Here is a 115,343-nt window from a genome sequence, read left to right on the forward strand (position 1 = left end):
ATAGAGAAGTTGTTGAACGTTAAACCTAAAGTACCCACCAACTGGCCACCGCCAAAACCACCTGAAAGCTCAACCTGGTCTGATGGTTTTTCAACTACGTTATAAACAATATCAACTGTACCATCCTGCGGTTGGATATTTGTAGGCTTAGGCTCGGTTTTCGATTCATCAAAGTTGCCCAGGGTAGTAATATCACGTGTACTGCGAACGATAGCTTCTTTCGAGAATTTTTGTCCCGGAAGGGTACGTATAACACGTTGTACAACCTTATCGTTAGTTACATCGTTACCCTTTACAATAACACGGTTAATGGTGTATTGCGGGCCTTCGTACATCCTGATATCAATATCAATGGTATCGTTGTATATTTTGGTTTGAACCGGATCTGCCTGGTAAGTTAAGTAACCATCATTTAAATATAATGATGAAATATCATCGCCATTGGCGGTAGGGCCGCTCAAACGTTTGGTTAAATTCTCTTCGCTGAATACCTCGCCTTTTCTGATCCTTAAAAAGTTGGTTAAAAAGCTTGTTGGGTATTTTGAATTACCCGAAAAGGTAATCTTACCGAAATAGTACTTAGGGCCTTCGTATAATTTAACTTTAACATTAACTGTTTTTTCATCGTGTTTCCAAACGGAGTCGCCAATTATTTCAGCATCGCGATAGCCTTTTTCCTGCAGTTTTTCAACAAGGCCTTGTTTATCTTCTTCATACTTATCGCGCATGAATTTCTTAGAACCGAAAAGATGGTACCATTTCTTTTCGCGGGTGTTTTTCATAAACCCTCTCAGTTTTTTCTGGCTAAAAACAGTATTGCCTTCAAATACTACGCTGTTTATTTTAACTTTCTGCTTTTTATCAACATGCACATCTAATATCAGGCTATTCGCGTCAGATGGGTCTTTGCGCTGCTGGATGTCAACAGTTGTATTTAAATAGCCTTTTTCATTAAAGTGCTTTTTAATAACGTTGGTAATTGTATTTAACAGGTTTTCGTTTACAATTTTACCCGACTTATCATTTAGTTTTTTCTGCACGTCCTCGGCTTCGCCTTTACGTATACCCAACAGGTGCAGCCTTGATAAACGCGGGCGCTCTTGTATAGCTATATCTAAATAAATAGTATCAATGCTTATTTTGGTGATGTTTAATTTAACATCATCAAACAAACCCTGCTCCCACAATGCTTTGATCACGTTTGCCGAAGCCTCGCCGGGTAATGATATTTTATCGCCCTTGTTTAGTTTTGATATGGTGATCAGTACATCTTTTTCAAGATACTTTGTACCACTAACAGTTACACCGCCAATGATATAATCTTTGGGTGATAAATAGCTTAAGCTATCGGCCGGGATAGATTTAGAAAGCTGCGGCCTTGGCTGATTAGATACCTGCGCCCATGCGCCCGAACAAATCACAGAGAAAAGAATTAAAAAAAGATATTTATTCATTCGAATATTTTGATGGGCTAAAATAATTTATACAGTTGTTAAATAGTGTTAAATGCGAAATTTTAGTTTATTTGCTCGCTTATCATACCAAAACGGCGTTCGCGTTTCTGGTAATCCAATATGGCTTCGTACAGGTCTTCGCGCCTGAAATCGGGCCATAACTTATCGGTAAAATATAACTCGGCATAAGCGATCTGCCAAAGGAGATAATTACTGATGCGGTATTCGCCACTTGTTCTGATGAGCAGTTCAGGGTCGGGCATATCAGCTGTATGCAGGTGTTGGGCAAACATATCTTCGTCAATATCGTCAGCCTTTAAAACACCGGCCTCAACCCTTTTTGCGATGGCCCTGGCTGCGTTTACAATTTCGCGGCGCGAGCTGTAGCTTAGTGCCAGTGTTAATACAAGGCCGGTATTGCCTGCTGTTGTAGCCATTGCCTGTAATAATTCATCGTGGCATTTTTTGGGCAGCATCTCAATATCGCCAATGGTATTGAGGCGCACATTGTTTTCCATCAACTTTTTTATCTCTTTGTTAATGGTAGAGATAAGTAACTCCATAATTGCGGTAACCTCAAACTTAGGGCGGTTCCAATTCTCTGATGAAAATGTGTACAGCGTAAGATATTTTATACCTAATTCGCCGGCGCCCTCAACAACATCGCGTACTGATAGTACGCCGTTATGGTGGCCAAACACACGCAATTTACCTTTGCCCTTGGCCCATCTGCCGTTACCATCCATAATTATGGCTACATGTTGGGGTAATTTATGTGTATCGATGTCCTCTTTAAATCCCATTATTGGTTAATGCTATAAGCATGAAATACGGTAACGCTATTAAAAATTACTGAAAACATAACACTATGATTTACAAACCTATGCAAATCCGTGTTAACGTTATTCGCTATCATTTCCTGTTAAATAATCAATAAATTTAGTTATCCGGGCACACAATTAACTCCTTGCCCAAGGTACAAATACTAAAAATTTTCAGGTGACAAAGGTAAAACTTAATTGTATTATTTTTATTATATGCCTAAAAAGAAAAATGGCACATAAAAATGCTTAAAAACCATACTATAAGTAATTGGCGTTTGTATTAATTACCGGGTTGTAATAACCGCTTATTACAAACTGTTGTAAAAGGCATGGATTTTTAGTAGGTTCAAAAAAAATACGTATATTTTGTATCAGCTATCAATTAGTTATCAAAAAAAAGATACTTTTATTTAAAATTTTAATTTATGATCTCGTCGGTAAGTAGTGTTTTTATGATAACCTGTTATGTTTATTTTAAACAGTTTTATAAAAACCTGATTGATAACAATATAGAGGGCGCAGAGCAAAGAAAGATATGGACCGACCTGTTAACTAAAAAACTGATTATTTTTCCGCTTGGGGTTGTTATCGTAGTTATACTTTACATATTCTCATTCACCATTATTCACCTTGCACCAAATGTTGAGAATGTTAAGCTGATACGCCGCATAGCCGATTTGGTTACTGTATTGATATGCGCGGTATTATTTTACCTGGATAAAATTGAATTGGATAAAAAACTGGCAAAGTATATTGCCGATAACGCACCTGCTCCGCCTGTAGAAGATACTATTTAAAATGCGGGGCATTTTTGGGTGATGAAAGTATACGATACAGTAAAGCCAAAAAACATATACGTATCATTACCCCTGTAATTGCCACGCTGCGTACCTGCAGTACCCAAATACACACCTGTTTTTTCACCTGACCGATCAGACAAAGTCCGCGCTACGCCGCTTAGTTTGCTTTTATCGGCATATGCTTCTGCTACATCATCTAAATAAGGGGTAAACGTGCTGCGGTAACCAATATCGGCAATTAAATTCCATGCGCCGCTAACGTTTACTTTAATACCGGCACCATAAGGTATAGCTATTGTAGAACCCTTATAGGGTATTTGCTGGCCTTCGGTAGTCAATGGTCTTAATTCGTAATCTAAACCTTTGTAGCTGGCTTTGGGGTTGTAGGCGGTTGTGGCCACACCGGCGAAGATGTACGGCGTAAATTTGTTTTCGCCAATATCCGGGATGTATTTTATGAAGTTGAACTCCCCTATTAAGCTAATTTCGCTGATGGAACTGCTAAAGCTCAGGTTACGGTTAACATATTGCTGATTGGTTGAGAGGCTGTCGGCACCACTTATTAAGCCATACATATAACTCAGCTTTGCCGATAGGTAACCGTTAAAATTACGCTTTACAAAAGCACCGCCCGATATACCGCTAAATTTAACCGGGTTAGAAGGATTAAAATCGCCGATATAACCTGCCGCGCCTATGGTACCTCCAATCTCCCAGGTTTGGGCATCAGCCGTACACACTGCCGCACTAAATAAAATAAAAGCGAATAGGAACTTTGGCATTTGTAAAACAGGGCGCTGTTTATATATAGCTGTTTTTGTCAAGTTTTGTTGTTAAGCTTAATAGTTGCGGGCATCAATACCCCACAATAGTTTATTCCTTAACGTAGATAAGTACGATTCATTATCCAGGCGGACCAGGTTGAACTGAAAATCGGCTTTACTGATACTGATCTTTATAGGGCTATCAACAATTATTGTTCGCGAATCAATAGATACCAGATAGCTTGCGCTGCGGCCCTCAACCTCAAAACTCAAAACATTATCATCTGACAGGACAATGGGCCGTACATTTAAATTATGCGGCGCTACCGGTGTTACTATCATGTTTCCGGATTGTGGCAATACAATTGGCCCGCCGCAGCTTAAAGAATAAGCTGTAGAACCTGTAGGTGTTGATATAATGATACCATCGCCCCAATAAGAGTTGAGTAGCTCACCGTTAAGGTAAGCATGTATGGTTATCATAGCCGAATCATCACGCTTATGGAAAGTTACATCGTTAAGTGCGAGCGTGCCGTCACCAAAAATATCGGCATCCGATTCTATCTTTAACAACACCCGTTCATCCAAAGTATATTTGCGGTTAGCAACTGCGTTTATTGCTGCGGCTATATCGCTTTTATTAACGCCTGCCAAAAAACCTAAACGGCCAAAATTGATACCGATAACCGGGATACCCGAATCGCGAATAAACGAAACAATATCCAGCAAGGTACCATCGCCGCCAAGGGTTAAAAAAACGTCAATAACACCTTTAAACTGATCTTCTTTTACAAAGGTTTTATAGCCCGATTGGATAGTTATTTTACCTGACAGGAAGTTGTCAAGATCTTTAAAAAGGTATATTTCAACATCGTGCTGTGCTAACTGGTTAAACACCTGTTGCACATAAGGTAACACCGTATCATTGAATTGCCTGCCGTATATCGCAATTTTCATTTAGTGTTTTATATGTTTAGGTAATTCATAAATGAATCATAACGATTCATTGAATCATCATCAACCGGGGTAAAGTTAAAGGTTGACTTAACTGTGTAATTATATCTTAAAAATGAGGCTACTATACCTGATATATCCTGCTTGTTCACCTTAAGGGTTACCTCCAGGCGTGTTGAATCGGGAAACGAGCGGATATATGAGCTGAGTACCTGCGCATTGTCAGACTCTACTATCTGTGCCATATGAGACAGTGAGTTATTGCGGTTACCTATTTCAAGAACAATAATACCTCCGGGCTCGGCAACTGATGTTATTTTGGCGAAATACTCGTTCATGGTATTTAACGATATCAAACCAAGATAGTTCTTCTTTATATCCAACACCGGTACAACAGATAGCTGCTGTTCATAAAACAAACGTATCACATCATAAATATGCTGGCTCTCTAAAACGTAGGGGTTAACCAGCGACAGAAAAACAGAACCAACCGGCATCGTATAATCAGCAGGTTCAACCAGGTCATCTTCTGATACCAGGCCCAAAAACTGATCTTCGTTAACTATAGGTAAATGGCGTACTTTAAACTCGGCCATCCGGTCAATAACCTGCTGTATCGTAGCGGAGGTACGAACAGGGGGTATAACATCGGATATGAGTTCAATGGCTAACATTTACGCTTTTGTTTTTGCTAAAAAACCTTTTAATAATTGGTTAAACACCTGCGGGCGCTCCATCATTGGCGCGTGGCCACAATTTTCAACCCAATGCAACTCAGAATCAGGCAATAACCTGTGGAACTCTTCAGCTACCTCGGGAGGCGTAATTTTATCGTTCTTACCCCATATTAACGAAACCGGGATGCGAATCTTATCCAGGTCTTTAGACATATTGTGCCTGATGGCTGATTTTGCCATAGCTAATATGCGTATTACCTTATGCCTGTCGTTAACGGTGGCAAAAACCTCGTCAATCAGTTCTTTTGTTGCAGTTTGTGGGTCGTAAAAAGTATACTCTACTTTTTCTTTTACAAAATCATAGCTTTCGCGACGTGGGAAAGTACCACCGAAAGAATTTTCGTATAAACCAGAGCTACCTGTTAACACCATCGATTTAACATACTCCTGGTGCGATAAACAATAAATTAAGGCCACATGCCCGCCTAACGAGTTGCCGAGTAAACAAATGTTATCGAGCTTTTTATAAATTACAAACTTGTGTACGTACTTTGCAAGGCTTTTTACACCGGTTGTAAGCAGGGGCAGATCGTAAATTGGCAGCATAGGTATAATAACGCGGTACTCTTTGCTAAACTCTTCAATAACGTCTTCCCAGTTACTTAAAGCACCCATTAAACCATGCAGCAATAACAGAACTTCGCCCTCGCCTTTCTCGATATAACTAAAACCATGTTCATCTTTAAGCACGAAATCCATATATATTATTAATGTTTTTTATTTAACTAAAATTATATGCTGTAGTAATTATCAGCATACAAATAAAATTGCCCGCTATAAAAATAGCTTATTGAACCGTAGTTACAATAAATAAGTTCAATTATTTAACTCAACAGTTGCTTCACAACTTCTGATATGGTTCGGCCATCAGCTTTCCCTGCCAGCTCTTTGTTGGCCGCCCCCATTACCTTACCCATATCTTTAACCGAAGTGGCACCAACCGAGGTGATAATTCCTTTGATGATGTGCTCAACATCGGCCCTGTCTAATTGTTTAGGCAGATAGGTTTCGATAAAGCCAAGTTCTTCCTCTTCTATCTGTTGCAGATCCGGCCGATTTTGGGCCTGGTATATCTCGGCCGACTCTTTGCGTTGTTTAACCAGGCGTTGTAATACTTTTATTTCAGCGTCTTGGGTCATTACATCGCTTGCGCCTTTTTCCGTTTTGGCAACCAGCAAAGCAGCCTTAACCGCACGCAGCGAACGCAATTGAGCCTCCTGCTTGGCCAGCATGGCTTTTTTAATATCCTGATCTATTGTTTCTATTAGTGACATGGTTGTTTTGTATTAAGATTTTTTTGTCCATGGTCTATGGACCATAGACCATGGACTTTTGTTTTCTCTACACCTTCCTGTTAAACACTGTGGCGTTTGCCTGGCGGGTTGGAGTTATTATCATTTCGTTAATATTAACATGGGCCGGGCGCGATGCCGCGAACCATATCGTTTCGGCAATATCTTCGGCCGTTAAGGGCACCAAACCTTCGTACACTTTTTTTGCACGTTCGGCATCACCGTTAAAGCGTACCATCGAAAATTCTGTTTCAACCGCTCCCGGGTGTATAGCCGTTACTTTAATATCGTGGGGCAACAGATCAACGCGCATGCCTTTGCTTAAAAAATCAACAGCGGCTTTGGTGGCACAGTAAACGTTACCGTTGGCATATATCTCTTTGCCGGCTATGGACCCCATATTAATAATGTGCCCCTGACCGTTGGCTATCATCCAGTTTGCTACTGTTTTGCTAACATACAACAGGCCTTTTATATTGGTATCTATCATCGTATCCCAATCATCAAATTGCCCTGCCTGTATCGGGTCCAGGCCTTTGCTAAGACCGGCATTATTAATCAGTATATCTATTTTTTTCCAATGTTCAGGTAAGCCCTCTAATTTACTTACTACCAATTCCTTATCCTCAACATCAAAAACAAGTTGCATCACATCAACACCATACTGAGCTTTTAGCTTTTCTGCCAGTTTTTCAAGGCGGTCGGCACGGCGGCCGGTTAATACCAGGTTATACTTTTCGCGGGCAAATGTGTGGGCGCAGGCTTCGCCAATTCCGGCTGTTGCACCCGTTATCAGTACAATTTTAGACATGGTGTGTTAACAATACGCTACGAAGTTAAGTTTTTTTGCTTAACTGGTTTCTATTATTCGAAATAGATGGTAAAAACCAGGCTATGCAATAACAGCTTATCGAGTGGTTTTGAATAGGGATCGTTATTGGGAGAAAGGATGTTACCGATAGAGTTGGAAATTTTAAATTCCGGCGAAAATTTAAAGTATTCAAAATAAATATCTATACCTATGCCTGCTTCGTACGATGCATAACCACGTTGCGAAACCACTACCCTATCCAAAGGCGACAGGTTGGGATCTTGCGCTGCGGCTTTGCTTATCCCATAAGAATACTTTAAGCCCCCCAATATATACGCCCTAAAATTGCCAATACGATCTGATTTGATCTTTAACGACAGCGGGAACTCTACCAACGATGCGTTAACCTGCTTACTTACTGTGTTTTCGGCGTTAAGGTAGCGGTAAACCAATGTTCTATCCGTAAAGGAAAGTGTTGGTGTTGTACGGATCTCGAGGTTATCGCTTATCCGGTAACGGGCAACAAAACCAACGCCAAAACCCTGTGTACCTGTAGAGCTGATGCTGTATAAAGAATCGGTAACGTTTTTGTTTGAACCCACATCAAAAAAAGGGCTGCGCCAATCGGCAGTTTTAAATATCTTAAAATCAGAGCTGATGTACTGAAAGCCGAAACCAAAACTAATATCTTTCAGATCGGCACCGCCACCCCATGCGGGTACCACTTGTGCCCATGCGCTATTTCCGCACAAAAAAACAACCAGGAAAATAAGATATCGGGTTTTTATCATTTAACACCTGTGTATATCGAACAGATACCAAACGCAAGAGGCCGCTGTTTGGTATTTTTAAAGCCTACTTTATCCATTAAAGCAACAAAATCTGCCCCATCGGGAAAAGCAGCTACCGACTCAGGAAGATAGGTATATGCTCTTGAATCTTTAGAGAAAAGCTTACCTATAGCCGGTGTTACATAATTAAAATAAAAATTATACAGCTGCTTTACAGGGAAAACACGGGGTTTTGAAAATTCGAGCACTACCGCTTTACCACCCGGGCGCAGCACACGCTGTATATCGGCAAGGCCTTTTTCAAGGTGCTCAAAATTACGCACACCATAGGCTACTGTTACCGCGTCAAATTCGTTGGCATCAAACAACAGTTTTTCCGAATCGCCCATACGCACTTCAAATTGATCATTAAGACCACGTTTGGCAATTTTTTGCTCAGCAACATCCAGCATACCGCGTGATATATCAACACCTATGATCTTTTTAGGCTTCAGGATCTTTAACGATTCGAAAGCGAAATCGCCTGTACCTGTTGCAACATCAAGAATATACTGGGGCTGATCTTTCTTTAACTCATTAATGGCTATTTTACGCCAGATGATATCAATGCCCAGCGATAAAAAATGGTTCAAAAAATCGTAAGTTTTGGATATGTTGTTGAACATATCGGCCACCTGCTCCTTTTTAGTGGCCCCTTCGTTTTGGTAGGGTGTTACTGTTTTGCTCATGCAAGGGCAAAGATAGTTGTTTTATGTAAGATGGAAGATGGAAGACGGAAGATGTCTTTTTATTTTGTCACATCTTCCATCTTACCTTTTACATCTTCCATCATTTTAACTCTGCCAATAACCCATGTACATCTAACCGCTGAGTGAACATGGTTAAATCGCCATTCTCATCTACCGGCCATTGGTCTTTAGGTCTGTCCCAGTAAAGTTCTACGCCATTATGGTCGGGGTCGTCAAGATAGATAGCTTCGGATACGCCATGATCTGACATGCCTGTTATGGGATATTTGTTATCAATTAATCGCTGTAATATTTCGGCAAGGTCTTTACGCTCAGGGAACAAAATGGCGGTATGGTATAAGCCTGGTGCTCTTTCGGGAGCCGGGCCGGAGCCTTTGCTGTGCCATGTGTTCAAACCGATATGGTGATGGTACCCCCCTGCCGATATAAAAGCAGCTTCGGTACCGTATTTCATTACCAGATCGAAACCTAACAAGCCCGAGTAAAAATCGAGCGAGCGTTGCAGATCGCTAACCTTCAAATGTACGTGGCCAATGCGGGTTTCGGCAGGTATTTTATATGCTTCCATTTTTATATGTTTAAACATCAAATTTACGGACAAGTAAAAAATAATCTGTTTGCCTACTGTAAATTTAATTTATAAAATTACGTTAATGATGAAATTACGGCTTTAAAAAGCAAATTAATTTTTTCATTTTAGTACATACTTACTACCCTTGACAGCCACTGCAATTATACCGCGTAAGCTTCCCTTTTTATTCCTGATGCTGATGGCATTTGCAGGGCTGGCGCAAAACCATGCTGAAATTAAAGGCAGAGTACTTGATTCGGTAAGTTATCAGCCTTTGGCCCTTGCCACTATTGCCGTGGTAAATGTACAGGATAGCCTGTCATCATTGGTATCATATACCGTAACTGATAAAACGGGTGCGTTTACCCTGCACAATTTACCTTCGGGCGTTCAGTTAAAAATACTCATCACTTATGTTGGCTGCTATCCGTTCCGTAAGATCATCACTTTAAATAAAAATCAGGCTGTTGATATTGGCGAGGTGCTGCTCAATCAAAAAGACCTGAAAGAAATAGCAGTTAAAGACAGGATGCCTATAGTGATCAGAAAAGACACCATTGAGTTTAACGCCGAAGCTTTTAAAACAAGGCCCAACGCCGTTGTGGAAGACCTGCTCAAAAAGCTACCCGGCGTTGAAGTGGATATTGAGGGAATAATTACGGTAAACGGTAAAAGTGTGAGCAAAATTTTGGTTGATGGCCGCGAGTTTTTTAGTAACGATCCGCGCATCGCCTCAAAAAACCTTGATGCGGACATGGTTGAAAAGGTGCAGGTTTATGATGACCGCGAAGACGACCCCGACCACCTGGTACCTGCAGCTAAGCTGAACAAGATCATCAATCTTAAATTTAAGAAAGCCTTAAAGAAAAGCGCGTTTGGTAAAATATATGCCGGTGGTGGCACCGAGGGCCATTATAGTGTGGGCGGCCTGTATAATATATTTCGTGATACTTTACAGGTAAGTATGCTTGCTTTAAGCAATAACCTTAACAATACAGGTTTTGACTTTAACGACATTTACCAGGGTGCCGGACTTGGGCGCGGCGGCGAAGCCTTTTACCGGGGAGGCCTTTCTGCGTTTGGGGGCAGCGCAGGTATACAAACCGTTACATCGGGCGGTATTAATATTAATGACGACTATGGCAAAAAGCTCAAAATTAACCTGGCCTATTATTACAGCCAAACCCGCAGCCGTAACAACAGCGTAAACAACACCCAGCAGTTTATTAATGTTTACACTATACCAACCCTTAACGATACTACATTAACTACTAAAAATGCAGATAATCATTCGTCAACCGCAATTAAACATAACATAACCGGGCTTATCAGGTGGCAACCTGATGATGTTACTCAAATTAAATACACCCCGATATTTAGTTATAATGATAACCTATCAAACCAAAACAGCTTTGGCAGCAGTTTTAGTAACTTTGCACCGCTCATTAATCAAACAGAAAACAGCAATTCAACAGATGGTAGCAGTTTCCAGTTTCAGCACCAGTTCAGCTATAATCATCAGCTAAACCGAAAAGGCGAATCGATAAGTATTGAGCATAGCCTTATGTTTAATCCGGCCAAAAGTGTATCATATAACAATAACGAGCTACAGTCGTACACAGCTTTCCCATCTTACCTGCTAAAAAGGTATGCGAATAATGAAGATAATAATACCAACGCAAGCCTGGCGGTAAGCTACCGCTACCCGGTTATTAAAAATCTGGCCCTGAGCATAGGCTTGAGCACCGAGTATAATTACCAGTTAGACAATGTTTATACTTATGATTTTGACCCCATAACCGGCGAATACGATACCTATTTAACAGCACAAAGCGCCAACTTAACACGCAATAAATGGATACATAATATCAGGCCGGGCTTAACTTATAATTTTGGCAATAGTGTTTCAATAGAGATTGATATGCTGGCACAACTACAGCAGGTAAACAATAAATTTTACAGGAACATTAGCGATATTAATCAAAACTATTTTACGTTTTTGCCCAATGTACAGTTAAACGCCGGCAGCTTTAGCTTTAATTACAGCGCCAGTACTACATTGCCCAATATTGGCGATATGATACCTTATTCCATTACATTTAGCCCATCTTATTCCATTACCGGCAACCCCGACTTAAAACTCACCCGGCACAACAACTTTGCCATTGGCTACAATAACTACAGCAGCCAAAGCCAGGTAAGCTTTAATCTGAGCGCCAGCGCTTCATTTGAAAAGAGTGGTGTATTCAGACAAAAAACATTAAACGCTCAACTCGCCGAAACAAGCATGCCCATTAACCGCGATGGCAGGTATACCATAAGTGTAGGCAGTTACATTAGCAAACGGTTTAAAAAACAAAACGATATAAGGTTAAACGGCACCATCAGCATAAATTTAAGCAAGAGCTATAATTTTTTCGAGATCAATCATCGTGATGGTAACCAAAATAACTATCACGCTACGCTAAGCCCGCGCCTATCCATAAATTATAGAGAAATTCTGGAAATTGAACCATCGTACAGCCTTAACCAAACATTTACCAGTTATAGCGGGGTGGATTATGGCAATCAAAGCAATACCACACATAACGTAGATACCCGCTTCAATATCTTCCTGCCAAAAAAATTAACCATCGAGGGCGATTTCAGCTATAACTATAACCCGGTGGTTAGTCCGGGTTTTCAAAAGAGCATTAACCTGTTCAGCCTGAGTATTGACAGGCCGCTGATGAAAAAGGACAGGGGCAACATCAAACTCTCCTGCTATGATATTTTGAACCAGAATATTGGCTCAAACCGCTATGTTGTAGATAATACCGTTACCGATATCGAATCGCAGATATTGAAAAGGTATTTTCTGTTAACACTGCAATTCAAGTTTAATAAAGCAATAACCAAATAAGCATTACCTTTGCAGGATGATCATAAAATCGGCCGAGTTTATTTGCAGTAACACACAGGTATCAAAACTGCCGCCCCCGCTAAAGCCTGAATATGCTTTTATTGGCCGGTCTAACGTAGGCAAATCATCGTTAATTAATATGCTTGTCGCGAAGAAAGGCTTAGCCAAAACTTCACAAACGCCCGGTAAAACACAGCTCATCAATCACTTTTACATTAACGACACCTGGTACCTGGTCGATCTGCCCGGTTATGGTTACGCCCGCATATCAAAAAGTAAAAAAGAAGACTGGGATAAATTCATTCGCACCTACCTTAACAAACGCGAGAGCCTGCAATGTGTAATGGTGTTGATAGACAGCCGAGTGCCGCCGCAAAAAATAGATATTCAGTTTTGTAATTGGTTAGGCGAAAAAGGGTTATCATTCGTTCTGATATTTACCAAAGCGGATAAACAATCGAGCATTAAAACCGACCAAACTATCGCGGCCTTTAAAAAAGAACTGTTAAAAACTTTTGAAGAAGTACCGCAGGTGTTCATCACATCTGCCGAAGAGCATACAGGACGCGAGGAAGTGTTGGGATTTATTGGTTCGATAAATGCCCAATTCGACCCAAAAGCTGCCGCCGCAGTTTATGAGGATTATAAAAATTCGATAGAAAATAACACATAGGTAAGGCCTTGAGCGATGGGCTCCCCTCTTGAGAGGGGCAGGGGTGTGTAAGCCAACGGATAGGAAAATGAAACGCAAGATCATTCCATACAACAGTAAATTAAAACAACTTGCAAGAAGCTTAAGAAACGATAGCACATTAGGCGAAATATTATTATGGAAAGAGTTAAACAACAAACAGTTTTATAGTCAGGATTTTCATCGTCAAAAACCATTACTTAATTATATTGTAGATTTTTATTGCTATGAGTTGAATTTGGTGATCGAGATAGATGGAATGTATCACAATCATGAAGAAAAAAACAACTCCGATATTTTACGTGATAAAGAATTAGAATCATTTGGATTAACAGTTATTCGTTTTACAGAAAAAGAAGTGCGACAGGATATGATAAATATTATACGAACGCTTGAGGATTACTATTTAACATTTATAGAAAAGCACGCAGAAGAACACACCCCTAACCCCTCTCAAGAGGGGAACTAAAATTCGATATGAAAAAATACCTTTCATTAGTTACCTTTTCGCATACTATTTTTGCCATGCCATTCGCTTTTATCGGCTTCTTTTTGGCAATAACTACCACAACCCACGCTTTTGAATGGCAAAAGCTTTTAATGATGGTGATGTGTATGGTATTTGCCCGTAACTCGGCTATGGCATTTAACCGTTATTTGGATAAAGATATTGATGCCAAAAACCCACGCACTAAAGTACGCGATATACCTGCAGGCAGGTTAACGGCAAAGGCAGCTTTAACATTTACTTTGGTTAACTGCGCGTTGTTTATTCTCACTACATGGTTCATCAACACGCTGTGCTTTTACTTATCACCTGTAGCTTTATTTGTAGTGCTGGGCTATAGCTTTACCAAGCGTTTTACCGCGCTTTGCCATTTGGTTTTAGGTTTAGGCTTGTCGCTTGCCCCTATTGGCGCTTATTTAGTGGTAACAGGCGAGTTTGCTCTATTACCCATCTTTTTCTCGCTATCGGTACTATGCTGGGTAAGCGGGTTTGATATTATTTATGCTTTGCAGGATGAAGACTTTGACCGTGCCGAAAACCTGCACTCTATACCAGCTTATTTAGGCAAGGTTAACGCGCTCCGTTTATCTACAGCGCTACATGTACTATCGGCTATTTTTATTGCATTACCAACCATCTACACACATGTAGGCTGGCCTTACTATGTTGGGATACTATTCTTCTGTAGTATGCTCATATATCAGCACAGACTGGTTAAGCCTAATGACTTGAGCCGTGTAAACTTCGCTTTTATGACCACTAACGGAATTGCCAGCGTAGTATTCGCAGTATTCTTTCTGATAGACAGGCTTTGGGTGCGATAGTTTAGTTAAACAGGTTATCGCTTTTAAAGCCAACCAACTTTTTACGGCCCAAATCATATATCACCCTAAAAGCCTGCTGGCTATCGCCATAAAAACCCGGGCTCTGGTGAAAGCTGAATATGAACTGTCCTTTTAAACGTTTAAATACAAAAGGCGAATAAATAACATCAAGCCTGTTATACACCGTCTTCTCATAAAATGAGTCGCCGTAGTTAATATGGCTGCCTTTACCGGCGTAAAACTCATCGTACAAAGCGATTCGATGATAGCTCAAATAAGCGCTTGCTACAACACCTGCTGGTGTTTGCCAGCCATCAACACCACGTACACGTTCTAAGGATACCATAGCGCCAACGTCAAACTTAAGGCTATCAAACCCGGTATGGCGGTGACTATAATCAACGCCAAACCGCACCTGTACCACGCCGTTATCGGCAATATGATCATTTGGTAGCAGTATCTCTGCTCCTGCATCATGCATCAGGTAAAAATAGTGCGAGATAAAAAATGCTTTCGCAGGATCGGGCTGATAAGTACCCAGGGCTCCAAAAAGAAATTGCTCCCTGTCGGTTTGGGTTTGGCGGCTTACCCAGTCAATCCAGATGGTTTCGAAACCATGCTTGTAGCGAACGCTGGTCAGCATCCCTTCCACATTCGGGCGGTAATAACGTAAAGTGTCATTCAACATGGCACGCGGGTATTGCGTTAACAGGCCTTCACGCGGGAACTCGCCAATGTTGAATGTCCATTTTTTACTTTCAAAATGATAGTATGCAATCGGGTCAACCTTTAAAAAGTATGGATGCGCGCCAAACTCATGTATCCCGTTTGCGCCAAAAATAAAATGGTTTAAGCTGTCGAGGTTAACACCCAGATCGAGCGCTATACGTGTTCCCGAATATGTACGCGATCGTGGTACAAAGGCAGAATATTCCCGGTTGTCCATAAATCCCAAACCGTTGAAATGGATATCGAGGCTCCCCTGCGCAAACAGGCCGGTGCTTAACAATAATAGTAGCGAAAACAGGCAGGTTATTTTTTTGATCATTCTGGCGCAAGGATACAAAAAAGCGGGCAAAAGTTTGGCAAGAGCATATCACAAAAAAAATCCGGGCCCATATTAAATAAGCCCGGATTGTATGTTTTTATTGATATGATTAACGACTGGCTATTACGCCTGCAAACTTATTTTTATAATCGTTAAACTGAGCTTCAAATTTTTTATGCAGTGCATCCTGATGGTATTTGGCAGTAATGTCAACCATATCATTCAATACTGATAAACCGTATTGGATATCACGCTGGCTCATTCCGTCACCATTTTTATCCTGCAGTAAATAAGCATTGTATTTTAACTGATCTACAAGGAAATTGTCAATACTGCTCAGTATCTTGTTACCTAACTGTATATTATTTACCTGGTAAGCCAGTTGCGCAATATAGTTTTTGATGAGCGCCTCTTCCATTTCAGGGTAAATATCAGGCATTACCTCGTCATATTTAGCCAATGCCTTAGCAGCAAGGTCAGGATGACCTTCCATTATCAGGCTTTGAGATAAATTACCAAATAACCTGATGATAAGCGGGTAAAACATGGTGGTAGATTCATGATCAAGGTAGCTGGCCTTTTTCATATTACCCCATTTAAACTTGGTCATCACGTTATTGTACATCACCAGGGTGTTTGATTTATCCTGATCTCTGGCTGCTGCCGATGTATCTACCTTAAATGGCATCAGGTGGTACGCGAAGCCCTCTTTATACAGGTACTTTTGCAAGCCCATCATGTTATCGTTACCAACGGTAATGGCAAAATAAACCGGCCTTTTCCAGTTATTATGTGCAAGGATATCTATCATCGCTAAATTATCCTTGGTTACATAGTTTGAGGTGTATTTCCACTCCATAACCGGGGCTATGCTATCCCTTTTTGATGCCGGTATAACGCCGTTTTTAATTACCTCATCAGCGTTAACGGTCATTTTAAAGTTTTTGGTTGGCAGGTAGTTTTCATAAGAACCTTGCTCATATTGTACTTTGGTACGAACATCGTCCGATGTGATGAAATCAAAAATATCTTTCAATTCAACCGATCCCGCTATTTTGGTATCGTTAAAATAGATCACATCCCTAACCCCCAACTGGAATTTTTCGTCGGGCATTGATATAGGTAATGGCTCAGATTCGTTCATCTTATGCTTCATGCCACGGATATACCAATCTGTGCCCAATAAGCTCAGGTTTACAATGCGTACATCGGGGCGTATACCTTCTACTTCCTGATCATACCATAGTGAGTAGGTATCATTATCCCCATAGGTAAATAAAATGGCATTAGGTGCACAGGATATGAGGTAGTTGTAAGCCATATCGTGCGGCGTAAACTTCTCCGACCTGTCATGAGCTTTCCATTCTTTACAAGCCATTAATACTGGCGCAGCTAACAAACACAATACGGTAGCTATAATACCTGCGGTTTTAGGGTTGAGTTTTTTTATACCCTGCCCTAACAGATCGGCTATACCCAATACCCCCAGCCCTATCCATATGGCAAAGGCATAAAACGAGCCTACGTAAGAGTAATCACGCTCGCGTGGCTGTAATGGTGTTTGGTTAAGGTAAAGCACAATACCCAGTCCCATAAAAAAGTACAGCAAGGCAACTATGGTAGCGTGTTGCTTGTTTTTACGGAAATGATAGATGGCACCTATTAAACCAATAATAAGCGGCAAAGCATATAAAGGCGTATAGGTTTTACCCTGTAAAGTATTTTGCGGGATGTTACTGTTTAATAGGCCGGTTGTAGCCTGTCCGTCAAAACCCTGGTTGCTTTGGCCGTCAAGGTCATTGTATCGTCCCACAAAGTTCCAGAAGAAATAGCGGAAATACATGTGCCCTATTTGCCAACTGAACATAAACTTAGGGTTATCTATAAACGTAGGGCTCTCGCCTTCGGCTAAGTGCAGCCATTGCCTGTAAAAGGTAGGGTGATCTCCCTCCTGGTCAAAAACACGCGGGAACCAGGTATTTTTATCGTAAGGGATACTGTATTTACGGCTTGCTTCTTCATACTTGGTTTTACCTTTACGGTAAATGATGCTTCCATTCGCTTTCAGGTCTGAGGCTTCTTCTGGCGTCATTTCCTTTTGCTTCGAATCAAAATACTGACCGTACAGCAATGGCCTGTCGCCATATTGTTCACGGTTCAGGTAGCTTTGCATGGCGAAAGCGTTGTTCGGATCGCTATTGTTCAGGTTCGGATCTGCCTTTGCCCTGATGATGATCATGGCGAATGAACTATATCCTACATAAATAAACACGATGCACAGGAACGCAAGGTTCATGGTAGGTTTGTTTTTTATGATGGAATACCTTACCCCATAAATAAGCCCCGCTACCAGCATAACTAAAAAGAATGTTGCACCGCTGCCAAAACCCAGGCCTAAGGTGTTCACAAAAAACAACTCGAAATAACCTGCGAATTTTACTGTGTATTGGATGATACCATATTGTACCAAACCTAACAACACAATACCACATAATACCGCGATAATGGTGCTTTTGGTGGTAATGTTTTTATACCTGCGGAAGTAGTATACCAAAGCGATAGCCGGTATAGTAAGTAAGTTTAGTAAGTGGATACCTATAGAAAGGCCCATTACGTAAGCTATGAATATGATCCAGCGGTCGGCACCCTGCTCGTCGGCATGTGCATCCCATTTCATGATACCCCATATTACCAGCGCGGTACATAATGACGACCACGCGAATACGATAGTTTCAACAGCCGAAAACCAGAAAGTATCAGTAAAGATAAATGCTGTAGCACCTACCAAACCCGATCCCATAATTAATACCAACTGGGTTGATGTAGCTTCTTCGCCCCTTTTTACCAATAGCTTTTTAGCCATGGCGGTAATGATCCAGAACAAAAGCATAATTGCCGCTGCACTTGCCAAGGCAGAGCCCATATTAGTGTAAAACGGCACTTTAGCGTTATTGCCCATTGATAACAGCGAGAACGCCTTACCTATCATGGCAAACAGCGGGTAACCCGGCTGGTGCGAAATTTGTAAACGGAACGCGCAGGAGATAAACTCGCCGCAATCCCAAAAACTTACCGATGGCTCTAAAGTTAAAATGTAGGTAACTGACGCTACTAAGAAGCACAGCCATCCCAATAGATTGTTGATCTTGTTGTATTGCATGGCTTGTTAAGAAATTAGAAATATCATGTTTAGGTTTATGAATATGATGTTATAAAGGTGTTTCGCGTGGGTGGTGTACCTCGGGTGTTTCAGTGTGTGTTATTACTGTATTTGCTGCAGGCTCGGTAGCATGTGTTTCCGGAGCGGCAGGGTCTGCATGAAAATTAGTATCTTGTATCGGCATTGCTCCAGGGTGGTTATTCACCGGTGCCGATGGGTCGGGCGTTAAAGTTGTTGTTTCTGATGGCGCCGGTGTCGAACTTTTTACTTCGGCCTTTTCTACTTCTTTATTTATCTGATCCTGGATGTCTCTTTTCACCCCTTCGGATGCGTCTTTAAACTCGCGGATGCCCTGGCCAAGGCCACGGGCCAATTCAGGCAGTTTTTTGCCACCAAATAAAAATAAAGCAACAACTAAAATAACAATAGTGTCTTGCCCGCTTATAAACAACAATGTTGAACTTAACATAACATTTTTTTTAATTAAACATCAAATTGGCCCGGCTTTACAGGCCATTATATCAAAGCAAAGATATGCTAAAAAACAAAGTATCCGAATAGGATTTACATTTTGAAAAGCATTACTTTTTACTTTAACGAAATTTGATCACAAACAAATATAACAAGGCCTTTAGTTAAATAGTGTTAAGGTGAGTTGCTTTAACACTATTTAACTATCTGCACATATTTAATTAAAGAGGGAGTTTCTTAATTCTGGTACATCCGGCAAAAATCATGTCCTGTTAAGAGCTGATCATACGCGAATTTACAATCATTAAATAACTACAAATACAAACATTTATCGCAAAAACCGGCGCTACTCATTACAAAAACGACGACACACCAACCTTAAGCGTCAATAAAATCAATCAAAATCAATCATTTTTTCACAAAACAATATCAAAACAGGTATAAAAAATCAAATAAAATGCTTGTTTTTGACACAATTATCAAAAAATTGATAATTATTTTAAGAAATTTTAAATTTTCTTAGCATTTATTACAAAACATACCTATTTTTAGGCGTGTTATATAAAATATTCAAATCAAGTTTAATCTTTTTGCTGGTTTTTGGCTTTAACGCCAACAGCAATACTATTGAACATGCTTTTGTAAAACACGAGGCACGGCAACACACATTAACTGACGTACCCAAGCAAGATGCCACCAACAACATTAAAAACTTTTTCGAAATTGTTGGCGTAGCTCAAATAACAACCCAAACTTACAAGGTTGTAAATTATATTAAATATACTCCATTTGCCGGGCAAAACTGTGCACCCGGCAGCAATTACTCCATCCTTTCATACCGAAGCGGAATTGAATTACATTCGCTTTTCAGAAAGCTGATACTGTTTCCCTTTCATGCGTTTTGGTAATAGTTAAGCGTAGCCATATATAACTTACCGGTTATAATTTCACGTCTTAATTTATTTGTTTAATCAATCACCCACTCAGCCATTAGCTTATATATGGCTTTGGCTGGCATTGTTATTAACTATTAACTCAACAAACAATCATCATGAAAAAAATACTACCATTCGCGACACTCGTTGTCGTATTAATACTTGCACTTGTTTTCCCATCGGTAGATGCCGTAAATGTTCCCGGAAATAAAATTGATACAGGTGATACTGCCTGGCTGCTTACCTCAACAGCATTAGTATTATTGATGACACCAGGCCTGGCTTTCTTTTACGGCGGTATGGTGAGCAAAAAAAACGTACTCTCCACCATGATGCAAAGCTTTGTATGTATGGGCGTAATTACCGTGATATGGGTAGTATTTGGCTTTAGCTTAGCTTTCGGCGATTCTATCAATGGTATCATCGGTAACCCATCAACCTTTTTTATGATGAAAGGCATGCTTGGCAACGCCACATGGAAACTGGCCCCTACGGTACCTTTAGTATTGTTTGCCATGTTCCAGTTAAAATTCGCGGTAATTACCCCGGCCCTTATTACCGGTGCATTTGCTGAGCGTATCCGTTTTAACTCTTATCTTATTTTCCTTTGCTTATTCTTAATTTTTATATACGCGCCGCTTGCCCACTCTACCTGGCACCCGGATGGTTTGATGTTTAAATTTGGCGTACTTGATTTTGCAGGCGGTACCGTAGTACACATGTCGGCAGGCTGGGCAGCTTTAGCATCAGCTTTATATCTTAAAAAACGTAACGAAGTAGCGCACGCTCCGGCACGTATCAGCTATGTATTATTAGGTACAGGCTTATTATGGTTTGGCTGGTTCGGTTTCAACGCAGGTTCGGCATTAGGCGCGGGTCCATTAGCTGCTACCGCGTTAGGCACAACTACTACAGCATCAGCCGCAGCGGCAATGTCATGGTTGTTTTTCGATATCATGTTAGGTAAAAAACCATCAGTAATGAACGCTTGTATAGGCGCCGTTGTTGGTTTGGTTGCCATTACACCGGCTGCAGGCTTTGTAAGCATTTCACACTCCTTAATTATTGGTATAGTTGCCGCTGTGGTAAGTAACCTGGTAGTTATGTGGCGCTCACGTACATCTATTGATGATACTTTAGATGTATTCCCTTGCCACGGTGTTGGCGGTATGGTAGGTATGCTGTTAACAGGTGTATTTGCCAACACAAACGTAAACAGTGCCAATACTACTGGTAATGGTTTATTCTTTGGCGAAACCCACTTGTTTCTGGTACACCTTTGCGCTTTAGCCGCGGTATCAGCATTCGCGTTCTTTGGCTCTTTTGTATTGTTAAAAATAACAGATATGATAAGCCCGCTGCGTGTATCTACCGAGGATGAATTGATCGGTCTGGATATCAGTCAGCACGGCGAAGAACTTTAGTTTGAATATTTGATAAGTGTTTTAAACTGAAAAGGCTCCTGCCCCTTATTGGGGGCGGGGCTTTTTTCAGATAATATTAATTTTTAACCAGTGCGGTTGGTTTAGTTATCACTTTAAATATGCCGTACTTAACTTCCCAATCCCTATCCGGCTCCATGTTTCGGATAACATGCGGCAATATTTGCTCAATGGTGAACATGATGCCATCTTTTGTAAAGGCGTACTGACGGGTAAAATCTTCGACGGTTAGTTCGTCTATCCTTTCATTCATCATATTAACGGTACTGGTATCCATTTCTGCACCAAAGTCTTTCTTGTCTGCCAATATCCTTTTTTTCATTAACGCTTTATAATTACCTAAAGCCCAGGTTAAACCACCGGGCGTAAGCTGGTCTGAAAGTAAATAAGGTTTCCCTGTATGGATATTTAATACAATATACTTTGTATACTGATCCGGATGCGCACCCATGCTTTCGTAATTAAGTGTGATTGACAGAATATCTTTGTTTAGAAACGTAATGTCATAATTTAAACTTGTAATACCGCAGCCACACTTTCTATATTCTTTTACGAGTTCGGAAACCGATTCGCCAAATAACTCATCTTCAGAAAGCGCCTTTTGCAATTGAGGATATGCCGAGGAGGCAATAGGTATGACAAGTGTATCTATTTGGCCCTTATAAGCAAGGGCGACGGTTTTTGATGAGATGATGCCGGCTACAACCCTGCGTGGTTTATCCTGTGCAAAGCAGTTTATTGAAAAAACAAGGCTGATGAACAGTAAGATGTTCAGCCTTTTATTGAATAAAGATTTAATGGCCATTGAAGCAGGATGGTTATTCCTACTCCGAAATTAGAACTTCTTCCTTCAAATTACAAACAGTCTTTTTGCCTTCCACATAAGGTTTATGATATTGCTCCATAAAATCCTTTTTGCTGTCGCGATACGAGGTAACCGCGCCTATCATACTTAAAAACTTAATATAATACCATGCAAAATCAACCTGGTATGCTTTAAAGCCCGAGCGCGCGCTTTTAGGATACAGGTGATGGTTATTATGCCACTCCCCTGCCACAAAACCCGGCCATAGCTGGTTTATTGACATATCTTCGCGGTTGTAATCGTTACCTTCTTTACGCTTATCTTTACCCTGGCCGTGGCCATCATAATTAAAAGTACGTACGCCTACCGCCCAAAAACCGGCAGCGCCAAATAAAGTACAGGCCAAAGCATGGCCACCAAGCAGGTAAAATATACCATACCATATCCCCCAGTTTACTATCCATGATAATACTGACCCTAACGGACTTGCCATAGAACCCCATTTTTGGTATTCGGCAAACGAGTTGGTTTTAACCCCAGTATGTTTCATCAGGTTCGTTGCTTTGGCGTAATCGGCCTCACTCAGGTTCTGGTTCATGGGTTGATGGTTCACATCGGCTAAAAAGCAATATAAAAAACCACCTTGGGCATTATACGGATCGCCGGGCTGATCTGATTTTGCGTGGTGTACATGGTGCGATACCACATATATTTCTTCAGGGATGATCTGCAGCGTAAGGTTGTGCGTAATGAAGCGCCAAAAGTTATTTTTAAAAGTATAAGCGCCATGTGTACAATACCTGTGATACCATATGGTGCCGTGTGTGCCCATAACTATCATACTGTATACAAAGGCCGCTAAGAGCATCCACAGGCTAAAAAACTTAAAAATAAAAAGAAAGAAGAACGGGATAAGACAGATAACCTTCATCCAGCTAAAAAAAGCCAGCCAGTTTTTACGGTTTTTAAAAACATTCAGTCTCGAAAAAAATTCTGCGAATATTTGCTTTGGGGTAGGTTTAACCAGGTCGCCGTTCTCGTGTTTCCAGCCATAAGCTGGCGGTTGCAATACGTAGTCTAAAAATGCCATTCGGTTCTAATTAGGGTATCGGCCAAATATTTGCTATCTAAAAGCAGCGCATTTTTTAACTTATACAACGCTAAGGTATCAATAAATAATTGTCAGCGAAATGTCAACCAATAGTTTTTCTAAATAAGAACCTGTTGATTTACAATCTAATTAACAAAACTGATGGTAAAACTATGATAGGATTGCGTATACCCATATTCCAGGCTAAATTTATAGTTATCGCAAATTTGTTTTGACAGCGTTAACCCAAGGCCGGTACCTTCGGAGTTTTTGGCCTTATTAAATCGCTTATAAATATCAGCGGGCACCAAAGCGGTATCTGCGCCTGTATTTTTTATGGCAAGATGATGGTTTGTTAGTACAATATCAATTACACCACCTGTGTGGTTATGCCTGATGGCATTGCTTAATAAATTATTCAGTAAAATATCAATGAGGTACTTACTCACATTTATTTGTTTATCCTGCAAAGCTGTAGTTATTTTTATATCCTTATCGTTAAACAACTCTTTAAACTGCACTAACTTTTCTTCTATCAACAGTTTTAAATCAACATCCTGCTCATCGGTAACCAGGCGGTTCTCAATTTTAACCAACAATAAAAGCGATTGGTTCAATCGCGTTAAACGCGATACGGCATCGTAAACATCGGTTAGTAATTTACTTTGCGGCTCATCATAATCGCCGGCCTGAATGAGCGAGTCGAGTTTCGAGTTGATAACCGCGATGGGGGTTAACAACTCATGAGATGCATTTTCGGTAAAGGTTTTCAGGTCCCGGTAATCATTTTTAACACGCGATGCCATGGCTGTTACTGCATCATTCAACTCGGTAAACTCATCAATTTTAGTTACCGATCCTGTAATTTCGTTCTGGTCTGTTAACCTGAATGTTTTTAATTGCTGCAGTATATGATAAAATGGCTGCCAGATACGATTGAGGATAAATCTGTTTGTAATAAACAAGATCAACAGCAAAAACAGGATAAGCGCAATGGTAATATAAAAAATGAGCCTGATCAGGTCTTCGGTCTCCACTTTCGATTCGGCAATCACTATCTTATGGTTTACTCCATTTACATTGGCCGAAGTAACCAATGCGCGGCCCGCTTCATACTCGCCTTCTTTTTTATTGTAAAAAGTGGTATCAGTAAACCTTCGCTTTTGCGGATATGCGGTATTGTAGTAACTAACTTTCTGATCTTTATAATCAACCTCGGGCGGCAGCTTACCATATTTGCTTAAATAACTAATTACCTCCTGCTCTTCAATGCTGATCTCTTTATCAACCTGATTATTTAAAATATAGCTGATAGCACCATAGTAAACGCCACCTGTAATAAATAAGATAATTACAGTAACAACTAAGTTAATACGGTTATAACGGGCTAATAATTTCATTGATCGGTTAGCTTATAACCCATGCCATAGGTTGCCTTAATGTAATCTTTACAACCGGCTTCTTCCAATTTTTTGCGAACGTTTTTAATGTGAGAGTATATAAAGTCGAAGTTATCGGCAATGTCTATCCCGTCGCCCCATAAATGTTCGGCAATCGCATTTTTTGATACTACCTTGCCTTTGTTGGCTAAAAAGTACATCAGCAACATATACTCTTTACGGGTAAACTTAAGGCTGTTGTTATTTACTTTAACTTCTTTGGCCATCATATCAATAGTAATTTCGTTAAACACCATAATATTACTGCCATTAAATGATTTACGCCTGATAATAGCCATCACCCTCGCTTTTAACTCAGACAGGTGAAACGGTTTTACCAAATAGTCATCCGCGCCGATATCCAAACCGGTTAATTTATCATCCAATGAGTTTTTTGCCGATATAATCAATATACCTGCCTGGTTATCCTGTTGCTTAAGGTATTTCAAAATATCAAGGCCATTACCATCGGGTAACGAAATATCAAGCAAAATACAATCGTAATTATATAAGGACACTTTAGCCATAGCCGCTGAATAACTATTGGCGTACTCGCAAATATTACCATCTTCCGAAAAGTACCCTACTATGCTTTCGCATAAGCCCTGCTCATCTTCAATTATTAAAATTTTCATTATAGTATAAAGATGGTGCGATTTTTTGTAGAAAAACTGAATTTAGGACAACTAATTAAAAAAGACCTCTTTGATCAGGCTTCAATTAAATTACAATTTTTCATTAAACCTGATGTTTTTTTACTAATTTGCACGCATGTTTTTATCAACACATAAAATTTTGTAAACAATTATTCGCCCCGGAATAATATTACATACTATTATTTAACACAATATATTAAAATACACACCCGGTAATAACAAGAATTAATAATTTGCATTTAACATGTCAATTATTAACTAACTGTGCCAGATTAGTAATATTACCAATACCCCGATTGGTCAGGATTTCAGTATTAAAATAAAGTAACGCATTAATTTATTTTAACTTAAAAAAATTAACCCGATAACTTTGCGCAAAAAGCCGAGTAGTGGTAAAACGAGCAATGCATATAAATATACTTTATATTAAGATATTATTACTAAAACACGCTAAAAATTTTATTTTGAATACTAAATAGGCAAATAGTTTGTATTAATTAAATTTTTTATATTTTTACAAGGCGAAAAAAATCTACGTATGAAAATAAATGCAATGAGTTTTTTTAAACATAAAAAATACTTATTTTCAACCTTATTGGTGTTATCTTCTGTTATTTTTGCAATTAAACCTGCATTCAGCCAGATAGACTATAGCTATGGCCTTAACAAAAAAGGACTGAGGTTTAGTTTAGGCCTGGGCGCTAATACATTGCAAACCACATGGACACAAACTCCTGTAGGCTATACAGTTTTAGGCGGCCTTAGTTACGACATGAGTAATTACTTTAGTATTGTTGTAGAAGGGCAATACGGCAGTATGAGTGGTGCCGACATTACCAATACACGGTATTATGGTAAAACAGTTGTATTGTATACAAGCATAAGCGGCAATCTGCGCTTCGCGTTGGGCCTGTTAAGTGACTTCCAATCACAAAATGGTTTCACTGATGCTATTAAAAGAAGTTATATTGGTTTGGGTTATGGCCAGATATTTGATAGGGTAACTTTAACTGATGGAAACACCACAGTAGTACAAGGAGCAAAAGTGGCTACATTCGACCAAACTTCAAATACACATAAAAGTACAAAAACCAATGCTTTTGGCGTTGTTCCCATTAGTATAGGGACTAACATTGCACTTCCCGGCGTTTGGGGATCGGATGTGGTAGAGCTTAATCCTAATATCCAGTATGGTTTATTTTTAGATGCCGGTACTGATGGTTACCAGCCAAGCCCTACCAGTGGGAATGGCGGTTATATGGTAATATCTATGAATTTCCGATTCAAATTTTAACAACTTAAACAGATAAATAAATCCTAATTCAAAAAATACAATTGATAACGACAAATATGAGTACGAACTACACAAAAATAGCTCTAATTGCAGCATGTACGCTTCTTGGTGCTTGTAAAAGCGCAAAAAAAGTATACGAAGTACCGCAGGACACGCGTGCTTACAAAGGTAAAGCACCTGCTGCGCCCCCGGGAATGGTTTACATACCTGCAGGAACGATATTTGAACGTGCCCCACATACCGATTCAACTGATATTGATACTGCATCAACAAGAAGGGTAAGTTTAACTGCATTCTTCATTGATGCTACAGAAGTAAGCAACAGGCAATACCGCAAATTTGTTGATTGGGTAGCCGATTCGGTTGCTGTTGTTGATTATATTAAAGACCCGAAATTGTTTATCGAAACAAAAATAAAAGCTAAAGGTAAGGGCGGTAAAGATACTACCATCAAAAAAATTAACTGGAGTAAAATTGAATTAGGTGGTAAAATACCATTTTGGCAAAACCCTGAGTACCTGCCTAAATTAGCATCTTTGGTAAAAGATGTTGCCGGCAAAAAACAACTTACCAGCAAACTGGTTAGGTTTACTTACCGCCACGTTCAGGCCGGTGGCCCTAACGAAGGAAAAAGTGTAGTTGATACTGTTGAAGTTATGCCTGATAACAATGTTTGGGCTCAGGATTTCCCGAACTCACAATCAGATATTTACGTAAATAACTACTTTACAAATAAAGCTTTTGATAATTACCCTGTTGTAGGTGTAACCTGGAAACAGGCCCGTGCTTACTCCAACTGGAGGGGTATCATATCAGGATCACAGGATGCTAACATTAAAGATTTCGGTTTGAAATTTAACTTACCAACCGAAGCACAATGGGAATATGCAGCATCGGGTGGCGAAAACAATGCTGAAAGCATTGTTGGAAACGTAGCTTCAAGAACCGACATTAACGTTGTACCTTCATACATTAACAAAAAGAGCAAAAAGAATTTGGCTTTAGCTAACTTTAAACAAGGCGAAGGTAGTTATACAAAAGATGGTGCTACTTATACCCTACCTGTAAAATCATACGCGCCAAACGTTTTTGGCTTGTACAATATGCAAGGTAATGTTGCCGAGTGGACATTAGATGCTTACAGCCCATCGGCACGTGAGTTTGTTGAAGATAACGACCCTGTATTATTATATGATGCACCGGATGATGATGTTGATGTAATGAAACGTAAAGTTGTACGTGGCGGATCATGGAAAGATAATGCAGGCGAGTTAAATACTGCTACCCGTAACTATGAAACTCAAAACACCGCACACTCGTATATAGGCTTCAGGTGCGCAATGTCGGCCCCTGATATATTAACAGATCAAGTGAGAACAAGAGCAAGGATTGCTCCTAAGAAAGAGAAAGCTAAAAAAGCTGCGAAAGTGACAGCATCTGCTAATTAAACTATTATACATTAAACTCAATTACACGATAGCAATATATATCATGAAAAAGACGCTCATATTTGCTTTATTGGTAGTACTAACGGCAACCTCAACCGTTATGGCACAAACCAAAAAGAAAAAGAAAACACCTGCTAAAAAGCCTGCTACTACTAAAATAGTAACACCTAAAGATACTACGCCTATAGTGGTTCAAAACCCTGTAATGCCTCCGGATACTTCAAAAAAGCTTGCCATAGTTCCTGATTCGGATGATGGTTATTATAAAAGCGTTGTAATGACGAAGGCAAGGCCGTTCCCTATATTAGAGCCCGACAAAAACAACATCAAATTTTACCACCGTTATTGGAGAGATATTGATTTGAAGGACCCTAAAAATCAAAAATTTAATACCCCTGGTTCTACTTTGATAGATGCTTTACTACAAGGTATGCAAGATGGCAGGATAACTCCATATGATGCTACCCCTGGCAATGCAGCTAACCCAACCGGCGATGGTTTTACAGTTCCGTTAACTTACGCTCAATTAATGGGTAAGTTAAGAGATACTGCTACAGTTGACAAGTTTGACCCTGCAACAGGTGCTAAAATTGGTTCGGAAAGAAAGGTGAACGATTTTAACGCCAACAAAATTGTTGGTTACCGCATTAAAGAAGACGTTTATTTGGATAAACGCCGCGAAAGAGTTGAAACCAGGATAATTGGTATTGCTCCATTAGTAAGAATTACCCTTACCAGCGGTGATACCGTAGGTACACAGCCAATATGCTGGTTAAAATTTAAACAATGCCGTTTGGTATTTGCTACGATGGACCTTTCTGATCCTGACAAAAACTTATATGACGTGAGCATGGACGATATGTTTTTACAGCGCCAATTCAACGCCAAGATCATTGAAGAATCAAACCCATTGGGTCGTCGTATAAAAGATTACATTACTGACCCTATTGAGCAGGATAAAGAATCGGCCCGTATTGAGAAAAAACTGGCCGACTATAAAAATAATCTCTGGAAATATACCACCAGCGAAACTGTTTCGGCAGCACCTGCAAAAGGCAGCAAAACCCCAACACCTAAAAAGACCCCGGCCGCACCTCCGGTTAGTAATAGTGGCGGCGCCCCGGTTAAACAATAAAAGCATTATATATATTGCAAAGGCCTCCTGGTAATACCCGGAGGCCTTTTTTGTTTATGGCATGCTTTGTGTCAGTTTAATAGCATATAAAGTATATTACTATTGTATATTAAAAAAATTATGCCCTATTTTGCAGGAAATTTTTAGAGATAAAAAACTTTAAATAAAATGAACAAACAAAGCATATTTACGCCTACAACCAGAGCAACAATTGCTCGGGTGGCTTGCGCTTTGGTGTCAACAGTTTTTGCTCCATCTCTTCTCCGACGAAGACTTTTTATATCAAGACTTTGATCTGTAAGATCACACTTGAAAACCACCCGAAAAGGATGCATCTCCTTTTACCCAAACTATTTGTTTTAACTAAGGCTTAGGCCTGTAATCCCAGGTTAATATTACTCGTTTTTAAAATGACCATACAAGATTTTGATATAAGCGTTGCAGGCGGTCAGCATGTTGAATATGCGCAGCAAATATGTGATGAGATGGCCGAATCTGCAAAAGCTCGCGGAACGGGTATAGCTAAGCGCTCGCCCCAATATGTTGCCGATAAAATGCTGGAAGGTAAAGCTGTAATAGCTTTACATAAAGATGGCACATGGGCAGGTTTTTGTTATATAGAAACCTGGAGCCATGGCGATTTTGTAGCTAACTCGGGCCTGATCGTTAATCCGGAGTTTAGGAAGGTTGGCCTGGCTAAAGCGATAAAAGAAAAAGTTTTCGAGCTATCACGCATAAAATTCCCTACCTCAAAAATATTTGGATTAACCACCGGTTTAGCAGTAATGAAGATCAACTCTGATCTGGGTTACGAGCCGGTAACCTACTCTGAACTTACGCAGGATGAGGATTTTTGGAAAGGTTGCAAAAGCTGCGTGAACTACGATATTTTGATGAGTAAAGACAGGAAGAACTGTATGTGTACCGCTATGCTATTTGACCCGGCCGAAAAGCAAAAGGAGTACGAAGACAAAATGAGAAAGATAACGCATAAGGCCACCCTGCTTGAGCGTATTGAAAACGCACTAAAAAAAATAGGCCACGAACAATAGGCCGCTAATAACATATACAATGAAGAAAAAAGTAGTATTGGCTTACAGCGGGGGTTTAGATACCTCATTTTGCTGTATCTATTTAACGCAAGACCTTGGTATGGAAGTTCACTCGGTTATTGTGAACACAGGCGGTTTTAGCGAAGAAGAATTAAAAGGTGTTGAAGAACGCGCTTACAAAATGGGCGTAACCAGTCACCATGTTGTTGATGAAACCGTTGATTTTTATAACGATTGTATCCGCTACCTGATATATGGTAATGTGTTAAAAAATAACACTTACCCCCTATCGGTTAGTGCCGAACGTGTGAGCCAGGCTACAGCTATTGCCAACTACGCAAAAGAAATTGGTGCCGAATATGTTGCCCACGGCAGCACCGGCGCCGGTAACGACCAGGTTAGGTTTGATATGATATTTAATATCCTTGTGCCGGAAGTTAAAATATTGACACCCATACGCGACCTGAAACTAAGCCGCGAAGAAGAGATACAATACCTAAAGGACCATGGTGTGGTGATGAACTTTGAGAAAAACAAATACTCTATCAACAAAGGTATTTGGGGTACATCGGTTGGTGGTAAAGAAACTTTAACATCGCACCAAGGCCTGCCTGAAGATGCCTGGCCAACTCAGGTAACTGAAACAGCGCCAAAACAACTAACCCTTACTTTTGAAAAAGGCGAGTTTGTTGCTATTGACGGCGAACGTTATAAACACCCTACCCAGGCTATACAAGCTTTACAAGCTATTGCACAACCTTATGGCATTGGCCGTGACATTCACGTTGGTGATACCATTATTGGTATTAAGGGCCGTGTAGGCTTTGAAGCCGCGGCGCCTATCATCATCATTAAAGCGCACCATACTTTAGAGAAACACGTATTAACCAAATGGCAATTATCGTGGAAAGACCAACTATCTACCTTCTACGGCAACTGGTTGCACGAAGGGCAGTTTCACGACCCTATTATGCGCAACATCGAGGCATTCCTTACGGATACACAGAAAGCTGTTAGCGGTAAAGTTTTTGTTGAACTGAACGCATATCGTTTCCAGGTGATCGGTATCGAATCGGACCATGATTTGATGTCGAACAAGTTTGGCACTTATGGCGAGATGAACAACTCGTGGAGTGGCGAGGATGTAAAAGGCTTCTCGAAAATATTCGGTAACCAGGTAATGATATACCACAAAGTTAACGGGCAATCATAATCCCGAAAAGGAAATATATAAAATGGATAACGACCAGAGCAACGAAAATAATCTTACTATATCCCCCCTGTTAGGCGCGGTATCAAAATCGAACTGCCTGAACCAATATACCTGGGGCGATGGTTGCTACGGATGGAATTTTGTTGATAGCGAAGCGTTATCCATTAAACAGGAACTGATGCCGCCCGATACTACCGAACAATTACACTATCACGACAAGGCAAACCAGTTCTTTTTTATACTAACGGGCAGGGCCAACTTTACCATTGATGGTGTTGAACATATTTTAAAGCCCAACGAAGGTATCGAGATAAAGGCCGGCCAAAAGCATTATATCAGCAATAAAAATGCCGCCGACCTCGAGTTTATTCTCTATTCGCAGCCATCAACAAAAAACGACAGGATAAACCTGCACTAAAAACTAATAAGCAATGAGCAGTAACCAGATCATACAGGAAAGTCTTACTTTATCCCCCCCTGCCGGCCAGGTTAAAGTTGGTATTATTGGCGGCGCGGGATATACCGGTGGCGAGTTATTGCGTATTTTGATCAACCACCCTAACGTAGAGATTGCTTTTGTGAATAGCAGCAGTAATGCCGGTAATTACATTTACCAGGTGCACACCGACCTGTTTGGCGATACCGACCTGAAATTCAGCAGCGACCTGCACGATGATATTGACGTGTTGTTTTTATGCGTGGGCCATGGCGATGCCAAAAAGTTTTTGGATGCCAACCCGGTAGCGGCCAAGGTAAAGATCATCGATCTGAGCCAGGACTTTAGGCTAACTCAAAATTCAAAATTCAAAAATCCGCATATCACTGCCGATCCGGAACCTGCGTTCCGTGAGTTTGTTTATGGTTTGCCGGAACTGAATCGCGAAAGCATAAAAACTGCTAAAAACATTGCTAACCCGGGTTGTTTTGCCACCTGTTTGCAATTGGGCCTGTTACCACTTGCTGCGAAAGGTTTATTGACCAACGAGGTACATATTACCGCAACAACAGGCTCGACAGGTGCCGGGCAAAAAGCTACAGACACAACACATTTTACCTGGAGGAATGATAACCTGTCGGTATACAAAGTGTTCGATCATCAACATTTAAATGAGATAGGCGAATCGTTAGCACAACTGCAACCCAATGGCGTTGGCGAACTAAACTTTGTGCCATACCGTGGTGATTATACCCGTGGTATTATTGCTTCGATGTACACAGAAAGTGATTTGAGCGAAGAAGAAGCATTGAAGTTGTATAGCGATTATTACGCTTCGCACCCGTTCACCCATGTTACGAGCAGGAATATTGATTTGAAGCAGGTGGTGAATACCAATAAATGCTTTATACAGGTGAAGAAACATGGCAATAAGCTGTTCATCCTTTCGATAATAGATAATTTGACGAAAGGTGCATCGGGCCAGGCAGTTCAGAATATGAATCTGGTGTTTGGCTTAGAAGAAACAACGGGATTAAAACTGAAAGCGGTAGCTTTTTAGTTAAAATAATAAAGCGTCATTGCGAGGCACGAAGCAATCCTCGATAGAACGGTTTGCGACATACAAAGTTTATGGTTGCTTCGTTCCTCGCAATGACGAGATGGAAATAGTTAATACTTAACCTCAACACATATGAAGTTATTCGATGTATACCCTATCAACCCCATTAACATTGTTAAAGGGCAAGGCAGTTTAGTTTGGGATGACAAAGGTCAGGAGTACCTTGACCTTTATGGCGGTCATGCCGTTATTTCCATTGGTCACACGCACCCGCACTACGTGAAGCGATTGGAAGATCAATTGCATCAGATCGGCTTTTACTCAAACTCGATAGAAATACCTTTGCAGGTTGAACTGGCTACCAAATTGGGCCATGTTTCGGGTAAGGAAGACTATCAGTTGTTTTTGGTTAACTCGGGCGCCGAGGCTAATGAGAACGCGCTGAAACTGGCTTCGTTTTATAATGGCCGTAAAAAGGTGGTGGCTTTCCGTAAGGCTTTCCATGGCCGTACTTCGCTGGCTGTTGCGGTTACCGATAACCCGAAGATAGTAGCCCCGATAAACGAGACCGACAATGTGATATTTTTACCATGGTGCGATGAGGCTGCTTTAGAGCAGGCTTTCGCCGAACAAGGCGATCAAATATCATCCGTAATTATTGAAGGTATACAAGGCGTTGGCGGTATACAGGTGGCTACCGAAAGCTTCCTGCAAAAGATACGTTCGCTTTGCGACAAATATAACGCGGTATTTATTGCCGACTCGGTACAATGCGGCTATGGCCGTACAGGCAAGTTTTACTCGCAGGATTTTGCGGGTGTTGATGCCGATATTTATAGCATGGCTAAGGGTATGGGCAACGGCTTCCCGATAGGCGCTATATCCATCGCGCCGAAAATAAAACCGGCTTACTTTATGCTGGGTACCACTTTTGGTGGTAACCACCTGGCTTGCGCCGCGGCTTTGGCTGTGCTGGAAGTAATGGAGCAGGATAAGCTGATGCAAAACGCTGCTACCGTTGGCGGTTACTTGATAGAAGAGCTTAAAAAATTCCCGCAAGTGAAAGAAGTGCGTGGCCGTGGTTTGATGATAGGTATTGAATTGCCCGAAGAACTGGCCCATGCTAAAAAAGACCTGTTGTTTAAACACCACATCTTTACCGGTGAAGCCAAGCCAAACGTGATCAGGTTATTACCGGCACTTAACTTAAGCAAAACTCACGCCGATAGATTTTTAGACGCTTTTACCAGCGTATTAAAATCAAGCGAGGTTGTAGCACATTAATAAACATATACCAGATAACAATGCTTTAAGCTTTATGCTTTAAGTCTTATGCTAAAAGAATGAAACTATTCTCATCCGTAAACGACGTTACCGACATTAAACAATTAGTTGCCGATGCGCTGCATTTAAAGCAAAACCCTTATGCCCACAAGCATTTGGGCGAGAACCGCACCCTTGGCCTTATGTTTTTAAACCCGAGCCTGCGCACACGCTTAAGCACGCAAAAAGCGGCTGCCAACTTGGGAATGAATGTAATGGTGATGAACGTTGATAAGGAAGGCTGGGCATTGGAGTTTAATGATAATGTGATAATGAACGGCACCACCGTTGAGCACATACGCGAAGCGGCCGGTGTAATGGGCCAGTACCTGGATATTTTAGGTATCCGCTCCTTCCCGGGCTTAAAAGATCGTGAATTGGATTACAGCGAAGAGATTTTCAATAAGTTTGTTGAATTTAGCAAGATTCCGGTGGTTAGCCTTGAATCGGCAACGCGCCACCCGTTGCAAAGCCTGGCCGATCTGGTTACCATTGAAGAATTAAAAACCCGCCCATGGCCAAAAGTAGTGCTTACTTGGGCACCACATGTTAAAGCGTTGCCGCAAGCTGTACCCAACTCCTTTGCCGAATGGATGTGCAAAGCCGAGGTTGATTTTGTAATAGCACACCCTAAAGGTTACGAGCTTTGCGAAGATTTTACCAAAGGCGCAACCATTACCCATAACCAGGAAGAAGCTTTAACCGATGCTGATTTTATTTATGTGAAGAACTGGTCGGCATATGAGCCTTACGGACAAGTAATAAGCGGCCATGATGACTGGATGCTCACTAACGATAAGCTAACCAATACTAACGATGCCAAAGTAATGCACTGCCTCCCGGTACGGCGCAATTTAGAGCTCTCTGCCGAGGTATTAGACGGCCCGAACTCATTGGTGGCACACGAAGCGGGGAACCGTGTGTGGGCCGCGCAGGCGGTATTGAAGCAGATGCTGGAAGGATTGCAGTAGCATTGCAGTTTATATGATTTAGTATATCCCGATGTATATCCCAAAACACTTTCAAAATACTGATAATGCTTCGATACTCGAATTTATCCGGAAGTATAGTTTTGGAACTCTTATCACATCGCAAGATAATATACCCGTGGCTACCCACCTGCCCTTTTTGGTTGAGGAACGCGATGGGGAACTTATTCTGGTATCACATCTGGCGAAAGCTAACCCGCAGGAAAAGCAGTTACCAGCCGGTGAAGCATTAGTGATATTTACCGAACCGCATGCTTATATCTCGCCCAAACATTACGAGAAAGAACAAAGCGTACCTACCTGGAACTACATAGCGGTACACGCTTATGGCAAGGCAACTATTATTGAAGCGGAGGATGAACTATTGGCCATGATGGAGAAAATGATAACCCAGTATGATACCGCTTACCTTAACCAATGGAATAACCTTCCCGCCGAATTTAAGACGAGGATGTTTAAGGGCATTGTAGCTTTCGAGATCAAAGTAACATCGCTGCAGGCTAAAAATAAACTCAGCCAAAACCGCAGCGAAACTGAGCGAAAGAGCATTATTGAATCTTTTGAAAAGAGTGATGATACTAATGAAGTGGAGATAGCGAAGTATATGAAGAAAGGCTAATAATAACCCTTACAAAAACCTCTTTACAATTCTTAGTGTATGCGTATATTTCTTTAGCTCATCCGAGTAAATGCCCTGGTTATCTATACGATCTATCTTCACTTTGCCCGATGCATGAATGATACGATCGTTGCCCAGCATCATACCCACATGGATAATACGGCCTTCGGCATTATCAAAAAAGGCAAGGTCGCCGGCTTGGGCAGCCTGTAAAAAATCAACAACATTACCCTGCCCTGCCTGCTGCCAGGCATCGCGTTGCAGGTTTACGCCTTGTGTGCGCATAAGCGCCTGTACATAACCCGAGCAATCAATACCCGCATGTGTACGGCCGCCCCAAACATATGGTGCATTTAAAAATGCCCGGGCAATATTGACAAGGTTATTCGGATGATTTTGTAGCTCAATATGGTATTCTTCGTTGCCAATAGTACATTTACCATCTTCAAAAAATGGCAGCGAGCTACCAAAAGGAATGTAGATCTTCGATTGGTCGGACAGTTTAACTGCTTCGGTAATAATATCATTAGTAATTACCGATGGTTTGCCGGTAACCAGTTGATAGCCATCAAGAGCAGCAAATTGCAGGTCGCTTATCCAGCCATGGTAGCCATCAAAGGTAGTAACTACGCGTACCCAGTTATCAACGCGCTCCAGCAGCTCAAAGGTTTCGCCAAATAGCAGTTGCGATACCATTTCACTTTGATGCCTTGGTTCGGCCCTTAGCGGGATCATACCCAAATTACAGATACCATATTCCATAACACAAATTTATCACAAACTTTTGTTTTGGCGGGCATATATCTGGTCACAAAAAACACATATCGCCTACAAACCATTCCGCACATTTTGGGTTTACACTTTTATGGAAACCAACAGATTATCACCTACACTTGCACAAGCCTTGAACGATCAGATGACCAACGAGGCACACAATGCCCAGATATACCTTGCGTACGCCTCATGGGCGGCTGATAAGGGTTACGATGGCATATCAAACTTCCTGTTTCGCCACGCCAACGAAGAGCGCAACCATATGATGAAGTTTTTGGAGTACATCCTTAAACGAGGCGGAAAAGTAGTGGTTACAGCCATACCTGCCCCCGGCCCCGATCCGGTTAGTGTGAACGACTGCTTTGAAAAAGTATTTAAATCGGAAGTGGAGAACACGGCCAAGATATACGACATTGTAAACATGAGCATGGCCGAAAAAGACTGGGCCACCTGGAATTTTATGCAATGGTTTGTTAAAGAGCAAACCGAAGAAGAAACCCTGGCTATGGACCTGCTATCAAAAATAAAGGTAGCCGGCGGTGAGAATGCCAAGGATACTGCACTTTACAACCTGGATAGAGATATGGCTACAAAACCCGATGATGCTACCTTAGCACAGGATGCTACGGTTGATAATCCCTAACAACAAAAAAGGCTCCCGGAATATCACGGGAGCCTTTTAAATATTTAAAACGAAATATTATTCGTTCATGTGCAGCCAATCTTTTTTGGCTAACAGTTCTTCTTTTGTTTCGCGAACGTCTTCGTCATCTACACAGCAATCAACCGGGCAAACGGCAGCACATTGAGGCTCATCGTGAAAACCTACACACTCGGTACATTTATCAGGAACTATGTAGTAAACTTCGTCGTTTATCGCAGCCTGTGCTTCTTCTGCGTTTAAGGTAACACCGTCACCAAAGTCGATAACTCCTTTTAAACCGGTACCATCTGAAAAACGCCATGAAGCGCCTGCATCGTAAATAGCGTTGTTCGGGCATTCCGGCTCACAAGCGCCGCAATTGATGCATTCGTCAGTGATTATAATTGCCATGTTTTATAAAAATATATTTCCTAAAAAATTACCTTTGCCTTTCGGCTTTATCCTGCAAAGATAACAAAAAATCCGCTTTGCAGTTACACACCGTGCCATAAATATGTCAAAAGCAAAAAATATATACTTAATCGGTCGTCTTTCTGAACTGGGTACTAAATTATTAAACCCTGATGCCGCCTTACTTGATATCATTGAAAGCGAGCATCTTTACAATGCCTGGTTCACGCCCGAAAGTACGGCAAATGCCGTTAAAGCTATTGGCAGGATGTTGAATGAAGCTGAATTGACTAAATGGTTAAGTCAGGAGTCAGGAGTAAAAAGTGTTGAGCCAAAAGAAAAGACTCACAACTCACTCAAAGTTGGCTTAATCCTTGCGGGTAATATCCCATTGGTTGGTTTTCACGATGTGCTTTGTGTTATCGCATCTGGGCATCACGCATTGATCAAAGCCTCATCAAATGATGCCCGGCTCATCAAATATATCCTCGGCCTGTTTATTGAGATAGCCCCCGAATATGCCAACAGCTACAGTTTTGTTGACCGCCTTGCAGATTTTGATGCCGTAATAGCCACAGGCAGCAACAATACCTCGCGCTATTTTGAGTATTACTTTGGTAAAGTGCCAAATATCATCCGCAAAAACCGCAACAGCATTGCCTTGCTAACCGGTAAAGAAAGCCGTGAAGATCTGTTTAAACTCGGCCATGATATTTTTGATTATTTTGGTTTAGGATGTCGCAATGTATCCAAACTATTGGTACCAAAAGGATATGATTTTGTGCCTTTCTTTGAATCCATTGAGCCGCACCAACCTATCATCAACCATCACAAATACAACAACAATTACGATTACAACAAATCAATATACCTGGTAAACGGCGATAAGCACCTTGATAATGGTTTTTTACTGGTGAAAGAAGACGAGCGACTGGCCTCGCCCCTTGCGGTTTTGTATTTTGAGTATTATGATGACCTTGACGATGCACAGATACGCCTGGCTGAATTGAGCGATAACATCCAATGCATTGTGAGTGACATACCGCTAAACCAAAGCAACCAGGTAGTGGGTTTTGGAGAAAGCCAAAAGCCTAAACTTTGGGATTATGCAGATGGTGTGGATACCCTGGCGTTTTTAAATGAATTATAAAGTAGCTATCTTTAATTACCGGTGCCCTCTGCCAAATATGCGATCATAGCCCTTTGCTAATATACTCTTCCAAATTATTATAATAAACGTCGTTCATTTCGGGGCCATTGTAAATTATCTTACCCTGTTTGTCAACAATGAGGTATACCGGTACCGCATTTACCGCATACTGGCTCGCTATTTTACTATCCTGCCAATTTACACCTTCAGATACATTTATCCAGTCAAGTTTATTTTCTCTGATATGTTTTTTCCATTTAACTGCATTACCATCCAAATTAAAATAGACTACTTTTAAACCCTGTGGTCTGTATTTATGATACAATACAAGCATTTTCTTTTGAACTATTTGACAAGGAACACACCATGTTGCCGAAAAAACGATAACGTAGGCACTACCTTTCAAACTGCTGTTAGTAAACGTTTTCCCTTTGTCTGTCGCCACACTAAATAATGGCGCTGGCATGCCAACTTTTGTGGAACTATATTTATCCATCGCAGCCGCGAATGGCTTACCAAGAAACGAGCTTTTTACCGACGGACTAAATGAATTAAACACTTTTAAAGCTAAATCTTTATTACCCATATGTCGGGAAATCCGGTCGAGTTCAAATACACTGCAATCATCGTTTGGATAGTTCATCAATAATGTCAGTTGTTCCTTTTGTATCAGTTGTTGTTTGTTGTCTTTTGTATTTCGATCCTGTAAGGCCAGTTCTACACTATCAAGTTGTTGATGTATATAATTAGGCCGTGAGTTAACAATCCCCGCTTTCGAAAACTTATTATTGAAATGCTTTTCGTTCGGATAAACTTCCTGAGCAACAAATTGATTTTCTTTGGCTTCCAATACAACATTCACACTCCATCTGTTACCCTTTTTGTCTGTTGCCAAAATATCTGCAACGGTGTAGGGCTTGCTCATTGTACCTTTAATAGTAAAACTTCCGTTACTAACTATAGCAACATTAGCGTCCGATCCTAAACTAACACCCGAACTTACATCAAACAAAACTAATTCAACTTTTTGTCCGTTAAGGCTTTGCGGCACTTTACCGGTAACCGTAAAGTTTTGCTGGCCATAAACATGGCCAAAGCACAAAATAGCAAGACAATTAAAGATCAAAGGTTTCATAACGGCTGCGGTTAGGTTATCAAATATAGGTATTCGCAAAACATATTGAAAAGGGTGGTATTTTCAACTTTTTCTCACACCCAACCAACTTTCTATTTATTGCCATTTTTGCAACCACATATCCACCGAACGGGTGATGATTACGGGAACGGAAAGATATTGGAGCAGTATGTGCCAATCCTAAACTGTAAGGTGACAATGCCAGACCGTCCTTGCGGGACACGAAGCAATCCTAAACTGTTAAGGTAATAAACTATTACAGTAGCCATTGCAAAACGACAACAAGATTTTTGCGATGATATCCTGAATGAATAACATGGTTAGGATTGCTTCGTGCCTCGCAATGACGCGATGGAGAAACAAATCCGAAATCAATTTACTACCTTTACATCCATGTATGTGATCAAAGTTAAAGGCGTTGCCAAAATACCCGACTACGTACAATTGCGCGATGAGAAATTCACCCTGCTGGCTTATTTCAGGGTTGACAGGCCTGATAAATCGCTTGACAAAATTGGCCTTGGCGACAAAGCGGACTATATAATGAATGTGGTAAAGGACCTTCCTTTCGGGCAGATCTTAAAATTGGAACTATGATAGGTAACTCGGTAATAAAATTAGATGGCGTTGATGTTTTTCAACAAAAACACCTGGTACTCAGCAATGTAAACCTGCATGTAGATAAAGGCGATTTTGTTTGGCTGATAGGCCAAACGGGGTCGGGTAAGAGCAGTTTGCTAAAAATTATTTACGGCGACCTGCATATTAACAGCGGCCAGGGCCATGCCTGCGGCTACGACCTAAAAACACTATCGACCAAGGAAGTGCCTTTTTTGCGCCGTAAACTGGGCATTGTTTTCCAGGATTTTCAGTTACTGACCGACCGTACCGTTGCCCAAAACCTGGAGTTTGTAATGAAAGCTACCGGCTGGAAAGAAAAAAACCTGATAGCCGAACGCACCCGTGATGTACTGGAAAAAGTTGGCCTGCGCTCTAAAATGAACAAAATGCCACATGAGCTTTCCGGTGGCGAGCAGCAACGCGTGGTAGTTGCCCGTGCTTTACTTAACGACCCTGAAATTATACTGGCAGATGAACCAACCGGTAACCTTGACCCGGAAACATCCGAAGACCTGATCATGTTGCTAAAACAGATCAGTCAGAACGGCACCGCGGTACTGGTTGCCACGCATGATTACCAGATCATTCGCGCCTTCCCTTCGCGCATTATTAAGTGCGATAACGGGAAAGTTTTGGAAGATGTGCAGATAGCGTAGGATTAGTGAGTGGTGAATTGTGAGCGGTGAGTAGTTGAAAAAAACTGCCACTGCTGTCTTGATTTCCGCTAATGCGGACAAAAAATCTTAGAAAATTTAATTTTACTGTCAGCTTGTCGCGATATAGCGAATGGCAGGATACTTGTTTTGCCCGATATACTTATGAAGTTTAACGACATGTTAAAGAAGAAAAAACAAGAGCCGGCAGCAGCTCCCGAAGATTTGAATGAACTTATGGACGAGATACAAGATGTAAACGAAGCCCGCCAGAACATGGAGCTTGATAATGAGAACGAAGAGCAGGAAGCGCAACCACAGGCGGCAGCCGAAGCGGAACTAAGTGCCGAAGAGAAACTAAAAGATCAACTGGTACAGGCCAATGATAAATACCTGCGCTTGTATGCCGAGTTTGATAACTTCCGCCGCCGTACAGCTAAAGAGCGCCAGGAGTTGTTATTGAGTGGTGGTAAAGATGTTTTGGCAGCCTTATTACCTGTTGCCGATGATTTTGAGCGTGCGCTTAAAGCCATGGAAACCGCTACGGATATTATCCCCGTTAAGGAAGGCGTTGCTTTGATACAAAACAAGCTAAAACATATTTTAACAGGTAAAGGCGTAAAAGAAATGGAAACCAAAGGCCAAACCTTTGATGCCGATATACATGAAGCCATTACTAACATACCCGCCGGCGATGAAATGAAAGGTAAAGTAGTTGATGAGCTGGAAAAGGGTTATTATTTGAACGACAAAGTGTTACGCTTTGCGAAGGTAGTAGTAGGTGGATAAGAAATGGATCGATTTATTGAATGATTGATTTATTGAGTGTGAAAGCATTAAAAAAATCAATCAATCGATAAATCACTAAATCAATCATTAAAAAGATACATGTCAAAAAGAGATTACTACGATGTGCTTGGTGTAGCGAAGGGTTCGTCGGCAGATGAGATAAAAAAAGGCTACCGTAAAATGGCCATTAAATATCACCCGGATAAAAACCCGGATGATAAGGCTGCCGAGGAAAGTTTTAAAGAAGCTGCCGAGGCTTACGAAGTGTTGAGCAACCCCGAAAAACGCCAGCGGTACGATCAGTTTGGCCATGCGGCTAATGCCTCATCGGCAAGTGGTGGCGGCTATGGTGGTGGTGGCATGGATATGAACGACATATTCAGCCAGTTTGGCGATATTTTTGGCGGCGGCAGTCCGTTTGAAGGTTTCTTTGGCGGCGGGGGTCAGCAGCGCGGCGGAAGGCGTGTTGTTAAAGGTACTAACCTGCGTATTAAGGTGCGTTTAAGCCTGGAAGAAATTGCCAACGGCGCCGAGAAGAAGATAAAGGTAAATAAGCAAGTGCTTTGTGGCACCTGCGATGGTACGGGCGCTAAAGATAAATCATCTTTCCAAACCTGTAAAACATGTGGTGGCCAGGGTGCCGTGCGCCGTGTTACCAATACCATTTTGGGCCAGATGCAAACTACCAGCACCTGCCCTACCTGTAACGGCGAAGGCACACAGATCACATCAAAATGTAATACCTGCCATGGCGATGGCGTAGTGCGCGGCGAAGAAACTATCAGCATCAACATCCCTGCAGGTGTTAGCGAAGGCATGCAGCTGAGTATGAGCGGCAAAGGTAACGCTGCCCCGCGCGGCGGCGTACCCGGCGACCTTATCATATTAATTGAAGAGATACCTCACGAAACGCTTAAACGCGATGGCAACAATGTAATATACGACCTGCACATCAGCTTTATTGATGCCGCTTTAGGTACCAGCATTGAGATACCAACCATTGACGGAAAAGCCAAAATTAAGATAGACCCCGGAACACAAGGCGGCCGCATATTGCGCTTAAAAGGCAAAGGTGTACCCGAAGTAAACTCGTACCACCGCGGCGATCAGCTCATCCACATTAACGTGTGGACACCAAAAGCCCTAAGCAAAGACGAGCGCGAGCTACTGGAGAAACTCCAAAACTCACCCAACTTTAAACCCAACCCGGGAAAGAACGAGAAAAGCTTTTTCGAGCGGATGAAGGAGTATTTTGAGTAACTCCGAAGACTGAGGTCAGAAGTTAGATGAATGATATTTAAAAGCTCAGAACCTATGGTTTTGGGCTTTTTTATTTAAGCCGTCATTGCGAGGCACGAAGCAACCTCTGCGCGACAGGTCTCCGATTGGCATCATCGATTAGCATGTGTAGAGGTTGCTTCGCTATCGCTCGCAATGACTCGGTAGTTATTTCTCCGACGGATTCCTCTTCCCTCCTAACAGCATCTCCACCATCTTCACCAATCTTGCATCGCGGGTTTTTTGTTGTTTGGCGGTAAGTATCCACATGATGTATTCTTTACGGTGCGAGTAGGCTAATTTGTTATAGTTTATCAAAGCTGTTGGTTCAGCTTCCAAAACTTGCTGCACATCCGGTGGCAGGTTGATGAGTTTTTTGTCCACATCAATGTATTCGCCGTAAGCGTTGTCTCGTATCTCATCTACGCATACACCGCTCTTTTTAGCCAAACCTTCGCGGCGGATGCGTACGCAGCTCCATTGTTCGTCAAAAGCGACGGCAGCAACAACTTCTACACCAAACGGTGCAAGCATATCCCACTCCATCATGGCAAGGTCGGTAGGTATTTTTGAACTTTTCTTAGGATAACAAACCCAGGCTATGGTATCTGTTTTGATAAGCGGTGCTAAAACTACCAGTTGCTTCACCATTTCATCGCGCCAGCTACTGAAAAACAATATCCCATCAAAACTACCCGGTGCTTCAAACGAAGCTGTTACGCCTTCGGCCAATGGAGATAGCAATTCCATCTTTTCCGGAGGTACATTGTAAAACAACCAGTTGGTATTTGGCTTGATGAAGAGTTTTTTGGCAAGGGTATTCATAACCTTAGGATTTAAGGTTCAATTTATAAAAAAAGTCCCACAAAATAATACCCTGCGAAACAGAGATATTAAAAGAATGCTTGGTGCCAAACTGCGGTATCTCAATACAGGCATCAATATGCTGCATCACTTCATCATCTACACCATTTACTTCGTTGCCAAAAATAAGGGCGTATTTTTTACCCTTTTCGGGAATGAACTCGTGCAGCATCACGCTATTCTCTGCCTGCTCTATGGCTATAATGATATAGCCGCTTTCGCGGAGATGAACCACAGCATCCATAGTAGTAGCAAAATGATTCCAGGTAACAGATTGTGTTGCACCCAATGCCGTTTTCTCTATCTCGCGGTTTGGCGGCGTACCGGTTATCCCGCAAAGGCAAACCTGCTCTACGGCAAACGCATCCGATGTACGAAAGATAGAGCCCACATTATGCAAACTGCGCACATTATCGGCAACTATGGCAACAGGTAGTTTATCCTGTTGCCTAAATTCATCAACCGTTGCCCGGTTCAGTTCATCCAGTTTTAACTTGCGGATCATCCGTTCTCCAATTCGCAAACGCCGGTGCCTATCAGCGAGCTGTATACAGCCGGCGCATAACCTATCTTCTCTTCGTAATACAAGGTAAATTTGGTAATAAAGCTTTCCAGGCTGTCCTTTTTCACTATCGCTATACCGCAACCACCAAAGCCGGCACCCGTCATACGGGCTCCAATTACGTTCGGGTCGGTCTTGCCATATTCGGCAATGGTATCCAGTTCTTTTCCGCTTACTTCGTACAGGTTCTTTAATGAATCATGACTGGCGTACATCAGTTGGCCAAACTCTTCAAGGTTGTTGCTTGCCAATGCTTTCGCAGCAAGCTTAACACGCTCGTTCTCGTACACCACGTGAGTGGCACGGTTCAATACTATTGGGTCGGTAATTAAGTGTTTATGTAACTCAAACGTCGCGCTGTCAAGGTCGCAGAGGTTGGCAATATCCAGTTCCTGTTGCAATTGTTTCAAAGCCGTTTGGCATTCGGTAACACGCTCGTTGTACTTAGATTCGGCCAGTTTACGCAGTTTATTGGTGTTAATGATAGCCAATAGATAATCGCCCAGGTTGCTGTCAACAGCCTCATAATCCAAAGTATCACAATTCAATACCAATGCTTTATCCTTTTCACCAAATGCCACCGCAAACTGATCCATAATACCGCTATTCACGCCGATAAACTCGTTCTCTACTCGTTTTGAAATCAGCACCAATTCAAGCTTGCTAAGGCCGCAGTTAAATAGTTCGTTCAATGCGAAAGCCGTAACTACTTCAATAGATGCTGATGATGAAAGCCCGGAACCTATCGGGATATCGCCATAATACAGCATATCCAAACCTTGCAATTCTTTACCACCTTCAATAAAATAATTGATTACACCCAAAGGGTAGTTATACCATTCCTCTCCCGACTTGGTGTAAGTATCCTGCAAAGGTATTTCCAACGCATCATCAAAATTTACACTTTTAAAACGGAACACTTTATCATCGTTCTTCGCGATAAGCATATAAGTACCGGGTGTAATGGCGCAAGGCATTACAAGGCCGCCGTTATAATCAATATGCTCGCCTATCAGGTTTACCCTTCCCGGCGAAAAAAATGTATTTGTAGCTGTTTTGCCGTATCGTTTTTTAAAATCCTCGTGTAGTTGTGCTTTCATTTGGTTGTATTTCACTCATTTTCAATTAGTTTTAATAATGAGTACAGGTTTTATTATGAGCATCAAATATGCTTAAAAAAAATTAATATTGTATAAAGTACACTTACTACAAAAACAAAAATCGTAGTATTGAATTATACTTAAAACCAATTCAACAATACCATGAAGCAATACATCATCACCGGGTACGACCATACCGACGAAGGCGCTCAAAAACGCCGTGCAGACGTACGCCCCCACCACCTTGACGGGGCGCGTGAACTAAAAGCCAATAACAACTATGTAATGGGCGGCGCTATTTTAGATGACGAAGGCAAAATGATTGGCTCGGTAATGGTACTGCAATTTGAAACCGAAGAAGAACTGGAAGCATGGAAAATGAAGGAAATATACATAACCGCCGGCGTTTGGGAAACCGTGGATGTGAAACCGTTTAAGGTAGCGTTTTCGGTGCAACAAAATTAAAAAAGATCGTCATTGCGAGGCACGAAGAAATCCTCGATAGAAAGGTATGCGACATGCACGATGCTAATGAATAGTTTAGGATTGCTTCGTTCCTCGCAAAGACGTGATGGTTAAATCAAAAATCAAGTCTGCATTATCCCAACATTAAAAGCTCCCTCAACAGACGCGTGATTAGGCGCTTACAATTCAGTTATCAAACGGTAAAGTGGCAATCGGCGAAATTGCTGCAACATCTGTTCTTTTGTAAAAAAGAAATTCTTTTTTGATTCTAATTCATTCTTTCGCAAAAGAACACTACCATTAGCCACCGTTATGGTTGATCCATAAAACTGTATTTTGCAGGTCAGGCTCTTTTCAAAATAAGTCGAATCATTTTTCGTTGGTTTAAGGTCTTCAATATACTGATAGGATCCTTCGGCTTTCTTTAACTCTTTCTTTATATTTTTGTTACTATACTGATGCTTAAGTAATGTTAAATACCGCATACAAACGCTATCATGCTTTAGCGAGTCTTTTAGATTAACCGGCTCAGGGAAAAACTTAAACAAATATCCTAATTGCCTGTAAGTACTAAAAATATAAGGCGTTAAAACAACAACCGCGCTGTCTTTAAGCTTTAAACCTTCATAACATTTTGATAGCGCAATAGCCCGGTAGTAATTAACTTCAAATTGATTAATATCAGAAAAATGCGCGTGCGACCATGCACCATCATGCATGGCATAGTAATACAATGCCTTCCTGAAATTTTTTTCTTTTAAATATATCTCCGCAAGGTTACCACGCGCATTCTCTTGCAATGACAAGTCATAACCTGTAACAGGTTTTTCGGGAGAAACGATTTGAGTCAGGATTTTTTTTGCCTGTTCCAAACTATCTAACCTGGTATAACATGTTGAAAGCATTAATTCGGAATAAGATGAATGATAACGTAGCTTCTTTTCAGATGCAATTAATTGATGATACAAATTTATGGCTTGTGAGTAATGCCCATTATGAAAAGCACTGAATGCCGTATCGCTCAAACTGATTGATTGAGCCATAGTATATTTAAAGGGCATTAATAAAAAGAGTGTAAATATTATCTTGAATCTCATAAATCCTAAGTCTGTATCACCCCCACATTAAACGCCTTCTCAATCGGCGCGTGATTAGCTGCCTCTATCCCCATCGAAATCACTTTACGGGTTTCCAGCGGGTCGATGATTCCATCAACCCATAAGCGTGCGGCGGCGTAGTATGGTGTGGTTTGGGTGTTGTAGCGGTCGGTAATTTCTTTGAGCAATTCGTCTTCCTGTTCTTTGCTAATCACTTCCCCTTTTGCTACCATGCCCGATGTGCGCATCTGCAGCAGCGTTTTAGCCGCTTGCGAACCACCCATTACCGCCAGTTTGGCCGATGGCCAGGCGTATATCAATCGTGGATCATAAGCTTTGCCACACATGGCATAATTGCCCGCGCCGTAGCTGTTGCCTATGATGAAGGTGAATTTAGGCACCACGGAGTTTGCCACCGCGTTCACCATTTTGGCGCCGTCTTTTATAATTCCCCCCTGTTCTGAGCGGCTGCCTACCATAAAGCCGGTAACATCCTGCAAAAACACCAGTGGTATTTTCTTTTGGTTACAGTTCATGATAAAGCGTGTGGCTTTATCCGCCGAATCAGAATAGATCACACCGCCAAACTGCATCTCCCCCTTTTTGCTTTTGAGTACAATGCGCTGGTTGGCCACAATACCTACCGCCCAGCCATCCACACGGCCCAGGCCACAGATGATGGATTGACCGTAACCATCTTTATATTCCTCAAATTCTGACTCATCTACTAACCGTTTGATGATCTCCATCATATCGTAAGGCTTTTCGCGATTTTCAGGAATGATGCCGTAAATATCTTCCTGTTTCAGTGCGGGTAATTTAGGCTTAACACGATCGAAACCCGCTTTGTTGTAATCGCCTACCTTATCCATTATATTGCGTATAGCATCTAAGCAAGCGGCATCATTGGGCATTTTATAATCGGTAACGCCGGATATTTCGCAGTGGGTAGTAGCGCCGCCGAGGGTTTCGTTATCCACATCTTCCCCTATGGCCGACTTAACGAGATACGATCCCGCAAGGAAAACTGAACCCGTACCATCTACGATCATGGCCTCATCACTCATAATGGGCAGGTAAGCGCCACCCGCCACGCATGAGCCCATAATGGCCGATATCTGGATGATACCGCTGCTGCTCATGATGGCATTATTTCGAAATATCCTTCCAAAGTGCTCCTTGTCGGGAAATATCTCATCCTGCAAAGGCAAAAATACACCGGCCGAGTCAACAAGATAGATAATAGGCAAACGGTTTTCCATGGCTATCTCCTGCGCGCGCAGGTTTTTCTTGGCCGTCATCGGGAACCAGGCACCAGCCTTTACCGTGGCATCATTAGCCACAATAACACATTGCCTGCCCGATACATAACCAATACCACAAACCACACCTGCAGATGGGCAGCCGCCGTACTCGGCATACATGCCTTCGGCAGCGAGTGCGCCTACTTCCAGCCAGGGTTTATCTTTATCGATTAAATAAGCAACACGCTCACGGGCCAGCATTTTGCCTTTTTCCTTTTGTTTGGCGGCCGCCTTTTCGCCCCCACCAACAAATACCTTTTTGAGTTTGGTTTTAAGGTCATAAACTAACTGTTTATTGATGTCTTCGTTCTTATTAAAATCGATGTTCATAAAGGCGGTCAATTGGAAAATATAAAATTGATGAAAAATTATGGGATTAGGTATGCAATACTAATGCATACATCCCATATAAATATCCGCTTTAAGAACAAACGAGCTGGCAGATGTTTTTTTAAGAAGTACTAAAGCGCTATCGGCACTACTTTTCTTTTCGTAAATACCTGATAACAAAGCCATCATTTTTTCATTTGACGAGCCCTTATATGCATTCAAATATTCAATGCTCAGGCTTTCACCTTCACCACGCCGTAAAAAGTAATCACCCGCATAAATTTCGTCGGGGTCATTATCTGGTAGCTGTATTAAGTTTTTTTTGGGGTTATAAAACCGGCCGAGGGTATCTATTTTAATTTTGAGGGGTTTATTAATGGATATCATTTTTTGATGAAGTACATCATAATTTAAACCGGTATCGGCAATTACAATATAATATGGCAGTATTTCCGATTCCGCGTTATCATCTGTAGTGGCTTTATAACTTTGAGTTACATGGGTCACCTTTTTAGTATGCAGCGGAGCCGTACTAAACTTGGTTTGCAGTTCACCGGCTTTGCCTCGGTCACCCGAGTGGCATGCGGGTAACAGTGCAACACACAACAATAAAAAAGCTTTATTCATTACACTAATATAACCTTACAGGTTTAATTATACAACCCGGCGTAATACTTCCATAATTTAAGTGCTCTTTCTTTTATTAGCTCCATATAATGCGATGACCGAAAGTTTGATTGAATTGTACCACCACCGGAGTACTCATCCTGGGTAAGCATGCCGTAAAGTTTCAACTCATTATCGCGATAAGCCAGCCAGCTGCGCTGTGCTGTCAATAAAACAGCTTTGTCTTTTGGTTTTAATTTGGCCGATAACAGTTTGTAATATTTGTTCATCAGTACATCGTATTTGGCGGCCGCATCATAAACTATCTTATTCATGCCGGTTGTTGAATAATCGTAATCCATCGCTTTATTCAAAAAACGCTCTATCTTAAAGGTATCCGTACAAAACTTTACCGATTCATCAAACTTATCGGTCCGCTCCTGCGTTTCCTTTTCCAGTTTTACCAAAAACACGGGTATTTCCTTTTCAATTTCAGCATTTATCTTCTTTTCTATAGCGGGGGTTATGGGTGTAGGTCCATCGTGCTTTTGTGCAAAAGTAAGAGTCGAAAAAAGCAATATCACCGGCAGCAAATAGTATTTCATTTTATCGTTATAATTGTAATACAATATTACAGCTATGCGTTCACCCTGCAAAACCCATCAACTTAAAAGGTTTACCTGTGCTCTTGTTTTTTTCACCTTTTCGGGGATGACAGCCTTTGCTCAACACGTGTATGTGCGTGCGCTGGAGCACCACTTTATAATTGGCAGCAAAATCTACCAATATATTGGTGCAAACTACTGGTACGGTGGTTTGCTAAGCGTTGTAAAAGGCGAATCGGGCAAGAGGCGTATACAAACCGAGCTTGACTTCCTGAAAAACAATGGCGTAACCAACCTACGCGTTATGGTTGGCGCCGAAGGTTTAAGTACATACCCTTTCCGCGTGCCGGAATCCAACCAACCTGAGCAAGGGGTTTATGACGACAAGCTGATGATCGGCCTGGATTACCTGCTGCAGGAAATGGGCAAACGCAAAATGAAAGCCGTACTGTTTTTAACCAATACCTGGGAATGGAGCGGCGGCTTTGGCCAATACCTGCAATGGAACGGCTACGGCCCACAGCCCCTGCCAAAAACACCCGAATATAGCTGGGATAAATCAAAAGCATACATTACCCAATTTTTTAACTGCGATAACTGCAAGGCCGCACTGGATAGGTACATCAAACATATTATTACCCGCAAAAATACCTTCAGTGGTTTTAAATATGCGGACGACCCTGCAATTATGGCCTGGGAGCTCTGCAACGAGCCACGACCAATGGGTACGGCGAATACGCCTTTATATGTGCAATGGATAAGCCACACGGCGGCGCTCATTAAATCTATAGATAAAAACCACCTTGTAACCACCGGCAGTGAGGGTGATATTGCTACGGATAATAACATGGATGTTTACCAGGCCGTGCATGCCGATAAAAATATTGATTACCTTACCATCCACATCTGGCCAAAAAACTGGCAGTGGTTTAAGGATACATCGATAATTGCCGGCATGCCAACCATTATTAGCAACACAAAAAACTATATTGATAAACACGTAGCAGTTGCCCGAAAACTAAATAAGCCTTTAGTGATAGAGGAGTTTGGCCTGCCCAGGGATAAACATTCATTCGATATTAAATCGAGCACCAATTCGCGCGATGGCTATTATACCTATTTGCTGATGCAATGGCTGCAAAGTAAAAACAATCATGATGTAATAAACGGACTAAATTTTTGGGCCTTCGGCGGAATAGCAAGGCCTATACCCGGCCAATTATTCTGGAAACCAGGCGATGATTACATGGGCGACCCACCACAGGAAGAACAAGGGCTGAACGCTGTATTCGATTCGGATGTCTCGACGTGGAAGATCATCAGAGGTGCAGCGGGTATAAAAAGCAAGCCTGTTGTGGCAAGGCACGGCAACAAAAAAGCCTTTCGATAAAATATCGAAAGGCTTGCTAATTTTATATTGACTTACTTAGGCTGTTACCACATGCTCTTTAGCAGCCAGGTAACGCTCGGCTTCCAGGGCTGCCATACAACCTGTACCGGCAGCTGTAATGGCCTGGCGGTAAATATGGTCTTGCGCATCGCCGCAGGCAAATACACCTTCAACATTGGTTTGGGTAGAATCGGGATGGGTGATGATGTACCCGGTTTCGTCCATTTTAATCCAGCCTTTAAAAATATCAGTGTTAGGTTTGTGGCCAATGGCTACAAAGAAGCCCGTTACATCCAATACCTTTTCTTCCTGTGTTTTGTTGTTGAGGATACGTACACCTGTTACGCCGGTATCATTGCCGATGATCTCGGTGGTTTCACTGTTGTAAATGATCTCGATGTTTTTGGTGTGCTGCACACGGTGAACCATCGCTTTTGAAGCACGGAACTCATCGCGCCTAACCAGCATATATACTTTACGGCATAATTTGGCTAAATAGGTAGCTTCTTCGGCGGCGGTGTCGCCTGCTCCTACTATCGCCACATCTTGTCCGCGGAAAAAGAAACCATCGCAAACAGCACATGCCGAAACACCAAATCCATTATATTTTTGCTCCGAATCCAAACCTAACCATTTAGCAGATGCGCCGGTTGAGATGATCACCGTATCGGCAGTAATGGTTTTAGACTCATCAACTACAACCTTGTGTGGTAAGGATGAAAAATCGACCGAGCTAACATAGCCATACCGGATATCGGTGCCAAAACGTTCGGCTTGCTTGCGCAGGTCTTCCATCATTTCGGGGCCCATGATACCGTTGGGGTAACCCGGAAAATTATCTACATCGGTAGTTTGGGTAAGCTGGCCACCGGCAAGCAAACCTGTATAAACAACAGGTTTCATATCAGCGCGCGCAGCGTAAATAGCAGCAGTATATCCCGCCGGACCGGAGCCTATAATAAGGCATTTAATATGTTCAATTTCTTCAGACATTCTATTCGGATATAATGGGTACAAAGCTACATTTTTAACACCAGCAAGCCAATAGGTATTAGTCAACATAGTGACATTAATAGCTTACATGTTATCAACAAATGGAGCGTTTATAACACTTTTATTCTGATACCCGCGTTAACCACTACCCCATCCAGCGGCGCATAAATATCCCGGAAAACCGGACGCGTTATACTACCGGTATAAATGTTGTCCCAACGCGTTTGGCGGCGGTCGGTAAGGTTTTCGCAATTCACATAGATATCCAGGTGTTTCCACATTTTTTGAATAAGTAAGCCAAATGTGAGATAGTCCTTACCGATAGTACCATCATTCAATAATTGTTGCCCGGTGTAAAAAGCTTCCGCTCCTGCTCTAAAGCTGCCTTCAACCTCGTAGGTCAAATCAAAACTCACACGATTTTCTGGCGTTAATGGCTGTGTGGATGTGATGCCATTGTAATGCAGTTTGGTATCCGTATAGGTATAGCCAAGATAAATACCCAACCCATCGGCAGTAAGCTTGATATTGGTTTCGCCACCCCGGGTGTAAATATTACCGGGAGCATTAATAAACGTATTGTTTACCAAAAGGATGGGATGATCTACATAGGTGTAAAAAAACAACTGGTTAAAAGTAAGGTAGCAATCGCCAAGAGGGCCACGGTAAGTAACATCAGCATTGGCACCGTATGATTGCTCGGCTTTGGTTTGGGTGAATGATATGGGTTGGATATGTTGATAGCCATCGGCCTCGCTTACATCGTTAAATAAGGCTGGCATTTTATAGCCAAGGCCCCCACCTATTCGGCTGGTAAAATGCTCATTTATCTTAAACAAGGCATTAACGCGTGGTAAAACAAATATACCTTTGCCTTCTGCCGGGCTATTATAGTCCACACGCAAACCACTTTCTAATGAGAAAACATTATTTGCCTTAAAATTATTTTGACCGAAAACACCCAAAGTAGTTAAATTATAATTAAGATTATTGAGGGGTGCCTGTGCAGAAAAAATGTCGGTCAACAGGTTTACACCTGTTACCCAATTAGCTTTTTTACCGTTCCTTACGTAATTCACCTCGCTAAAGGACGACCATTGCGTACCCTTAAAAACAGAGCCGGGTTCCGCCAAACGGCGATCAAAATAACCAATGGTATTTTTTAAATTAATGCTGGCAGCAGCATCTATTGTATGGGTAAAGGATAGTTGTGTGCTGCTGCGATAGCTTTCATTCCGTTCAAAGTATTGGTGAGTATTATCGGCATTGCCGTTAATAAGCTGCACATCGCCGCCAAAACGGTTCTCGTAAGTGGTATTAAAACCTATCCAGCCTTTGTTATTGTCATCCAAATACAAAAACAGTTTTGGATTAACCGTGAATCGATTTGTTTGCGGGATAGCCGTAAAACCCGTTGCAGAAGGATCATAAGCACCATTATAGTTATACGAACCGAATACCGTTACCCCCGTATGCTTCCATTTTTGCGAGTAAAATACACTGGCATCTGCACCATTGGCACTGGTGCCATTCAATAAAAAAGTAAGCTCAGGTTTGGCAACGGGTGTTTTGCTGATGAGGTTTACGAGGCCCGCTATAGCGCCGCCACCGTATAGTGTTGATGCCGAGCCTTTAATGTACTCCACCTGTTTCAGATCCAGCGGACTGATCTGCAACAAACTCAAGCCACCCGAAAAGCCCTGGTACATGGGCATACCGTCTTTTAATAGTTGGGTATAGCGGCTATCCAAACCCTGTATGCGCACATTGGCCGAGCCGCTTACCGCGGATGTGGCCTGAACGGCAATACCCGTACTTTCCTGCAGCAGCATCTTGATATCTCCCGGGCGCATAGTTCCTTTTTCATCAAGCTCTTCGGCAGGCAGGGCTTCTATGCGTGTGGCAATATCGCTAAGGTTTTGGTTGGTACGTGTAGTTTGAATGGTTACTTCGGCCAGTTCGCCACCCTGTGGTTCAAGGTATATTTCGGTAACGCTATCCGGGTTTTTCATTGGGAATGTAATTCCCTTATCGGTTTTGCTATACCCGATATATGAAAAAACGATTTCGAAGTTCCCGTTAGGTACACTCAGTGTGAGGTGGCCTGTTGTATCGGTTGTAGTGCCGAGTTTTAGTGCGGCTATGTAAGCGCTGGCACCAATTAATGGCTGTTTGGTTTTATCATCGCGGATGATGGCGCGGAACGTGTTTTGGCCATAAGCCATAGTAATATATAGCAATGCGGGTAACAGCAATAGTAGCTTCTTCATTAAAATGATTTAAAGTGTAAAACGAAATTTAATTAATTCAGGATGTGCTTAACTGAGTGGAGGCCTGAACAATTCGTTTTGATAATCGGAGGTGTGGATGTTTTCGCGCTGCAACGGAAAAATTTTAAAGATAACCGGAAGGTGCAGCGCTATGGCATGAAGGCTAAAAAACACAATAGTAAGCGAAGTTGCCTGGTGTTGAAATTGTAAACCCGATTCGTCATGCGGGGAAGCATCGTGCTTATTATGCCCGAACAGCTCTTTGCCGTGCAGCAGGTAATCGCCAATAAAATCAATAACATCAGGGTCTTCCTTCACCACTTTGGTGTAGGTTTGGTACATACCCGGCAGATCAGCCGCGAGCGAGAAATCGCCCAAGGGCAATAACGTGCTACCTGCTAAAAACAGGCATGTTAACATTAAGCAGGCAACGCGGGTGAACATGGCGACAAATCTACTCAGACTTTCTGTAAAAAAGCTGATCTATTTGGCTTGTTCCAATAGATTTCCTTTTTCGCTAAAAAGCAGGTATTGGCCGTTAAATATATCATCCCGCTGCTTTTTCAATATATCATCAGGAATATTTGCAGCTTCATCGCCGCTATGGGCAAGTAATACCAACTTATTATCGGTTAATAACAACCAATGGCTTTCGCACAATAGTCCGGGTTTGTGATGTACTACCTCGAAATATATGGCCTGGGTAAGATCGTACCCTTTCAATTGATGAAGGTGATCGTGAACATATTTGTCATCTAACCAGGATGTTGTATTGAAAAAATATTGCCACGGAAAAATAATAGTAACGCCTTCCTTGTTGATACAATGGTCGAAAACAAAATTATGCCTGCCAACATACATTGCGATGGAGTCGCGGTGACGGATGAGCCTTTCTATGCTTTTCTCATCCTCAATATTAACCACCGCTTTTAAAAACATATTTTGGGGTAGCAACGTGCTCGATAAATAGCATTCATCGCCTCCATTGGCATTGTGCTGGGAAAAGGTAACACCAAAATTAGCTTTCAAAAAAGCTAAATTAACCGGATGATCATGAAACCAGTTATCATATTCGAATATATTCTTGGCAAATTTTGTATATATATAATTGGTAACCAGTTGAGGAAAATAGGTACCCTTCATACGCAGTCGGTTTGAATAATATAAACCGGGGTCGGTAACCTCAACAAAAAAGTTGGTGATCGACATGTCGTAGCTCTCAACTTTATTTACTTTCCAGGGCAGCATATAGTACACTTGCCTGTAACTTTCTATTTTAACAGTATCATTGTTTTTTCCAATGATGTGTATACCGCAAAAAGGGCCGTCGTCAGTCCAGCTATCATGCTGTAAAGCCTCTATGGCAACTTTAATTGTGCTATCAGAATAATATTTTTCAAATCTCCCTTTCCATTTTTTTGGCACCCACCCCGCGTGCAATGAAGTATCGTTATACGTTATAAGTGTTTGGGCAGATATATTAAAGTCTTTCCAGTTCAATCGTGGTTTAATATGTTGCGCACTCATCAATAACGATTGCAAAACATCCAGACTCACTTTTTTAATATACTTATGGCTTATTGCCATTTCTTTTTTAGCGTCGTCCTCGTGTTTATCGTGCCACATTGAACTTAACGAAAAATATTCCCGGTAACATATCCAATTACCGCCTTCGTTAAAAATACTATATTTAGCTTCGTGACCACCGCCCAAGCCGCCGCCCCGGTCAATCAGGTCGATCTTTTTTACATTATTAAGAACCAGTGTTTGTTGTGCAAAGCAAATAGTACTAATAAATAAGCACAGTATAAACAGGAATCTAAAGCGCATATTTTTGAAGTTTACATAAAGATACTTTCAGATATTATATTCCATAAAAAATCTTAAAATAACTCTAACTGCCCGTCAAACTTCTCCGGCCTTTGCCTTGGCATCACATCACCAAAATTAGAAGTTGAAACACCCAACAAACGCACCTGTTGCCCTTCTTTAAACGATGCTTCCATGAGTTTTTTGGCTGTTGCCGAAATAGTTTCAAGATCATCAATTGGCATTGGGAATGATTGACTACGGGTAATCTGTTTAAAATCGTGGTATTTTACTTTGAGCGTTACCGTACGCGCTTTTAGTTGGTTTTTAGTGATGCGATTGAACACGATGAGGGCTATTTTATCCAGTTCGGAGTTCATTTCTTCCAAAGTGGTAAGGTCATAAGCAAAAGTATCTTCGGCCCCGATAGATTTAGTTTCCTGATCGGGTTTAACAGCGCGGTCATCAATGCCGCGAACGATCTTGTAATAGAACCTGCCCGATTTGCCAAAACTACTTACTAATTCTTCTTCTGTCAGTCGTTTCAGATCTGCCCCGGTGTGCAGGCCCATGTTGCGCATTTTTTCGGCGGTCACCTTACCTACGCCGTAAAACTTCTCCACCGGCAAGGTTTCCATAAAGGCTTCGATACCTGAAGGGCCGATGAATTTGAGACCGTCGGGTTTGTTCATGTCCGAAGCTATTTTGGCTACAAACTTGTTTACCGACACGCCGGCCGAAGCGGTGAGGTTCAACTCATCTTTTATAGCTTGCTTAATCGCTTTGGCGATATCGATAGCCGAACCGATGCCCAGCTTATCGTTAGTTACATCAAGGTAAGCCTCATCCAGCGAAAGCGGTTCGATCAAATCGGTGTAGCGGCTGAATATTTCCCTTATTTTAACAGAAACCTCTTTATAGGCAACAAAACGCGGGAACACAAATATGGCATGCGGACAAAGCTGATAGGCTTTTTTAGATGGCATGGCAGAGCGGATACCAAATTTACGTGCCTCATAACTGGCGGTGGCCACAACCCCGCCCCTGCCTTGGTATGAACCACCTACAACAATGGGCTTGCCGCGATACTCCGGGTTATCCCGCTGCTCCACCGACGCGTAAAAAGCATCCATATCAATATGGATGATCTTTCGGAGAATGCTTTGTTGTTCGGTTTCCATAACAGCTTGTTCAAATATACAAGCTGAGTGGCTATTTATTCATCATCAGCCAATCATAAATTAGTAAACCTCTTAAACAAAAAATGCCCCCATTACCTGGGAGCATTTAATTATCTAAAGATATGGATTATCGTTTTTCAATATCAACATAATCCTGGTCAACAGCACCAACGTAAATTTGACGTGGGCGGCCAATTGGCTCTTTGTTTTCTTTCATTTCTTTCCACTGTGCAATCCATCCCGGTAAACGGCCTAATGCAAACAGTACGGTAAACATCTCGGTAGGGAAGCCTAAAGCGCGGTAAATGATGCCTGAGTAAAAATCAACGTTTGGATATAATTTACGCTCGATGAAGTAAGGGTCTTTAAGCGCAACTTCTTCTAAACGCTTGGCTATTTCCAACACCTCATCATCAATACCTAATTTCTCTAAAATATCATCGCAAGCTTTTTTGATGATCTTGGCGCGCGGATCAAAGTTTTTATACACACGGTGACCAAAGCCCATCAGGCGGAACGGATCGTTCTTATCTTTCGCTTTGGCTATCCATTTATCTGTATCGCCGCCATCTGCTTTAATTTTCTCCAGCATCTCAATAACAGCCTGGTTAGCACCGCCATGCAACGGGCCCCACAGTGCAGATATACCTGCAGAAACTGATGAATATAAATTAGCTTCGGACGAACCTACAATACGCACGGTTGATGTAGAGCAGTTTTGCTCATGATCTGCATGCAGTATCAACAACACATTCATGGCATCAACAACAACCGGATCGATCACTACATCTTCGGTACGCTGACCGAACGTCATGTGCAGGTAATTGGTAACGTAATCGTATTTATTTTGCGGATAAATTACCGGGTGGCCTAATGATTTTTTATAGATCCACGATACGATGGTCGTCATCTTAGCCAACAACTTGATAATAGTCAGATCAACATCTTCTTTAGATTGTACCGAGTTTAACGATTCAGGGTAAAATGCCGATAATGAACTGATCAAAGCTGTTAACTGCCCCATCGGGTGAGAGTTTGACGGGAAGCCATCAAAAAACTTCTTCATATCCTCGTGAATGAGGGTATGATGGTTGATCTTGGCTTGAAAATCTTTGATCTGATCTTTGCTGGGCAATGCACCATAGATTAAAAGATAAGCCACTTCTAAGAAAGAAGACTGTCCGGCTAATTGTTCTATGGGGTAACCTCTGTATTTCAAAATGCCAACCTCGCCGTCTAAAAACGTAATAGCGCTTTTAGTTGCACCTGTGTTTTTATAGCCAATATCCAAAGTAACATAACCTGTAAGGTCACGCAGTTTTGAAATGTCAATAGCCTTTTCATCTTCCGTACCTGTAATTACAGGCAGTTCATAGGTTTTGTTATCAATAATTAGTTGTACTGTTTGCGACATAGAAGTTGTTTGTATTCGCAAATGTAAATAAATCTGTGTATTTTTAAAGATTACTACAATTGGATTTGTAAAAATTTAATCGTTTTTTTACATGCCCTAAAAATAAACTGTTTTTTACACCAAATATTTCTGACTTTGCATGTTTTTAAACACAGATAAACTATCAAAAGCGCCCGATGACAGGGACTTTTACAGGTTATTTTTTATTATACTGTGCTTTGTTAACCTTGCATTTCATTACCTTTTTTTAAGTTTCACCCCACAATCTATCGATCCGCTTTGGCTGCGCGGGTTTAGCTGTTTAATTTGCCTTACCACTATCGGCGTTTCATACTTTGATGATAAGCGCGTTTACTTCATTAATGCTTACTTTTCTATCGCAGTTTTCCTGCTGGTAAATAACTGTTACCTGCTGGGTTTAAATAATTTTGTTGGCGAGTATTACCTCGGCTCGCTGGTATGTATTTTACTGGTCAGCTTTTTTTGCAGGCGCACTTACGAGTTTATTGCATTTAGCTGCCTGGTAGCCGTATGCTTTGCGGGTGGGTTCGCATTTAATATTGTACATGTTGATGCCCCCATATTGGTACCTGCCGTTATTATATTTTTAGCATTAACCTACATTTTATTTTACTATAGGCGAACGTATATAGTAAGGGGCATATTAATGCGCAATGATGTTCAATTACAAAAAGAAGAGCTTGAACAAGCCTATGTTAATTTGCATCAAAAAGTTTTAAACTTACAAAACCTCATCAGCGCGAACAGTAGTATTGTTTTGGCCTATGGTGAAGACAGGGTATGTAAAGATGTGTGGTACCCAAGCAATAACGTTTTAGAAAAAGATTTGGTTAGTATTATTGGTACTAATATTGATACCCTTGGCATACCACAAATAGCCAGTTACTTTAAAACTGCTGCAAAAACTTTAAGGCAAACGCAGTTTGAGTTTAATTCGTTTTTTAACAATAACCGTTGGTATACGGTTACCATTAACCCGGTTTTAGGCGAGGATAATAAACACAACGGCCATATTACCATTACACTGGATGATGTTACCGATGTAAAAGTAAGCGCTGCCAAGGTAAAAGAAAACGAACTGGTACTTTACAACGAACAAGTGGTTGCCAAAATGGGCAGTTGGTGGACGGATATTAACGGCCGCGATATCCATTGGTCTAACAACTTATTTTCAATACTGGAAGTAACCGATATCCCGGCAGAAAAATCAAAGCTGAATTATTATATCAGCCTGATACACCCCGAAGACCGCGACCATGCGCAGCATTACTTTAACACGTTGGCCAATAACCCGCTTAATGAGTTAGAACATCGCTCCATTACACCGAAAGGAAATCTTAAATATTTTAAGGTAGTTAGCGGTTATCCAGTAAAGGATGATAAGGGTAAAATTGTAAAAGTTGCCGGCATTGTGCAGGATGTTACCGAAAGTAAAATAGCCAATAAACTAATACGCCAAAGTCAGGCCGAATTGATGGAAGTACAGGCTATTGCAAAAATTGGTGGTTGGAAATGGGATATTACCTTGAACGATATTCAATGGAGTGATGAGATATACCATATTTATGAGTTTGACAAAGACGAGGTAAGGCATGACGACCACTTTAAGCTATTACTATCGCAAGTACACCCCGGCGATAAAGCGATGCTTGCCGCAGCGTTTAAAAACCCGCTTAAACTTACCCGGGCAGTAGTTGAGTATCGCATAATTACCAAAGCTGGCAAAATAAAATACCTTAACCTTATTATAGGTAAAACGCTTAAAAAAGACGGTATTATTAAAAAGATAATTGGCACGCTGCAAGACATGACGGAGCGTAAGAAAATTGAATTTGATTTTGAACGTGCCGAAAACAAATACAAAAACGTATTAGAAACCATTAACCTGGCCGCGGTTACCCTAAATAAAAACGGCGATATTGTATTTTGCAACAAGCACCTTGCTGATATTGTAGGGTACGAGCGCAGCGAGCTGCTGGGCATGAACTGGGTTGGAAACTTTGTTCCCGAAATTTTGCGCGCACAATTCAGGGGATGGTTAGAGACTGATAATTTTTACGCGCAGCATACCAGCCCTATTCTTTGCCGTAATGGTAAACAGCGCGTTATTAACTGGAAAAACACAGTTACCCACGATGAGTTTGGGACCATTACCGAAACCACCAGCATTGGCGAGGATATTACCGAAATTAAGAAAGCGCGCGAAGCCTTAATTATGGCAAAAGAGAATGCCGAAAAATCATCACGGTTTAAATCGGAGTTCCTGTCCATCATGAGCCATGAGATACGTACACCAATGAACGCGGTTATTGGTACCACTAACCTACTATTGCAAGACAATCCTGCTCCAAACCAGTTGGAATACCTGCACACTTTACAATTTTCGAGCAATAACCTGCTCGAACTGATTAACGATATTTTAGATTATAATAAGATAGAGGCCGGTAAACTGGAGTTGTATAAACTGCCATTTAACATTAGTAAGTTAAGCAGCAACCTGCTCAACTCGTTCAGTACAAGGGCCGAAGAGAACGATACTAACCTTGAACTGGTTTTTGATAAAAATATACCCGTTAACCTTATTGGCGATCAATTGCGCCTGGGCCAGGTACTTAATAATTTATTAAGCAACGCGGTTAAATTCACCAAAAATGGTACAGTTTACTTAAAGCTGGAATCGCAGCAGGTTAAGTTTGATAAAGTGCAGGTTAAATTCACCATTGCAGATACCGGCATTGGCATAGCTCCTGAAAACCTCGAGAAAATATTCGATCCGTTTACGCAGGAGTTTCAAAGTACCCAGAGCGATTATGGGGGCACCGGGCTGGGCCTTGCCATTACCAAGCGCCTGGTTGAATTGCATAACAGTACCATAAACATTGTAAGCGTACCCGGCGAAGGCACCGAATTTAGCTTTACCATTGTATTTGAAAAAGCAAATGTGGATGAGCACACTGAAAGTGAAGCTCAATCAGCCAAATCACAGGAAGATAGCAACCTGAAGGGTATGCGCGTGCTGCTGGTTGATGATAATAAAATGAACCTGCTGATAGCTACCAAATTTTTAAAGAACTGGCAAGCCAACGTAGAACATGCATCGAATGGTAAAATTGCTGTAGAGATGGCAATGGCAACTAACTACGATGTTATTATTATGGACCTGCAGATGCCGGTTATGGATGGCTTTGAGGCAGCATCCATTATTAAGCAAACCCAACCCGAAATACCTATTATAGCGTTAAGCGCGGATGCGATGCCCGAAACACACTTAAAAGCAGTTAAGTACGGCATGGAAGATTACCTCACCAAACCTTTTGTACCCGAAATACTCTTCAGCAAAATAATGAAGCATTATAAAGGGTATGAAGTGAATTGAGGTGCCGGGCGCATAGCGTTTGTTAGATAAAAAGTAGTTTTACAAATCCAAAGCTCCGGGTAACATCAGTAAGAAAAGTAAGGCTTTATCGTAGTCTAACTCAGGATATTCCAAACCTAAAGCCCTTAAATTATTGTAATACGTTTGGTGCTGCTGGTAATAATTTTTTTCTGATTGGATAAACCATGCTTTATCACCTAACTTTTGTGCGAGGAACCATTTTTCGATCAGGCGGCCTGTGCGTCCGTTCCCATCATTAAAAGGGTGTATCTTAACAAAAACCAAATGGATAAGGCTGGCAAAGAAAAACACTTCCTATATGTCCATTGGAGTAGATAGCAATAACGCAACATCAGCATAGAATTTCTCCATTTCTACAGGTACCTGGTACGGTGTAGCTGCTACATATTCAATTCTACCATCGGCAGTGGATACATACATATTGTGCACACGCATTTTACCTTGCTGATGCTTGGCTACAATATGCTTACTCAATAACTTGTGAGCATATTCAATATTGGCCTGGTTTAAAGTATTGCTTTTGGCAAATGTATAGGCATTGTACAGGTCGTCAATTTTTCGGGTATAATCAGGCAAAAACTCGATGCCAAATTTCTTGTGCTTGATGTACGAATCAAGTTCAATTTCCTCCCCTTCTATCTTGCTCGAAAAAACAGATGATACCGAAGTATAAAAGCTAAACGTATCCGTTGATATTTCGGCATCATGTAAAGCATCAAACTTCTGTTGCAGACCGTTATTTACCTGCTGCCGGTACTCATGCAGTAAGGTAACAGGTATTATCTGAAGTTGATCTTTAATAGCTTCGCCGAACATAGTTTCGCTTTACGTTGATGCCAAATCTAACTAAAAGCCGTTGCTATGGCAAGCTGTTCGGTCATGGGGCAAACTTACACGCCATCAAAATAAAACTCATAGTGCGTCATCGTTCTTGAGTTCATTAAATATGGATTCTAATTTGTTCTGATGGCTTCCACCGGATCCAACCGTGCCGCAAACCATGCGGGTACAATACCGGCAATAATACCAATAGAAACCGAAGCACTTACGCCAAAAATAATGTTTTTCAGGTAAAGGTTTATTTGCAGGTCCCAGGCTGATTTTACCGCGAAGGTACCGGCATAAACCAATATAATACCCAACACCCCTCCCATTACACATAGCGATATGGCTTCGAACAGGAACTGGAACAGTATAAAATAGTTTTTAGCGCCTAATGATTTTTGGATACCGATAATATTAGTACGCTCTTTAACTGATACGAACATGATGTTGGCTATCCCAAAACCACCTACCAAAATAGAGAAAAGACCAATGATAAAACCCACGGTATGTAATACTTTAAACACCTGGTCAAATTGGTCTGATATCATCGTGCTTTTATTGATCGCGAAATTATCCTCCTGATTGGGTTGTATGCGGCGAATAGAACGCATTGCACCTTCAAGTTCACTCTCTACAGCTGCTTCAGATATGCCTTCGTGACCTTTTACAACGATCTGAGAGTCGTACCTATCACTTTCCACATCAATCAACTGCTGTGCAAAGTTAATGGGCAGTGTTATCACATTGTCGTGCGAAATGCCCAGCGGATCATCACCCTCTTTAACATACACACCCACCACCCTAACATTGCGCCCAAATATTTTTATCATTTTACCTTCGGCAAGTGATGCATCAAGGAACAGGCCCTCAGCAACAGCATGCCCTATCATTGCCACGGGTGCGCCCCCGCGCGATTCGTTATCGGTAAAATACCGGCCTTCCTGAAACTCGAGCGGGCGTGTTTTATTATAGTTAATAGATACTGCTGTAATGGTTACATTATCAACACTTTTACTTTCATATTTTATAGTCCGGTTTGCTAACCACGATTGATAATATATACCTTGTGCAGTTTGCATGCGGTTTTCCAGCTCTTCCATATCGCGTATTTTTAATGCGGGGCGCTGGTTATATTTCCACCACGGAAAATCGTCCTCAAATATCCATGGCATTTTTTGTATAAATATGGTATTACTGCCAAGCTTGCTTACGCTTTTGTTGAGGTTATCACTCAATGTATCAACTGCCGAAAACACCGCTATAATACTGAATATACCAATGGTTATACCCAATAATGATAAGGTTGTACGTAGTTTGTTTTGTCTTAGCGCATCCATCGCAAACACAAAACTTTCGGCAAAAAGCTTTAAAAATATCATACTAACAGTTAGACAAATTATCTTCTGTAACGTTACAGCAACAGGCAAATATTTATTTTGAAGGAACAATTATCTCCCGATTGTAAAAATCATTAAAAGCATCCGATCTCATTAATTTTTTTTCATTTAAATTATTGATTATGAGATAATATACTTGTAACTTTATTATGCAAGCATAATAAATGATATTTATTTAATCACACCTAAATTAAATACAATTATGGAAACCCTCAATCCATCTCCCCAAGCCCTTGTTCACGATGAAATGATGGCTAATTTATATACCTTAAACAAACAATGGACATCGGAAGTAGACTTTCTTAATGATGAAATGAAATTCATGGCCGATTTGCTCGACAGGTTTTTTATTAACCTGATAAAAGAAGAGCATGTTAACCGTATCCAGCTTATCAAAATGCACCTTGGTTCGCTTGGTATAGTAAGGAATAACATCAAACAGGATATTTTAAAACACCAGGCAAACATCGAAGAAAAGATAAACAACCTATCATCAAAAAGCGATGCCTTTTTACAGTTGGAAGATGAGCGGGTGGACGATGAGCTGAAGGATCTGAACAGGAGTTTCAAAACCTTAAAAAAAGAAATTTTCGATATTACCAGTGTACTGCTACATAATAATAAAGCATCGCAAAACTAAAACACAAAAAAATCCCTCCATTGTTAAATGAAGGGATTTTTATTTTCAAGCAAAATATATTAATAGTTTACTGTTTTTACCGTAGTAGTTGTTGTAACTGTTTTGGGTTTTGCAGTAGTAGTTGAAGTAGTATAATGATGCACCGGGTGCGCACGGCGATAAGCTGCTTTTCTTTCCGCCTCCTTTTTAAGTTTTTTCCTGCGGATGGCATCGCCAACTATATAACCACCACCGGCGCCTATTGCTGTTCCTATTATTGCACCTTTAACATTATGACCTATTAAACCGCCTGCAACAGCACCTGCTGCACCACCAACAATGGCACCTTTTGCCTGATCACTTACCGGGCGCGATTGTGCCTGTGCTGAATTATTTATTGAAATTACTGTTAAAATTAACAGTGTTGCTGAAAGAATGATTTTTTTCATGACAATTGTGTTTTGATGATAGCTTAGTACAAATGAAATACTCAAATTGTATTTAACATACTGCAAAACCTTTGCCAATATCACAATACTTAATTGTATACTCATTTATGCCTGTTATGGCCGTTTAGTACGTTAAATACACAAAACACCTGTACTGAATACTGTACAAGTTTTTTAATTTTATATAAAAAACAGATTAAACCTCAAATTGACTCAGGTGATGCTCAAGGTGTTTGGTTATCAATTTATCCCACTCCATTGTGGTTAAATGTCCAAAAAATGTATGAGGGTATTTATTCACGTCTTTACCCTTTGTAGCGGTGTAATGTTCGATCAAGGCAATGAGGTGTTCTTTTTCTGCTTCAAAATCATACTCGCCTTTGGCTAAAAATGCTTTAGCTGTTGGCAAGCCTTTACCAAAAGGCTGGTCGCTTAATATCTTTTTTTTAGCTATCCAGCCAAATAAATAGCCAGATAGTACCCGCTCCTGCTTTACTTCGCCTAAAGCGGCATTGAAAAAAGCATTTAAATGGGCCAGCATTTGATCGACCCTCATTTTACCCCACAGGGCTGCCGAAGATGGTGTTAAACGGTTTATCCGTTCTATCATCTCCTTACTGTAAACAGGATTTAGTAAGCTTTTCATTTTGGTTATACTGAGGCAAATTACTAAATATATAATGATTGTAAAACTAAAATGTTTTAAATACACTGTATTACAGCTACAGCCTTTATAATAATTTCTAATTTTACAATTAAAAGTAATAAACCAACCGTATGATGATAAATTATGAACGTATTGACCATGTTTACGTATGTGTACCGCCGGGTAAAGAACACGAGGCAAATCAGTTTTATATCAGCGTGATGGGCTTTGAACCTAAAATCCGCCCTGCCGATCTGGATGGATCAAGCGGTTATTGGTACCAGCTACCCAACATGGAACTACATATAGGCACAGAGTTGGGCCCAAATAACTCCAAAAGGCATTTTGCCATGCAGGTTACTGATCTGGCTGCGGCAAGGCAGCATTTAGAAAAACATGGCATCAATATAATTGAAGAGGTGCCTATACAGGGCCGGGACCGCTTTACTTTTCACGACCCATACGGTAACCGCATGGAATTTTTAGCCTACCATTAAAACAGGGTGGTACGAATTTATTTAGTATCTTAACCTAATGAAAAAATCGCTACTGCTTTTGCCCCTCCTGTTTTGCTTAACTGCAAAAGCCCAGCTATTGGTTGATACCCACAATGATGTGATATCAAACCAACTCATCACCAAATTTGACCTTGGTAAATTACAAAACAGTGGCAATTTTGATTTGGTGAGGGCAAAAGCCGGTGGCCTTAACGCACAGGTATTTTCAATATGGTGTGGCGAGCAATATGGTACAGGCACGGCATATAAGATGGCTAATCGCGAAATCGATTCGCTTTACGCGCTCATTAAACGTTATCCTAAACAAATAACATTGGTACACAACGCCGCCCAGCTTAAACAGGCGGTAAACAAGCACCGGCTTGCCGCGATGATAGGCGTTGAAGGCGGGCACATGATAGAAGGGCGAATGGATTACATAGATTCGCTGACCAAACGGGGCATGCGTTACCTTACCCTCACCTGGAACAACAGTACCGCATGGGCAACATCCGCCCGGGATGAAACGCGCAATACAGATACCACAAAGCATCTTGGCCTTACCGCTTACGGCAAACAAATTGTGCGCCACCTCAATGAGCTTGGCGTGATGATAGATGTATCGCACGTGGGCGAAAAAACTTTTTACGATGTAATAGCCACATCTAAAAAACCCATCATCGCATCGCATAGCTGCGTGTACAGCCTGGCACCTAACCGGCGTAATTTAAAGGATGCACAATTAAAAGCTATCGCCAAAAACGGGGGTGTTGTTTTTATAAATTTTTACAGCGCATTTATTGATAGCACATTTGATAAAAAAGACAACATTTTTCTGCGTAAGCATATAAAAGAGAGGGATTCTCTTTTTACCATATATCATGATGAAACGCTGGCCAACATCAGGCTGAACAATATCTATAAATCGGAAACCGACCCTATGCGACCACCATTAAGCCTGTTGGTTAAACATATTGATTACATAGTTAAGCTGATAGGTATTGACCATGTAGGCATCGGATCTGATTTTGATGGTTCAGAATCGTACCCTTTAGGAATGGACAGCGTTGCCGATTATCCAAAACTATTTAACGCTTTGCGCAAAATTGGTTATACCGAGGTTGCCATCAATAAAATAAAAGGCGGCAATTTTTTACGGGTGCTGTTGGCTAATACGGGTAAATAAACCGGCGAGGCCTATCACCACTTTTTAAATATCACAAATACAGCAAGTACAATAAGGCCAAACCCTGCAAAGTGGTTCCAGCCCAATCGCTCATTCTTAAAAAAAAGCACACTAAATATCATAAACACAGTTAAGGTAATTGCCTCTTGTATGGTTTTTAGCTGCACCAGCGTAAAGGGGCCACCATCGCCTTTAAAGCCTGCTTTGTTTGCAGGCACCTGGAATACATATTCAAAAAATGCGAGGCCCCAGCTTATCAGTATAACTGTAAACAGCCCCATGCTTTTACCCCAGCTATACTCCTTAAATTTGAGGTGCCCGTACCAGGCAAACGTCATAAAAGTATTTGATATGATCAGGAAGATAATGGTTTTCAATCCACGCATGTGTTATGTTGTTGTTTGAGATAAATATTGGTCTGTTACGTTTTGCCCGGATTCAGCTGTGGTTTTTATGATCTCATTACGCTTAACCAGCAATTTTTCCATATAGCGGGTTAAAAATAATTGATTTGCAAGTATACCCAGCCAACCCAAAGGCGATTCAAAGTTAAAAATATCGGTCATCAATGTTTGGCCATGTTCTGCCGGAATAAAGTAATGCTCGTGCTTAAACGCTTTAAAAGCGCCGCTAACCATCTCATCTACAAATAGAACAGGCCGGTCCATCCTTGTTATTTTTGAGGTTAAAGTTTGCCATACAAAAAAGTGCCTGGCGCGCCAGCTTACGGTTTCATTCAATTCAATTAAGCCGCTGGTACGCCCTGCTACTGCACGCTCGCCGGTATGCCGTGTTGATGCCACATGCATATCTATGCTTCTGGACAGATCGAAACAAACCCCGACAGGTGCGTTTATCAATGTTTCTATACGGATAACGGGCATGGCTTTCTTTTTATGTACCGCGGCTAAATTAAAAAATAACAAGGTTTAAAAACAAAAAAGCTCCCCGGTATGCCGGGAAGCTTAAAATACTTTACAAATTAGTTTTTACTTATTTACTGCCATTGGTGCTTGCCGGAGCCGCTGCCGCAGCAACAACCTCGCCCGATATTACCAATACCTTTTGTGGTGTTTTGGCATTTGATGTTACTACAATGCTTTTGTTAAACACACCCGGCACCGCAGCGTTGTAAGTAATTTTGATAGTACCTTTATCACCTTTTTTAATCGGGGTTTTGGTATAGTCAGCAATTGTACAACCACATGTTGGCCTAACTTCGGTTAGTATCAATGGCTCTTCGCCAATGTTTGTAAACTCAAAATTGGTAGTAACAGGTTTAGCCTGAGGTACTTTACCAAAATCATACTTCTCCGAAGCAAATTTAAATTCAGATTTTGTATCAGTTTGTGCAGAAGCAGTAATTGTAAAACCTAAAATTACCGCACATAAAATCATTAATTTTTTCATATTCTTGTGTTGTGTATTACAAATATAAGTAATTATTCAATATCAATTAATAAGTAATTATTCAATATCAATTAAACTATAAAAAAATGTAATGGTTTAGTTGATAAGTATAATGTTAGCAAAATAGAATTTTATATTTTTGCTGAATAAACCAAATTTTATATGCCGGATACTGGGTTTAACGCTACCGACGATATTGATGTTTCGCAATTAAGCTTTGACGCTTTTAAGGCCCTGGTAATTAATGATTACCGGATAGCTTATGAAAGCCGACAGGCCAGCCTGATAGGGCGCCGCGAAGTGCTTACCGGCAAAGCCAAGTTTGGCATATTTGGCGATGGCAAAGAAGTAGCGCAACTGGCTATGGCCAAGGCATTTCGCAAAGGCGACTGGCGCGCGGGCTATTACCGCGACCAAACTTTTATGTTTGCTACCGGCATGAGCAACTTAAAGGAGTTTTTTGCCCAGTTATACGCCATCCCCGATGTTGAAAAAGACCCCGCATCTGCCGGAAGGCAAATGAACTGCCACTTTGCTACACGTACTATTGACGAGAATGGCGAATGGTACGACCTGACACAGACGATGAACTGTGCATCGGATATATCAACCACGGGCGGGCACATGCCACGTTTGCTGGGGCTGGCATACGCGTCAAAACTATACCGCCAAAACAAAGAGCTTGCCTACCTTGATAAATTTTCGGTTAGCGGTAACGAGGTTGCTTTTGGTACCATAGGCAATGCATCAACAACCGAAGGCTTGTTTTTTGAGGCATTTAACGCGGCTGGCGTTTTACAGGTACCTATGGCTATTTCCATTTGGGATGATGCTTATGGCATATCTGTACCGGCAAAATACCAAACTACAAAAGAAGATATATCCGAAATATTAAAAGGCTTTCAGCGCGAAGAGGGTACTAACGGGTACGAGATATTTAAAGTACGCGGCTGGGATTATGTTGGCCTGTGCGAAACTTACGAAAACGCTATTAAAGTGTGCCGCGAAGAGCATGTACCTGTATTGATACACGTTACCGAGATGACGCAGCCGCAAGGGCACTCCACCTCCGGATCGCATGAGCGTTACAAATCAAAAGAGCGATTGGCATGGGAAGATGAGCACGACTGCCTTGTACAAATGCGCAAATGGATGCTCGAAACAGCCATAGCCACCGGCCCCGAATTGGATGAACTTGAGGAGGTTGCCAAAAAGTATGTACGTGAGTGCCAGCGCGAAGTATGGGGTACACTGGATAAAAGCATTAAAGCAGAACTGAATGATGCCGCTGTACTGATAGAAGATATCGCGGCAACATCATTAGCTGGCGAACAATTGCTCGAAATTGCTGCTAAACTAAAGGCAGAGGTTGACCCGGGCAGGCATAATGTAATGGCTGCTGCCCGTAAAACATTATTGCTTACGGTAAATGAAGCATCAGACCAGCGCTTTGCTTTGCTGGACTGGCTAAAACAGGAGAACGCGAAAAATAAAGAACGATATAATTCGAAACTATTTAGCGAAACACATTATACTCCGCTGAATGTACCGGTTAGCCCGGCCAATTATGATGAGGCTGCCCGTTTGATAGATGGCCGTGAGATACTTAATGCTTGCTTTGAAGAAAACTTTAACCGCGATAAAAGTATAGTTGCCTTTGGTGAAGATGTTGGCGCTATTGGCGATGTTAACCAGGGCTTTGCAGGCTTACAACTAAAATTTGGCGATCTGCGCATTACCGATACCGGGATACGTGAAGCAACCATTATTGGCCAGGGAATGGGCTTAGCCATGCGTGGCCTCCGCCCTATTGCCGAAATACAATACCTGGATTACCTGATGTACGCCATGAACGTGCTGAGCGATGACCTGGCAAGCTTAAGCTACCGTACTTACGCGGGGCAAAAGGCGCCGCTTATTATTCGTACCCGTGGCCACAGGCTCGAAGGGATATGGCACTCAGGCTCGCCCCTGGGCTTTATATTGAACGCTTTGCGCGGGCTATATATTTGCGTACCCCGAAACATGACTCAGGCTGCAGGGCTTTATAATACCCTTTTACGCGGTGATGAGCCTGCCCTTGTTATTGAGTGCCTTAACGGGTACCGTTTAAAAGAAAAACTCCCAACTAACGTAGGTGATTTTACTGTACCGCTTGGCAAGGCCGAAATATTACGCCAAGGCAGTGATGTAACCATCGTATCATACGGTTCAACATTGCGTATTGTTGAGGAAGCAGCTGCTGCTTTAGAGGCCACAGGCATCTGCATCGAGATCATCGATCCGCAAACATTATATCCTTTTGATACTGAGCATATTTGCGCTGCTTCGTTAAAGAAAACAAACAAGCTCCTTATTGTTGATGAGGATGTTCCCGGAGGCGCTTCGGCATACATACTGCAACATATTGTTGAAGAACAGAACGGATATTACAGCCTGGATAGCCAGCCACGTACCCTAACTGCCAAGCAACACCGCCCTGCTTATGGGTCGGATGGGGATTACTTCAGCAAACCATCGCACGAAGATATTGTTGAGGCTGTTTATGGTATGATGAGCGAAAGCAACCCGGTTAAGTATCCGCCGATATATTGATATCCGGAAAACAATTTTAACTGCTTATATCTTTTAAGCACGGTTATACTGTATTTTTAAAAAGAGATAACAGTATAAAACTGTGTTTTTACAAATTACCCAATGGCTATATTATTAGTTGAGGATGAGCCCAATATTGTATCGGCCATAAAGCGTGGCCTTGCCGATTTTGGCTTTGAAATAAGCGTTGCTACCGATGGGCTGACAGCGTTGCAAATGGCAACCGACCATAAGTTTGACCTTATTATATTGGATGTGATGCTGCCATCGATGGATGGGATACAGCTATGCCGCCATATCCGCGAAAGCGATGCCCTCATCCCTATACTGATGCTTACCGCGCTCGACTCGACAGAGAACATTGTAACCGGCCTTAACAGTGGTGCGGATGATTACATGGTTAAACCTTTTAAAATGGCTGAGCTTGCGGCACGTTTAAAAACACTACTACGCCGTGCCGGGGGCAATACCACAATACAAAATAAAAACACCTACCGCATTGCCGACCTGGAACTGGATGCCGATGCTAAAATAGCCAGCATAAACCAGGTGCCCCTAAACCTTACCGCTACCGAATACCGCTTATTAGAACATTTTATAAAAAACCAGCGCAAGGTATTATCGCGCATACAATTATTGGAAAGTGTTTGGGATATTGATTTTAACCTGGGCACCAACGTGGTTGATGTATACATTAATTACCTGCGTAAAAAATTGGATAAGCAAAACCCCGGTAAATATATCCAAACTGTTTTTGGGATGGGTTATATGATGAAAGAGGGCGACTAAATGAAAATTCAAACTAAAATAACCTTACTCTTTTTAGCCCTTTCAATAGCTATATTACTATTGCTCAATGCTTTCATTTTTTACTTTGAATACCAGTTTAACTACCAGGATTTTTACAAGCGCCTGCAAGCCCGTGTAAACCTGGCTGCGCAAATAAGGCTACAGCCCGGCGAAAAAAGCGATGCCTACCAGGAGGTGCGGAACAAGTACCTCGAAAAGTTAGAAGCCGAAAAAGAGCAAATATTTAAGGCAGACTCATCGGGGAAGTTTGCTAACCACGGTTTACCAATTGAGTTTTTTAACAGCATAATAGCCACCGGAAATGACACCTATAAACAGGGTAACCAGTTTTTTGCCGGAAAATTAGTAAGCATAGGCAAGCAAAAGTATTTGGTTATTGTTTCGGCCTCCAATCCTTCGGGGCTACAGGAAATACAGGAGCTAAAGAAAATACTGGTGCTTGGGTTTTTCGGTTCGCTTATCGTGGTGTTTTTTGCAGGTAAATTGTTCTCGTACTATACCTTTATCCCTGTGCGTAAGCTCACCGATAAGGTAAAGAGTATTACATCAAATAACCTGCACCTGCGCCTGGAGCCTTTAGGGAAAGATGAGATAGCGGAGTTATCCAACACCTTTAATGATATGCTTAACCGGCTTGAAACGGCCTTTGAAACACAAAATAATTTTGTGAGCAATGCCTCGCACGAGCTACGTACCCCTCTCACCATTATCAACAGCGAGGTAGAGATAGCTTTAAAACGTGGGGTTGCCGATATTAGCTTATTGAACACCATACATGCCGAAAGCGATAAACTGACACAGATACTAAACAGCCTGTTGTTATTGGCCCAGTCGGGCTATGATGGCAAAAAGCAAAGCTGGCAAAAGATCAGGATTGACGAATTGATATGGACGGCTGTTGAATCGGTTAAAAAAATACATCCCGAAAGTAACATCAAAGTTGATTTTTCGGCTTTGCCCGATAATGATGAAGCTTTAAACATCCTGGGTAACGGTAATTTATTAAACCTCGCGATAAGCAACATTATCAATAACTCCTGCAAATACTCGCAAAACAAACTGGTGGTTATCAAGCTGTCCGTTCAAAATAAAAGTGTGGTTATTGCTATTACCGATAAAGGCATTGGCATACCAACTACCGAGCTACAGCATATCTTCGAGCCCTTCTTTCGTGCATCAAACACACACGATTATAACGGGCATGGCGTAGGTTTGCCTTTAGCGCTAAATATCATCCGCTTACACAAAGGCTCTATCGGTATCCGCTCCGAAGTTAATATCGGTACCGAGATACAGGTATTCCTGCCTTCGGCGGCAGTGTAAATTCTAATCAAATTCTAATAACTCTCTTATAGGTTACTAATTATTGGGCGCTACTCTTGTATCAAACAAAAGCAGTTCAACATAAAATAATTAATAACCATGAAAACTATCCTCATTCCAACAGATTTTAAACCGGAGTCGCTTAATTGTATTGCCGAGCTTGTAAAAAAGGTTTATCCCGAAAAGCTGAATATCATTATGGTACATCTGTTAAAGATAACCGACTCTGAGCAGGAGTTACTTATGCTGGCAAGGCGCTCAACTGAATACAATTATATCTCGCCGGGGTTTTACAAGGCATACGTTCAGGCAAAAAACAATTATGCAGACAGGATAAATAAGATCAGCATCGAGTTCTTTTTCGGCAGTACCGTTGCTGCATTCAGAAACTTCTTAGATGCCCACCAGGTTGATTCGATCGTTTTATTAGACGATTACCAGTACGAAAGCATCAGTAAAGACAGCGTTGACCCTTTGGCATTCATTAACCGCAGTAAAACGCACGTTATCCATTTGAATTGCAACCCGGCTATTCAATACACTTTACCAAAATTAAAACCTTCGGCAGTACCGGCCGATCTCGAATTATCTAACAGCATCGGTTAATAAACTCAAAAGCTTATGTTACTCAAAAAGAATATCCCCATTAGTTATGTGTTCGGCAAAATAAAGTTAGAGATCACTTTATTAACTGTTTACTCAGTCGCGGTATACATTGCGCATACCTATTTCGGCTTCCCGGGAGTATCTATTCCCATTGCTGTGCCGGGCATTTTAGGTACCATTATCTCATTGTTACTGGCATTTCGCTCAAACCAGGCGTATGACAGGTGGTGGGAGGCCCGTACCTTATGGGGTGCCATCGTTAACGATTCGCGCTCGTTTGCAAGGCAGGTATTAACTTTTGTAGATAACTCCTATGATCAGCTTGATAAAAGCGCGTTAAAAGAACGCATCATCAGGCGGCAAATGGCCTGGTGCTATAGCTTAAGCTGCCACCTGCGCAATCAGGATGCCCATAATTGTGTAGGCAAGTATATTACCGAAGATGAAAAGAAGCATATAGACCGCCAAAAGCATGTTCCCCTTGCATTAATGGAGCAGCATGGTAATGATTTGCGCCTGTTGTTACGCATGGGCTGGATAAGTGAATACCAGCAGGTTGCCATGGATGAAACGTTAACCCGTTTCTCCAACGCGATGGGTGGTTGCGAGCGTATTAAAAATACGGTGTTCCCGGTAACGTATAGCTTTTACGTTCATATACTGGTATTGCTTTTTGTGTTGATGCTGCCTTTCAGCCTGATAGAGTTATTCGGTGTGTTCCAGGTGCCTTTGGTAGTGGCAATTTCGTCATCTTTCTTTTTGATAGAAAAAATGGCTATACACCTGCAGGACCCTTTTGAGAACAAACCTACCGATACGCCCACTACGGCCATCAGCTTTAAAATTGAGCAGGACCTGAAGCAGCTGTTATCCGAAGAGCCGCCAAAAGAAGAAGCACAAACCAAGGTACAGAACCAAGGCATGATATATTACATTTTATAATTTGTTAGCTTGTTTTAAACCGGGGCCCCGCACTATTGCGGGGCTTTTTTAGTTTTATATTTATGGCTATTGTTATCTTTGGGCAATTACACAAGCATGATCGCAGATATATTCCCTATTGTAACTTCCGTTATTAAAACCAGGCGAACTACCAAACCGCCCGAAATGAATGGTAAAAAGATAAGTGACCAGCAAGTAAGCTCACTGTTAGAACTTGCCGACTGGGCGCCTACACATGCCAATACTGAGCCCTGGCGTTTTGTTGTTTATAGCGACCCGCAGATTTTTTGCCACCAACATGCCGAGTTGTACAAAGCCAATACCCCTGCCGATAAATTTATGCAGCTTACTTACGATAAACTTTATTACATGGGCGACAAGGCTTCGCATGTTATCATTGCCATTATGAAACGTGGCGATTTGCCTAAGATACCTGTTATCGAAGAAATATCGGCCACAGCATGTGCCATGCAAAACATTTTGCTTGGTGCCACAGCAGCAGGCATAGCATCGTACTGGGGCACGGGCGGCATGACTTACTCTGAAGCACTTAAACAACATTTAGCTTTACGCGAGCAGGACCAGGTGATGGGTATTATTTACCTTGGGTACAGCGATAAAGCAATTGCAGGCAAACGCACTACACCCTTGAGCGATAAAGTAGAGTGGAAATAGTATAACCCTTAAATAATAGTTTTTTATAATTAAATAAGCTTAAGTTTATACTATGAAAAAGATTTCACTGATTGTTAACCTGGTATTGTTGGTTTGCATGGCCGCTTCGCTTGTTAGTTTTAATGCTGCCCGCGCCACCGTTGCACCTGCGCAAGTTAAAGTGCAGCCATTTTGTAAGTTTACTTTAATCGACCATCGTGGCCACAGCATAAAACTATCTACAAACGTAATGCACGCCAGCCACACAAGCATAACCTTTATTTTCGAAACCGGCGAAAAACTGATCATCAAATTCGTTACCATCAGGGCAGGCCATTTTGTTGCCGAATCTGCCCGGTCAAAAGATCCGAATATCCTATTTTACCCTTCGCACAGCAGCCATCCCCTGCCTATGGTTGGAGCAGTTATCATATCTTCCGTTAAGCCGATATTGGGTAATTTTTCGCACCTGCTTAGCGATGACGACGAGTATCACCTTAATCTGGTGTCCGGAACTTTCAGCTTTTAATACAATGTATCTTATATAAAAAGGCTTTGATCTTAAAGATCAAAGCCTTTTTTGTAAGGAAACTATTCAGGAACATACTTTGCCATCCAAACAGTATCGCTACCACAATCCGGGTTGTTAATGGGATGATAAACTTTAAATACGTTCTCCCTTTCGCCGCTTTACATTTACTGCCCCGAAAACAAAAAAGTACCGAATGCCGGCTGATCGCGATCAAAATCCTCGGGGCGTATTTTTTCGATCACTTTTTGTACATAAGGCATTTTAAGCCCCTTGCGGGTAACATAATGATGATAAACCATCTCATAAACCGGGATAAACTTACCACGCCCAATGGTAGAGATCGTTGTCCACTCGCTGTATTTATTGGTTACATCTTTCCAGGTGGTAAAAGGCACGGTATCATCGCCTAAGTTATATCGTGCCACGTATTCAAAACCCTTTAACAGGCGGTTATCTAATGCCGAATAAAGGTCATCGCCTTGTTTCCAGGCTTCCTCGCAAACGGTAGCTAAAGCACCTAACCCTAATTGGCTATGTCCCTGGTCGCGGCCGCTCTCTTGTATCTGCCCGGTAGTTCCGCTAACGTAGTTCTTAATACTTCCGTTATCATTGCCATTTAAATAAAAATCAACGGCCTTTTTATACATCTCGCGGTTATCTAAAAATATAGCGGCAGCCATATAAGTTTTAGTATTGATACTCCCCCAGTTACCATTAGTGTATGCCCAGGTTTTATAAAAATTGTCAATAACAGGCAAAAAAACACCGGTTATCATTTTGGTGATCTTTGCCAGTTGTACGGGCGTCATTTCCTTATAAGTATATTTGAGCACCTCGGCGGCATAAACAATTTTAAACCCTTCCAGCCCGGCAAGCAAGGGCGCATCGTTGGTTGCAGGTATGGTGGTCAACGAATCGGCATAAGCCTCCAATATCTGTACTGATTTTTTTGCATGGGCGGCATCTTTGGTTACCATCCACATAATTGCATTCAAATAGGCGGCACTAAAGTCGGTTTCCATTTTAGTTTTTGTCCAGGAATATTGACCATCGCGCGAAATGATCTTGTATGGACCATTCATTTTATAATTGGCCGAGGCACGGAGGTTATCCTTTAACAACAAATAAGAGCTATACGCCGGTTCAGTTTTTTGTTGTACTACATTGTACAGGTAATCAAAATCCCTTTGGGTATGCAGTACACCGGGGTGCACAAATGTTTGCGCTTGTGTTTTACCTGCAGATAAGGCAAATAAGCATATTAATATTAATCGTAATGTGGTTTTCATGTGAATTATCGTGTATCGTTTTAAGTTTATACCGGCCTGATAATGATGGCTTGTCCGCCTGTTGCGGTAATGGTTATTGGCAGGCTGCTCCCCTTTTTTAATTTAATGGTGTGTATGTTTATTCCTTTATCACCATCGTCCTCATAAACAGTGGCTTCGTAAGTTTTACCGGCATCCAAAAAATCCAGTTTAAGCGTTGTTTTCCAATCGCTGTAACCTGTAGCGCTGCCAATGTACCAAACGTTATTGTTTTTACGGGCAACGCTTATATTTTCGCCTATATCACCGGCAAGGTAACGGCTGTCGTCCCATACGGTGGGCAGGTAATTAAAAAACTCTATTTCCTTTTCGTTAGTATAATCGGCGGGTTTGCCATACCAGAATATAGATGGCAGCGGGCTAAAATACACTACCGAAAGTGCCAGTTGCTGGCCTTTGCTCACTTTTAAGTTTTTGGCAAAATTGGCCCGGCTGTTAGGGTAGCAAAAAGTAAAATCGGCGGCGCCGGCTAAAAAGCGGGTATATGGCAATACCATGGTATGGAAAGCATCCGGACTATTCTCATCCCCGCGAATACCCTCCTGCGATACCTGGAATGGGTAACGGCGGCTCAGCCCGGTTGGCTTATAATGATCGTGAACGTTAAGGATGAAGCCGTAATCGTTAACTTTTTTCATGGCAGTATCCAACCACGAGAGGCCTTTTTGTGTACCGCCATCAACAAAACCAAATTTTAAACCGGCAACACCCCAGCTTTTATATAACGGCAGTATGGTATCCAGCTTTTGCCTTAAACCCACATAATTAACATACAAAATAACGCCTATACCTTTTTGCTTACCGTATGCGGTAATTTTTTGTACATCAAAGCCATCGATAGGTTTTGTCGGGTCGGATGTGGTGCGAAACTCGGCACCGTACCAGCCTGCATCTACCAGTATATAGCTAAAGTTATGTTTGGCCGCAAAATCAATACCCTGTAAGGCCGCGGCTGTTGTCAGTTCAACCCGTACTACTTTACCGGGCTTCACTTTCGTGGGATCATAATCGCTTAACGGCTCTGTCAGTTTGATGTACAGTTGACTGTTATCGTGCAGGCCTATTGCGTTTTCGGCGCAACTAATGGTGCGCCATGGTGTTTTAAAACTCCCTGTAAATTGTATCAGGCTGTCTTTCTTAATAGCCGAAACCTGGTGGTTACGGTATAGCGTATCGATGTAAAAACTAAGTGCAAGGCTGTTGGGCTGGCCGCCCTTAACCAAAACACATTTGGTATAGCTGCGGTTATCGGCTTCGCCAATGCTTAGGTACAGCTTACCCGGTTTAGCCAGTGTTGCCGGGAAATCGCAAGTGCCGGCCATCGCGTTAAGCTGTAGTTTACTAAATACCGACTCCTCATGATATTGGTAAACGGTGTAATCGTCTGTCAGGTTGTATTGTGTGTTTTCGTGATTAATAATGCTGTGTTGGCCCGGGGTTTTATTAACCACGTACCTGAATGCCAGTGCACCATCAAACAACCTGGTAATTACATCAAAACTAAAGCTGCCGCTTTTACAGCTTAGGGTAAGTTGCTGGTAATTGTTTTCTACCGTTTTTGTTTCGCCTAAAGGCCAGGCAAATGTTTCGCGGTGCTTATCTTTATTGGTGCTGATGATGGTTACCGAATCGCCCAGGTTAGCACCATTAACTTTAAGCCCCATTACCGACCAATTGGTTACCTGCTTATCGCGATAAGCCAACTGATAGTAAAGCTGGTTGCTTTTATCTTTACCAATTTGCAAAACTGTTTTGCCATCCGGCGATCTTATCTCATCAACCTTATTTACCTGTGCATTAACCCTTGTTATACAGGCCGCAATAAGGTAAAGGCAGCATAAAAATTTCCTCATAAAATTAAATTTAAAGGCACCTTTATAATTGAGATGCCTTTATTAAGATATTATTAAAATGCCCTTACCGCCCTTACCGAAAACGTATAAGCCTTGCTAAACGTATAATAAGTTACCGTACTGGCCGATGTTGTACCCTGTATGGCTATCACTGTTCCGTTCGAAGCTGTGCCTAAAAACGCAGTACCCAAAGGCAGCGCCATCGACAAATATAGCGCGTTGGGTGCTGTGGGCGATGCAGCAATCTCATTTGATGTCCAGTAATCCGTATTGGAGATACCGCCTATCAAATCTTTATTATAACGTACAAAGGCAAGTTCGGCTATTGATGGTAAAAACCAGTCGCTAAAGCCACCGCCCCTGTAATCTGTGCAAAGCTTAGCTGCATATGTACCGGTATTACCCAAAATATTAAAAATTTTGGCTGTATTGGCAGCACCCGATCCGATAGCGAACGATGTAGCGTTGGTTGGCGCCAAACTTGTAACCGTTGGCACCCATGGTACCGAGGTAGACAGATCTGCCGGCGATACCATAAAACCGTGCTGGCCGGTACCGTTTATATAAAATATTATACCGCCCTGATAGCTTTGCCCGGTTACAAAAGTACCCACGGGCACTACCTGTAAATTAGCGCTCACGGTAGCGCCCTCATAATTATCATCGGCGGCCTGGGTAGCGGTTATGGTAGTGTTACCAACGCCAACAATGGTTACCTGGTCGCCGCTGATGGTGGCAACGGCAGGGTTGCTGCTTGTATAAGTAAATGCCCCTATGCCAGTACTTAAAGGCGGCGGCAAGGTATAAACCGGGTCGCCAATGGTTTTTGCATTAGCAACAAATGATATGATCGGGGTCATTTTAGCGTTATCCTTTTTGCAGGAGGCAATAGAAAAGATAACTAAAATAAGTAAGGCTATTTTTTTCATGTTCAGGTTCGTCTAAATTTAAAATAAGTTAAACAGGCAGCTATGGCGTAACCGTTATGGTGAGCGTTTTAGTAACTGCGCTTATGCCATCGCCGGTAACATTATTGCCAACAAAGGTTACCGTATAAGTACCGGGTTTGGTGTACTTGTAAACATATTGCGGCAATACTACCTGATTGTTCTTTATACCTACTGCCACATCCGGTGGGATAGCCGAAAGCCTGAATTTTTTGGTAATGGCCCAATCTTCATCGCTCAAATTATCTACGCCCTGCGCAAAGGCCAGTGTTGAGCCTATGGCCCATTTTAACGAATCTTTTACGGAAGTACCTTTAAAGCTTGTAGCGGCAAAACCAGCAAAGCGCACATCGGTATTAATGGTATTGTGTACATAAATGGTACCATCGGGAAATGTGTTTTGAAACACAAAAGCGCTAACCGTGTATTGCCTTGCCCTTGCAGCGGTTGAAGAGGTGTTACTCAGGTATTTAAACGCCACATATAGTGAATCTCCTGCTTGTTGAAAATCGGACAGGTTTACCGTGCCGGAGCTGGTTGCCGTTGCATTGGTTGCTATGGTTGCACGGTTGGTAACATCTGTCCAGGTGGCCTGGCGGATATGGAGCGAATCTACCTGCCCGGTAAAATTTGACGAAACCAATAGCTTAAGGTTACCTGTTTGGCCGGTATTGCCGGCCGCAAGGTTAGCCGTAGCTGTTGAAAACGATAATTGGTTTAATGCACCCGTTACCGAAGTGCGGTTTTTGTAATCGTAAATATGGCCTACCTCGCCCGAGTAGAAACCGATGTTATCGGGGTTACCCGAAAGAACAAACACCACGCTATCGCCAACTTTAAAAGTTGTTTTATTAACCGTTACGTCAAAAGCCGGTGTAGTTAATGTTAACTTGTTGCATGCATATAAGCCAAAGGCTATAAAACAAAGCAGTAATATGTTATATTTTTTCATTTTCCTGATCTTTAAGAAGTAAATCTCTGTTGGTTAATACCCCGGGTTTTGCACTATCAGTTTATTATAAATGGTTTCGAGCGCCGGTATAGGCCATAATATTTGTGTTGGCGTAATGTTATTTACCGGTATAATTGCCGCCGATACCGTTGCCGCAGGTGCCGCAGGGATACCCGGAGTAGTGCCGCCTATATCGTTAGCCAGGCTTTTTACTGTGGAATATAATATCCCCCAGCGCACCAGATCCTGGTAACGTAAGCACTCAAAGGCAAACTCGCGGTAACGCTCATCCTGGATAGCCTGGCGCATTGCCACCTGGCCTAAACCGGGAGTTAGATCAATAGCTGATAAATGGTTTGACAATACCGCCGTGGCTGTAGCCGGTACGCCTGCATAGGTAAAAACTGCCCCTGTAGTAGCTGCCGTGCTTGCACCCGATGTATTTGTTGGCGCGGTTGCTGTTGATACCCCGGCGGTGGTAACACGGTATGCACGGCCCGAGATAAACACCTGGTCGTTAACGGCGTATAATACGCCTGCACCCCATGGCAAACCAATGGTAACTGTGGGTGCCGAGGTGTAGCCTGTACCAGCTGTTATAACGGTGACGGATGATATCTGGCTGCTTGTTAAAAACGCAAGCGCGGTTGCACCTGTACCGCCCCCACCAGTAATGGTAACCGGGGGTACAGTATTGTAGTTTGTAGTTGGCGCGTTAGTAAAATTAATGGTTTCAACATAGTTGGTGGTGTTATATGCCCTGCGGCGCACCAGGTTAATGTTGTTGTATATGGTGGCACTTGGGCCGCTTATCTCATTTTCGGCTTCGGCGGCCATCAGCAGCACATCGGCATAGCGTAGCAGCGGCCAGTTTTGTTGCGAGTTGTTACGTACCGTTTTACTGATGGGGTCTTCTTCTTCCCTTCTCCATTTTGCGGGATACCTTTCCCATACCTGAAACTCGTTAAGGTATGTTTTACCAATGGTTGTAGTAGTTACGGTATAAACGTATTTACCTATGGTTCTGTCGCGGCGCAGATCGCCGGGGGCATACGCTTTGTATAAGCGTGGGTGCAAGGCTATTAAGCCTTCGCAGTAACCGCTATCGGTAGCTATAAAGGGCGTGGTGAATGAGCCTGTTTGAGGCACCCCGGCTGTAACACCCACCGGGCCGCCTAAGTTTTGTGCATTGGCGGTACCGGCAACAGTAAAGCCAACCTCCCAGATGGTTTCGTTATTATACCTGTTTTTAGCTTCATCCGTCCATAATGAGGTAAAGCTTGGCACCAGCGAATGTTTACCCGCTGCAATAACTTTATTGGCCCAGCTCAAAGCATCGGTATAGCGTTTGGTATCGTTTAAAGGTGCACCGGCGGCATGGAGGCATACACGTGCTAAAATACCCTGTACGGCTTCAACAGTTACTTTTTCGGAGTAGCCAAATGTAGCGAAGGTTTGATTTTGCAGCATCCCCTCGGCAGTTGTCATATCGCTGATGATCTGATCGTAAGTTTGCTGTAATGTAGCCCTTGCCAATTGCCCATCATTTATAGAAACTGCCGCGTTTAAATGCAATGGCACACCGCCAAACCATTGTGCCAGCATAAAATAATAGTATCCCCGTAAAAAAAGCGCTTCGCCTTTTGAGTTGGTGAGGTATACCGGGTCAATGCCTTTATTTTCGGAGTTTTTAATGTTATCCAAAAAGGTATTGCAATAATTGATACCCTGGTAGCAACTGTTCCAAAAGTTAGTACTGATACCGTTGGTAGATACATTGGTGTATGATGCCGGGCCTACCTGGACATTACCGTTCCTGAAATAACTTTCGTCGGTAGCGGCATTTGCTTCGCGTATGTAATTTAAACACATATTGCTGGTTCGCAACACCTGGTAAATACCTGCTAAAGCATAATCCACTTCCTGCTTACTGCTATAATATTCGCTGGTAATGGCATAATCACTCGGCTTGGTCTCTAAATATTTTTTGCACGAACTCATGGGTACCAAAAAGGTGAGGATGAGTAATGCTATAGTTATACGTTTCATGGTCGTAATCTTTTTAAATGTTATAAAGTAATATTTGCCCCAAAAACAAACACGCGCGCCCTTGGATACGGCGAGTAGTCGAAACCCGGCGTAGTTGGCGAACTCTTTGTCGAAACTTCCGGATCCTGGCCCGAATAATTGGTCCATGTATACAGGTTTTGCCCTGATGCAAATATTCTCAGGTTTGATATTTTGATCTTGTTTAAGATCACCTTAGGGAAATTATAACCCACCTGGATGGTTTTTAACCGCAGGTATGAGCCATCTTCAACCAACCGTGACGATATGGTACGCACGTTAGTGGCATTGGCAAGCGGGCGCTGGTATTGCGCACCATCGTTTGCCGGTGTCCAGTAGTCGGCATATTCGGCAAAAAAGTTTTGGTTCATGTTACGGGTATCGCCGGTTGTACCGCCATCAAACAGCGCTTTATTGCCGTTTAATATCTGGTTCCCGTATGACCATTGCATAAACACGTTCAGATCGAAACCTTTATAGGTAAAGTTGTTAGAAAATCCGCCATAGTGAATGGGCATAGGATTGCCAATGGTGGCATAGTCCTGGTCGTTGGTAACGCCATCGTTATTCAGGTCTTTTACTTTTAAATCGCCGGGCTGTACGGTAGCAGGGTTACCGCCGTAGTAAGGAATACCGGGCTTTAAGCGATAAGTTATTGAGGTTCCGTTTGTAATTTTATCAAAATCGGCAAGGCGGTACAGACCATCGGCTACATAACCATAAATTAATGCTACCGGTTGGCCTACCTTGGCAATATATGATGGCTGATTCTGATAATCGGAGCCAAATGTTTGGCTGGCACTGGCATCTAAACGGGTAATCCCCCCCTGCGACAACGATAACACTTTATTACGGTTAAACGAAATGTTGAAGTTTGATGTCCACATAAAGTTTTTAGTGCGGATATTGGTACTGCTTAATGATACCTCGATACCCTCATTTTGTATATCGCCAACATTCGTTATTTCGGATGAGTAACCTATACTGTTAGGTAAATTGGCCTGTAATAACAGGTTGCCGGTACGGCGGCGATAGTAGTCGAGCTCTACATTAAACCTGTCTTTTAAAATACCGGTTTCAAAGCCTACATCCAGTTGCGCACCGGTTTCCCATTTCAAATCGGGGTTAAAAATAGCTGTAGGTATAGCACCCGAAACAATGGTATTACCATACGAGTAACGAATTGACGCACTATTAGCATTACTTACCGCTATTGGCGATGTATAAGCAAAATCGCCCACACGGTTATTGCCTGTTAAACCGTAGCTAACACGCAGCTTTGTGTTGTTTAAAGCGGTCAACTTTTGCATAAAAGGCTCTTCTGATATTTTCCAGGCCAGGGCCGCTGTTGGAAAATAACCCCATTTGTTGCCAGTATAAAACTTAGAAGACCCATCGGCACGCATAGATGCTGTTAACAGATATTTAGATTTATAATCATAATTTATCCTGCCTAAAAAAGCGACTTGTGTATTGGTTGATGTATTTACACCAATACCATTCAGCACACCTTCGTCAATACCGCTTACCCCTAAGGCTTCATTAGGCACTTTGATAGCATTTAAGGAGTTTGAACGCGATGAAGTAGTTTGATCGGTAAAACCAACAAGGGCGTTGATATGATGAATTTTACGGATAGTGGTATTATATGTAATTGTATTTTCATTCAAAAAGCTGGGATTATTGGAGTTACTTATTCCGCCGCTTAAGCCATTTTGATTACCCTGACTGGTTAAAGGGCTACCCGCACGCGTTTGTGAGTTATTAAAAAACTCGTTGTAATTGGTTGTTATATTTATACCCGCCGTACTACGCAACACAAATTTTTTGAGAAAGGTAAACTCGGCATAGGTATTGGTGTTCAGGTTGGTATTGATGGTATTATTAAGTGTATTGATGGCCAGAATGTACGGGTTCATCCTGTCTAACACGCCCGATGCACCGGTACTGCCCTCGGCATCATACAGTGTATTTTCCAAAACGCTCAGATCGCCGCCATTTACCGGGCGGAAGCCCCATATACCAAACATTAAATTGAACTGGGGATTGTTTTGTGTACCGGGGGCGCCACTAATACCCTGACTTTGCGTACTTGGAATATTACCGTATGACTTTGTATACCCGTAATTAGCGGTTATCCCGATCTTAAAATTCTTCACTACTTCCTGATCGAGCGATATGCGCCCCTGATAGCGATTAAAGCCACTGGCCACCATTAAACCTTTCTGATCAACATAACTGCCTGATAAATAATAGTTGGTTTTGCCCGATTTACCTGCCACGCTGATGCTATGGTTCATAAAAGGCGCATCCTGGAACACTTTGTCCTGCCAGTTGATGTAAGGCGCCGTGCGGTAGAAATCAAGACTGCGACCATTACCCAAATAAAGTGCGTTGGCATTTTGCGGATTTATATCAAGCTGTAGCCTTACAAAATCATAAGGGCTCATTACCGCCGTTTGTTTGGCAATGCTTTGCACACCGTAAAAGGCGTTATAATTAATTTTAGGAGTTCCTTCGTTTCCTCTTTTGGTGGTAATAACAACTACGCCATTAGAGCCCCTGGCGCCGTATATAGCGGTTGACGAGGCATCTTTTAATACGGTAACGCTTTCAACATCCTGCGCGTTTAAAAAGCTAAATGGATTACCCTCCTGCGGGAAACCATCAACAACGTATAATGGAGCTGAGCTGTTGGTTATAGAGCCCGTACCACGCACCGTAATATCCGGCGCTGAGCCCGGCTGCCCATCGGGCGATGTTACCTGTACACCAGCTATACGGCCTGCTAAGGCCTGATCTATTGAAGTAACAGGAGCTTTATTTATCTCATTCATCCTCACCACAGCAACAGAGCCTGTTGCATCGGGCTTTCTAACAGTGCCATAGCCAATTACTACAACTTCATTAAGCTGTGACTGACTTGACAGTAAGGTTACATCTATCAGCCGCTGTGCGCCAACGGTAACCTCTTTAGGTATGTAACCTATAAAGCTAAAAACCAATACCGATTGCGGGCCCGGTGCCAGTATGGTGTATTTTCCATTCACATCGGTAGTTACCGCAATTACGGTACCTTTTACTTTTACTGTTACACCTGTGAGGGTTTCATTATTATCAGATACTGTGCCGGTAATTTTTACCTGCTGTGCCGAAACGAACGAACAACACAGCGTTAAAAAAATGCCAAAGCAAACACTTAAGAGTTTAAGGCCACCTTGCCGGCGAAAAACACCTACATCAACAGGCGTAAGTTTTTCCACCGGGATTTTTGTAGAATTTTCATTCATAATCAATGCAATTTAGGTTGAATAAAACAAAAGGTTAATAATGTATTTAGTGCAGTTTGGAGCCGCGCTGAATAATTGGTTATGTCAAATATAGGCATACTAAATCGGTTTACCAAAATAAAAAAGCAAATATGGCGCCCCATTAATCTTTTTTATAAAAAGTTTACTAAAACGGTTTAGTAAATATCGAAATAGTAATAAAGCTTTAAAAAAAATGAAACTTTTATACGTAAAAATGCACGTTTGATATACCGAAAACTTACTAAATGTTTAGTAAGCCGGTTCAAAGCATTTCAAGTATAAAAGAATGTAGTGGAATAAAGGATCTACTTGCGGATGGGCTTTTGGATGATGCCCCCTACCCGCTCTTCGGGTACAAACTCAACACGTTTTTTGGGCAATGATGAGTTACGCACCATTAATGTACTTGGTAAAACAAAACTGCGCACCTCGGTTTGCTCTGCATGATCAGACAGGCGCTCGAGCATCAAATTGATCACATGCTCGGCCATCTCTTTAATGGGCTGCGATATGGCAGTAATAGAGGGGGTAAACAGCCTGAACAGGTTATAATCGTCAAAAACAATAACGCCAAGCTCCTGCGGGATGTTAAGGTCAAGGTTCCGTATGGCTTCCAGACCGTTATCGGCAATGTAATTGGTTGCAAAAAATACGGCATCAATATCGCGGTGCCCGGCAATAAAATCCTGTATCTCTTGTATGCTGTGTTCCTTATCGTCATGATAAGCCACTTTTTTTATGATCGGTAGCTGGCCTGTTGCTTTTATAGCATCGTTATACCCTTTCTGGCGCTCCATCATCTGCACCTGATCCGAGTTGAGGGTTATCATGGCTATGCGCCGGTAGCCGTTATCAATAAAATGCTGTACGGCTGTAAAAGCACCCTGGTAGTTATCGGCAACTACGTTATCTCCTTTAAAACCTGGCAGGGTACGGTCAAACACTACTACAGGGTAGCCATCGCCAACCAATTCCTTTAGTTCCTTTTCTATTCCGGGCGGCGGGGCTATAATATAGCCGTCAACCTGCCTGGTACGGAATACCTGCAACAGATCGCGTGTTTTTTGCGGGTCGTTTTCGGTGCTGCTATAAAATATTTTATAACCCTTGCTGTAGGCAATCTCTTCAACAATACGGGCTATCGATGCAAAAAACGGGTCTGAAATATCTTCGATCAGCATTCCGATGATCTTGGTTTTGCCGGTACGCAAACTTTGCGCAAACTGGTTTGGCCGGTAGCCCACCTTTTCAATATGCTTCAGTATCTTTTTTTCGAGGGCTATGCTAATATGGTTCTCGCGAGCCTTGCCGTTCAACACAAATGAAACTGTTGTTTTAGAAATACCCAGTTCGCTTGCTATATCGCCAATAGTTATCTTTTTTTTCATCCCCGGTAACCAATCTTAGTTAATCATAAAACTATTAAAATTATCCTATAGCCCTCTAATATATAATTTATTTATATATCACAGCAATACGTTGTCAAAACTTATACCATGTTTAACGCTCATTGGCATTAATGCTTTACCTTATAAAATTTATATCCGAAAAGGAAGATCACTACATAACAAACAATAGGTAAATAATAAGCCTGTGCCACACTCTGTTCAGCAACCTTACCCATAATAAATGGAAATATTGCCCCTCCAACTACGCCCATCGCGATAAATGATGATGCCTGTTGTGTGTGGCTACCCAAATTTTTAAGTCCTAAACTAAAAATGGTGGGGAACATGATACTAAAGAAAAAGTTGATCATGAGCAAGGCGATGTATGATGGCCAGCCCCATTGCTGCGCTACAATAACACACATCAGTATATTACAAATGGCAAAGGTAGCCAGCAACTTATTAGGTGCCATAACGGTCATAAGCGATGTGCCTACAATACGGCCCAACAGCATCATACCCATAAAAAGGCTCATAAAATAAGCCGCTTTGGCATCGCTGAAATGCATAATACTGGCGCCATAATTAATAAAATAGGCCCAGGTGCCTGCCTGTGCGGCAACATTAAAAAACTGTGCCACACAAGCCCATACAAAATGGCTGTGCTGGTACAATTTTTTTGAAGGTTCAACATCTACGTTAACCGCCTCAATATCATCAGTTGGTGCGGCGGCATGCGGATCAATTAATGTCGGTATTTTTAAAAACATAAATGCAACGGCTATTAATAACACTACAATACCGATTGCCACATATAACGTCTTTACCGAAGTTAGGTCGGTAGATTTTACGACATCGCCGCTTAAAAGAAAAAAGCCACCAATAAATGGGCCTATTATGGTACCAACCGCATTAAACGTTTGCGAAAAATTTACACGCAGGTCGCTGCTGCGCTGATCACCTAAGGCTGCCGCAAAGGGGTGGGCAACGGTTTCGAGCGTTGCCATACCGCAACCGACGATGAACAGGGCTATCCTGAAAAATGTGAATGAAGCCGCGTTAGCTGCCGGAACGAATAAAAACAGGCCTATTGCAAATAAACAAAGGCCCAAAATTACGCCGGGTTTGTAACCGTATTTCTTCATAAATATCCCTGCCGGAATACTCATAATAAAATAAGCGCCAAATACAGAGAACTGGATAAGCCCGGATTGCGAAATGGATAGGTTTAATACAGTTTGAAAATGCTTATTCAGCACATCGCTCATTGAATGGAGTAAGCCCCACATTAAAAACAACGACGTGACAAAAATAAACGTAACAATAAATCTCTTCTCGGTAAAAGCGGCTTTTTGCGACATGGTACAAGGTTAAATTGGTTTTAATTGGTTTATATTAATTGCCGGGCAATGCTACAGTATCAAATGCAGCGGCGGCGCCCATAATTGACGAGTCTTCTCCAAGCTCAGCAATTTTTATATCTATATAATCAAAATACGCCGCCAGCTCAAATTTAAGCGCCGGCAAAAACAGCCTTGATGCTTTGGCTATATTTCCGCCTATAACAAGCAACTCGGGCTTCTCTTCGTTAATAAAATCTTTTAAGAACAATACCATGTTACCGGTAAATTCTTTAAAAACCTGCTGCACATCGGCATTCGTATCGGCCATTGCGGCAAGCTCCTTAACATTTTGCACAGTTAAGCCTGTTAACTGGCGGTAGCGTTTTAAAAACCAGCGCGTGGTCATATAATCATCGGCAATGGTATCCCCAAACTTAAAGCTGCCGCGGTTGGCATCAACGGTTATCCCATCTTTACTGCATGCCGAACCCAGGCCCGTGCCCAGCGTAATACCTATTATCTTTTTAAAACCCAGCCCTGCTCCCGCAAAAACTTCGCCGTGCAAAAAAGACTCTGCATCATTTCTGAAAAGGATATTTTCCAGTTCTATATTTAACTCTGTTGCCAGATATTGCTTAATGTTTAAGCCGTAAATAGCCTCATACTTATCAAGCCCTCGTATCCATGATATCCCGTTTTTATAATCGAACGGACCAGGCATCGCCATGGCTATCATATCAACCGGAGCGTCAAATTTAACCAGCGTTCGCTCTAACGCATCGGCCCAGGTACCTAAAATATCGGCCCAGGTACCGCCCGAATCCACACTTAACCGTGTACGGGTGTTTTCTACTATACACTTATTGGTCAGGTCTACTATAGCTGCCGTAATATGCGATCCGCCGATATCCGCGCTAATGATATATTTATTATTATTCATGTTGTCCTTTCATATTGCTTTCGGCTATATTGGGACTATCCAAAGCTAAACCGATTTATTAAAATAAAAAAATGTTTCCCTATACAGGTAGTATATTACTTACTTAAACGATTAAGCCAAATAGCCTGTCCGCCTGATTTAATTAAATTTATGTTGATGATTGTTGCCGCGTTCACCTTCACCCGCTCCACCTTAACGTGAGTAGCCGTCTGCACCGCGGCATCGTCCGAGTAAATGCTGGCCATATAGTTTTCGCCTTTGGGCAAAAAGTTAAAGTTGAGTTTCAGGCTGCGGGCATCGTTGTTTGTAATGGTGCCTATAAACCAATCGGTGCCGCTGCGGCGCGCGGTAGTAATGTATTGGCCCGGTATGCCTTGTATAACTTTGGTCTCGTCCCATGTTGCAGGTATCTTATCCCAAAACTCCAGTTCGGGCTCGTTATGGGCAAAGGCGGGCCTGTCATACCAATACAGTGTTTGCAGGCCACTGTAATAAATAGCCGCCAGCGCCAGTTGGTGTGCATGCGTGGTTTTTATGCGCTTATCAAAATAGCAAATGGTATAATCAGCAGTTCCGGCTATGCAACGGGTAAAAGGCAATATGGTGTTATGCGTAGCATCGGCCATTTCTTCGTTGCCGCGAATACCCTCTGCCGATAACAAATTAGGCCAGGTGCGCTGCTCGCCGGTGGGGCGCCAGTCGTCGTGTATATCCAGCATAATTTGGTTGGCCGCGGCCTGCTGTATCGTTTTCTCCAGCCAGGTTGTCCACCTATGCGATCCAACCTGCACAAAACCTATCTTAACCCCTTTTATGCCCCATTTATGGTAAATAGCAAACAAACTATCGCTTTGCATTAAAGCGGCCTGCTGGTTAACGTATAGCCATACGCCTACGCCGCGCTCTTTACCGTATTGGATAATGCCCGGCATGTCCAGGTCGGCAATGGCTACCTTACTCGCATCAGATGTAAACTCGAATGCCGGGCCATACCATTTCCAATCAAACAGCACATATTGCAAATTATGCTGTACGGCAAAATCAATGTTCGCTTTGGCATCGGCTGTAGTTTGCGCCATTACGCGCATTTGTTTGCCCGGTTTTATCCAGGTGGTATTTTTTATGGCGTTGGCCTGGTTCAGGTTTAAGATCAGCGCATCGTTTTGTACCAGGTCGCCGGGCTTTTCGGCCACCATCACCACGCGCCACGGCGTCCCGAAAGGCGATATCAGGTCGGCCGGGGTAAACATGGAGGTAACAATGGTATTAGGCTGCGCGGTACTCAGTTTAAACTTGGTGCGGGCATAATCAACCATTTGAGCTTCGGCCAGGCAGGCGTATAAGCCATTGGGTAGCTCGAGCGTCAAAGGGCGTTCGCTTTCCCATTTCCAGTTATTTAAAGGTAGTTTTTGATACGGTGCCTGCGCCCAATATGCTACCCATGCTTTGGTATCAGCGGGTAAACTGAACGTAGTATTCTCGGCCATAATGCGGTAATAGGTACCCTTTTCGTTCAGTGGGAAAAAATACCGGAAAGCCACCCCTTCGTTATAGGCGCGTATCTCTACATTCATTTTGTAGATGGGGTTATCATCTTTAACCAGCTCCACGGTAACGGCGTTATAATGATCGGGGATATCACTCTGTTCGCCGTACACGGGTTTCCAGCTGGTATCTTTTTGCGAAGTTTTAATACCGGTAACCTTCAGGTTTTCGCACCAATCCCCGTGCCCGTCCACCTGAAGCGCCATCGCGCTTTCGGATAAGTGATTATCCAGTTGCAGGTCCATCACCGACTCGTTAATTACCGCTTTGCCTTTATAGCTCACCGTGTAGTACATGGTACGTTTACTGCCCGCTGCTTCTTTCTGGTAAAATGTAATGCTGATGTTTTTATCGGGCGATAATTGTGTTACCATGCTCCCGGGCACTATGTTTTGTGCGTATCCGGCAAACACGTACCCGGTCAGCATTAACAAACAAAAAAACAACTTTTTCATCGTAGTGTAATGGGTATTCATTTTACGGGATGGGTTAAACGTGCATACAAACTTTGCCCTTGTTGTAATCTTTTAAGCCGCAGCAGCGCCTCCAGGTAATAATAGTCGGCGTATATAATGGATGCATCAATTTCCGTTCCATTAGGCTTATGGCCTGTGGAGTGGAGTAAAAAAGCATCGTTCACATCGCGGCTCTGGTATTTGGCCAACGATAACATTGCCAGCATTTGTTCGGCCTTGTGGCGATAGGTTTTGGCTTTAACCTTATCATGCACAAAGGTTGAAAGCTCTAACAAGGCCGATGCGGTAACACAAGCCGCCGAAGCATCTTTGGGTGCATTGGGGATATCGGGTGCATCAAAATCCCAATATGGTATCCCATCGGCCGGAAGGCGCTTTAAATACACATCGGCAACCTTTTGCGCAAAGTTTAAAAACGCGGCCCTTTTTGTTTCACGATAGCACATGGTAAAACCATATATGGCCCATGATTGCCCCCGGGCCCACATCGAGTTATCAGCATAACCCTGGTGCGTTACACCTTTAATTTTCTTCCCGGTAAGGGTATCGTAAACTACTACATGGTAAGCTGAGTAATCGGCCCTGAAATGGTTATGCATTGTTGTTTCGGCATGTTTTACAGCCATATCGTACAGCTTTTTACCTCCCCCGTTTTTTGATGCCCAAAACAGCATTTCCAGGTTTATCATATTATCGATAATGGTGTTATGCGGCCAGCCCTTAATTTTTACCATGGACGGCCAGGATAATATGGTGCCAACCCTGGGGTTAAATAAAGTAGCCAACGAATCTGCGGCACGCAAAATAACGGGCTTATAAGCCGCATTACCGGTTAACCGGTAGCCATTGCCAAAACTGTTATGCACCTGGAAACCCAGGTCGTGGTCAAAGCCCGGTGTGTATGATAATGGAGTTAGCTCCTTCGTGAATTTTTCGGCTTCAGTTTTAAATTGCGCCTTGCCTGTACCCTCATACAAATACCACAAAACGCCCGGCCAAAAGCCACTGCACCAATCGCGGTATTTTATAAAGCGCCAGTTGGTTTTACCGTTATCAATATTGCGCGGCAGGTTTGCCGAGTCGGCAGGTATAACTTTCAACGTTTTAACGGCCTGCCCCGCACAATAGTTTATTGCCCCGGCGGCATTAAATTGCTGTTGGCCATAAGCACGCGGGCATACACTGCTTAAAGCCAGCAATAAGGTAACGGGTATCAGTCTTCGCATGGTAAAAAATATGGTATTTTGTTTGGTACAGGTTTGATATGAATATAGCATAAATATCAAAAATATCAATCCTAAATCGGTTTAGCAAGTATTAAAAAAGTTTTCAAATTATAGTAAACTATAAAGCTGTTTATTAAAAAAATCACTTAAAACAATTAAAAAATCCCTCAGCTTTACAACAAAACCGATTAAGTACCTACCTAACCCTGTTTAGTAAAATAACAACCGGTTATTATTTGAGCAGGTAAAATGATCGCTCAACCGGCTCTGCCGACCGGTACAAAGGCTGTATGCTTCTGCCCCACTGGTAACAGACAACAGTAACCTTTACGGGATACTCACTTTTTATGGGTACCGGCGTAAAATAAAGCACACCATTTGCTATGTAGGCCGGTCCGGCCACCACATAATAACTAACGGGTAAGCCTGAGTCGGCCCTGCCCTTTAACCGAAAATGGGTTGTATTCCGCTTAACATCAGGTAGTTTATCAAAAGTTATGGCCTGTGGCCTTCCGTTGGTTAACCTTGCCGGTATACGTATCATGCCCGGTTGTGTGGCATGCCGGTATTGCTTATCAGCGGCTGCATCCTCTTGCAACCACAACTCGCCGCCCATGCCCGCGCGGTCAAACTGCAGTTTAAATAAGTTTGGGCCGGTTTGTATAGCAGGCCCTGTTATTACCCTGAATTTGATGGGCGCAACGGTATGCCCCAATTTGGTTCCGGCGCCAATAAGTTCGGGGGGCAGTTCGGTTAAAAAATCGCCTTTTAAGCTAAATGATAGCCCATCCGTATCCGGCTGAAACTTTAACGCGGCATAACCTAATTTGGCTACGCCCTGTGCCTTGCCATCCTGCACAAAGGTTGGCATTTGTTTTTTCCGATCAATGCGGTCGCCTTCAAATGCGGTGGCGGCCTGCGCGGTTTCTTTATCAAAAAACCAATAGCTGTTTGCCGCATGGCCTTTAAACAAAGCAAAAGGCGCAGGTGCAAATTCGTCTTTTTCCATCCCTTTTGTATCGGTAAGCCATCCGCTTTGTTGGGTTAGGGGCCTTAGCTTACCCCTGCCATCATCCGGCAAACGGTATTTACAAGCCTTGGTAATAAACAGGGTAATAAACCTGGCCAGGTTCTCGTTCCAGTCAAAATGGCCACCGCCGGGGTCTGTTACCACAGCAATCAAATTATCGCCGCTTTTGGCACGCAGCCTTAATGCTGTTTGGCGTACTACGGGCCAGTAAAAATCGCGGTCGCCGGGTTTGGTTGCCGGGTCGGGTACGCGGTATTGGGGCCACTCGGTAGTTTGGGCAACCACGTAACAAAGCGGGATATTTTTAAACAGCAAGGTATCGGGCAGGGGTACCGTTTTTACAGGTATGCAGGCTATGGTACGGTTGGGAAAGGCATTGGCAAAGGTCCAGGCAAAATGGCCGTTTGCCGAATGGCCCATTGGTATAACAGGAGCGGTTTTTAACTCAACATAGCCAGATTGCGCTGCAAGGTCGTCCAGCATTTGTTGAAACACCTGCTCCATGCCGGGCTTCATATCTGTGGTAAGGGTTTGATCGCCGCGCTGTGCCGCCCCTATCCAAATAATACCTAAACCAATATCTGCTGCCGTTTGGCGGATAAGCGGCTCTTCAAGCCAATTGCGTTCCAACAAATTGGCGAGCGAAACAATAACACCTTTAATATGCCCGCACTTTGGCGGTATCCACAAATAAGCTGTGCGGGTACCAACCTTAACCGCGTATTGGTATACATGGCATTGAGGCTTATCATACTGTGCTTTGGCGCTCAGCATCAGCAAATTAATCAATAAACAGAGCAGTAGTTTGCGTGCCATATTATTTACTGATCCAAAAAATACGTTCCACCTGTTCTGCCGTTTGCAGTTTGGGCTCGTTACTGTTACCATACTGCCAGGCTACCACGGTTACCTTTACGGGATAATGACTGCGCGGCGGTATGGCGCTGAGGTTAATATGGTCGCCCTCAATTTCTGCCGGACCATCCTGTATGTAGAAACCTACCGGTACACCTGCATCCGATGTAGCGTTGAGTCTTATTCCTTTTGCCCCGGCTTTCTGATCTGCTACAGCAGCAAAAGTAATATGCTGCTCCCTACCCTGCGTATTACGCGGCGGTATCAGCATTTGCGCCTGTTGTACCGCGGGTTTATAAACGTCATCGCCTGCATTGGTAGCCGCAAACCATAACTCATAACTATGCGGGCTTTGCCAATAACCTATTTGCGGGTGTACCCGGAAAGTAGAATCGTTTAATTTAATAACCGGCCCGATTATCCGTTCAATGTTGATTGCCCCTTTAGCATGACCAAGCTTTGCCCCTACCTGTACGCCTGCCCACACAGCTAACCTTGGGCTGCCGCCCGGTACAGTATCATAAAAAGCGTTGTGCAGCTTAAAAGTAATGCCATCGGCTTCCGGTTCAAACTTTAAATTTACCTGCTGGTGCGTATTACGTTGCGCCACCATTTTTCCATCCTGTAGGTAACCTATCAATTGCGCTTTTTTATTACGATGCTCCGATTCATAAAATGTGGTCGCGTCGGCTATCTCTTTATCAAAATACCAAAACGCTTGTGTCTTGTCGCCTTTATATTCATTAAGGGGTGCAGCAAGGGCTGTTGGCGCCTGATTATAACGCCATTTATCAGCCAGCCAACCTGTTCTTGAAGGATCTATGGGGATCAGCTGGGGCGCTTTATTATCCGGCGTATTTTTAGGCAACCTGTATTGCATTACCTTTTTAATGTACAGCGCTATGTAGCTTATCTTTTGGGCTGTGGCTGCAAAATGCCCCTGAGCGGGCATAGCCAGCATACTCATGGGGATCAGGGGGTGCTGTTGGCGCTCTTTTAAGCCCTCGGCCGACCATGTGTTTGCCGCTTCGTATTCGCCCATGGTTTCAAGGCAGGGTATGCTATCAATATTGCGGTCGCCCCAAATATCAGGCGCAAAAGCGGCATTCCTAAAATACGGCCACTGCCCGCTAACTGAAATGGCGGCCAGGCTACGCTGGGGGTTCCAGGCTGCCATATAATACGGTGCGCTGGCCGCTGCCGAGTGCCCCATACCTATAAACGGCGCATACTTCAGTTCGCTATATCCTGAAACATCTGCAAGGCTGTTCATGATATCGTTAAAAGTATTTCCTGCTCCCTGGTCAAAATGGAATAAAATATCATAGCCCGGGCTTACCCACACTTCGGCAATATCAAGTTTGCCCATCTCGTCTCTAAACTTTGCATCTTCTAATATCGATTGCTCTTCCATGTTATTTTGAGCAAATATTACCGCCTTTACTTTTTTACAGTTCGGTGGTATCCATAAATAAGCGCGCGCCTGGCCATTATTATCTTTCGCGTTTTTAACCAATACCGACCATTGCCAAACCGCAGCATTGGCCATTAATGTTGTAAGCAGTAAAGCAGCGGTAAAAAAAACCGCAAGGTTTAGCCTGGTGTTTTGCATTATTCAATTCAAAATAGACGGTATTTAATAAATGGGATTTATTAAGATGCACTCAATTGGTTTTTCAAACTTCGTATCAAAACTAAATAAACTTAATCGGTTTAGCAAGCTTAAAAAGCAATTTATAGATAACTAAATAATTTAAAGAGCATGGCCTTTAAAAACAAATAGTGAACCGGAATGCAAACCGGTTCACTATTTGTTTGTTAAATGTCTTTCTCTACCTCAATTAATATATTTATTAACGTGTGAAAGTTAAGGTACCGAAACCCAATTGATCATAGCTACCGCTGTTGGTACCGTAATCACCACCACCACCTTCGGGGCGAACAGCCGTTGCAAATTGGGTAGTATAGGTAGCCGTTTTTCCTTTCACCTTAACATAGTAGTTGTAAACCAGTTCCCAACCCGGGCGGATGGTGCCGCGGCTCGCACTCGAAATAACAGTTTGATTGGAGTTTTCGCAATTGTTATACGTGGTGTATGGAACCGTGTTGGTTGTATTGATATTATAAGCCGCTATATATTCGCTTACGCCTAAAAGTGGCGGGTTAACATGGCTCCAGGGGTTGTAGTCGAAAAAGTTTTGCCCCTGGTTATACAACATCTGGCAAAAAGTACCAAAAAGCGGTACCTCCATGGTAGCGTGCCCCTGGTCTCTCCCGGATTCCTGGCCCTGATCCATGCCGTTTGAATAGGTTGCCGAAGTTACCCTTCCTATATAAGCAGTACCAACACCACTATGCTGATAGTAATCTATAGCGTAATTAACCTTACTGATATCATCGCAAAGGATGCCGATGGCCAATACGGTACACAGGTTTGACATGTCCCAGTTTAACCAATAATGCGTTCCGCAGGTATTGTTGTGCCGGGCCAGGAAATCGCTCGATACCGGGTAATAAACATTGAGCAAAAAGTTTTTAAAGGCCGTAAAGCTTGATGCCGACCAGCCGCTATAGCTACGCATTATTTCGGCGGCGTTTGCCCATTGGTAACCTTGCAGGCCTGCTGCCAGGTCTTTGTTACTATCGCCGTCAATATATTTACATTTTACAGCCCATGCATTCATAATAGCAACCGCGTTTGCACCGCAGGCGGCATCGCCCTTTATCTTCCAGCGCAGCGCGTTTTGATAGGCTGCCGCGGCATCCTGGCATGCTAATATATAATTTTCGGCCCTGCCACTGGCAGCCGCCCCCCGAACAATAGTATCTACCGGCCGTGCTACATAAGTGGCCGAAGAGTGCCCGTTAGCAACCAGTTTGTTCCAACCATCAAGCCAGGGTTGTGTCCCTGCATTTACATTGGTCGTCATACGGGTAAAATCTGCCGCCGAATGCAGCATTCCGGGGTGAACAATAGTGGTAACGCTGCCTAAAGCAAATGACGATGTCAGGTTTTTTTCAGCCAGGCCAGCTTTGGATGTAGTTTGATTTTGAACGGTTGATGGTTTACTGCATGCGCAAAATAAGCCCATCATACACATGGTTAGTTGAAGTGTTTTTCTTTTCATTTTTGGTTTATTTATTATTGGTAGGTAGAGAAAGCATTGTAATGGCCACCCCGGGATTATCCGGGTCTGCGCTAACCACGTTAATCAGGGGAAGTATTGTATTTCTTGTTGTTTGATTTAAGATGGTCTAAATCATATCCGCACAAGCCCGGATAGCATAAGCAGGTATCAGGTTTCCATATTGACAGTCGCCCCCGGCATTTTATACTCATACCGCCTCCATTTTCTTTCCCTTGAAAAACCCGGACCGGATATCGTGATCAAAAAAATAAAATTCACAAAACCGAGTATAATCTATAGGGACACCTGTCTGTATAACAATCAAATAACCTAAAAGCGCCGTAACGCAAATCCATGATATGGATGTTCATAAAAGCGGCGCTTAACCAAAATGTTTACCTAACTATAAAAGCTATGAAGGTTTTTTTTACTCTTCTTTTTAAACTCAAATGCAGGCTTTCTCTTTGCATTTTATTGCTTTTTTTTATCGCTTTGGCTCCGGCAACGGTGAGCGCGCAAACCGGCGTACCTTTTACCGGCTATGACCTGGCCTTGCTAAAGGCCAACGTTAACACCGAACCCTGGCGTACGGGATACAACGCCCTCGCGGCCGATTCACACTCACAGCTCAGCTACAGTATGCATGGGCCTTTTGCTACAGTAACACGTGCGCCCAACCTAAACAATCCGGCCTGGCTGGATGATATGATCGCTATCCACAACTTAGCGTTTATGTATGTTTTTACAGGTGATTCAACTTATGCCCGAAAGGCTACCAATATGCTGGATGCCTGGGCCGTTACCAATACCACCTGGGGTGGCGGCGAAAACATGCTTGATATTGGCGACCGTGTGGAATATTTTGTACCCGCAGCAGATATTTTAAGAAGCACCTTTCCGGGATGGACAGCAGCTAATAGTGCACATGTAAACAATTATTTCCGCAATGTTTTATTCCCAACTTCATGGGTACCGTCCCCAACAAGGGATGCAAATAAGGGAGCACTTCAAACTGCGATAGCTATTGGTATTGCGGCCTATTTAAAGGACCCCGTTTTATGGCAGCAAGCTATTGATGTGTACCGCATGGATGCGGGCGGTGGTTTACGAAATAGCTTACCTAATGGCGAAGTGGGCGACTCGGGCCGTGATGACCACTGGTTTGAGCAGATACAGGCGCTTGGATGGAGTGCCGAAGTGGCCTGGAAACAAGGCGTTGACATGTTTGCAGAGTTTAACAACCGCTTACTTAACATTGGCGAGCTATACAGCCAATACAGCCAATCGCCTGCGGGTACTTTAACATTTATACCGTTTGGCGGCTATGCCAGTTATTGGACCGGTTGGGGAATAGGCCCCGGATATGTTCACAGGCATCCTTTTAATAATATCATAAAGGGAGCGTATGCGCTGCGTAAAGGCATCCCTACACCTTATACCGAACAAATACGCGCTAAGGCAGGCGAAGATGGGTTTTCGTTTTTGTATTTAAAATCAGCCGATACCTCGCATGCCACACCTTTAACACCGGTTATTTATCCTGCTGATAGTGTTCGGCCGGTAAGCAATCTTACTACAATTGATATTGGCAACCCGGGCATAGCCGGCAATACATCTTATAATAATGGAACCTGGACGGTGAACTCCGCGGGCACATCTACCAGTACTGCTTTTAGTTTCAACTTTAAAAAAATCAGTGGCGATGCAGGCCTTGTAGTAAAGGTTAACAGTATGTCGCTCAATAGTGGTGGCTGCGGCGTTATGTTACGCACATCGTTGGCTCCCGGTGCCACTTTTTATGATATCTTCCTTAAAGCTACGGGCGGCGTGGGCAACCATTATCAGCCCAAGGCGCCCTGGTGGTTAAAAATTGAGCGTGTAGGCACCCGCATATTTACGTACCATTCGCAAGATGGTGTTAACTGGACGGGGCTTGGTTGCTGGTATTCGGCAACAGGTTTCCCAACCGATCTGTATGCAGGCTTTTATGCCTTATCTGCTAATGCTTCGGCACAGACTACGGCCGTATTCAGCAATGTGGCCTATAGTCAAACCACACCTGCGGGCGCTCCCGATATCAGCAGTGCTACCACAGCTACAGCTACCATTGGTGCACCTTTCAGTTATAACATCATTACAGGTGCCGGCGCATCTTCCTATACTGCCGTCGGCTTACCCACGGGGCTTAGCCTTGATGTAACTACAGGTATCATATCGGGCACACCTACCACCTTAGGGCAAAGCGAAATCACCATATCGGCTACCAATGCAAATGGTACCGGCACGGCATCCCTGATACTGAACGTCATTAATAACCAAATACCCGCGGCACCTGCTTCGGCCGCAGCATCAGTTGTTAACACCACGCAAATTAACCTTACCTGGGCAGCTTCGGCTAATGCTACCGGTTATGCTGTAAAACGTTCGTTAACTGCCGGCGGGCCTTATACAACCATCCAGGCAGGAGTTACCGGCACCAGTTTTACGGATGCATCGCCCGTGCCCGAGGTAAGCAACTATTATGTAATTACCGCCCTTACGGGGAACCTGGAAAGCGGCACTTCAAACGAGGTTTCTGCATCGGTTCCGCCGGCAACGCCGGGCCAGCCGGTAGTTGTAACTAAAAGCAACGAGTTGGATGTAAGCTGGAATGCAGCTTTGGGCGCAGCAACTTATAATGTAAAACGGAGCACCGTAAGCGGCGGGCCGTATGCCACTATAGCCAACGTATCCGCTACAAGCTATAATGATATGAATGTAAGCAACGGAACTCCGTATTATTACGTAATTTCTTCCCTCGGCCAAACTAAGGAAGGTGCAAACTCTACTGAAGCATTTGGTGTACCCGGTTCTACATCATCTACCTGGAATCCGCTTGCTACAACCGGTTCCTTTAGCCAGGCTTCAAACTGGGTGGAAAACGCAACGCCTGTAAACCCTGCCATTATTACTTTTTCATCATCGGCTGATACTGTTTTAACTAATGATATTGCCGCGCTAACAGCTTCCAGGATACAGTTTAATACTGATGCCGACAGTTATACCATAGCCGGTAATGCCATACATTTAAGGAATGACCTGGTTAATAATGCCACTACAGGCCATACCCTAAGTATGCCTGTTGTACTGGATACTTTGTTAAGTGTAAACACGGTTACCAGCAGCACAGTATCATTAACGGGCAATATAAGCGGCAGTGGCAGTTTACTTAAAACAGGCATAGGCTATCTTTATATATCCGGAGCCAATACGTATTCGGGTAATACAACACTAAACGGCAACCCGCAAAGCTGGCCCGCAATATACGGTACAATAATATCCGGTACCGGTACAGGCGCACCATCAGCACCAACATCCGGCCCGTTAGGAACAGGTAAGATCATTATGAACGGCGGGGCACTGCTTGCCGGGGGTGGCGCTGCAACCCTGTATAATGATATAGTAGTTAACGCAGGGAAAACAAGTTATATTTATGAGCCCTCGGATGCTATTAGTTTATATGGTAAGATGACGGGCAGCGGAACCATCATTCAGGATGGAAATGCTTCCAGTGCCCCCTTGCATCTTTATGGAGATAACAGTGGTTTTACCGGTACTTTTGTAGATAAATTACGAAGCGGCAACAACCGGGTGCGTTTTGAAGCCGCACAGGCAGGCAGCGCCGCCGCTTACTGGAACCTGGATGCTAACGGAAATGACTGTGTAGGCCTCACGTTTACCACAGGCACCTTAAATTTTGGAGCGTTAAGCGGCAGAGGGGCAATTAGATATGATGGCGCGGGTGGCGGCAGCCCCATAATCAGTGTGGGTGCATTAAACCTCAATACAAATTTTAGTGGTACCATAACAGGCACCATTAATGTGGAAAAAGTAGGAACAGGCATACAATATTTTACCGGCAATCATAATTACTCGGGCACAACAACCATAAAAGGTGGTAAATTTATGTTTTCCAACAACCCAACAAGCGGCACCTTTATCAGTGCGATAACGGTACAGTCCGGATCTTTAGGCGGTGGTGGTTTAAGCAGCGCCCCTATAACCATAGGTACCGGATCCGGCACGGGTGCTTTATTGGAGCCGGGCGATCCGAATATAGGTACGCTAACCACAACCAATACATTGACGCTTAAACAAGATGCGACTTATAAAGCCGAGATCAGCACAAGCGCGGCCACCAGCGATAAAATTGTTGCAGGTTCGGTTAATTTGATAAACAACCCTAAACTGCTAATAGCACCGGTTGATTCGCTAACTTTAGCTACCGGTACTTCTTTCACTATTATTGATAACACGGGTACTTTGCCCATTACAGGCACATTTAAAAACCTGCCCGAATTATCGTTACTAAAAGTAGGTAATTATAATTTCCGTATCACCTACAAAGGCGGCACAGGTAATGATGTGGTACTGTTAGATGACCGTACCACGCCGGTAACCATTACCAGCGCGTTAACTGATACTGTTTTGATAGGAAGGGCCATGACTTATAGCATTACAGCTATCCAATCGCCAAATCATTTTTCGGCAAGCGGGCTTCCTGCCGGTTTAAGTATTGATACACTTGCCGGTGTTATTTCGGGCACACCAACCCAATTCGGCACCTTCCCTGTTACCTTAATTGCTTCAAACGGAAATACCACTGGTACCGCAACGCTTATTTTAACAGTTCAAAGCACCATTGTTAGCGGTGTGCTGGTTGCGGGAGGTGATGCCAAAGACATTATAGAATGGACCCCTATAGCAAACCTCACTTATAATGTTAAACGTGCAACTACTTCCGGAGGACCTTATACTACCCTTGCAAACAACTTAAGTACAACATCATACACCGATGCAACGGTTACTAACGGAAGCACTTATTATTATGTGATCACTTCTATCAATAATACAGTTGAAAGCGCAAACAGTACTGAGATAATTGCCAAACCCAATATTGGCCAAAAAGATTATTACAAATTTGATGAGCTAAGCGGAACAAAAGCCATTGACGCATGGGGAGCAAACCATGCTGCCCTTGCAGCTGCCGCCACCAGAGCTACGGGTATCTCCGGCCAGGCATTGTCATTGAATGGAACAGCCAATGCTTATGCCACGCTTCCAAATGGCGCGCTAAGCACCGTAAATGATTTCACCATTTCGGCATGGGTAAAGCTTGATGCCCTTGCCACCTGGGGGCGTATTTTTGACTTTGGCACCGGAACCACAAATTATATGTTCCTGGCACCTAAAGGCAGCACCGGGTTCCCGCGTTTTGCCATCACCAGCGGCGGTGTAGCCGAGCAGGGAATAAATGGAACCGCTCCGGTAACAACCGGTGCATGGACAAATTTTGCGGTAACTCAAGCCGGTGCATTAGCTATTATGTATGTAAACGGCGTAGAGGTTGGCCGCAACGCCAGCATGACCCTTAAGCCTTCGAGTTTAGGAACTACTACCCAGACATGGATAGGTAAATCGCAATTTACTGCCGACCCTATGTTAACCGGCACGGTTGATGACTTTAAGGTATACAGCCGCGCATTAAGCGCTACCGAGATAGCAGCAGCGGTTACTGCCGTGCTTCCGGCGGGCCCAACAGGCCTGACTGCAACCGGTACTAACCAGGTTTCATTAAGCTGGACCGCTCTAAGTGGCGCAACGGGTTATAATGTAAAACGCGCAACAACCAGTGGCGGCCCTTATACAACAATAGCATCTAACATTACAGCAACAAGTTATGTTGATGCGGCTTCAACCGCAGGTGGACCGTATTATTATATCGTTACCGCAATTGTGGGATCATTGGAGAGCCTACCCTCTGCCCAGGTAGCCATTACATTGGTACCTGTTGCCCCGGCATCTGTTATTGCCACAAGTTGGAACGGACGTATAGACCTGAGTTGGAATGCTTCAAGCGGGGCAACCGGTTATACCATTAGCAATGTAACAAATGGTGTTTATACCCCGGTGGGTACTACTACTGCCTTAACATACAGCGTTACCGGCTTAACAAACGGAACACCTTATGTTTACGCAATATCTGCTAACAACGCCGTTGGTACAGGTCCTTCCAGCGCTTCGGCTACAGCTACACCAATAGGCCAGCCCATAGTAAATACTGTTTGGGCCCATGCCGATATTGGCACAGTAGTGCAAACCGGTAACGCGGGTTACGCCGGCGGAATGACACTATATGGTGCAGGTGCCGACGTTTGGGGCAATGCAGACGCGTTTCATTTTAGTTACCAGACCTTAAACGGCGATGGCGCCATTGTTGCCCATGTTGCTTCACTGCAAAACTATGGCACAACAACAGCCATTTCGGGAAATGCAAAAGCCGGTATTATGATGCGTGCAACGCTCCTGGCCAACTCAATCCATACCATGGTTGATGTTACCCCAACAGTAGGTGTCGAATTTATTCGCCGCACGGCAACAGCCGGTTCAAGCGCGTCAAGTTCAACAACAGGTATTGCAGCACCTTATTGGGAAAAACTGGTACGCTCCGGTAACACATTTACAGCTTACCGGTCTACCGATGGTAACACCTGGACTTTGGTTGGTACTGCTCAAACCATTACCATGCCCGCATCTATTTATGTTGGCTTAGCAGCCTGCAGCCATAACACCGCTGTTTTGTCGCAGGCAAGGTTTGATACCATAAGTATTTCTTCGGCCATACCAAAAATCACCAGTAGTAAAACAGCCGGCGGGGTTTATGGTTCGGCTTTTATTGATACCATCAAAGCAACCAATTCACCTTATCATTTCAGCGCAAGCGGTTTACCCGCGGGTTTAAGTATGAATACAGGGAACGGTATAATTTCCGGGTCACCTGCGGCTGCGGGTACGTTTGCAGTAATTGTTAGTGCAACCAACGCAACCGGTAATAGCGGAGGCCTGGATACCCTAAAGCTTGTGATAAGCAAACTCAACCAATCTATCACTTTTAATACCCTACCGGCAAAGTTGGTTAACAATGCTGATTTTACCCCCGGTGCAACAGCAAGTTCGGGCCTGGGAATAACCTATACCAGTGCTGATACTTCTAAAGCAACCATTGTTAACGGGAACATCCACATTAAAGGAGCGGGTATAGTTACCATTACCGCATCGCAGGCCGGTAACGCTGCCTATCTTGCAGCAGCTTCAGTAAGCCAAAGCCTTACTATTAATAAGGTTGATCAAACCATCGCTTTCAATCCGTTACCAAACAAATTAGTTACCGATACCGATTTTGATGCCGGTGCGACAGCAAGTTCAGGCTTAAGCGTTAATTACACCAGCGCTGATACTAACGTAGCGACCATCGTTAATGGCAAAATTCACATCACGGGCGCAGGTACAACCAATATTACAGCTAACCAAACAGGTAGCAGCATATATTTACCAGCTGCACCGGTTACGCAGTTGTTAACGGTAAGCAAGCGCTATCAAACTATAACGTTCTCTTCCCTGTCACCAAAAACAATGGCCGATAGCGATTTTAGCATAGGCGCAACTACTAATTCAGGCCTGGTGATAAGCTATACCAGTTCCGACCAATCGGTTGCGACTATTGCAAATGGCATCATCCACATTACCGGAGCAGGTACAACTACCATTACTGCATCGCAAGCCGGAAATGGAACATACAACCCTGCAATCAGCGTAAGCCAAAGCTTAACGGTTAACAAACTGGATCAAAGCATTACTTTCAATACCTTGTCGGCTAAAACCGTAGTTGATAGCGCTTTTAGCACAGGGGCAACCACCAATTCAGGCCTGCAAATTGATTACACCAGCTCTGATCCAACAGTTGTAACCATCACAAATGGCATCATCCACATTACCGGAGCAGGTACAACTACCATTACAGCATCGCAAGCCGGAAATGGAACATACAACCCTGCAACCAGTGTAAGCCAAAGCCTGACGATCAATAAGCTTAATCAAACCATCACATTTAGTGCTCTACCTGCTAAAAAATTGGGCGATGCCGATGTTAGCCTTAATGCGACAGCAAGTTCAGGTTTACCGGTAACTTACTCAAGCTCAAATACCAGTGTAGCCACCATTGTAAATGGTAAGCTTCATATTGTAGGTGCGGGTATTAGCAACATAACCGTACAACAGGCGGGTAACCAAACGTATGTTGCAGCAACAGCAACACAGGCATTTACTGTGGCGTCATTTAACATCCAGGTACAATCATTAGACGGCGACAACGGGCAATTAACCAATAATGTAGCCAGGCCATATTTAAAGATCGTTAACCAGGATTCTGTAGGCGTAAATTATAGTGAACTTACTATGCGCTACTGGTTCACTGCAGAAAACTATGCGGGCATTAACACATGGATAGATTATGCACAGATGGGAAATAACAATGTTGCTATGCGATACGTTCAATCTCCGGACCCAAAAACAGGTGCATTGGGCTATATCGAATATAGTTTTGCATCAGGTGCTAAACTGAATGCCAACAGCAATACCGGTGTTATCCAATCGCGGTTTGCAAATCAAGACTGGTCTAACCTATCCGAAGCGGATGATTATTCGCACCAAAATAACACAGCCAACTATGCAGTTAACAACCATATTACCCTTTACAGGAATGGTCAATTGATATTTGGCACCGAACCGGCTACTGTACCTGTTGCTCCGCATTTTAATGTGTTTTATCAAAACCAAAACCAGGTAGCTAATGGTAACTCCATCAGCACCTACCTTAACATAAATAATACAGGTAACGTAGCAGTAGCCTACAGCGACTTAACCGTAAGGTATTGGTTTACCAGGGAAGGCTCCTCCCCTTTAAATCTTTCGGTAGATTATGCTAAACTGGGAAGTAGTAAGATCAGCGGAAAATTTGTTACGGTAAGCCCTGCAGGCAATGGCGCCGATACTTACCTCGAAATGGCAGTTAATTCTTCTGCAGGCGCGCTTTATCCACTAAGCGCTACAGGTAATATGCAATACCGGATCAATAAATCCGACTGGAGTGCTTTTAACGAAGCAAATGATTACTCTTACCTGGTTAAAGGTGCAATGGCCGAAAACAACCATATCACCGTTTACTACCAGGGCCAACTGATTTACGGAACTGAACCATCAGCGGCAAGCGTTACTACTGTTAAAACAGGTACACAAACCAATAATGATGTGATAGCCCCCGCAACGGCAACTGCTCCTGCCGCCGGCGATCATGTTCTTATTTATCCAAATCCGGTGAGCAACGGGCAATTCAAAGTTAAGCTTACGCCTGATCTGTTGAACAAAGATATCAACTTAGCCATTACCGATTCTTTCGGCAGGGTGCTGCAGCGCAATTTGTTCCACAGCAGTGATGGGGTTTTGCAGGTATCTTTAAATCAAGGCTTTGCACCGGGCGTTTATTTTGTACAGCTAAATAAACAAACAGCTATAAGGCTGCTCATTATTCAATAATACTATGGGCTTCAGTTAGCCGTAATTGTATAATAATGGCAAAACAGGGCACAATCATGTAAATGGTTGTGCCCTTGTTTATTTAGTAAATTGAGGATGTTTTTTGTAAAATGAGTATAAATATGCTTTCGCGATGTCTTTATGGTTATACGTCTGTTTATTCATTAGTAAAAGGCTTGGGCAACGCATCTGTTTTTGTGGGAGTTATTTAACCCCTCGATTTAGTAATTGATGATAAAAACTTATTTGAATTGTTTAATTTTAGGCAATGAAAAAAAATGCAATTGGAACTGACCCGCAAGATATTTTCAAAATAGAAAAATTGAAAGTAAGCGATGCGGATATAAAAAAGCATTGGGATAAAGTTTTTTCAGCAATTGCAATAAATAAACCTAAAGTAAAAGCCGGTAATCAATAAGTCTTTATAATTACATGAATAGCTATCTTATCAAAAGTAAGAACCTATTCATCACCTTTAACTAAGCATGAGTTTGATATGGTTAGTTAAATCCTGATATATAAATAGCGTTTGTAACTTGAATAAAAAGATACACTTACGGTACTCAAATTATATGCCCCGGTTTGATGCCTTTCGGAATCACATCGTTCTGTTATTCTTTTGCCTGTTTTTTTCTTCTTTTCAATCGCTGGTAGCGGGCAATGCCCCAGTAATTAGCAAGTTGGGCGTTAAAGACGGCCTTTCTAAGAGCGAGGTGCGCTGCATATTTCAGGATCATCAGGGTTATATGTGGTTTGGCACATATGATGGTTTGAACCGCTACAATGGGTACGATTTTAAGATCTTCAGGAATAGCCCAACCAATAAAAACTCCATAATATACAGCTATATCAACTGTATTGCCGAAGATCGTTTAAACAACCTTTGGGTTGGCACGCGGCAGGGTATCAGTGTATTTGATCCTGTTTCAGAAAAATTTGCTGTAAAATATGCTTCGCGAATGGGGCAGACAAAGCCATTCCAAATCAAATCATACATCAGGGATATTAAAACAGACCATGCAGGTAATGTCTTTATCGCATCGCAGGACAATGGATTAATATTATTTGAGCAGCAGCATAAACAAGGGCTCGAGATCCCCTATCAGGACCAGCAAGGCAGTTTATGGAATTATTATGTACAGGCATTGTTCATCGGCCCCAATCAGCAGGTCTATGTCTGGATCGATAAAAAAGGGTTATGCCTATATGATAGAAAACAAAAATGTATCAGGTTAGCAGGCCCTGTTTTAAAAGGGGTAACCTGCTTTTTTATTGAAAACCAGCAGTGTTGGGTAGGTACAAACACGGGCTTATATCACCTGGATATGTTAACATACCGGGTTAACGCGGTGATAAATGAAGAGGCAGGCTTGAGTTCTAACAGGGTAACCAGCCTGCAAACAATGCCCGGCAATATCCTTTGGATAGGTACCGATGGCGGAGGGATTAATATTTTAAACAGAGCTTCCGGGAAAATCGACCACCTGTCTGACGGCTTTGATGATCATTCATTATCCAGTAATTCTGTTTATGCAATTTATCGGGATAAAGACTTCAGAATGTGGATCGGCACATTGCGTGGAGGGATAAATATTATCGACAATGTTAAAGAGCGGTTTCAAAACATCAGTCATAATCCTACCAATCAAAACAGCCTGATCAACAATTTTGTTAAATCAGTTTTTGAAGACGCCCGGCACAGGTTGTGGATCGGTACGGATGGCAGCGGGTTAAGCCTGTGGGATCGTGAGCACAACCATTTTGATAATTTTCATTATGCTGTACATGATGCCGGCACACTCAGTTCAAACTTCATTACCTGCATTAAGCAGGATTTTAGCCAGAAAATATGGATAGCAACCTATGGCGGAGGTATTGATCTGTTTGAACCCCATACCCGCACTTTTAAAAAGTATGTAGGATATGATAAGGCAAATAAAGCCTCCAGCGTAGTTTTTTGGATACTTTATGAAGACCGCCTGAAAAATTTGTGGGCAAGCGGCTTACAGGATGGCTTGTTTTTGTATGATCGTGTTAATGACCGTTTTAATGTGTTCGATCCGTCGGCCAAAAACATCCTGGCCATTACCGAAGATGATGATGGTACACTTTGGTGCGGAACCTTTGATGGCCTTGTACATATTGACAGGCAAGGGAAAAGAAAGCAGTATTTTGCAAAAGGCACATCTGTAAGAACTATATATGAGGATAAAAAAGGCAACCTTTGGTTAGGCACCGAGGCTGGTTTAATATTGTTTGACCGCAAACAGGGCCGCATTGTTAAACAATATACAACAGATGATGGCCTGAGCAGTAACAATGTATTAACCATTGAAGAGGATAAAAACGGTTATTTATGGATGAGCACTTACAATGGCTTATGCAGGCTTGATGTAAACAAGCGGGTTTTTACCAACTTTTTTGAGAGTGATGGCTTGCAGAATAAAGAGTTTAATTTTAATGCCTCGGTTTCTCTTAAAAGTGGTGAGCTGGCTTTTGGGGGCATCAATGGGTTAACACTATTCAATCCACAGCATATCCTCCCGGTAAATAGCATCCCTAACATTGTTATTAATGATTTAAAGGTTAACGGCTCACTCATCAGCGAAAAGCCCTCCTATATCTCGGCGGTACAAAACAGCCAGGTAAAGGCCTTAACCATCCCCTATGATGAAGCATCGCTGTCTATCAATTTTTCGGCCATTGAATTTTCATCACAGGAAAAGATCAGTTACCGGTACATGATGGAGAACTGGGATAAAGGCTGGAACGATATCGGGCAAATACGTAATGCCGTTTATACCAGGCTTAACCCCGGATCGTATGTTTTTAAAGTAAACTGTACCGATGCCGAGGGCAAGTTGATAAAAAAGACGGTTGCTTTGAATGTTACCATCCTGCCGCCATGGTACCGTACATGGTGGGCCTACACTTTTTATTTACTGATCTTGTTTTTTTGCGTTTACTGGTATTTAAGTTACCGCTCGCGCGAGGCACATTTAAAATATGAAATTAAACTCGCTAAAGTAAATGCCGATAGCCAAAAACTGATCCAGGAAAAAGAACGTGAATTAAACAATAAACGTTTGGAGTTTTTTACCGGCATATCGCACGAGTTCAGAACGCCGCTATCCTTAATCATCAACCCGATCAACGATCTGCTGAAACAGCGTACCGGCGCGGAAAAAAACGACCTGAACATTGTTTACCGCAATGCAAGACGCCTTTTAAGTTTGGTAGATCAGTTGTTATTGTTTAGAAAGGCTGATGCAGGCATGAGCAACCTCAACATAGGGCCCATTGATATCTGGCAGGTTTGTAATGACGTTTTTTTATGTTTTGAACAGCAGGCCAAAGCAGCCGGGATTGCTTTTGAGTTAGCCACTCCTGAAGTGAAACTGATCATATTTGGCGACCGCGAAAAGATCGAGATCATTTTGTTCAACTTAATGTCTAACGCGATAAAGTACAGCCCGGCCGGTAAAAAAGTACAGGTAGTTATTGATGATACCGATACCGAAGTACAAATACAGGTAATAGACAATGGCCCCGGCATACCAACCCACATCGGCGAAAAGCTGTTTGATCAATTCTACCGGTCGAGAGAAGCAGCACAACCTGTAAAAGCAGGTTTTGGCATTGGGCTGTACCTGGCTAAGCAATTCACAACAGATCATCAGGGTAAACTTACCTACCACAGTCTTCCCAGCAAGGGCACTACCTTTATTTTACAGCTTAAAAAAGGCATCGATCATTATCCTAACGAAATTATTTCCCATATCGAGTCTGCCTCCTCTCCTCTTTTAAATGAGCTTAGCAACCAGCCCGCCGCCACGAGCGTAACGGCTAAACCGGATAACACCGATTTTAAAACAGAAACCATTTTTACCGACAAAAAAGCGATACTGGTTATAGATGATGATACCGATCTGAGAAAATACATTATAAGTATTTTAGATAGCCAATACATAGTTTACGAGGCCGAAAACGGTGATAAAGGGCTTTTAATTGCTAAAAATAAACTGCCCGACCTGATTATTTGCGATGTAATGATGCCCGGAACAACCGGGATAGAGCTATGCGCCATTATTAAAAAAGACCCATTGCTTAATTATATCCCCATGATACTGCTTACGGCAAGCTCATCGGCCGAAGGGAAAATAATGGGGCTGGAAAGCGGAGCCGATGACTATATCAGTAAGCCTTTTGAAAAAGACATGTTAGTAGCAAGGGTGGCCAACCTGCTGCAAATACGCAGCAATTTACAAAGCTACTTTTATAATGCAGTTACACTTAGCCCGGGCAATATTACCATTTCCGAGGAGTATAAACTATTTTTAGAGAAATGCATTGTTGTTGTTGAAAAGCACATTACCGATCCTGACTTTTCGATAAAAGTTTTGGCTGATCAAATAGGGATGAGCCACTCTAACTTATACAGAAAGGTAAAATCCTTATCGGGACATTCTGTTAACGGCTTTATCAGGTACATACGCCTGCGCAAAGCTGCCGAATTACTGATACAAACGGATATGAATGTAAACCAGGTGGCACTGGAAACCGGCTTTAATAACATCAAATATTTTCGCACCCAGTTTCATAAACTTTTTGGTGCAAATCCTTCAGATTTTTTACGCCAAAAACGCCCCCTGTTTAAAAAGAAATTCAAAGTTATTGAATAGCTTTCAAGTATAAACTCCTCTACACGCAATCCTTTTACTAAATCAGTTTAGATGGCTGTTTTTTGTGGAGATTGTACCCCTTAAATGACCAGTTTGTATCCCATAGGTATTAAATGAAACCCTCATTTTAGTACTGTTAAACCAATTAGGATCTATCGACCAAAATTTACTTATACTGTTTTAGTGAGGTGTATTATAACGCCTTAGCACAACCGGGTATTTTTAGTTGATGGACAATTGAGTAAGCAAGCTAACCGCTAACCATAAACCCGTTATGAACAAAAGTGACCAATTATCGCAATGGTGGAGAGACGCCCTACAAGGAAATGTTGATTCCTTTAGCCATATTCATCATGAGCTTTACCCGGTTTTGTACCATTATCTTTTAAAGATCTTTAAAGATGAAGATATCAGTCAGGATATTTTACAAGATCTTTTTATTAAGCTATGGGAACGCAGGCAAACCATAGGTTTAATATTGAATGTAAAGGTCTACTTTTTTAAAACAGCACGTTCGCTGGCGTTTAATTATTTAAAATGCCGTAAAAACCATTCGGTTGCTCTAACCGATGATATGGATTTTGACATTGAGTTTTCGCAGGAAGAAATACTGATGAACAAAGAGAATAGCATGGAGCTAAACAGGCTATTATTAACAGCGCTGAATACCTTACCTAAAAGGCAAAAAGAAATGATCTTTTTGAGATATTTTGATGGTTGGAATTATGATGAAATAGCCGAAGTTACCGGCATCAAATATCAATCGGTGGTAAACAATGTACACCGGGGTATATTGCAATTAAGAACTGAATTAATTTCTGACAAGTATTTTCAAAACTGCAGAATGGCGATATAATTACACATTACCGGTAAATCAGATCTTTAAATATTGTTATATCAATTGGTATTCATCAATAAATACCAATTATTTTATACAACATGAGTATAAAAGCAACCATAGCCTGTCTTTGGTATTATACAAGTATATACTCATGAAAGGTAAAACCATTTTTATTGTTGCGTTATGTATTTTCGGTTTTTTAGCCGTTACCTGCTTTGGGCAAAAAAAAACTAACCCTTATATAAACCCCGGCCAATTATGGCCCGATACCCAGGGCAACCACGTACAAGCCCACGGGGGCGGAATTATCAAGATAAAGGATACCTATTATTGGTATGGCGAAGAGCGTGCTCAAAACTTAGATACCAATAAACGTTATG

General features: G+C 42.4%; 97 protein-coding genes (2 of these 97 only partly in view). 41 read left to right on the plus strand and 56 right to left on the minus strand.

Going from position 1 to position 115,343, the window contains the following annotated elements; translation table 11 throughout:
• A protein-coding gene (bamA, locus tag KXQ82_RS08010; RefSeq protein ID WP_219487664.1) for an outer membrane protein assembly factor BamA crosses the window boundary here: on the minus strand, positions 1–1,454 show its 5' portion. 1,099 nt of this gene lie to the left of the window's left edge; the window shows 1,454 of its 2,553 coding nt (coding positions 1–1,454); the start codon lies at positions 1,452–1,454; the stop codon falls past the left edge of the window.
• Between the two features lie 62 nt (positions 1,455–1,516).
• Complete coding sequence (uppS, locus tag KXQ82_RS08015; protein ID WP_219487665.1) at positions 1,517–2,257, minus strand: undecaprenyl pyrophosphate synthase; 741 nt, start codon at positions 2,255–2,257, stop codon at positions 1,517–1,519.
• 446 nt (positions 2,258–2,703) lie between these two features.
• Here uppS and KXQ82_RS08020 point away from each other — a divergent pair, with 446 nt between their 5' ends.
• Positions 2,704–3,075 (plus strand): hypothetical protein, encoded by a 372-nt coding sequence (locus KXQ82_RS08020; RefSeq protein ID WP_219487666.1) that lies wholly within the window; start codon positions 2,704–2,706, stop codon positions 3,073–3,075.
• Here KXQ82_RS08020 and porG read toward each other — a convergent pair.
• From porG to KXQ82_RS08065, 9 genes are all read right to left on the minus strand, one after another.
• Positions 3,072–3,860: a type IX secretion system protein PorG gene (gene porG / locus KXQ82_RS08025; RefSeq protein WP_219487667.1), complete on the minus strand. Its 789-nt coding sequence runs from the start codon at positions 3,858–3,860 to the stop codon at positions 3,072–3,074. The two genes, KXQ82_RS08020 and porG, sit on opposite strands and share 4 nt — an antisense overlap.
• Positions 3,861–3,917: 57 nt before the next feature.
• A complete protein-coding gene (locus KXQ82_RS08030; RefSeq protein ID WP_219487668.1) occupies positions 3,918–4,799 on the minus strand; it encodes an NAD kinase in 882 nt (293 codons plus the stop codon).
• Positions 4,800–4,807: 8 nt separating this feature from the next.
• Positions 4,808–5,470 (minus strand): CBS domain-containing protein, encoded by a 663-nt coding sequence (locus tag KXQ82_RS08035; protein ID WP_219487669.1) that lies wholly within the window; start codon positions 5,468–5,470, stop codon positions 4,808–4,810.
• Complete coding sequence (locus tag KXQ82_RS08040) at positions 5,471–6,232, minus strand: alpha/beta fold hydrolase (protein WP_219487670.1); 762 nt, start codon at positions 6,230–6,232, stop codon at positions 5,471–5,473.
• Positions 6,233–6,357: 125 nt separating this feature from the next.
• Entirely contained in the window at positions 6,358–6,807 is a 450-nt protein-coding gene (locus tag KXQ82_RS08045) for a GatB/YqeY domain-containing protein (RefSeq protein WP_219487671.1), read from the minus strand.
• 67 nt (positions 6,808–6,874) lie between these two features.
• Positions 6,875–7,636, minus strand: coding sequence for an SDR family NAD(P)-dependent oxidoreductase (locus KXQ82_RS08050; protein WP_219487672.1), 762 nt, complete (start codon positions 7,634–7,636; stop codon positions 6,875–6,877).
• Positions 7,637–7,689: 53 nt separating this feature from the next.
• Positions 7,690–8,427 carry a type IX secretion/gliding motility protein PorT/SprT gene (gene porT, locus KXQ82_RS08055; RefSeq protein ID WP_219487673.1) on the minus strand — a complete coding sequence of 246 codons (738 nt, stop codon included), beginning with the start codon at positions 8,425–8,427 and terminating at the stop codon, positions 7,690–7,692.
• A complete protein-coding gene (ubiE, locus tag KXQ82_RS08060) occupies positions 8,424–9,155 on the minus strand; it encodes a bifunctional demethylmenaquinone methyltransferase/2-methoxy-6-polyprenyl-1,4-benzoquinol methylase UbiE (RefSeq protein WP_219487674.1) in 732 nt (243 codons plus the stop codon). The genes porT and ubiE overlap by 4 nt, the downstream gene beginning before the upstream one ends.
• A 100-nt stretch (positions 9,156–9,255) precedes the next feature.
• Entirely contained in the window at positions 9,256–9,744 is a 489-nt protein-coding gene (locus KXQ82_RS08065) for a VOC family protein (RefSeq protein WP_219487675.1), read from the minus strand.
• Between the two features lie 148 nt (positions 9,745–9,892).
• Here KXQ82_RS08065 and KXQ82_RS08070 point away from each other — a divergent pair, with 148 nt between their 5' ends.
• The 4 genes from KXQ82_RS08070 to KXQ82_RS08085 all read left to right on the plus strand — a co-directional run bounded on the left by KXQ82_RS08070 (position 9,893) and on the right by KXQ82_RS08085 (position 14,672).
• On the plus strand, positions 9,893–12,649 hold the full coding sequence (locus KXQ82_RS08070) for a TonB-dependent receptor (RefSeq protein WP_219487676.1): 2,757 nt from the start codon (positions 9,893–9,895) through the stop codon (positions 12,647–12,649).
• A gap of 16 nt (positions 12,650–12,665) precedes the next feature.
• Positions 12,666–13,322, plus strand: a complete 657-nt coding sequence (gene yihA, locus KXQ82_RS08075; protein ID WP_219487677.1) for a ribosome biogenesis GTP-binding protein YihA/YsxC — start codon at positions 12,666–12,668, stop codon at positions 13,320–13,322.
• Positions 13,323–13,389: 67 nt separating this feature from the next.
• On the plus strand, positions 13,390–13,809 hold the full coding sequence (locus KXQ82_RS08080; protein ID WP_219487678.1) for an endonuclease domain-containing protein: 420 nt from the start codon (positions 13,390–13,392) through the stop codon (positions 13,807–13,809).
• Positions 13,810–13,817: 8 nt separating this feature from the next.
• Entirely contained in the window at positions 13,818–14,672 is an 855-nt protein-coding gene (locus KXQ82_RS08085) for a UbiA-like polyprenyltransferase (RefSeq protein ID WP_219487679.1), read from the plus strand.
• A 1-nt stretch (position 14,673) separates the two neighbouring features.
• Here KXQ82_RS08085 and KXQ82_RS08090 read toward each other — a convergent pair whose 3' ends face one another.
• From KXQ82_RS08090 to KXQ82_RS08100, 3 genes are all read right to left on the minus strand, one after another.
• Complete coding sequence (locus tag KXQ82_RS08090; protein WP_219487680.1) at positions 14,674–15,720, minus strand: lipid A deacylase; 1,047 nt, start codon at positions 15,718–15,720, stop codon at positions 14,674–14,676.
• A gap of 109 nt (positions 15,721–15,829) precedes the next feature.
• Positions 15,830–18,880: a glycosyltransferase family 117 protein gene (locus KXQ82_RS08095; protein WP_219487681.1), complete on the minus strand. Its 3,051-nt coding sequence runs from the start codon at positions 18,878–18,880 to the stop codon at positions 15,830–15,832.
• Positions 18,881–18,929: 49 nt separating this feature from the next.
• Entirely contained in the window at positions 18,930–19,349 is a 420-nt protein-coding gene (locus KXQ82_RS08100) for a Sec-independent protein translocase subunit TatA/TatB (RefSeq protein WP_219487682.1), read from the minus strand.
• A 592-nt stretch (positions 19,350–19,941) separates the two neighbouring features.
• Here KXQ82_RS08100 and KXQ82_RS08105 point away from each other — a divergent pair.
• Positions 19,942–20,259: a hypothetical protein gene (locus KXQ82_RS08105; RefSeq protein ID WP_219487683.1), complete on the plus strand. Its 318-nt coding sequence runs from the start codon at positions 19,942–19,944 to the stop codon at positions 20,257–20,259.
• A gap of 143 nt (positions 20,260–20,402) precedes the next feature.
• Positions 20,403–21,710 (plus strand): ammonium transporter, encoded by a 1,308-nt coding sequence (locus tag KXQ82_RS08110; protein WP_219487684.1) that lies wholly within the window; start codon positions 20,403–20,405, stop codon positions 21,708–21,710.
• 76 nt (positions 21,711–21,786) lie between these two features.
• Here KXQ82_RS08110 and KXQ82_RS08115 read toward each other — a convergent pair whose 3' ends face one another.
• The 4 genes from KXQ82_RS08115 to KXQ82_RS08130 form a co-directional block, all read right to left on the minus strand.
• Complete coding sequence (locus KXQ82_RS08115; protein ID WP_219487685.1) at positions 21,787–22,533, minus strand: hypothetical protein; 747 nt, start codon at positions 22,531–22,533, stop codon at positions 21,787–21,789.
• 19 nt (positions 22,534–22,552) lie between these two features.
• Positions 22,553–23,623: a fatty acid desaturase gene (locus KXQ82_RS08120; protein WP_219487686.1), complete on the minus strand. Its 1,071-nt coding sequence runs from the start codon at positions 23,621–23,623 to the stop codon at positions 22,553–22,555.
• 146 nt (positions 23,624–23,769) lie between these two features.
• The gene (locus tag KXQ82_RS08125) at positions 23,770–25,023 is read right to left on the minus strand and encodes a sensor histidine kinase (protein ID WP_219487687.1); all 1,254 of its coding nucleotides are present in this window, start codon (positions 25,021–25,023) and stop codon (positions 23,770–23,772) included.
• Positions 25,020–25,697 carry a response regulator transcription factor gene (locus KXQ82_RS08130; protein ID WP_219487688.1) on the minus strand — a complete coding sequence of 226 codons (678 nt, stop codon included), beginning with the start codon at positions 25,695–25,697 and terminating at the stop codon, positions 25,020–25,022. The genes KXQ82_RS08125 and KXQ82_RS08130 overlap by 4 nt, the downstream gene beginning before the upstream one ends.
• Before the next feature lie 574 nt (positions 25,698–26,271).
• Here KXQ82_RS08130 and KXQ82_RS08135 point away from each other — a divergent pair.
• The 10 genes from KXQ82_RS08135 to KXQ82_RS08180 all read left to right on the plus strand — a co-directional run bounded on the left by KXQ82_RS08135 (position 26,272) and on the right by KXQ82_RS08180 (position 36,287).
• Positions 26,272–27,012, plus strand: a complete 741-nt coding sequence (locus KXQ82_RS08135; protein WP_219487689.1) for a hypothetical protein — start codon at positions 26,272–26,274, stop codon at positions 27,010–27,012.
• A gap of 56 nt (positions 27,013–27,068) precedes the next feature.
• The gene (gene porK, locus KXQ82_RS08140; protein WP_219487690.1) at positions 27,069–28,460 is read left to right on the plus strand and encodes a T9SS ring complex lipoprotein PorK/GldK; all 1,392 of its coding nucleotides are present in this window, start codon (positions 27,069–27,071) and stop codon (positions 28,458–28,460) included.
• A 43-nt stretch (positions 28,461–28,503) separates the two neighbouring features.
• Complete coding sequence (porN, locus tag KXQ82_RS08145; RefSeq protein WP_219487691.1) at positions 28,504–29,595, plus strand: type IX secretion system ring subunit PorN/GldN; 1,092 nt, start codon at positions 28,504–28,506, stop codon at positions 29,593–29,595.
• A gap of 410 nt (positions 29,596–30,005) precedes the next feature.
• Positions 30,006–30,647: a GNAT family N-acetyltransferase gene (locus tag KXQ82_RS08150; protein ID WP_219487692.1), complete on the plus strand. Its 642-nt coding sequence runs from the start codon at positions 30,006–30,008 to the stop codon at positions 30,645–30,647.
• 19 nt (positions 30,648–30,666) lie between these two features.
• Positions 30,667–31,860, plus strand: a complete 1,194-nt coding sequence (argG, locus tag KXQ82_RS08155) for an argininosuccinate synthase (RefSeq protein WP_219487693.1) — start codon at positions 30,667–30,669, stop codon at positions 31,858–31,860.
• A gap of 22 nt (positions 31,861–31,882) precedes the next feature.
• Entirely contained in the window at positions 31,883–32,278 is a 396-nt protein-coding gene (locus KXQ82_RS08160; RefSeq protein ID WP_219487694.1) for a cupin domain-containing protein, read from the plus strand.
• Between the two features lie 13 nt (positions 32,279–32,291).
• Positions 32,292–33,356: an N-acetyl-gamma-glutamyl-phosphate reductase gene (argC, locus tag KXQ82_RS08165; protein ID WP_219487695.1), complete on the plus strand. Its 1,065-nt coding sequence runs from the start codon at positions 32,292–32,294 to the stop codon at positions 33,354–33,356.
• A gap of 132 nt (positions 33,357–33,488) precedes the next feature.
• Positions 33,489–34,640, plus strand: coding sequence for an aspartate aminotransferase family protein (locus tag KXQ82_RS08170; RefSeq protein ID WP_219487696.1), 1,152 nt, complete (start codon positions 33,489–33,491; stop codon positions 34,638–34,640).
• A 59-nt stretch (positions 34,641–34,699) separates the two neighbouring features.
• A complete protein-coding gene (locus KXQ82_RS08175; RefSeq protein ID WP_219487697.1) occupies positions 34,700–35,650 on the plus strand; it encodes a Rossmann-fold NAD(P)-binding domain-containing protein in 951 nt (316 codons plus the stop codon).
• A gap of 31 nt (positions 35,651–35,681) precedes the next feature.
• Positions 35,682–36,287, plus strand: a complete 606-nt coding sequence (locus KXQ82_RS08180) for an FMN-binding negative transcriptional regulator (protein WP_219487698.1) — start codon at positions 35,682–35,684, stop codon at positions 36,285–36,287.
• Positions 36,288–36,296: 9 nt separating this feature from the next.
• Here the strand turns inward: KXQ82_RS08180 and KXQ82_RS08185 are convergent, their stop codons facing one another.
• On the minus strand, positions 36,297–37,049 hold the full coding sequence (locus KXQ82_RS08185; RefSeq protein WP_219487699.1) for a C40 family peptidase: 753 nt from the start codon (positions 37,047–37,049) through the stop codon (positions 36,297–36,299).
• Positions 37,050–37,152: 103 nt separating this feature from the next.
• On the opposite strand from KXQ82_RS08185, the gene KXQ82_RS08190 reads away from it, so the two are divergent.
• On the plus strand, positions 37,153–37,704 hold the full coding sequence (locus tag KXQ82_RS08190; protein WP_219487700.1) for a ferritin: 552 nt from the start codon (positions 37,153–37,155) through the stop codon (positions 37,702–37,704).
• Between the two features lie 57 nt (positions 37,705–37,761).
• Here the strand turns inward: KXQ82_RS08190 and KXQ82_RS08195 are convergent, their stop codons facing one another.
• Positions 37,762–38,115, minus strand: coding sequence for a 4Fe-4S dicluster domain-containing protein (locus tag KXQ82_RS08195; RefSeq protein ID WP_219487701.1), 354 nt, complete (start codon positions 38,113–38,115; stop codon positions 37,762–37,764).
• 103 nt (positions 38,116–38,218) lie between these two features.
• On the opposite strand from KXQ82_RS08195, the gene KXQ82_RS08200 reads away from it, so the two are divergent.
• On the plus strand, positions 38,219–39,265 hold the full coding sequence (locus KXQ82_RS08200; RefSeq protein WP_219487702.1) for an aldehyde dehydrogenase family protein: 1,047 nt from the start codon (positions 38,219–38,221) through the stop codon (positions 39,263–39,265).
• 43 nt (positions 39,266–39,308) lie between these two features.
• Here KXQ82_RS08200 and KXQ82_RS08205 read toward each other — a convergent pair whose 3' ends face one another.
• Positions 39,309–40,400, minus strand: coding sequence for a TlpA disulfide reductase family protein (locus tag KXQ82_RS08205; RefSeq protein ID WP_219487703.1), 1,092 nt, complete (start codon positions 40,398–40,400; stop codon positions 39,309–39,311).
• A 393-nt stretch (positions 40,401–40,793) separates the two neighbouring features.
• On the opposite strand from KXQ82_RS08205, the gene KXQ82_RS08210 reads away from it, so the two are divergent.
• From KXQ82_RS08210 to dnaJ, 4 genes are all read left to right on the plus strand, one after another.
• Positions 40,794–40,997: a fructose-6-phosphate aldolase gene (locus KXQ82_RS08210; RefSeq protein WP_219488069.1), complete on the plus strand. Its 204-nt coding sequence runs from the start codon at positions 40,794–40,796 to the stop codon at positions 40,995–40,997.
• Positions 40,994–41,677, plus strand: a complete 684-nt coding sequence (locus KXQ82_RS08215) for a cell division ATP-binding protein FtsE (protein ID WP_219487704.1) — start codon at positions 40,994–40,996, stop codon at positions 41,675–41,677. Before KXQ82_RS08210 ends, KXQ82_RS08215 begins: the two co-directional genes overlap by 4 nt.
• A gap of 162 nt (positions 41,678–41,839) precedes the next feature.
• Positions 41,840–42,463: a nucleotide exchange factor GrpE gene (locus KXQ82_RS08220; RefSeq protein ID WP_255563528.1), complete on the plus strand. Its 624-nt coding sequence runs from the start codon at positions 41,840–41,842 to the stop codon at positions 42,461–42,463.
• 99 nt (positions 42,464–42,562) lie between these two features.
• Complete coding sequence (dnaJ, locus tag KXQ82_RS08225) at positions 42,563–43,723, plus strand: molecular chaperone DnaJ (protein WP_219487705.1); 1,161 nt, start codon at positions 42,563–42,565, stop codon at positions 43,721–43,723.
• A gap of 186 nt (positions 43,724–43,909) precedes the next feature.
• Here dnaJ and KXQ82_RS08230 read toward each other — a convergent pair whose 3' ends face one another.
• The 3 genes from KXQ82_RS08230 to KXQ82_RS08240 are packed head-to-tail and all read right to left on the minus strand — an operon-like array spanning position 43,910 to position 46,267.
• Positions 43,910–44,566, minus strand: coding sequence for a YdeI/OmpD-associated family protein (locus KXQ82_RS08230; RefSeq protein WP_219487706.1), 657 nt, complete (start codon positions 44,564–44,566; stop codon positions 43,910–43,912).
• A gap of 4 nt (positions 44,567–44,570) precedes the next feature.
• Complete coding sequence (locus tag KXQ82_RS08235; RefSeq protein WP_219488071.1) at positions 44,571–45,107, minus strand: RNA methyltransferase; 537 nt, start codon at positions 45,105–45,107, stop codon at positions 44,571–44,573.
• Complete coding sequence (locus tag KXQ82_RS08240; protein WP_219487707.1) at positions 45,107–46,267, minus strand: galactokinase; 1,161 nt, start codon at positions 46,265–46,267, stop codon at positions 45,107–45,109. Before KXQ82_RS08240 ends, KXQ82_RS08235 begins: the two co-directional genes overlap by 1 nt.
• A 162-nt stretch (positions 46,268–46,429) precedes the next feature.
• On the opposite strand from KXQ82_RS08240, the gene KXQ82_RS08245 reads away from it, so the two are divergent.
• Complete coding sequence (locus KXQ82_RS08245) at positions 46,430–46,732, plus strand: YciI family protein (RefSeq protein ID WP_219487708.1); 303 nt, start codon at positions 46,430–46,432, stop codon at positions 46,730–46,732.
• Positions 46,733–46,911: 179 nt separating this feature from the next.
• On the opposite strand, the gene KXQ82_RS08250 is transcribed toward KXQ82_RS08245, so the two are convergent.
• The 4 genes from KXQ82_RS08250 to KXQ82_RS08265 are packed head-to-tail and all read right to left on the minus strand — an operon-like array spanning position 46,912 to position 50,674.
• Positions 46,912–47,775, minus strand: a complete 864-nt coding sequence (locus KXQ82_RS08250; protein ID WP_219487709.1) for a tetratricopeptide repeat protein — start codon at positions 47,773–47,775, stop codon at positions 46,912–46,914.
• 59 nt (positions 47,776–47,834) lie between these two features.
• Positions 47,835–49,463 (minus strand): acyl-CoA carboxylase subunit beta, encoded by a 1,629-nt coding sequence (locus tag KXQ82_RS08255; protein ID WP_219487710.1) that lies wholly within the window; start codon positions 49,461–49,463, stop codon positions 47,835–47,837.
• Positions 49,464–49,523: 60 nt separating this feature from the next.
• The gene (locus tag KXQ82_RS08260) at positions 49,524–50,090 is read right to left on the minus strand and encodes a hypothetical protein (RefSeq protein WP_219487711.1); all 567 of its coding nucleotides are present in this window, start codon (positions 50,088–50,090) and stop codon (positions 49,524–49,526) included.
• 23 nt (positions 50,091–50,113) lie between these two features.
• Positions 50,114–50,674: a lysozyme inhibitor LprI family protein gene (locus KXQ82_RS08265; protein WP_219487712.1), complete on the minus strand. Its 561-nt coding sequence runs from the start codon at positions 50,672–50,674 to the stop codon at positions 50,114–50,116.
• Positions 50,675–50,780: 106 nt separating this feature from the next.
• Here KXQ82_RS08265 and KXQ82_RS08270 point away from each other — a divergent pair, with 106 nt between their 5' ends.
• Positions 50,781–52,064, plus strand: a complete 1,284-nt coding sequence (locus KXQ82_RS08270) for a glycoside hydrolase 5 family protein (RefSeq protein WP_219487713.1) — start codon at positions 50,781–50,783, stop codon at positions 52,062–52,064.
• Between the two features lie 36 nt (positions 52,065–52,100).
• Here the strand turns inward: KXQ82_RS08270 and trxB are convergent, their stop codons facing one another.
• The 6 genes from trxB to KXQ82_RS08300 form a co-directional block, all read right to left on the minus strand.
• A complete protein-coding gene (gene trxB, locus KXQ82_RS08275) occupies positions 52,101–53,057 on the minus strand; it encodes a thioredoxin-disulfide reductase (protein ID WP_219487714.1) in 957 nt (318 codons plus the stop codon).
• Positions 53,058–53,167: 110 nt separating this feature from the next.
• A complete protein-coding gene (locus KXQ82_RS08280) occupies positions 53,168–55,327 on the minus strand; it encodes a TonB-dependent receptor (protein WP_219487715.1) in 2,160 nt (719 codons plus the stop codon).
• Positions 55,328–55,375: 48 nt separating this feature from the next.
• The gene (locus KXQ82_RS08285; protein WP_219487716.1) at positions 55,376–55,747 is read right to left on the minus strand and encodes a hypothetical protein; all 372 of its coding nucleotides are present in this window, start codon (positions 55,745–55,747) and stop codon (positions 55,376–55,378) included.
• Between the two features lie 63 nt (positions 55,748–55,810).
• Positions 55,811–57,157 (minus strand): hypothetical protein, encoded by a 1,347-nt coding sequence (locus tag KXQ82_RS08290; RefSeq protein WP_219487717.1) that lies wholly within the window; start codon positions 57,155–57,157, stop codon positions 55,811–55,813.
• 53 nt (positions 57,158–57,210) lie between these two features.
• Positions 57,211–58,317 carry a DNA polymerase IV gene (dinB, locus tag KXQ82_RS08295; RefSeq protein WP_219487718.1) on the minus strand — a complete coding sequence of 369 codons (1,107 nt, stop codon included), beginning with the start codon at positions 58,315–58,317 and terminating at the stop codon, positions 57,211–57,213.
• Between the two features lie 127 nt (positions 58,318–58,444).
• On the minus strand, positions 58,445–59,731 hold the full coding sequence (locus tag KXQ82_RS08300) for a citrate synthase (RefSeq protein WP_219487719.1): 1,287 nt from the start codon (positions 59,729–59,731) through the stop codon (positions 58,445–58,447).
• Between the two features lie 139 nt (positions 59,732–59,870).
• Between KXQ82_RS08300 and KXQ82_RS08305 the strand changes: the two genes are divergently transcribed.
• Positions 59,871–63,128, plus strand: coding sequence for an ATP-binding protein (locus KXQ82_RS08305; RefSeq protein ID WP_219487720.1), 3,258 nt, complete (start codon positions 59,871–59,873; stop codon positions 63,126–63,128).
• Positions 63,129–63,167: 39 nt separating this feature from the next.
• On the opposite strand, the gene KXQ82_RS08310 is transcribed toward KXQ82_RS08305, so the two are convergent.
• The 3 genes from KXQ82_RS08310 to KXQ82_RS08320 form a co-directional block, all read right to left on the minus strand.
• Positions 63,168–63,440 (minus strand): Fic family protein, encoded by a 273-nt coding sequence (locus tag KXQ82_RS08310; RefSeq protein ID WP_219487721.1) that lies wholly within the window; start codon positions 63,438–63,440, stop codon positions 63,168–63,170.
• 3 nt (positions 63,441–63,443) lie between these two features.
• Positions 63,444–63,965, minus strand: coding sequence for a Fic family protein (locus KXQ82_RS08315; RefSeq protein WP_219487722.1), 522 nt, complete (start codon positions 63,963–63,965; stop codon positions 63,444–63,446).
• Positions 63,966–64,102: 137 nt separating this feature from the next.
• Positions 64,103–65,353 carry an ABC transporter permease gene (locus KXQ82_RS08320; RefSeq protein ID WP_219487723.1) on the minus strand — a complete coding sequence of 417 codons (1,251 nt, stop codon included), beginning with the start codon at positions 65,351–65,353 and terminating at the stop codon, positions 64,103–64,105.
• A gap of 220 nt (positions 65,354–65,573) precedes the next feature.
• Between KXQ82_RS08320 and KXQ82_RS08325 the strand changes: the two genes are divergently transcribed.
• Positions 65,574–66,011 (plus strand): hypothetical protein, encoded by a 438-nt coding sequence (locus KXQ82_RS08325; protein ID WP_219487724.1) that lies wholly within the window; start codon positions 65,574–65,576, stop codon positions 66,009–66,011.
• Positions 66,012–66,070: 59 nt separating this feature from the next.
• Here KXQ82_RS08325 and KXQ82_RS08330 read toward each other — a convergent pair whose 3' ends face one another.
• Together KXQ82_RS08330 and KXQ82_RS08335 are read right to left on the minus strand one after the other, a co-directional pair.
• Positions 66,071–66,439 (minus strand): YMGG-like glycine zipper-containing protein, encoded by a 369-nt coding sequence (locus KXQ82_RS08330; RefSeq protein WP_255563531.1) that lies wholly within the window; start codon positions 66,437–66,439, stop codon positions 66,071–66,073.
• A 196-nt stretch (positions 66,440–66,635) separates the two neighbouring features.
• Positions 66,636–67,085: a DUF1569 domain-containing protein gene (locus KXQ82_RS08335; RefSeq protein WP_219487726.1), complete on the minus strand. Its 450-nt coding sequence runs from the start codon at positions 67,083–67,085 to the stop codon at positions 66,636–66,638.
• A gap of 131 nt (positions 67,086–67,216) precedes the next feature.
• Between KXQ82_RS08335 and KXQ82_RS08340 the strand changes: the two genes are divergently transcribed.
• The gene (locus KXQ82_RS08340) at positions 67,217–67,582 is read left to right on the plus strand and encodes a VOC family protein (protein WP_219487727.1); all 366 of its coding nucleotides are present in this window, start codon (positions 67,217–67,219) and stop codon (positions 67,580–67,582) included.
• 37 nt (positions 67,583–67,619) lie between these two features.
• Positions 67,620–68,768, plus strand: a complete 1,149-nt coding sequence (locus tag KXQ82_RS08345; protein ID WP_219487728.1) for a dipeptidase — start codon at positions 67,620–67,622, stop codon at positions 68,766–68,768.
• Positions 68,769–68,782: 14 nt separating this feature from the next.
• On the opposite strand, the gene KXQ82_RS08350 is transcribed toward KXQ82_RS08345, so the two are convergent.
• The 3 genes from KXQ82_RS08350 to KXQ82_RS08360 all read right to left on the minus strand — a co-directional run bounded on the left by KXQ82_RS08350 (position 68,783) and on the right by KXQ82_RS08360 (position 70,178).
• Positions 68,783–69,154, minus strand: coding sequence for a DMT family protein (locus KXQ82_RS08350; RefSeq protein ID WP_219487729.1), 372 nt, complete (start codon positions 69,152–69,154; stop codon positions 68,783–68,785).
• Between the two features lie 3 nt (positions 69,155–69,157).
• A complete protein-coding gene (locus KXQ82_RS08355; RefSeq protein ID WP_255563532.1) occupies positions 69,158–69,694 on the minus strand; it encodes an SRPBCC family protein in 537 nt (178 codons plus the stop codon).
• 67 nt (positions 69,695–69,761) lie between these two features.
• Positions 69,762–70,178, minus strand: a complete 417-nt coding sequence (locus KXQ82_RS08360) for a DUF1573 domain-containing protein (protein ID WP_219487730.1) — start codon at positions 70,176–70,178, stop codon at positions 69,762–69,764.
• Positions 70,179–70,340: 162 nt separating this feature from the next.
• Between KXQ82_RS08360 and KXQ82_RS08365 the strand changes: the two genes are divergently transcribed.
• The 7 genes from KXQ82_RS08365 to KXQ82_RS08395 all read left to right on the plus strand — a co-directional run bounded on the left by KXQ82_RS08365 (position 70,341) and on the right by KXQ82_RS08395 (position 77,637).
• On the plus strand, positions 70,341–72,773 hold the full coding sequence (locus tag KXQ82_RS08365; RefSeq protein WP_219487731.1) for an alpha-ketoacid dehydrogenase subunit alpha/beta: 2,433 nt from the start codon (positions 70,341–70,343) through the stop codon (positions 72,771–72,773).
• Between the two features lie 102 nt (positions 72,774–72,875).
• Complete coding sequence (locus KXQ82_RS08370) at positions 72,876–73,562, plus strand: response regulator transcription factor (RefSeq protein ID WP_219487732.1); 687 nt, start codon at positions 72,876–72,878, stop codon at positions 73,560–73,562.
• The gene (locus tag KXQ82_RS08375; protein WP_219487733.1) at positions 73,563–74,906 is read left to right on the plus strand and encodes a HAMP domain-containing sensor histidine kinase; all 1,344 of its coding nucleotides are present in this window, start codon (positions 73,563–73,565) and stop codon (positions 74,904–74,906) included.
• Between the two features lie 99 nt (positions 74,907–75,005).
• Positions 75,006–75,512, plus strand: a complete 507-nt coding sequence (locus KXQ82_RS08380; protein ID WP_219487734.1) for a hypothetical protein — start codon at positions 75,006–75,008, stop codon at positions 75,510–75,512.
• Positions 75,513–75,527: 15 nt separating this feature from the next.
• On the plus strand, positions 75,528–76,454 hold the full coding sequence (locus tag KXQ82_RS08385) for a bestrophin family protein (RefSeq protein WP_219487735.1): 927 nt from the start codon (positions 75,528–75,530) through the stop codon (positions 76,452–76,454).
• 96 nt (positions 76,455–76,550) lie between these two features.
• A complete protein-coding gene (locus tag KXQ82_RS08390; RefSeq protein WP_255563534.1) occupies positions 76,551–77,129 on the plus strand; it encodes a nitroreductase family protein in 579 nt (192 codons plus the stop codon).
• A gap of 52 nt (positions 77,130–77,181) precedes the next feature.
• Positions 77,182–77,637 (plus strand): hypothetical protein, encoded by a 456-nt coding sequence (locus tag KXQ82_RS08395; protein WP_219487736.1) that lies wholly within the window; start codon positions 77,182–77,184, stop codon positions 77,635–77,637.
• A 167-nt stretch (positions 77,638–77,804) separates the two neighbouring features.
• Here the strand turns inward: KXQ82_RS08395 and KXQ82_RS08400 are convergent, their stop codons facing one another.
• The 14 genes from KXQ82_RS08400 to KXQ82_RS08465 all read right to left on the minus strand — a co-directional run bounded on the left by KXQ82_RS08400 (position 77,805) and on the right by KXQ82_RS08465 (position 100,029).
• The gene (locus tag KXQ82_RS08400; protein ID WP_219487737.1) at positions 77,805–78,929 is read right to left on the minus strand and encodes an alginate lyase family protein; all 1,125 of its coding nucleotides are present in this window, start codon (positions 78,927–78,929) and stop codon (positions 77,805–77,807) included.
• Positions 78,930–78,955: 26 nt separating this feature from the next.
• Positions 78,956–80,821 carry a glycoside hydrolase family 97 protein gene (locus KXQ82_RS08405; protein WP_219487738.1) on the minus strand — a complete coding sequence of 622 codons (1,866 nt, stop codon included), beginning with the start codon at positions 80,819–80,821 and terminating at the stop codon, positions 78,956–78,958.
• A 53-nt stretch (positions 80,822–80,874) separates the two neighbouring features.
• Positions 80,875–81,750, minus strand: coding sequence for an immunoglobulin-like domain-containing protein (locus KXQ82_RS08410; protein ID WP_219487739.1), 876 nt, complete (start codon positions 81,748–81,750; stop codon positions 80,875–80,877).
• Positions 81,751–81,790: 40 nt separating this feature from the next.
• Positions 81,791–82,720 (minus strand): DUF5017 domain-containing protein, encoded by a 930-nt coding sequence (locus KXQ82_RS08415; protein WP_219487740.1) that lies wholly within the window; start codon positions 82,718–82,720, stop codon positions 81,791–81,793.
• Between the two features lie 33 nt (positions 82,721–82,753).
• A complete protein-coding gene (locus tag KXQ82_RS08420) occupies positions 82,754–84,769 on the minus strand; it encodes a RagB/SusD family nutrient uptake outer membrane protein (protein ID WP_219487741.1) in 2,016 nt (671 codons plus the stop codon).
• Between the two features lie 20 nt (positions 84,770–84,789).
• On the minus strand, positions 84,790–88,077 hold the full coding sequence (locus KXQ82_RS08425) for a SusC/RagA family TonB-linked outer membrane protein (RefSeq protein WP_219487742.1): 3,288 nt from the start codon (positions 88,075–88,077) through the stop codon (positions 84,790–84,792).
• 326 nt (positions 88,078–88,403) lie between these two features.
• On the minus strand, positions 88,404–89,486 hold the full coding sequence (locus tag KXQ82_RS08430) for a LacI family DNA-binding transcriptional regulator (protein WP_219487743.1): 1,083 nt from the start codon (positions 89,484–89,486) through the stop codon (positions 88,404–88,406).
• 128 nt (positions 89,487–89,614) lie between these two features.
• Positions 89,615–90,847, minus strand: a complete 1,233-nt coding sequence (fucP, locus tag KXQ82_RS08435; RefSeq protein WP_219487744.1) for an L-fucose:H+ symporter permease — start codon at positions 90,845–90,847, stop codon at positions 89,615–89,617.
• A 34-nt stretch (positions 90,848–90,881) separates the two neighbouring features.
• Positions 90,882–91,769 carry an ROK family protein gene (locus KXQ82_RS08440; RefSeq protein WP_219487745.1) on the minus strand — a complete coding sequence of 296 codons (888 nt, stop codon included), beginning with the start codon at positions 91,767–91,769 and terminating at the stop codon, positions 90,882–90,884.
• A gap of 95 nt (positions 91,770–91,864) precedes the next feature.
• On the minus strand, positions 91,865–93,790 hold the full coding sequence (locus KXQ82_RS08445) for a glycoside hydrolase family 97 protein (RefSeq protein WP_255563537.1): 1,926 nt from the start codon (positions 93,788–93,790) through the stop codon (positions 91,865–91,867).
• Positions 93,787–95,016, minus strand: coding sequence for a glycoside hydrolase family 88 protein (locus KXQ82_RS08450; protein ID WP_219487746.1), 1,230 nt, complete (start codon positions 95,014–95,016; stop codon positions 93,787–93,789). Before KXQ82_RS08450 ends, KXQ82_RS08445 begins: the two co-directional genes overlap by 4 nt.
• Positions 95,017–95,248: 232 nt before the next feature.
• Entirely contained in the window at positions 95,249–96,862 is a 1,614-nt protein-coding gene (locus KXQ82_RS08455) for an alpha/beta hydrolase family protein (protein ID WP_219487747.1), read from the minus strand.
• A gap of 1 nt (position 96,863) precedes the next feature.
• A complete protein-coding gene (locus KXQ82_RS08460) occupies positions 96,864–98,513 on the minus strand; it encodes a hypothetical protein (protein WP_219487748.1) in 1,650 nt (549 codons plus the stop codon).
• A 241-nt stretch (positions 98,514–98,754) separates the two neighbouring features.
• Positions 98,755–100,029 carry an alginate lyase family protein gene (locus KXQ82_RS08465; protein ID WP_219487749.1) on the minus strand — a complete coding sequence of 425 codons (1,275 nt, stop codon included), beginning with the start codon at positions 100,027–100,029 and terminating at the stop codon, positions 98,755–98,757.
• A 474-nt stretch (positions 100,030–100,503) separates the two neighbouring features.
• Between KXQ82_RS08465 and KXQ82_RS08470 the strand changes: the two genes are divergently transcribed.
• The 5 genes from KXQ82_RS08470 to KXQ82_RS08490 form a co-directional block, all read left to right on the plus strand.
• A complete protein-coding gene (locus KXQ82_RS08470) occupies positions 100,504–109,440 on the plus strand; it encodes a cellulose binding domain-containing protein (RefSeq protein ID WP_219487750.1) in 8,937 nt (2,978 codons plus the stop codon).
• A gap of 268 nt (positions 109,441–109,708) precedes the next feature.
• A complete protein-coding gene (locus KXQ82_RS08475; RefSeq protein ID WP_219487751.1) occupies positions 109,709–109,858 on the plus strand; it encodes a hypothetical protein in 150 nt (49 codons plus the stop codon).
• Positions 109,859–110,012: 154 nt separating this feature from the next.
• Positions 110,013–114,122, plus strand: coding sequence for a hybrid sensor histidine kinase/response regulator (locus KXQ82_RS08480; RefSeq protein WP_219487752.1), 4,110 nt, complete (start codon positions 110,013–110,015; stop codon positions 114,120–114,122).
• A gap of 274 nt (positions 114,123–114,396) precedes the next feature.
• Positions 114,397–114,978 carry an RNA polymerase sigma factor gene (locus KXQ82_RS08485; RefSeq protein ID WP_219487753.1) on the plus strand — a complete coding sequence of 194 codons (582 nt, stop codon included), beginning with the start codon at positions 114,397–114,399 and terminating at the stop codon, positions 114,976–114,978.
• A 136-nt stretch (positions 114,979–115,114) separates the two neighbouring features.
• A protein-coding gene (locus KXQ82_RS08490; protein WP_219487754.1) for a family 43 glycosylhydrolase crosses the window boundary here: on the plus strand, positions 115,115–115,343 show its start. It continues 776 nt past the right edge of the window; 229 of the gene's 1,005 nt are visible here — the first part of the coding sequence; it begins with the start codon at positions 115,115–115,117; its stop codon lies off the right edge, out of view.

Source organism: Mucilaginibacter rivuli (assembly GCF_019391655.1).
GTDB classification, from domain to species: domain Bacteria; phylum Bacteroidota; class Bacteroidia; order Sphingobacteriales; family Sphingobacteriaceae; genus Mucilaginibacter; species Mucilaginibacter rivuli.

What these genes read in the sequence shown, in the direction of transcription:
- uppS (WP_219487665.1), bottom strand. Translation starts at nt 2,257, where the DNA reads ATGGGATTTAAAGAGGACATCGATACACATAAATTACCCCAACATGTA.
- KXQ82_RS08020 (WP_219487666.1), top strand. Translation starts at nt 2,704, where the DNA reads ATGATCTCGTCGGTAAGTAGTGTTTTTATGATAACCTGTTATGTTTAT.
- porG (WP_219487667.1), bottom strand. Translation starts at nt 3,860, where the DNA reads ATGCCAAAGTTCCTATTCGCTTTTATTTTATTTAGTGCGGCAGTGTGT.
- KXQ82_RS08030 (WP_219487668.1), bottom strand. Translation starts at nt 4,799, where the DNA reads ATGAAAATTGCGATATACGGCAGGCAATTCAATGATACGGTGTTACCT.
- KXQ82_RS08035 (WP_219487669.1), bottom strand. Translation starts at nt 5,470, where the DNA reads ATGTTAGCCATTGAACTCATATCCGATGTTATACCCCCTGTTCGTACC.
- KXQ82_RS08040 (WP_219487670.1), bottom strand. Translation starts at nt 6,232, where the DNA reads ATGGATTTCGTGCTTAAAGATGAACATGGTTTTAGTTATATCGAGAAA.
- KXQ82_RS08045 (WP_219487671.1), bottom strand. Translation starts at nt 6,807, where the DNA reads ATGTCACTAATAGAAACAATAGATCAGGATATTAAAAAAGCCATGCTG.
- KXQ82_RS08050 (WP_219487672.1), bottom strand. Translation starts at nt 7,636, where the DNA reads ATGTCTAAAATTGTACTGATAACGGGTGCAACAGCCGGAATTGGCGAA.
- porT (WP_219487673.1), bottom strand. Translation starts at nt 8,427, where the DNA reads ATGATAAAAACCCGATATCTTATTTTCCTGGTTGTTTTTTTGTGCGGA.
- ubiE (WP_219487674.1), bottom strand. Translation starts at nt 9,155, where the DNA reads ATGAGCAAAACAGTAACACCCTACCAAAACGAAGGGGCCACTAAAAAG.
- KXQ82_RS08065 (WP_219487675.1), bottom strand. Translation starts at nt 9,744, where the DNA reads ATGGAAGCATATAAAATACCTGCCGAAACCCGCATTGGCCACGTACAT.
- yihA (WP_219487677.1), top strand. Translation starts at nt 12,666, where the DNA reads ATGATCATAAAATCGGCCGAGTTTATTTGCAGTAACACACAGGTATCA.
- KXQ82_RS08080 (WP_219487678.1), top strand. Translation starts at nt 13,390, where the DNA reads ATGAAACGCAAGATCATTCCATACAACAGTAAATTAAAACAACTTGCA.
- KXQ82_RS08085 (WP_219487679.1), top strand. Translation starts at nt 13,818, where the DNA reads ATGAAAAAATACCTTTCATTAGTTACCTTTTCGCATACTATTTTTGCC.
- KXQ82_RS08090 (WP_219487680.1), bottom strand. Translation starts at nt 15,720, where the DNA reads ATGATCAAAAAAATAACCTGCCTGTTTTCGCTACTATTATTGTTAAGC.
- KXQ82_RS08095 (WP_219487681.1), bottom strand. Translation starts at nt 18,880, where the DNA reads ATGCAATACAACAAGATCAACAATCTATTGGGATGGCTGTGCTTCTTA.
- KXQ82_RS08100 (WP_219487682.1), bottom strand. Translation starts at nt 19,349, where the DNA reads ATGTTAAGTTCAACATTGTTGTTTATAAGCGGGCAAGACACTATTGTT.
- KXQ82_RS08110 (WP_219487684.1), top strand. Translation starts at nt 20,403, where the DNA reads ATGAAAAAAATACTACCATTCGCGACACTCGTTGTCGTATTAATACTT.
- KXQ82_RS08115 (WP_219487685.1), bottom strand. Translation starts at nt 22,533, where the DNA reads ATGGCCATTAAATCTTTATTCAATAAAAGGCTGAACATCTTACTGTTC.
- KXQ82_RS08120 (WP_219487686.1), bottom strand. Translation starts at nt 23,623, where the DNA reads ATGGCATTTTTAGACTACGTATTGCAACCGCCAGCTTATGGCTGGAAA.
- KXQ82_RS08125 (WP_219487687.1), bottom strand. Translation starts at nt 25,023, where the DNA reads ATGAAATTATTAGCCCGTTATAACCGTATTAACTTAGTTGTTACTGTA.
- KXQ82_RS08130 (WP_219487688.1), bottom strand. Translation starts at nt 25,697, where the DNA reads ATGAAAATTTTAATAATTGAAGATGAGCAGGGCTTATGCGAAAGCATA.
- KXQ82_RS08135 (WP_219487689.1), top strand. Translation starts at nt 26,272, where the DNA reads ATGAGTTTTTTTAAACATAAAAAATACTTATTTTCAACCTTATTGGTG.
- porK (WP_219487690.1), top strand. Translation starts at nt 27,069, where the DNA reads ATGAGTACGAACTACACAAAAATAGCTCTAATTGCAGCATGTACGCTT.
- porN (WP_219487691.1), top strand. Translation starts at nt 28,504, where the DNA reads ATGAAAAAGACGCTCATATTTGCTTTATTGGTAGTACTAACGGCAACC.
- KXQ82_RS08150 (WP_219487692.1), top strand. Translation starts at nt 30,006, where the DNA reads ATGACCATACAAGATTTTGATATAAGCGTTGCAGGCGGTCAGCATGTT.
- argG (WP_219487693.1), top strand. Translation starts at nt 30,667, where the DNA reads ATGAAGAAAAAAGTAGTATTGGCTTACAGCGGGGGTTTAGATACCTCA.
- KXQ82_RS08160 (WP_219487694.1), top strand. Translation starts at nt 31,883, where the DNA reads ATGGATAACGACCAGAGCAACGAAAATAATCTTACTATATCCCCCCTG.
- argC (WP_219487695.1), top strand. Translation starts at nt 32,292, where the DNA reads ATGAGCAGTAACCAGATCATACAGGAAAGTCTTACTTTATCCCCCCCT.
- KXQ82_RS08170 (WP_219487696.1), top strand. Translation starts at nt 33,489, where the DNA reads ATGAAGTTATTCGATGTATACCCTATCAACCCCATTAACATTGTTAAA.
- KXQ82_RS08175 (WP_219487697.1), top strand. Translation starts at nt 34,700, where the DNA reads ATGAAACTATTCTCATCCGTAAACGACGTTACCGACATTAAACAATTA.
- KXQ82_RS08180 (WP_219487698.1), top strand. Translation starts at nt 35,682, where the DNA reads ATGTATATCCCAAAACACTTTCAAAATACTGATAATGCTTCGATACTC.
- KXQ82_RS08185 (WP_219487699.1), bottom strand. Translation starts at nt 37,049, where the DNA reads ATGGAATATGGTATCTGTAATTTGGGTATGATCCCGCTAAGGGCCGAA.
- KXQ82_RS08190 (WP_219487700.1), top strand. Translation starts at nt 37,153, where the DNA reads ATGGAAACCAACAGATTATCACCTACACTTGCACAAGCCTTGAACGAT.
- KXQ82_RS08195 (WP_219487701.1), bottom strand. Translation starts at nt 38,115, where the DNA reads ATGGCAATTATAATCACTGACGAATGCATCAATTGCGGCGCTTGTGAG.
- KXQ82_RS08200 (WP_219487702.1), top strand. Translation starts at nt 38,219, where the DNA reads ATGTCAAAAGCAAAAAATATATACTTAATCGGTCGTCTTTCTGAACTG.
- KXQ82_RS08205 (WP_219487703.1), bottom strand. Translation starts at nt 40,400, where the DNA reads ATGAAACCTTTGATCTTTAATTGTCTTGCTATTTTGTGCTTTGGCCAT.
- KXQ82_RS08210 (WP_219488069.1), top strand. Translation starts at nt 40,794, where the DNA reads ATGTATGTGATCAAAGTTAAAGGCGTTGCCAAAATACCCGACTACGTA.
- KXQ82_RS08215 (WP_219487704.1), top strand. Translation starts at nt 40,994, where the DNA reads ATGATAGGTAACTCGGTAATAAAATTAGATGGCGTTGATGTTTTTCAA.
- KXQ82_RS08220 (WP_255563528.1), top strand. Translation starts at nt 41,840, where the DNA reads ATGAAGTTTAACGACATGTTAAAGAAGAAAAAACAAGAGCCGGCAGCA.
- dnaJ (WP_219487705.1), top strand. Translation starts at nt 42,563, where the DNA reads ATGTCAAAAAGAGATTACTACGATGTGCTTGGTGTAGCGAAGGGTTCG.
- KXQ82_RS08230 (WP_219487706.1), bottom strand. Translation starts at nt 44,566, where the DNA reads ATGAATACCCTTGCCAAAAAACTCTTCATCAAGCCAAATACCAACTGG.
- KXQ82_RS08240 (WP_219487707.1), bottom strand. Translation starts at nt 46,267, where the DNA reads ATGAAAGCACAACTACACGAGGATTTTAAAAAACGATACGGCAAAACA.
- KXQ82_RS08245 (WP_219487708.1), top strand. Translation starts at nt 46,430, where the DNA reads ATGAAGCAATACATCATCACCGGGTACGACCATACCGACGAAGGCGCT.
- KXQ82_RS08250 (WP_219487709.1), bottom strand. Translation starts at nt 47,775, where the DNA reads ATGGCTCAATCAATCAGTTTGAGCGATACGGCATTCAGTGCTTTTCAT.
- KXQ82_RS08255 (WP_219487710.1), bottom strand. Translation starts at nt 49,463, where the DNA reads ATGAACATCGATTTTAATAAGAACGAAGACATCAATAAACAGTTAGTT.
- KXQ82_RS08260 (WP_219487711.1), bottom strand. Translation starts at nt 50,090, where the DNA reads ATGAATAAAGCTTTTTTATTGTTGTGTGTTGCACTGTTACCCGCATGC.
- KXQ82_RS08265 (WP_219487712.1), bottom strand. Translation starts at nt 50,674, where the DNA reads ATGAAATACTATTTGCTGCCGGTGATATTGCTTTTTTCGACTCTTACT.
- KXQ82_RS08270 (WP_219487713.1), top strand. Translation starts at nt 50,781, where the DNA reads ATGACAGCCTTTGCTCAACACGTGTATGTGCGTGCGCTGGAGCACCAC.
- trxB (WP_219487714.1), bottom strand. Translation starts at nt 53,057, where the DNA reads ATGTCTGAAGAAATTGAACATATTAAATGCCTTATTATAGGCTCCGGT.
- KXQ82_RS08280 (WP_219487715.1), bottom strand. Translation starts at nt 55,327, where the DNA reads ATGAAGAAGCTACTATTGCTGTTACCCGCATTGCTATATATTACTATG.
- KXQ82_RS08285 (WP_219487716.1), bottom strand. Translation starts at nt 55,747, where the DNA reads ATGTTAACATGCCTGTTTTTAGCAGGTAGCACGTTATTGCCCTTGGGC.
- KXQ82_RS08290 (WP_219487717.1), bottom strand. Translation starts at nt 57,157, where the DNA reads ATGCGCTTTAGATTCCTGTTTATACTGTGCTTATTTATTAGTACTATT.
- dinB (WP_219487718.1), bottom strand. Translation starts at nt 58,317, where the DNA reads ATGGAAACCGAACAACAAAGCATTCTCCGAAAGATCATCCATATTGAT.
- KXQ82_RS08300 (WP_219487719.1), bottom strand. Translation starts at nt 59,731, where the DNA reads ATGTCGCAAACAGTACAACTAATTATTGATAACAAAACCTATGAACTG.
- KXQ82_RS08305 (WP_219487720.1), top strand. Translation starts at nt 59,871, where the DNA reads ATGTTTTTAAACACAGATAAACTATCAAAAGCGCCCGATGACAGGGAC.
- KXQ82_RS08315 (WP_219487722.1), bottom strand. Translation starts at nt 63,965, where the DNA reads ATGTTCGGCGAAGCTATTAAAGATCAACTTCAGATAATACCTGTTACC.
- KXQ82_RS08320 (WP_219487723.1), bottom strand. Translation starts at nt 65,353, where the DNA reads ATGATATTTTTAAAGCTTTTTGCCGAAAGTTTTGTGTTTGCGATGGAT.
- KXQ82_RS08325 (WP_219487724.1), top strand. Translation starts at nt 65,574, where the DNA reads ATGGAAACCCTCAATCCATCTCCCCAAGCCCTTGTTCACGATGAAATG.
- KXQ82_RS08330 (WP_255563531.1), bottom strand. Translation starts at nt 66,439, where the DNA reads ATGAAAAAAATCATTCTTTCAGCAACACTGTTAATTTTAACAGTAATT.
- KXQ82_RS08335 (WP_219487726.1), bottom strand. Translation starts at nt 67,085, where the DNA reads ATGAAAAGCTTACTAAATCCTGTTTACAGTAAGGAGATGATAGAACGG.
- KXQ82_RS08340 (WP_219487727.1), top strand. Translation starts at nt 67,217, where the DNA reads ATGATGATAAATTATGAACGTATTGACCATGTTTACGTATGTGTACCG.
- KXQ82_RS08345 (WP_219487728.1), top strand. Translation starts at nt 67,620, where the DNA reads ATGAAAAAATCGCTACTGCTTTTGCCCCTCCTGTTTTGCTTAACTGCA.
- KXQ82_RS08350 (WP_219487729.1), bottom strand. Translation starts at nt 69,154, where the DNA reads ATGCGTGGATTGAAAACCATTATCTTCCTGATCATATCAAATACTTTT.
- KXQ82_RS08360 (WP_219487730.1), bottom strand. Translation starts at nt 70,178, where the DNA reads ATGAAAAAATTAATGATTTTATGTGCGGTAATTTTAGGTTTTACAATT.
- KXQ82_RS08365 (WP_219487731.1), top strand. Translation starts at nt 70,341, where the DNA reads ATGCCGGATACTGGGTTTAACGCTACCGACGATATTGATGTTTCGCAA.
- KXQ82_RS08370 (WP_219487732.1), top strand. Translation starts at nt 72,876, where the DNA reads ATGGCTATATTATTAGTTGAGGATGAGCCCAATATTGTATCGGCCATA.
- KXQ82_RS08375 (WP_219487733.1), top strand. Translation starts at nt 73,563, where the DNA reads ATGAAAATTCAAACTAAAATAACCTTACTCTTTTTAGCCCTTTCAATA.
- KXQ82_RS08380 (WP_219487734.1), top strand. Translation starts at nt 75,006, where the DNA reads ATGAAAACTATCCTCATTCCAACAGATTTTAAACCGGAGTCGCTTAAT.
- KXQ82_RS08385 (WP_219487735.1), top strand. Translation starts at nt 75,528, where the DNA reads ATGTTACTCAAAAAGAATATCCCCATTAGTTATGTGTTCGGCAAAATA.
- KXQ82_RS08390 (WP_255563534.1), top strand. Translation starts at nt 76,551, where the DNA reads ATGATCGCAGATATATTCCCTATTGTAACTTCCGTTATTAAAACCAGG.
- KXQ82_RS08395 (WP_219487736.1), top strand. Translation starts at nt 77,182, where the DNA reads ATGAAAAAGATTTCACTGATTGTTAACCTGGTATTGTTGGTTTGCATG.
- KXQ82_RS08400 (WP_219487737.1), bottom strand. Translation starts at nt 78,929, where the DNA reads ATGAAAACCACATTACGATTAATATTAATATGCTTATTTGCCTTATCT.
- KXQ82_RS08405 (WP_219487738.1), bottom strand. Translation starts at nt 80,821, where the DNA reads ATGAGGAAATTTTTATGCTGCCTTTACCTTATTGCGGCCTGTATAACA.
- KXQ82_RS08410 (WP_219487739.1), bottom strand. Translation starts at nt 81,750, where the DNA reads ATGAAAAAAATAGCCTTACTTATTTTAGTTATCTTTTCTATTGCCTCC.
- KXQ82_RS08415 (WP_219487740.1), bottom strand. Translation starts at nt 82,720, where the DNA reads ATGAAAAAATATAACATATTACTGCTTTGTTTTATAGCCTTTGGCTTA.
- KXQ82_RS08420 (WP_219487741.1), bottom strand. Translation starts at nt 84,769, where the DNA reads ATGAAACGTATAACTATAGCATTACTCATCCTCACCTTTTTGGTACCC.
- KXQ82_RS08425 (WP_219487742.1), bottom strand. Translation starts at nt 88,077, where the DNA reads ATGAATGAAAATTCTACAAAAATCCCGGTGGAAAAACTTACGCCTGTT.
- KXQ82_RS08430 (WP_219487743.1), bottom strand. Translation starts at nt 89,486, where the DNA reads ATGAAAAAAAAGATAACTATTGGCGATATAGCAAGCGAACTGGGTATT.
- fucP (WP_219487744.1), bottom strand. Translation starts at nt 90,847, where the DNA reads ATGTCGCAAAAAGCCGCTTTTACCGAGAAGAGATTTATTGTTACGTTT.
- KXQ82_RS08440 (WP_219487745.1), bottom strand. Translation starts at nt 91,769, where the DNA reads ATGAATAATAATAAATATATCATTAGCGCGGATATCGGCGGATCGCAT.
- KXQ82_RS08445 (WP_255563537.1), bottom strand. Translation starts at nt 93,790, where the DNA reads ATGAATACCCATTACACTACGATGAAAAAGTTGTTTTTTTGTTTGTTA.
- KXQ82_RS08450 (WP_219487746.1), bottom strand. Translation starts at nt 95,016, where the DNA reads ATGCGAAGACTGATACCCGTTACCTTATTGCTGGCTTTAAGCAGTGTA.
- KXQ82_RS08455 (WP_219487747.1), bottom strand. Translation starts at nt 96,862, where the DNA reads ATGGCACGCAAACTACTGCTCTGTTTATTGATTAATTTGCTGATGCTG.
- KXQ82_RS08460 (WP_219487748.1), bottom strand. Translation starts at nt 98,513, where the DNA reads ATGCAAAACACCAGGCTAAACCTTGCGGTTTTTTTTACCGCTGCTTTA.
- KXQ82_RS08465 (WP_219487749.1), bottom strand. Translation starts at nt 100,029, where the DNA reads ATGAAAAGAAAAACACTTCAACTAACCATGTGTATGATGGGCTTATTT.
- KXQ82_RS08475 (WP_219487751.1), top strand. Translation starts at nt 109,709, where the DNA reads ATGAAAAAAAATGCAATTGGAACTGACCCGCAAGATATTTTCAAAATA.
- KXQ82_RS08480 (WP_219487752.1), top strand. Translation starts at nt 110,013, where the DNA reads ATGCCCCGGTTTGATGCCTTTCGGAATCACATCGTTCTGTTATTCTTT.
- KXQ82_RS08485 (WP_219487753.1), top strand. Translation starts at nt 114,397, where the DNA reads ATGAACAAAAGTGACCAATTATCGCAATGGTGGAGAGACGCCCTACAA.